Genomic DNA, 113165 nt, shown 5'->3' on the forward strand with positions numbered 1-113165 from the left:
CGACGACGAGGACACCGAGACGACGGCGACGGCATGACCACGGGCGTCGACCTGGGTGTGCCGGCGACCCAGGCGATCCGCAGCGACGAGGACGTGGTGCGGGTCCGGCAGTTGGTGCGTACCACAGCCGTCGCGGCCCGGCTCTCCCTCGTCGACCAGACGAAGCTCGTCACCGCCGCCAGCGAGCTGGCCCGCAACACGCTGATCTACGGCGGCGGGGGCAGCGCCGAGGTGAGCACCGTGGAAGACGGCCGCCGGCGCGGCGTGCGGATCGTCTTCGCCGACGAGGGACCGGGCATCCCCGACCTCGACCTGGCGCTCACCGACGGCTACACCACCGGCGGCGGGCTGGGCCTGGGACTGAGCGGCGCACGCCGGCTCGTCGACGACTTCGACATCCGGACGGCTGTCGGCGAGGGGACGCGGATCACCGTCACCAAGTGGTCACGATGACCGCCGACGTGGTGCCCGACCACGGCATCTGGTTCCGGGTCGACACCGGCGCGACCGCCGGCAGCGTACGCCGGGCGGCCGAACGTCTCGGCCGGCAGCTCGAACTGAGCGCGGCGCGCGTCGCGGATCTGGCCATCGTCACCGCCGAGCTCACCAGCAACCTGGTCAAGCACGCCCGCGAGGGCACGCTGCTGATGCGTCCGGCGCGCCGGGGCGAGTACGCCGGGGTGGAGCTGGTGGCCATCGACTCCGGCCCCGGCATGGCCGACCTCACGCTCTCCTCCGTCGACGGCCACTCCACCGCCGGCACGCTCGGCATCGGGCTCGGCGCGATCACCCGGCAGTCGAGCCGGTTCGACGGCTACTCGGCGCCGGGCCGGGGCACGGTCCTCGTCGTCCAGGTCTGGGACACCGCACCGCCGGAGCCGGAATGGGCGGCCGGGCTGGCCCGGCCGATCACCGGCGAGCAGAGCAGCGGCGACGGGTACGCGGTCCGCCAGGTCGACGGCCGGCGGCAGGTGCTGGTCTCCGACGGGCTGGGCCACGGACCGCTCGCCGCCGCCGCCACAGGTGCCGCCGTGTCCGCGTTCCGCTCCGCGCCGGACGGGCCGCCGGACGTGGTGGTACGGCACCTGCACGCCGCCATGTCGCACACCCGGGGCGCCGCGCTCGCGGTGGCCGAACCGGATCCGGCCGCCGGAGTGCTCCGCTACGCCGGGCTCGGCAACATCGCCGCGATGATCGTGGCGCCGGGCGAGCGGCGGCGCGGGCTGGTCTCGCTGCCGGGCATCGCCGGGCACCAGCGTCCGGCGATCCGCGGGTACGACTACCCCTTCTCGCGCGACGCCACCCTGGTCATGCACAGTGACGGGGTGGTGGATCGCTGGGACCTGGACGACTATCCCGGGCTCGCCGGGCGCAACCCGCTGCTGGCCGCCGCGACGCTGCTGCGTGACGCCGGCGTCCGCCGCGACGACGCCTGCGTCCTGGTGGCCCGGGGGGCGGCATGACCGGACCCCTCCTGCACCTCGCGCTCCGGGTGGAGCAGGACATCTTCCTGGTCCGGCAGCGGGGCCGGGAGGTGGCCGCGGCGGTCGGGCTGGAGCACCAGGACCAGGTACGGATCGCCACCGCGCTGAGCGAGGTGGCCCGGGAACTGCTGCACGGGGCAGACGGCGCGGACGTCACGTTCGCGCTCGACCGCGACGCGGTGGGCCGCCTGGTCCTCCAGGTGGACCTGTCGCCGCTGCGTCCGCTCCCCGGCGGACGGTACGAGCCGCAGTCCGGCGCCGTCGCGCGTCTGGTGGACACGTTGCGGGTGGTGGCCGTCGATGGCGATACGGTCGTGAGGATGTCCCGACGAGTGCCCGACCACGCCGAGGAGCTGACGGCTGAGCGCGCCGCCGAGCTTCGCGCCGAGCTGGCCGAGCGCGCGCCGGGTTCCGCGCTGGACGAGTTGGCCGCCCAGAACGCGCAGCTCATCGCCGCCCTCGACGAGGTACGCAGCCAGCGCGACGAGCTGGCGGTGCTCAACTCCGAACTCCAGGAGACCAACCGGGGCGTGATGGCGCTCTACAACCAGCTCACCGAGGAGCTGGAGGAGACCAACCGCGGTGTGGTGGCGCTCTACGCCGAGCTGGACGAGAAGTCCGCCCAGTTGCGGGCCGCCAGCGAGTCGAAGAGCCGGTTCCTGGCGAACGTCAGCCACGAGCTGCGCGCCCCGGTCACCGCGATCATCGGCCTGGCCCGGCTGCTCGCCGACTCCGCCTCCGACCCCCTCACCGGCGAACAGGCCCGCCAGGTGGGGCTGATCCGCTCCTCGGCAGGCGACCTGCTGGGGCTGGTCAACGAGCTGCTCGACCTGGCCAAGGCGGAGTCGGGCCGGATCGAGCCGGACTGGTCCGACGTCGACCTGCGCGCCGTGTTCGGGCAGTTGCGCGGCACGCTGCGGGCGCTCGCCTCCCGCCCCGAGGTGGAGCTGGTGGTCGAGGAACCGCCGGCCCCGGCCACTGTGCGGTCGGACGAGGTGCTGCTCGCCCAGGTGCTGCGCAACCTGCTGCACAACGGGCTGAAGTTCACCGAGCGCGGCGAGGTACGCCTGCGCGCCGAGCGCCGCGGCGACCAGTGGACGCTGTCGGTCACCGACACCGGCGTGGGCATTCCGCCGGAGCTGCACGAACGGATCTTCGAGGAGTTCTACCAGGTGCCCGGCACGACCCGGGTCGGCGGCACCGGGCTCGGTCTGCCGTACGCGCGACGGCTGGTCATGCTGCTCGGCGGGACGCTGGTGCTGACCAGCGAAGCCGGCCGGGGCAGCACGTTCACAGTGGCCCTCCCCGTGGGCGGAGCGTGACGGTGGACGGCGGGCCGGTGACCGTGCTTGTGGTCGACGACAGCGGCCCCAAGCGATATCTGCTGGTCAACTGGCTGACCCGGGCCGGCTTCATCACCGTCGAGGCCGAGAACGGCACGTCGGCGCTGGACCGGGTGGCCCGGGAACACATCGACCTCGTGGTGCTCGACGTACGGCTGCCCGACATGAGCGGTTTCGAGGTGTGCGAGCGGATCAAGGCGGAGAACCAGTCGATCCCGGTCATCCACGTCTCCGCGCACGCCGTCGACGTGGTGGACCGGGCGCAGGGCCTCACCCGGGGCGCGGACGCCTACCTGGCCGAGCCGATCGAGCCGGAGGAACTGGTCGCCACCGCCCACGCGGTGCTGCGCTACTACCAGGCCCGGCGGCGGGCCGAGCAGCTCGCCGAACGGCTCGCCGCGCTGGCCGACGCCACAGTGGAGATGCACGCGACACCGAACTTCGTCCGGCTGCTGGAGGCCGCCGCGAGCGGCGCGGCACGGATCTTCAAGGCCCCGGCGGCGGTGGTCGCGGAGACGTTCGACGGGGACTGCCTGGCCGGAGTGGCGTCCGACCCGCACACGCCGGCCACCATCGTGCCGTGGGTGGTGGACGACACCGGAGTGCCGATCGGCACCCGGGTACGCGTCGACGAACCGGCCAACTGGGCGCTGGCCGGCTGGCCGGACGGCGACACCGTGACGGTTGCCGCGTCCCGGCTGCGCGAGGACCGGGCCCCGCTGTACGTGGTGGTGCCGACCGCCACCCAGACCGTTCGTACTCCGGTGCTGGTGCAACTCGCCCAGGCGGTCGCCTCGGCGGTGGAGGCGCAGCGGTCCTTCGACGAGGAGCACCGGATCGCTGTGACGTTGCAGCGCAGCCTGCTACCGCAGCGGCTGCCCGACGTGAACGGCCTGGACCTGGCCGTCCGGTACGAGCCGGCGAGCGCGCAGACCGAGGTGGGCGGCGACTTCTACGAGCTGGTGATGCTCGACGGGCACCTGCTGGTGGCGATCGGTGACGTGGCCGGGCACTCGCTGCACGCCGCCACCGTGATGGCCGAGCTGCGGCACGCGGTGCGGGCGTACGCGGTCGAGGGGCACCAGCCGGGCGTGATCCTGGACCGGGTCAACGAGCTGATGCGCAACCTGCTGCCGGCCGAGCTGGCCACCATCTGCGTCCTGCTGCTCCACCCGCCGACCGGGCTGGTCCGGCTGGCCAGCGCCGGGCACCTGCCGGCACTGCTGAGCCGGGACGGGCGGGTCGAGTTCGTGACGCAGTCCGCGCCGCTGCTCGGCGTACGCGCGCCGCGCCCGCCCGACCTCGAGTTCGTGCTGCCCGCCGGGGCCACGCTCGTGCTCTACACCGACGGGCTGATCGAGCGGCGCGACGCCACGATCGACGACGGCATGGCGGCGCTCGGCGTGGCCGCCACCCGGGTGGACGACGACCTGGACGACTTCTGCCGCCGGCTGCTCGTCGAGCTGGCCCCGCCGGAGATCCACGACGACGTGGCGGTGGTGGCGGTCCGCCGCCGCTGACCCGCATCGGCGCGGCCCGTGCCGCGTCACTGTCGCAGGGCGGCCAGCGAGCGGGCGTACGCCGCGGGTGAGACCCCGGCGACGGCGGTGAACTCGCGGACCAGGTGGGCCTGGTCGGCGTACCCCAGATCGGCGGCGACCCGCGACCAGTCGAGCGGCCCGGCGGCGGCCTGTTCGATCGCCTCCTGGAGCCGGTAGCGGCGGATCACCCACTTCGGACCGACGCCGACGTGGTCCAGGAAGAGGCGCTGGAGCCGGCGGACGGAGACGGCCCGCCGCCGGGCGAAGTCGGTCACCCGCAGCACGGTCCGGTCGGCGCGGATCTCCTCGACCAGGGCGGTGGCCTCCGCGTTGAGCGGATCAGCGACCGGCGACCACGAGGTCAGCAGGGCGTCCAGGCTCGCGCAGCGCTCGTCGTCGGTGCCCGGGCAGACCGGCCCGTCGGGAATCGGCACGCGCCGGCCGGTCAGCTCGGCGACCGGGCGCCGCCAGAACGGCCGGAAACCGCCCGGGCGGAACTGGACGCCGGAGACCCGGCCGGCTCCGTGCAGCGTGACGGCGAACAGGCCGGTGTCGACGCCGGCGATCTCGCCCTGTTCGGGCGCGCCCTCCTGCGCCTGGAACACCACGTTCACGGCGGGGTGCGGCACCACCCGTTGCTCGAACGGCTCGTCCAGGTCCCAGTCGATCAGCCAGTAGTGCTCCACCCACTGGCGCAACGCCGGCGCGGCCACCCGGCGCCGGAACCGGACCTGCTGCCGCAGCCGGACGGGATCGAGGATGCCCCGGTTGTCACGTCGCGGTTCGTGTCGCATTTCTTCAAGACCGCCCTCATACGCTGCCCCTATGAGCACGAAGACTAGTGAGCTGCTCGCCGTCGCGGCGCCGCGTACGGCGGCGGTGGTGCGGGGCATTTCGGACGACCAGCTCGCCCTGCCCACGCCCTGCCCCGACTACACAGTGCGCGACCTGCTCAATCACCTGTTCGACGTGGTGGTCAACTTCCAGGCGCTGGCGCGTCGGGAGGAGGTCGACTGGTCCGGCAAGACCGATCATCTGACCGACGGCTGGCGGGACCGGTTCGCGACCGAGACGATTCGGCTCACCGAGGCGTGGTCCGACCCGGCCACGCAGGAGGGCGTGTCGCCCGGCATGGGACTGCCACAGGAGACGGTCGGCTCGATGGCGCTGATCGACCTCACCGTTCACGGATGGGATCTGGCGCGGGCCACCGGTCAGGGGCTGAGCGTGGACCCGGCCGTGGTGGCGGCGGGGCACGAGTTCATGGACCGGATGGGCGACACGGGTCAGAAGATGGGCGCGTTCGGCCCGCCGGTGCCCACCGACGCGGCACCGGACGGCATGGACGCGCTGCTCGGCCGGGCCGGACGCGATCCGGCCTGGACCCGCTGATCCGAACGGCCCGCGTTGTCCCGCGCGGGCCGTTCTTGACAGCACTATTCATTCAGCGAATAGTAAGGGAGGTGTCCACTCAGCACGTCCTGCTCGGGCTGCTCGCCGCCGGGCCACGCCACGGCTACGAGCTGAAGCGCGCGCACGACGAGCGACTGCCCAGGGCCCGGCCGCTCGCCTTCGGTCAGGTCTACGCGACGCTGGCCCGCCTGCACCGGGACGGCCTGGTCGTGCCGGCCGGTCAGGAACGCGACGGCGGCCCGGACCGGACCGCCTACGCGCTCACCGACGACGGGCGGGCGGCGCTCGACCACTGGCTGGGCACCGTCGAACCACCGATGCCGTACGTGGCGAGCACGCTGTTCGCCAAGGTGGTCGTCGCGCTGCTGGTAGCAGACGCCGCACAGGCCCGCGGCTACCTGATCGCCCAGCGCCGGGCGCACACGCAGCGGCTGCGTGAGCTGACAGCGCTCAAGGCCGCCCCCGGTGCCCGCCTCGACGAGGTGGTCGCAGCCGATTTCGCCATCGCCCACCTCGACGCCGACCTCCGGTGGCTGCACACCACCCTGGACCGGGTCGCCGACTGGCACCGGGAGGTGCACTCGTGACGTTCCTGCAAGCGCGCGGCGTGGTCCGCGCGTACGGCCACACGCCCGCGCTGCGTGGCGTGACGCTCGACGTGGCCGAAGGCGAGATCCTCGCGGTCACCGGGCCGAGCGGATGCGGCAAGTCCACCTTGCTGCACTGCCTGGCGGGCATCCTGCGTCCCGACGCCGGTCAGGTCACCTGGCGCGGTGAACGGATCGACACGTGGCCGGAGGCGGCCCGCTCCCGGCTGCGCCGTACCGAATTCGGGGTGTTGTTCCAGTTCGGCCAGCTCGTCGCCGAGCTGACCGCGGCGGAGAACGTCGCCCTTCCGTTGTTGCTCGCCGGCACGGGGCGGCGAGCGGCACGGACGGCGGCGCTCTCCTGGCTGGACCGGCTCGGTGTGGCCGACGTCGCCGACGTCCGGCCCGGCGAGATGTCCGGCGGGCAGCAGCAACGGTGCGCGCTGTCCCGCGCCCTGGTCACCGAACCCCGGGTGATCTTCGCCGACGAGCCGACCGGCGCGCTCGACACGCTGGCCGGCGAGCAGGTGCTCACCCAGCTCGTCCGGCTGGCCCGCGAGCAGCGCTCCACAGTCGTGCTGGTGACCCACGAGCCGCGCATCGCCGCGTACGCGGACCGGGAGGTGAGCCTGCGCGACGGCATGGTCGACCACACCGGCCTCGGGCTCGACCCGGCGCTGCCGGGCGGATCACGGTGAGGCCGGGCACGCTGCTGCGGCTCGCGCTTGCAGGCACCCGCACCGACATCGCCCGGGTGGTGCTCACCGCGGTGAGCGCCGCGCTGGCGACGGTGGCCGGGCTGGCCGCGCTGACAGTGCTGGCGGTGGTGAAGCCGCCCGGCGATGCCTGGACGCAGTCCGACCAGTACACGAACGCCCTGCTGCGGGAACCCGGCCTACGTCCCGGCGTCGCGTTCGCGGTGCTGCTGCTCTGCGTACCGGTGCTGGGACTGGCCGGGCAGTGCGCCCGCCTCGGTGCGCCCGGCCGGGACCGGCGGCTGGCCGCGTTCCGGCTGGCCGGTGCCACCCCCGGGCAGGTCACCCGGGTCGCGGTCGCCGAGACGGGCGTGGCGAGCCTGCTCGGCACCCTCGTCGGCCTGGCCGTCTTCCTGGCCGGGCGCCGGCTGCTGCACCGGCCCGACGCCGACGGGCGGCTGCCGCTGCCCACCGACGTGCGTCCGGCGCCGGTGGCCGTGGCCGCCGTGGTGCTCGGCCTGCCGCTGGTGGCCGCGCTGGTCAGCGCGCTGCTGCTGCGGCGGGTCACCACCACCCCGTTCGGCGTCGTACGCCGGGTCCGCACCCGGGCGCCCTGGCCGTGGCCGGGCGTGCTCATCCTCGCCGCGCTGGCGATGTTCGCCGCGATCCGCCCGCTCCTGCTCTGGTACGAGCGGCGTGGCGCGGTGGCCCCCGACTGGCCGGTGCCGACGTTGCTCGTCGTCGGCGGGCTGACCGCGATGATCGGCGTGGTGTCGGGCACCGGCTGGATCTCGTACCAGACCGGCCGGCTGCTGCACCGGCACGGACGCGGCCCGGCCGCCCTGCTCGCCGCCCGCCGGCTGGCCGCCGACCCGTGGGCGGGCAGCCGCACCTTCGCCGCGCTGCTGGCCGCGCTGATCTTCGGCGCCGGTGCCGCGGGACTGCGTGCCGACTTCCAGGCCGAGGCCGAGGTGACCCGCCGCACCGGCTCCGGACTGGCCGACCCGGGCTTCTACCTCGGCGCGATGGACCTGGTCGACCTCGCGGTAGTGGTCGCGATGGCGATCGCCGGCGGTGGGCTGCTCGTAGCGGTGGTCGAGGGGATCACCAGCCGGCGACGGGCGTACGCGGCGCAGGTGGCGACCGGCGTGCCACGGGCCACCATCGGCCGGTCGCTGCTCTGGGCCGCGCTCGCCCCCGCCGTACCGGCGATCGGGCTCGCGCTGACGGTCGGTTACCTGCTGGTCCGGGGCGTCATGCCGGCACCGAGCAACGGCGGCTTCACGCGGACGATCTGCGACGCCGGCACGGAACTGTGCGGCGACCCGGCCACCGCGGCGCGGTACACCCGTACCGAATGGGTGCCGAAGACGACCGTTCCGCCGGACGTACCGTGGGATCAGCTGGCCTGGCTCGCGGCGGGCGGGCTGGCGGCGGTGCTGGGCACGGTCGTGGCCGGCCTGCTGTTCCTGCGCGCCGCGACCTCGGTGGAGGAACTGCGCGCGGGCTGAAGCGGTCAGCGGCCGAGCAGTCCGGCGGAGCCGGCGACGGTCAGGCCGATCACCGTCGAACAGCAGCAGACCACGAGCGCGGCGGCGACCACCACGAGGATCAGCCAGGCCGGCGCCCGCCGGCCTGGCTGATCCTCGTCGCTCATCCGGTCCGGAACGGGTCAGGCCCGGCCGACGCGGTCGAGGATCCAGGCGTTGACGAACGCCTCCTCGCGCCACGAGTCGTAGCGGCCGCTCGGGCCACCGTGGCCCGCGCCCATCTCGGTCTTGAGCAGGTAGTCGCCGGCCGGTGCGAGCGCGCGCAGCCGGGCGATCCACTTGGCCGGCTCGTGGTAGAGCACGCGGGTGTCGTTTAGGCTGGTCACCGCCAGGATGGCCGGGTATTCGACGGTGGTCACGTTCTCGTACGGCGTGTACGACCTCATGTACGCGTAGACCTCGGGGTCGTCGAGCGGGTTGCCCCACTCCTCCCACTCGGTCACGGTCAGCGGCAGCGACGGGTCGAGGATCGAGGTGAGCGCGTCCACGAACGGCACCTGCGCGACGATGCCGGTGAACGCGTCCGGGGCGAGGTTCGCCACCGCGCCCATCAGCAGGCCGCCGGCCGAGGCGCCCCGGGCGACCAGCCTGTCGCTCGCCGTCCAGCCCGCCTTGACCAGGTGCCGGGCGCAGGCCACGAAGTCGGTGAACGTGTTCTTCTTGGCCAGCAGCTTGCCCTCGTCGTACCAGCGCCGGCCCAGTTCACCTCCGCCCCGGATGTGCGCCACCGCGAAGATCACGCCGCGGTCGAGCAGGCTCAGCCGGGCGATCCTGAACCACGGGTCCATGCTCGCCTCGTACGAGCCGTAGCCGTAGATGACGGCGGGCGCCGAGCCGTCGCGCGGCGTGTCGCGGCGGCAGACGAGCGAGATCGGTACGCGGGTGCCGTCGTCGGCGAGCGCCCAGTCCCGGTGCTGCTCGTAGTCGGCCGGGTCGTACGCCCGCCCGTCCGGCCCGGTTAGCACCGGCTTCTGCCGGCGCAGCGTCAGCTCGCGGGTCACCAGGTCGTAGTCGTAGACCGAGTCCGGGGTGACGAACGAGGTGTAGCGCAGCCGCACCTCGTTCGTGCGGTACTCCGGGTTCGCGTCCAGCGCGACGCTGTAGATCGGTTCGGGGAAGTCGATGTCCCAGCTGTCGTCGCTGCCCACCGGCAGCACCCGCAGGCCGGTCAGCCCGTTGGCGCGCAGCGACACCACGAGGTGGTTCTCGAACGCGTCGACCGCCTCCAGGCGGGTGCCGGGCGTGTGCGGGATCAGCGGCTCCCACTCACCCGGCGCGTCCGCCGAGGTGTACGCGAGTGCGAAGTCCTCCGCGCCGTCGTTGTGCAGGATCAGGAAGCGGTGGCCGTGGTGCTCCACCGCGTACTCGATGCCCTGACGCCGCGGGGCCACGACGGCGGGCGCACCGGTCGGGTTGGACGCCGGGATCACCCACACCTCGCTGGTGATCTTGCTGTGGATGTCGATGACCACGAAGCGCTCGGAGCGGGTCAGCTCGACGCCGACCCAGAACCGCTCGTCGTCCTCCTGGTGGACCACCACGTCCTCGGTGGACGGCGTCCCGACGGTGTGCCGCCAGACCCGGTTCGGCCGCCACGCCTCGTCCACCGTCACGTAGAACAGCGTGGACGCGTCACTGGACCAGGCCGTGCCGTAGAACGTGTCCGGCACCTCGTCCGGCAGCGACTCGCCGGTGGTCAGATCCTTGATCCGCAGCGTGAAGCGCTCGTCGCCGGAGAAGTCGGTGGAGTAGGCCAGCCAGCGCCCGTCCGGACTGACGTCGAACGCTCCGAGGGAGAAGAAGTCGTGCCCCTCGGCGAGCTGGTTGCCGTCGAGCAGCACCTCCTCGCCGTCGAGCGGGGCGCCGTCCACGCTGACCGGGGGCGCCGTCTCGCCCGCCCGCACCGCGCGGCGGCAGTGCACGCCGTACTGCTGCCCCTCGACCGTGCGGGTGTAGTACCAGTAGCCGTCCTTGCGCGTCGGCACCGACAGGTCGGTCTCCTGGGTGCGCCGGCGCGTCTCCTCGAACAGCTCCGCGCGCAGCCCGGCCAGGTGGGCGGTGCGCGCCTCGGTGTACGCGTTCTCGGCGTCCAGGTACGCGATCGTGTCCGGGTCGTCCTTGACGGCGAGCCAGGCGTACTCGTCGATCACGGTGTCACCGTGGTGGACGCGCTCGGACGGGACGCGCTTGGCGACGGGCGGTGGGGTTTCGGTCACGGCGCCACGTTACCGGTCGCCGGGCCGCCGCCGGGCTCGCCCGCCGACCGAAACTCGCGACTCGCCGCCAGGCCTTTCGAACATGTGTACGATAATCGGCATGGCGGATGCGGCACGTTCCACCCCTCGGCTCGGAGCCCTCGACATCACCCGGAAGCTGGCCGCGATCTGCGGCGAACCGTTCGCCCGATTCGCCGGCCCGGCCGACGAGGTGGCCGGCCGTACCGCCCGGTGGGTGGCAGTGCCGGGCGGTCCGCACGCCGCGGCGGAGGTGTTGCGGCTGGCCGCCGCGTACGACCTGACAGTGGTGCCCCGCGGCGCCGGCACGAAGATCGACTGGGGTGCCGCCCCGGCGCAGGTGGACATCATGCTCGACACCGGCCGCCTTGCCGGGGTCTGGCACGCGCCGCGCGACGCGGCGGTGGCCGAGATCGGCGCCGGTACGCCGCTGCGCGCGGTCCAGGCCACGCTCGCGCGCACCAACCGGCGGCTGCCCGTCGATGCGCCCTCGCCGGGCGCGACGCTCGGCGGGGTGCTCGCCGCCGACGAGTCCGGTCCGCTGCGGCACCGGCACGGCAGCCCGTGCGCCCAGCTCGTCGGGGTGCGCTACCTCGACGCCGACGGCGAGTTGGTCAGCGTCGGCGAGTCCGGCACGGAGGCGCTCGGCCGGGCCGCCCCGGGCGGCGGCGCCGGCCGGCCGGGTGGCGGGGGCGCGATCCTCGGCCGGGGCGAGGTGCCCGGGCTCGACGTGGCCCGGCTGCTCTGCGGCTCGCAGGGCGGGCTCGGCGTGCTGGTCTCGGCCACCATGCGGGTGCACGCCGTGCCGGCCGGGCGGCTCTGGGTGTCCCGTCCGGTGTGGACGCCGCTGGAGGTGCACGACCTGGTCCGGGCCGTCCTGGCCGCCGACGTCGACCCGGCCGCCGTCGAACTGGACCTGCCGGTGCCGGTGCCGCTGCCCCGGCGTCGCATCCCGGCCACGCACCCGTCGGTGGTCAACCGCCCCGACCACCCGGCCGTGACCGGGCGACCGGCGGCGGGCAGCCTGGTGGTGCTGCTGGAGGGCGGCCCGGCCGACGTGGCCGAGCGGGCCGAGCGGCTCACCGCCGTCCTCGGTGCCGAGGCGATGGTCGGTCACCATGCGCCGGAATGGTGGGGGCGCTACCCGTTCGCGCCCGGCGACACGGCGCTGCGCATCGAGGTGCCGATAGGCGACCTGCACGCCGCCGTCTACGCGTTGCGCGACGCCACCGGCGGCCCGGTGCCGGTACGCGGCTCGGCCGGCTCGGGCACCGTGCACGCGGCACTGTCCGGCGCGCTGCCGCCCGAGCGGGTCGCCTCGATCCTCACCGCCGTCCGCAGCGTGCTGATCGCCCGGCGGGGCCGGTGCGTGGTGGTGGCCGCGCCGGCGGCGGTACGCCGTGCCGTGGACCTCTGGGGCGAGTTGCCAGCGTTGCCGCGCCTGCGCAGCGCCAAGGCCCACCTGGACCCGCACCACCGCCTGGCCCCCGGCCGCCTCCCCGGCGGCCTCTGACCGCCTCGCCCTCCCCGGCGCCAGCCCGCCCCGCCCGGCCCTGCCTGGCCTCGCCCCGGTGATCGAGGCGTCCGTGGCGTGCCGAAGTGGGTTGACCATGAAGTTGACGGGGAGGAAACGGGCGAATTGAGCGGTCAACTTCATGATCGACGGTGCGGGTGCGGGTGCGGGGCGGGAGGGCTAGGGGGTGTCGTTTCGGAGGACGAGGATGGCTATGTCGTCGCGCGGGGGCTCGACCGAGAACGCGATCGTGGCGGCGCGCAGCCGGGCGGCCACCACGTCGGCCGAGTACCCGGCCAGCGGCGCCGCCGACTCGCGCAGCCGGTCGGTGCCGAACAGCTCGCGTCCGCGCCGCCGCTCGGTGACCCCGTCGGTGTAGAAGATCAGCGCGTCCCCGGGCTTGAGCGTCAGCTCGGCGGTCGGGGTGGTGATCGTGTCGAGCAGGCCCAGCGCCGTACCGCCGACCCCGACGAACGTCGCCCCTCCACCGCCGTGCAGCAGCACCGGGCGGTCGTGGCCGGCCAGGTGCAGCGAGACGTCGAGCTGGTCGCCGTCGCCGGGTGCGACAGCCGCCAGCGCCAGCGTGCAGTAGCGTCCGCCGCCGCGCTCCACGAGCGTCTCGTTGAGTCGGCCGAGCACCTCGGGCAGCGGTTTGCCGTCACCGACGAGCACCCGGATCACGTCCCGGACCAGGCCGGTCACGGCAGCGGCCTGCACGCCCTTGCCTGATACGTCGCCGACTACCACGAGCCAGCGGCCGTCCGGAAGCGGGAGCACGTCGTAGAAGTCGCCGCCGACCTCCGCGTCGTCGCCGGTCGGGACGTACTCGGCGGCGAAGCCGATGCCCTCGACCACCGGGAGCACCGGTGGCAGCAGCGACTGCTGGAGCGTCTGCGCGACCCGGCGGCGCTCGGCGTGGATGCGGGCGTTCTCGATGGCGAGGGCGGCGCGGCGGGCCACGTCCTCCAGCACCGACACCTCGTCCGGGTCGTGCCGCTGCCGCTGGTGCCGGCCCACGGCGAGGGTGCCGAGCCGCTGGCCACGGGCGATCAGGGGTACGGCGAAGCCCTCCATCGGTCCGCCGAGCGGTACCTGGGCGGCGTTGCGGGACGCCTCGCGCAGCCGGGACTGGATCGAGTCCGGGCCGGTCTCCTGGAGGATCCGGTGCAGCTGCGGCAGCATCGCCTCGTCGGCGTGGCTCGACGCGGCGAGGCGCAGCCGGCCCCACTCGTCGGTGGTGTGCACGGCGCACCACTGGCCGAGCCGGGGCACCACGAGCTGCGGGACGAGTGCCATGGTCAGCTCGACGTCCAGCGACTGGGCGAGCAGTTCGCTGGCCTCGGCCAGGAACGTCAGCCAGGTGGAGCGGCGTACGTCGGCGCGGCGCAGCCGGTCGTTCTCCAGGTGCAGCGACAGCCGCTCGGCGGCCAGTACGGCGAGCGGCCGGGCGTACGCCGAGGGCGCCGCGTCCAGCTCCAGCTCCCCGGCGTACGGGCGGTGCACGGCGAGCGGTACGCGCAGCAGCTCGTTGCCCTCGCGAGGCGGCCGGCCGTACCGGGCGAAGACCTGGGTGCCGAGTCCGTCGCCCCGGTCCAGCCGGACGGTGCCACCGGCGGCGCCCACCATCTCGGCGACCCGGGTCAGCAGTCCGACGGCGAACTCGGGCAGCGGCTCGTCTGCGTACGCGTCAGGGGTGAGCTGCATCAGGTCGCTCATGGCCGCGGCGCTCGGCGTACCGTCGCCGGTCCGGTCCGGTTCGACGACGCGCAGCGGGCCGGCCGACGGCCGGGCGGACCCACCCGGGCCGGGCCGGTCGAGGCGGAACCAGACGCCCTTGCCGGTGGGCAGGTAGGTCGTGCCCCACCGGCTGGAGAAGTGGTCGACGAGCAGCAGCCCGCGCCCCCGGGCGGCGACCTCGGTGATGTCGGACGTGGTGTTGCGCACGCCCACGATCAGCTCGTCGACCGGGCCGGAGGCGAAGTCGGTGACTGTCACGGTGAGGCCGTCGCGGTCGGTGTCGACCTCGATGTCCAGTTCGGTACGCGCGTGCTCGACGGCGTTCGTGGTCAGCTCGGTGGTGAGCAGCAGCGCCTCGTTCAGCAGTTCGGGCAGCCGCGCTTCGAGCAACATGGTGCGGACCAGTGCGCGGGCCGCCGCCGGCGTGCGGCGGTCGGCGGGGAGGCGGACCCGGCGGACGCGCTCGTCCGCGCCGCCGCTAGCAGGCCCTGCCTCCGCTGACACCTTCGTATCCTCCACCGCGCCCACCCCGGGTGCCAAGCGTCCCGGCGAACCCACCATCCGGGGCGATACCGCACGTGACGCGCGATCACACGCGGTGACCTCGACGGATCGCGCGGCACAATGATGGGATGGCCCGTGTGACCGCACGAGCCCGAGCGGAGCGAGGAACGATGGCCACGGTGAATCAGTCGGTGACCGCTGACCCGTCCGCGTCCGACCACGAGGTGCTCCTCGGCGAACTTGTCGAGGCGTTGCGCCGGGTGGGGCGCGGCGATCTGCGGGTGCGCCTGCCCCGGCGGGCGGGTCTGCCCGGCGAGGTCGCCGACGCCTTCAACGACGTGGTGTCGTTGCAGGAACGGCAGCACCTCGACCTGCGGCGGATCAGCCGGATCGTCGGCCGTGACGGCCGCCTCACCGAGCGCCTGGACGACGAGGGCCTGGACGGCTCGTGGGCGGAGGGGCAGCGGGCGGTCAACTCGCTCATCGACGACCTGGGCCGGCCGACCACCGAGATCGCCCGGGTCATCGTGGCGGTGGCCGACGGCGACCTGTCCCAGCACATGGCGCTGGAGATAGACGGCCGCCCGCTGCGCGGTGAGTACCTGCGCATCGGCCGGACCGTGAACACGATGGTGGACCAGCTCTCGTCGTTCGCCGACGAGGTGACGCGCGTGGCCCGCGAGGTGGGCACCGAGGGCAAGCTGGGCGGCCAGGCCGACGTACGCGGGGTGGCCGGCACCTGGAAGGACCTCACCGACTCGGTCAACACCATGGCGTCGAACCTCACCGGGCAGGTGCGGTCGATCTCCCAGGTGGCGACGGCCGTGGCGAAGGGCGACCTGTCGCAGAAGATCACGGTCGGGGCGCGCGGCGAGGTGGCCGAGCTGGCCGACACGATGAACTCGCTCACCGACACGCTGCGGCTGTTCGCCGAGCAGGTGACCCGGGTGGCCCGCGAGGTGGGCACCGAGGGCAAGCTGGGCGGCCAGGCCGAGGTGCCGGGCGTGGCCGGCACCTGGAAGGACCTGACCGACAACGTCAACTCGATGGCGTCGAACCTGACCGCGCAGGTGCGCAACATCGCCCAGGTGTCGACGGCGGTGGCGAAGGGTGACCTGTCGCAGAAGATCACGGTGGCCGCCCAGGGCGAGATCCTGGAGCTGAAGGACACCGTGAACACGATGGTGGACCAGCTGTCGTCGTTCGCCGACGAGGTGACGCGGGTGGCCCGTGAGGTGGGCATCGAGGGCAAGCTGGGCGGCCAGGCGCAGGTGCGCGGCGTCTCCGGCACCTGGCGCGACCTCACCGAGAACGTCAACCAGCTCGCCGGCAACCTGACCAGCCAGGTCCGCAACATCTCCCAGGTCTCCACCGCCGTCGCCAAGGGCGACCTGGGTCAGAAGATCACAGTGGACGCGCAGGGCGAGATCCTGGAGCTGAAGAACACCGTCAACACGATGGTGGACCAGCTGTCGTCGTTCGCCGACGAGGTCACGCGGGTGGCGCGCGAGGTGGGTACCGAGGGCAAGCTGGGTGGTCAGGCCCAGGTCAAGGGCGTCTCGGGTACGTGGCGGGACCTGACCGACAACGTGAACTCGATGGCGTCGAACCTGACCAGCCAGGTGCGGAACATCGCCTCGGTCACCACGGCGGTGGCGAAGGGTGACCTGTCGCAGAAGATCACCGTTGATGCCCGGGGCGAGATCCTGGAGCTGAAGTCCACTGTCAACACGATGGTGGACCAGCTGTCGTCGTTCGCCGACGAGGTCACGCGGGTGGCGCGCGAGGTGGGTACCGAGGGCAAGCTGGGTGGTCAGGCGCAGGTGCGCGGCGTCGCCGGCACCTGGCGCGACCTGACCGACAACGTGAACTCGATGGCGTCGAACCTGACCGCGCAGGTGCGCAACATCGCCCAGGTGTCGACGGCCGTCGCCAAGGGTGACCTGTCGCAGAAGATCACAGTGGACGCGCAGGGCGAGATCCTGGAGCTGAAGTCCACTGTCAACACGATGGTGGACCAGCTCTCGTCGTTCGCCGACGAGGTCACGCGGGTGGCCCGTGAGGTGGGTACCGAGGGCAAGCTGGGTGGTCAGGCCCAGGTCAAGGGCGTCTCCGGTACGTGGCGGGACCTGACCGACAACGTGAACTCGATGGCGTCGAACCTGACCAGCCAGGTGCGGAACATCGCCTCGGTCACCACGGCGGTGGCGAACGGCGACCTGGGCCAGAAGATCACCGTGGACGCGCAGGGCGAGATTCTCGAGCTGAAGAACACCGTCAACACGATGGTCGACCAGCTCTCCTCGTTCGCCGACGAGGTCACGCGGGTGGCCCGCGAGGTGGGTACCGAGGGCAAGCTGGGTGGTCAGGCCCAGGTCAAGGGCGTCTCCGGTACGTGGCGCGACCTCACCGAGAACGTCAACCAGCTCGCCTCCACCCTGACCACGCAGTTGCGCGCGATCGCGCAGGTCTCCACGTCGGTGACCCGCGGAGACCTGACCCAGCGGATCAACGTGAAGGCGCAGGGCGAGGTCGCCGAGCTGAAGGACAACATCAACCAGATGATCGTCACCCTCCGGGAGACGACGAAGAAGAACGCCGAGCAGGGCTGGCTGGACTCGAACCTGGCCCGGATCGGTGGCCTGCTCCAGGGCCAGCGCGACCTGGGCGAGGTCTGCCGCATGATCATGCAGGAGGTGACCCCGCTGGTGGACGCGCAGCTCGGCGCGTTCTTCCTGGCGGACAGCTCCGAGGGCAGCATGCGGCTGCGGCTCACCGCCTCCTACGGGTACGTGGCACGCGGCCACGACGTCACCTTCGGCCCGGGTGAGGGGCTGGTCGGGCAGGCCGCCCTGTCCCGCCGGACGATCCGGGTCAAGGCGCAGCCGGACGGGCGCCTCGTCGTACGGTCCGGGCTGGCCGACACGCCCCCGGCCGACCTGGTGGTGCTGCCGGTCCAGTTCGAGGGCGAGCTGCTCGGCGTGATCGAGTTCGCCGGCGTGGCCACGTTCTCCGAGCTGCACCTGGCGTTCCTGGAGCGGCTGGTGCTCACCATCGGCGTCGCGGTGAACACCATCCAGGCCAACCGGCGTACGGAGGAACTGCTGGCGCAGTCGCAGCGGCTGGCGCACGAGATGCAGGACCAGTCGGCCGAGTTGCAGCGCACCAATGCCGAGCTGGAGGACAAGGCGAAGCTGCTGTCCGAGCAGAAGGCCAACATCGAGACGCAGAACCGGGAGATCGAGCTGGCCCGCCTCGGCCTGGAGGAGAAGGCGCAGCAGCTCACCCGGGCGTCGGCGTACAAGTCGGAGTTCCTCGCCAACATGAGCCACGAGCTGCGGACGCCGCTGAACTCGCTGCTCCTGCTGGCCCGGCTGCTGGCCGAGAACCCGGAGCGCAACCTCAGCGCGAAGCAGATCGAGTTCGCCCGGACCATCCACGGCGCCGGGTCGGACCTGCTGTCGCTGATCGACGACATCCTCGACCTGTCCAAGATCGAGGCGGGCCGGATGGACGTGGAGCCCACCGAGATCCAGTTCGCCGAGATCCGCGGCTACGTCGAGCAGGCGTTCGCGCCGCAGGCCGAGGAGAAGGGCCTGGACTTCCAGGTCCGGGTGAGCCGCGATCTGCCGCCCGCGCTGGTCACCGACGCTCAGCGGTTGCAGCAGATCCTGCGCAACCTGCTGTCGAACGCGGTGAAGTTCACCGACAACGGTGCGGTGACGCTGCGGATCGGCCCGGCGGCCGAGAACGCCGTCTTCGACGTGCCGGCGCTGACGAACGCGCAGCGGGTGATCGCGTTCACCGTGATAGACACCGGCATCGGGATCTCCGACGACAAGCTGTCGCTGATCTTCGAGGCGTTCCAGCAGGCGGACGGCACCACCAGCCGCCGCTACGGCGGCACCGGGCTGGGCCTGTCCATCAGCCGTGACCTGGCCCGCCTGCTCGGCGGCACGATCACCGTCTCGTCCGCGCCCGGGCAGGGTTCGACGTTCACTCTCTTCGTACCCGATGTGCTGGCGCCGGACGCGGTGGTGGCGCCGGCGCCACCGTCGCCGAGCCGCGCGGGCCTGCCGTCGTCGCTGCTCATGCCGATGGAGTTGCCGCAGCCGCAGGAGACGCCCGCGACCCGGCGCCTGGACGGCGTGACCGTATTGATCATCGACGACGACGTGCGGAACGTGTTCGCGCTGACGTCCGCGTTGGAACTGCACGGGATGACCGTGTTGTACTCGGACAACGGGGCGGACGGTGTCCGCCAGCTCGCCGAGCACCCGGAGGTGGACATCGTCCTGATGGACGCCATGATGCCGGACCAGGACGGGTACGAGACGACAGCGCAGATCCGCCGCAACCACCGGTTCGCGGACCTGCCGATCGTCTTCCTGACCGCGAAGGCGATGCCCGGCGACCGGGAGTCGGCGCTCGGCGCCGGCGGCAGCGACTACATCACCAAGCCGGTGGACCTGGACGAGCTGATCGAACTGATGGCGTCCTGGATCGGCCGGAGTCGAGGCGAGGAGAACGCGTGACGCAGACGGCCAAGGCCCTGCTGGTGGACGACCGGCGGGAGAACCTGATGGCGCTGGAGGCGATCCTCCAGGGTCTCCCGGTGCAGTCGGTCGCGGTGGAGAGCGGCGAGGCGGCGCTCAAGCAGCTCCTGGTGGACGACTTCGCGGTGATCCTGCTGGACGCCCAGATGCCGGACATGGACGGGTTCGAGACCGCCACCCACATCAAGCGGCGCGAGCGCACCCGGCACGTACCGATCATCTTCCTGACCGCCGCGGACAAGGACGCGCAGCTCGCGCTGCGCGGCTACGCGGCCGGCGCGGTCGACTACCTGACCAAGCCGTTCGACCCGTGGGTGCTGCGCGCCAAGGTGACGGTCTTCGTCGACCTGTGGGTGAAGACGCGGCAGCTCGCCGCCCAGTCGGACCTGGTGCGGGAACGGGACCTGCAGTGGCGGCACCTGACCGACGCGGTCGACGAGGCGACGGCGCTGCTGCGCGCCGACGACGACCCGTCCACCCGGGAACGCGCGGTGGAGCTGCTGGAGCAGGCGCGCTGGGGCAACACCCGCTGACGGTTCAGCCGCCGGCCGGGCCGCCGTGCCCGGTCGCGGCCCGCCGGGCCCGCCAGCGGTCGCCGAGCGATTCCAGTTCCTCCTGTACGAAGAGGAAGAAGTCCCGCATCTCGGCCACCCGCTCACCGGCCGGCGTGCTGCGGCCGTGCAGTGCGTCGACCCCGCCGGCGGCGATGTCGATGAAGTTCTTGTAGAGCGTGGTCTTGGTGATGGTCGCCTCGTACCACGGGTTGTCGGGCATCCGGTAGCGGTCACTCCGCGAGCCCTTGACCGGCTCGCGGATCAGCATGGCGAACTGGGTCAGGTAGCGCACCGCGCCGCTCACCGCCGCCGCGCTGACGCCGAGCCGGCCGGCGATCTCGCCCGCGGTGAGCGGGTCGTCGGCGCTCATCACCGTGAACAGGACCCGGGCGGCCATCCGGGGGAACCCCACCTCGGCGAAGGCCATCGCCATCCGCTCGACGAAGAGGTGGACCTCTTCCTCGTCGTGCTGGGGCGGCACGTTCATGGTCGGCTCCTCGACACTCACCCCGTGACCCTACAGTCTTCACAAGTTTGTGAAACGAGCGTAGCTTCTGAAGTATGGAAACGGCAATCGATGTGTCCGGCCTGGTGAAGACCTTCGGCCGCACCCGGGCCCTCGACGGGCTCGACCTGACCGTTCGCACCGGAGAGGTGCACGGCTTCCTGGGCCCGAACGGCTCCGGCAAGTCGACCACCATCCGGGTGCTGCTCGGCCTGCTGCGGGCGGACGCGGGGGCCGTCCGGCTGCTGGGCGGCGACCCGTGGCGGGACGCGGTGGCGCTGCACCGGCGTCTCGCGTACGTGCCCGGCGACGTCACGCTCTGGCCCCACCTCAGTGGCGGCGAGGTGATCGACCTGCTCGGCCGGCTGCGCGGCGGGCTCGACCCGAGACGCCGCGCCGAACTGCTGGAGTCGTTCGAGCTGGACCCGCGCAAGAAGGGCCGCACCTACTCCAAGGGCAACCGGCAGAAGGTCGGCCTGGTCGCCGCGCTCGCCTCCGACGTCGAGCTGCTCATCCTCGACGAGCCGACCTCCGGGCTCGACCCGCTGATGGAGGAGGTCTTCCAGCACTGGGTCCGCCGGGCCCGGCAGGACGGGCGCACGGTGCTGCTCTCCAGCCACATCCTGGCCGAGGTGGAGGCGCTCTGCGACCGGGTGACGATCATCCGGGCCGGCCGGACCGTCGAGACCGGCACGCTCGGCGACCTGCGCCACCTGCACCGCACCGCTATCGACGCCGAGGTCACCGCGCCGCTGGACGGCCTGGCCGAGCTGCCGGGAGTGCACGACCTGCGGGTGGACGGGCAGCGGGTCCGCTTCGACGTGGACACCGCGTCGCTCGACGCCGCGCTGCGCCGGCTCACCGAGCTGGGGGTACGCAGCCTGGTCAGCACGCCGCCCACGCTCGAGGAACTGTTCCTGCGGCACTACGAGACGGCGTCCTCTTCCGAAGCGGCGTCCTCCTCCGACGTGGCGCGCCCCGAGACGGCGGACCGGTCATGAGTGCGCTCACCGGCACGCGTCACCTGGTCCGGCTGATCCTGCGCCGGGACCGCCTCCTGCTGCCGCTGTGGGTGCTCGTGCTCGCGGTGCTGCCGATGACGTACGCGGCCAGCTACTTCGAGCTGTTCCCGACCGCAGCCGAGCGGGCCGCGTACCTGGAGGGCACCGCCCGCAACCCGTCGATCGTCGCGCTGCTCGGCCCGGCGTACGGCGACAGCATCGGCGGGCTGACCGCCCAGCGCAGCGGCTTCCTGCTGCTCATCGTCGCGCTGGCGAGCCTGCTCACGGTCATCCGGCACACCCGCACCGAGGAGGAGGCAGGGCGGCGGGAACTGCTCGGCGGCAGCGTGCTCGGGCGGCACTCCGGGCTGACCGCCGCGCTGCTCGTCACGTACGCCGCAGACCTGGTGCTCGGGCTGCTCACCGCCGCCGGGCTCGTCTCGACCGGGCTGCCGGTCGGCGGCTCGGTCGCGTACGGGCTGGTCACCGTGCTGACCGGTGCTGTCTTCGCTACGCTCGGCGGGCTGGCCGCCCAGCTCACCGAGACCGCGGGCGGGGCGCGGGGCGTCGGCCTCGCCGGTCTCGGCGCCGCGTTCGGGCTGCGCCTGGCCGGGGACACCGCCGGCAACGACTGGCCGAGCTGGCTGTCCCCGCTGGGCTGGGCAGCCCGCGTCCGGCCGTACGAGGGGGAGCGGTGGTGGGTGCTGCTGCTGCCGCTGGCCGCAACGGTGCTGCTCGCCGCGCTCGCGTACCCGATCTCGGTCCGCCGTGACCTGGGCGCGGGCGTGCTGCCGCCCCGGCTCGGCCCGGCCGGCGCGGGCGGCGCGTTGTCCGGGCCCTTCGGGCTGGCCTGGCGGCTGCACCGGGGGCAGATCCTCTGGTGGTCGGTCGGGTTCGGCCTGCTCGGGCTGATCCTCGGTGGCGCCGCGGAGGCGGCCGGCCGGTCCGTCGAGGGGAGTCCGCGGATGGAGGAGATCGTGGCCCGGCTCGGCGGGGCGTCCGGGATGGCCGATGCGTACCTGGGGGTCACGCTGAGCCTGGCCGGGCTCGCCGCCGCCGGGTACGGCATCCAGGCCGCGCTGCGGATGCGCGCCGAGGAGGCCGCCGGGCACGCCGAACCGGTGCTCGCCACCGGTACCCGGCGCTCGACCTGGCTGCTGTCGCACGTGACGTTCGCGCTGCTCGGCCCGGTGGTGGTGCTCGCGGTGACCGGGTTGGCGACCGGCCTGACGTACGGGCTGAGCACCGGTGACGTTCCCCGCCAGCTGGGCCGGATGCTCGCCGCCGGGCTGGCTCAGGTGCCGGCGGCATGGGTGCTGGCCGGGCTCGCCGTGCTGCTCTACGGCCTGCTGCCCCGGCTCGCGTCCGCCGCGTGGGTGGTGCTGGCGGTCTGCGTGCTGCTCGGACAGCTCGGCGCGGTGCTGGAGCTGGACCAGTGGCTGCTGGACGTGTCCCCGTTCACCCACACTCCCCAGGTGCTGCGCGCCACGTGGACCGCAACCCCGCTCTACGTCCTCACGGCCCTGGCGGTGACCCTGGCCACAGCCGGCCTGCTGACGTTCCGCCGCCGCGACGTCCCCGTCCTCTAGCGCCGTTGATCTGTGAGTGGGGTTGTCAAGTGGTGCGGTGGTGGTTGGTGATGGTGCGGTAGATCTGTCGGGCGATGTAGCGCTTGAGGCAGCGGGTGATTTCTTTGGTGGTGCGGCCTTCGGTGCGGCGGCGGGTGATGTAGTCGCGGGTTTCGGGGTGGATGCGGCGGCGGGTGAGGGCGATGGTGTGTAGGGCGCTGTTGAGGGTTCTGTCGCCGCCGCGGTTGAGGCGGTGTCGGTTGGTGCGGCCGCTGGCCACGGGGATGGGGGCGGTGCCGGCGAGGGTGGCGTAGGCGGCTTCTGATCGGACGCGGCCGGGGTGGGACCAGGCGGTGAGGGCGATCGCGGCGGTGACGGGTCCGATGCCGGGTTGGTCGAGCAGGGGTGGGCACAGTTCGGTGACGAGGGTGCGTAGGCGTTGGTGGTTGTCGGCGAGGGTGGCGTCGAGGGTCTGGATGTGCCGGGCGAGGGTGGTCAGTTCGCGGCGGCGGGTGTGTTCCTCGCAGGGCAGGTCGGTGTGCTCGGGTAGGTCGAGGGCGGCCAGGCGGGCGATCTGGGTGGTGGTGGATAGTCCGCGTAGCGCCTCGCGCAGGGTGTCGTCGGCGGTCAGGATCAACGCTTTGACCAGGTTGACTGCTGCGGTGCGGGCATCGGTGTGGTGTCGGCGGCAGATCAGCAGCAGACGCAGTGCCTCGCGTGGTCCGTCGCTTCGGGGCACGGCGATGCGCTCAGCGGGCAGGGCAAGCACCGTATGGGCGGCGGCGACCGCATCCAGGTGGTCGGACTTGCCGCCCCGACGACGGGACGCGGCGGGGGGTTTGGGTGCCTCGCAGACCGCTTCACCGGCAGCGTCCAGCACCCGGCACAGCCCTTGCCCGTGCGATCGGGTGCCTTCCACCGCCCACAACCGGCGCCCCTGCGGTGGGGTGTGCGCGACGGCGAAGGTCAGCAACCGGGCCAACCCGTCCGGGTCGGTGGGCACGGTGACCTGCGCCAACACGGCGCCGAGACGGTCGACCACGGCGGCGGTGTGCGTGTCGGTGTGGGTGTCGACCCCTACCACCACGTCGTAGCGATCCGCGACTCGCTCTACGATCCTTGTCATCTCGGATTGTTGCTCCTTTGCCAGCGACGACCGGGACAGTCGGCGTCGGCTCGGGAAGCAGTCACCTCGGCGGCAGATCTGTGATGGGCCACGTGTGCTCGCACGGGCAGGCTTCTGATCAGGCCAGCAGGGTGGGCCGGGCCGGCGCCGACGATCACCCGGGGACAGGTCTTGCACAAGGCACACCCACACCACGGGCAGCCGGATCAACGGAGAGTCACCCGAGTGATCACCAACGCCGAACCCTAACGGCAACCAGCCGAACCGATCACCACACACATAGAAGCGTCTTGCACTTGTGGCCCCGGCAAAAGGTGTGAATCACCCTCGCCGAGGGCCGCAAGTGCAAGATCGCGGGGGAGGGCCTACGGGGTGGCCTCGTTGCGGATCATCAGGGCGCTGCGGAGGCCGGTGATGTCCAGTACGCGGATCAGGAAGTCGCCGACGTTGGTGAGCATCAGCAGGCACTGGGCGTGACTGGCCTTGCGGCTGAGCACCACGAGCGTGCCGAGGCCCTGCGAGTCGCAGAACGTGACCCCGGCCAGGTCGAGCACGATGCGCGGGGGCGGATCCGCCAGCACCTCGTTGACCACCGTCGAGAGCTGGGCGGCCGTGAGCATGTCGATCTCACCGGCCAGGCGAAGCACTGCTTCGTCACCCGTCCGGTGTACGGTGATGGACAGTTCGGCACGATCCACCCGGTCAGCCTATCGCGATCTCGACCAACGGGCCTGTCGAGCGGATCGCCGTCGGCCCGTCGCCCCGCTCAGGCGGGTGAGCCTGGTAACCCCCGTCGCGGGGTGCCTGCCAGGCAGCACTCCGGCGCTGACACAATGGCCCCATCGTGACCGAGACCTTTTCCGCCGGATCCGGCCGTTACCCGGCCGACGCCCCGGCCTCCGAGGCCCTGTTCGACCGCGCCAAGGCCGTCGTGCCCGGCGGGGTCAACTCTCCCGTGCGCGCGTTCCGTGCCGTCGGCGGCACCCCGCGCTTCATGGTCCGGGGGGAGGGTCCGTGGCTCTTCGACGCAGACGGTCGTCGCTACGTCGACCTGGTCTGCTCCTGGGGCCCGCTGATCCTCGGCCACGCGCACCCGGCGGTGGTGGAGGCGCTGCGCGAGGCGGCGCCGCTCGGCACCAGCTTCGGCACGCCGACGCCGGGTGAGGTCGACCTGGCCGAGGAGATCATCGCGCGGACGCCGGTGGAGCAGGTGCGCCTGGTCAACTCCGGCACCGAGGCGACCATGTCGGCGATCCGGCTGGCCCGCGGCTTCACCGGCCGCGCCAAGATCATCAAGTTCTCCGGCTGCTACCACGGCCACTCGGACGCGTTGCTCGCCGCCGCCGGCTCCGGCGTGGCCACGTTCGGCCTGCCCGACTCGCCCGGCGTGACCGGGGCGGCAGCGGGCGACACCATCGTGCTGCCGTACAACGACCTGCGCGCGGTCGAGGAGGCGTTCGCCGCCGAGGGCCAGCACATCGCCGCGATCATCACCGAGGCCGCGGCCGGCAACATGGGCGTGATCGCGCCCCGCGACGGCTTCAACTCCCAGCTGGCCCGGATCGCCCACGCGAACGGTGCGCTGCTCATCGTCGACGAGGTGATGACCGGATTCCGGGTGTCCCGCGCCGGATGGCACGGCCTCGACCCTTCGGACGCGGACCTGTGGACGTACGGGAAGGTCATGGGTGGCGGCCTGCCCGCCGCGGCGTTCGGCGGGCGCGCGGAGATCATGGCGAAGCTCGCCCCGGCCGGCCCGGTCTACCAGGCCGGCACGCTCTCCGGTAACCCGCTGGCCTGCGCGGCCGGGCTCGCCACGCTGCGGCTGGCCGACGACGCGCTCTACCGGCGGCTCGACGAGACCGCCGCCGCGCTCGGCAAGCTCACCACCGAGGCGCTGTCCGCGGCCGGCGTGCCGCACCGCCTCTCCACCGCGGGCAACATGTTCTCGGTCTTCTTCACCGACGCGGACGTGCACGACTACGACAGCGCCCGCACCCAGGTGGTGCCGGCGTTCAAGGCGTTCTTCCACGCGATGCTCGCCGGCGGCGTCTACCTGCCGCCGAGCGCGTTCGAGTCGTGGTTCGTCTCGACCGCGATCGACGACGCCGCGTGGGAGCAGATCGCCGCCGCCCTGCCGGTGGCGGCGCGGGCGGCAGCGGCGGCGGGAAGCGGGGGATAACAATGGCGGAGACCGTGGTGCACGTGCTGCGGCACGGTGAGGTGCACAACCCGGACGGCATCCTCTACGGCCGCCTGCCCGGGTTCCGCCTCTCCGAGCTGGGCGTGCAGATGGCCAAGGCCGCGGCGCAGGCGCTCGCCGACCGGACCGTCGTGCACGTGGTGGCCAGCCCGCTGGAGCGCGCCCAGCAGACCGCCGAGCCGATCGCGGCGCAGTTCGGCCTCTCCGTCGGCGTCGACGAGCGCCTGATCGAGAGCGCGAACTGGTTCGAGGGCAAGAAGGTCTCGCCCGGTGACGGTTCGTTCCGCGACCCGCGTAACTGGTGGGTGCTGCGCGACCCGGTGACCCCGTCGTGGGGCGAGGCGTACCGGGCCATCGCCGAGCGTATGTTCGCCGCGCTGCACGCCGCCCGGGTCGCCGCCGAGGGGCGGGAGGCGGTGCTCGTGTCGCACCAGCTCCCGATCTGGACGCTGCGCCGGCACGTCGAGCGCAAGCGCCTCTGGCACGACCCGCGCCGCCGCCAGTGCGGCCTGGCCAGCCTCACCTCGTTCCACTTCGACGGCGCCAAGATCGTCGGCATCGGGTACTCCGAGCCGGCCGCCCACCTCGTGTCGATCTCGCCGACCGCCCGGACGGCCAAGGGGGCCTGATGCTCACCCGGAGGCTCGCCGCCGCCCTGCTCGCCGCCGTCACCGCCGGTACGGCGCTGGTCGGCTGCTCCTCCGGCAGCCAGGAGAGCCGGTGCGCGGCCGACGGCTCGACCGTCACCTGCGCCCCCGACCAGCGCTCCAAGACGCCGAAGGTGAGCGGTGAGCTGCTCACCGGCGGCAGCTACGACATCTCCCGCGACCGCGGCCAGGTCGTCGTGGTCAACTTCTGGGGCTCCTGGTGCGCGCCCTGCCGCGCCGAGGCGGACGACCTGGAGGCCACGTACCAGGCCACAAAGGGCTCCGGCGTGACGTTCCTCGGCATCAACGTGCAGGACAGCAAGGACAAGGCGATCGCCTTCGAGGAGGGCCGGGTCACGTACCCGAGCATCTTCGACCCGGCCAGCCGGCAGGCGTTGAACTTCGACATCCCGCCGAACACCACCCCGGCCACCGTCGTGCTCGACCGCGAGGGCCGGATCGCCGTGGTGATCCGCCGGGCCGTCACCCGTGACGAACTGCGGCCGATCGTCGAGGACATCGCGGCCGAGTCGCCGCCGCCGAACGGCGCCCGCTGATGGGCGAGACGTTCCGGCAGCTCGCCGAGTCCGGCCCGCTGCTGCTCGCGGTCGGCGCGGCGGCGCTGGCCGGCCTGGTCAGTTTCCTGTCGCCGTGCGTGCTCCCGCTGATGCCCGGCTACCTGTCGTACGTGACGGGTCTGGCCGGCTCCGACCTGGAGGGCCGCCGCCCGGGCGCGCCGCAGCCACCGGACCCACCGTTGACCGGGGGCGGCGTCGCGGTGGCGGAACGGACGCAGGCCCGGACCACCGCCGCCGTCAAGGGCCGGGTGCTCGCCGGCACGCTGCTGTTCATCGCGGGCTTCACCGTCGTGTTCGTCGCCACCGCGATCCTCTTCTCCGGCGTCGGCAAGCTCTTCTTCCGGTACGAGCGCACGCTGGAGATCGTCATCGGCGCGCTCGTGGTGGTGCTCGGCCTCGGCTACCTCGGGGTGATCCCCGGCATGCAGCGGGAGTTCCGCATCCGCTGGCTGCCCTCCGCCGGGCTGCTCGGCGCACCGGTGCTCGGCGCGGTCTTCGCGCTCAGCTGGCTGCCCTGCACCGGCCCGACGCTCGGCGCGGTGCTCGGCATGGCGGCCACCGAGGGCGGGACCGACCGGGCCGTGGTGCTCGCCGTGGCGTACTGCCTCGGGTTGGGGATACCGTTCGTCGTCTTCGGGCTGGGCTTCCAGCGCCTGCTCGGGGTCTTCCGCGCCGTCCGGCGCAACAGCCGCTGGGTCACCCGGATCGGCGGCGCGCTGCTGATCGCTATCGGCCTGGCGCTGATCACCGGTGGCTGGGTGAACGTGGTGATCTGGTTGCAGACGAACGTGGGCGTGGGCGAGGTGAGCATCTGATGACGACCGTCGACGACAGGCCGTCGACCCCACCCGCGCAGGCGCCCCGGCGGCGGGTCAACCCGGTGCTGGCCCTGCTGCGCAACTCGTGGCGGCAGCTCACCAGCATGCGTACGGCGCTGATCCTGCTGTTCCTGCTCGCCATCGCGGCCATCCCCGGCTCGGTGCTGCCCCAGCGCGGCGTCAACCCGGAACGCGTCAACCAGTGGTTCGTCGACCACCCCGACCTCGCGCCCCGGCTGAACCAGATCGGCGCGTTCGAGGTCTTCGGCTCGGTCTGGTTCTCCGCGATCTACCTGCTGCTGTTCACCTCGCTGATCGGCTGCATCCTGCCCCGCGCCCGCGACCACGTCCGCGCGCTGCGGATGAGGCCACCGGCCGCGCCGAGACGGTTCGAGCGGCTGCCGCAGCACGCGGTGCTGGAGGCCCCGGCCGCCGCCGATCCCGAGGCGATCGCGGCGGTGCTGCGCCGCCGCCGGTGGCGGGTCACCGTGCGCGGCAACGAGGTCTCCGCCGAGAAGGGCTACCTCAAGGAGACCGGCAACCTGCTCTTCCACGTGTCGCTGGTCGCCGTCCTGCTCGGGGTGGCGCTCGGTTCCTGGTACGGATGGCACGGCAACCGCATCCTGGTGGCCGGCGAGGACAACGCGTTCTGCAACACCCGCCAGCAGTACGCCGAGGCGTCGCTCGGCCCGCGCGTGGACAGCTCCGACCTGCCGCCGTTCTGCCTGACGCTGGAGAAGTTCGAGGCCGACTACCTGCCGTCCGGGCTGGCGTCCCGCTACTGGGCCACGGTGACAGTGGACGAGCCTGGCGGCATGGAACGGACCGCCGGGTTCTCGGTCAACTCGCCGCTGCGGCTCGGCTCGGCGAACGTCTACCTGCTCGGCAACGGCTACGCGCCGCTGCTGAAGTACACCGACAAGTACGGCCGCAGCCAGACCAGCGAGGCGCCGTTCCTGCGCACCGGCGACTCCAACGCGACCGAGGAGGGCGTGGCGATCTTCCCGGACGCCAACGTCGACCCGAAGACCGGCGCGCGTGCCCCGGACCAGCAGATCGCCTTCGACGGGCTCTACCTGCCGACCGCGCCGGAGAGCGCGCCGTACGTCTCGTCGCAGTACCCGGCCGAGCGGAACCCGGCGGTGAACCTGACCGCGTACCGGGGCAACCTCGGGCTGGACGCGGGCATCCCCGGCTCGGTGTACGCGCTGGACCGGCGGCAGATCGACGACGGCAAGCTCAAGGAGATCGGCACCAAGCTGCTGCGGCCGGGGGAGAAGTGGACCCTCGACGACGGCAGCACGCTGGAGTTCGTCGGCACCAAGCCGTACATCACGCTCGCGGTCCGGCACGCGCCCGGGCAGGCGTTGCTGCTGGTGGCGAGCGGCACGCTGCTGCTGGGCCTGATGGGCTCGCTGTTCGCCCGGCGGCGCCGGGTCTGGTTCCGGGTTTCGCCCCCCGAGGGTGGATCTCCGACGAGCGGTAGTAGTTTGGTGGAGGCCGGTGGGCTGCCGCGCACCGAACACCCTGGGTTCGCCGACGAGTTCGCGCAGCTCGTCGCCGCGGTGAGCGGTGACGCGCCGGACGTACGGCGGGCGCGAGAAGGAGACGACTGATGTCCGCACTCTCCGACCAGCTGGTCGCGTTCGCGATCCTGGCGTACCTGATCGCGATGATCAGCCACGCCGTGGAGTTCGCGCTGGGCAACGCGCGGAAGGTGCCCGCGGCCGCGCCGGCGCGGGAGCTGGTCGGCGCGGGCGTCGGCGGCGCCGGCGGCACGATCGACGAGCCGGCCGTCGCGGCGACGCCGCCGCGCCCGGACCGCACCGGCGCGCGGGCCGTGCTCGCCGGCCGGATCGCCGCCTGGCTCACCGTGCTGGCTGCCGCCGTGCACCTGGGCGCCGTGGTCACCCGGGGCCTCGCCGCCGACCGGATGCCCTGGGGCAACATGTACGAGTTCGTGCTGACCGGCACCTGGATCGGGGTGGCGGCCTGGCTCGTGGTGCTCTGGAAGCAGCCGTGGCTGCGCCGGCTCGGGCTGTTCCTGACGCTGGTCATGGTGCTGCTGCTGGCGTTCGCCGAGCTGAAGCTCTACGTGCCGATCGAGCCGCTGATGCCGGCGCTTCAGTCGTGGTGGTTCATCATCCACGTCTCGACGATCATCTTCGCCTCGGGCATCTTCCTGCTGGGCGTGGTGCCCGCCGCCGCGTACCTGATGCGGTCCGGCTGGGAGCAGGGGCGGCGCAGCTTCCCGTACACCCTGGCCCGCCGCCTCCCGGAGGCGGCCGGGCTGGAGCGGCTGACCTTCATGCTGCACGCCTTCTCGTTCCCGATCTTCACCTTCGCGGTGATCGCTGGGGCGATCTGGGCCGAGGCGGCCTGGGGTCGCGCCTGGGGCTGGGACCCCAAGGAGACCTGGGCGTTCATCTCCTGGGTGGTGTACGCGGGCTACCTGCACGCCCGGGCCACGCCGAGCGTGAAGCGCAACGTGGCGACCTGGATCTCCATCGTGGGCTTCCTGACCGTGATGATGAACCTGTTCGGCGTGAACTTCTTCTTCACCGGTCTGCACTCGTACGCCGGGGTGTAGTGCCGCTCAGCACCTCGTCCACCCGGCGCGTGACCTGGTAGGCCACCTCCGGCAGGTCGGCCAGTTCGAGGCGGTCCGCCCGCAGCGCGAACTGGGCGTGCAGCTCGCGGGCCACCGCGTCGCGGATCTCGGCCTGGAGCGGGCTGAGGCCGTCGGGGTCACCCACCACGTATGCGTCGTCCATCCGTCGATGATGAACCGCCGACGGCGAAGCTGTCAGTGACGCAGAATGTAGGACTTCACTTCTTAGAACTGTAGTTATAAGAAGTGTGGTGTAGGTATGCCGCTGCTCGGAAAGCCCGCGGAGATCTTCGACCGGGACGTCGAGTGGGCCGAACTGGCCCGGTTCGTGGCCGACGACCGGCCCGGCGCGACGCTCGGGGTGGTCAGCGGCCGCCGGAGGCAGGGCAAGACCCTGCTGCTGTACCAACTGGCGCAGGCGAGCGGCGGCTTCTACTTCGGCGCGACCGAGGCGACGTCGACGGAATCGCTGCGCCGGTTGGGTGAGGCGCTGGGCGCGTACTCCGGGTCACCAGGCCCCGTCCACCTGCCGGACTGGGGTGCTGCGGCTACATCGGGCGGAAGGCCACCGACCTCCAGCACCCGCTGACCGTGCTGGAGGACGCCGGACTGCTGGTGCGTGAGCCCGACCCGCTGCGCAGCGGTCGCAGCAGCTACCGGATCACCGAACCGCTGATCACCTTCTACCAGGCAGTGATGCGCCCGGCGTGGACGGCTCTGGAGCAGCGGCACGGAGCCGACGTCTGGCGTCGTTCACAGCGCCGCTACGCAAGCGCGGTTCTCGGGCCCCGGTTCGAGGAGATCGTGCGGCAGTGGTCGCTGCGCTTCGCCGAACCCGAGCTCCTCGGCGGGCACGTCGCCGAGGTGAGCGCGGCGACGCTGACCGACCCGGACACCCGGACGCGTCACGAACTCGACCTGGTCGCGGTGGGCGAGCCGCCACCGGGCGACGGCCCCCGCCCTCTGCTGGCGATCGGTGAGGTCAAGTGGGGTCGCCGGCTGGGCCGGGCCGACCTCCAGCGGCTGGAACGGATCCGGGCCCTGCTGGTGCGGCAGCGACCCGGCTTCGACGCGGGCGGAGCGCGGCTGCTGCTGGCGAGCGGCCACGGCTTCGAGGACGACCTCCTCGACGCCGCGGCCGGTCGGGCGGATGTGGTCCTGGTCGACCCGGCACTTCTCTACGGGCGCTGAGCGGGCGCCTCACGCGCCGAACCAGCCGGGTACGTCGAGGCGGAACACGTCGGCGGGGACCATCCGGCGCAGGTCGTCCTCGATGGCGGCGACCCGGTCCGCGCCGAGCGTGGCCGCCCAGCGGTCGCGTAACTCGTCGAAGATCACAGCCGAGCGGTGCAGCCCGTCGCGGCCCTTCGCTGTCATCCGGACCAGCTTGCGGCGGGCGTCGGCGGGGTCGTCCACGCGTTCCAGGTAGCCGAGCGCGACCAGCCGGTCCACCGTCTTGCCCGCGGCCTGCTTGGAGACGCCGAGGCGTTGCCCGAGGTCGGAGGCGGTGGTGCCGGCCGGGCCGACGGCCTGGAGGACGAAGCCGTGTGCCGGGCGCAGCTCGGGGTGCCACTGGCGGGCCAGTTCGGCGTGCAGGTCGTCGACGAGCGTGCGGAAACCGGCGAGCAGGAGCAGCGGCAGCGCGAAGCCGGGGCGGTCAGGCGTTGCCATGTTCGTCAACCACGTTTACTATTTCGTCAACCACGTTGACTATCTTACGAGAGGGGCCCTGTCATGTCCCGCTTCACCGCGTACGAGCCGGACACCGCGCCCGCCGCCGCCCGCCCGGTCATGGCCGGAGTACGTCGCTCGCTGGGGCACCTACCGGCCGCCGTGAGCCTGATGGCCGGCTCGCCCGAACTGCTGAAGGGCTTCCTCGCCGCCAACGCCGCGTTCGAGGCCACCGACCTGGACCCGGCCGCCCGGGAGGTGGTCGTGCTGACCGTCGCCACCCGCAACGGCTGCCACCTCTGCGTGGCCATGCACACCGCGACGCTGGTCCGGCACGGCGCCACGCCCGAGCTGATCGAGGCGCTGCGGACCGGCGCGACGCTGCCCGACCCCCGGCTGGAGGCGCTGCGTCGGTTCACCGTCGCCGTGCTCGACCACCGGGGCGCGGTCCCCGACGCCGATCTGGACGCGCTGCTCGCCTCCGGATGGCAGCGCCGGCACGCGCTGGACGTGGTGCTCGGCGTCGGCACGTACACGATCTCCACGTTCGCCAACCGGCTCACCGAGGCGCCGCTCGACGAGCCGCTGGCCGCGTACGCCTGGCAGCCCGCCCCCTGTTGACCGGGGGCGCGCCCGGCCCGAGGAAGCGAGTGCGGGAGGATGGGGGCATGGCGGCTCGCTTCCCGTACACCGATCTGAAGGACTTCCTCGCGGCGCTGGAGCGTGCGGGCGAGCTGCGGCGGGTGAGCGCGCCGGTCGACCCCACGCTGGAGATCAGCGAGATCGTCACCCGTACCGTCCGGGCCGGCGGGCCCGCGCTGCTGTTCGAGCGCCCCACCCGGGGCGAGATGCCGGTGGCGATCAACCTGTTCGGCACCGAGAAGCGGATGGCGATGGCGCTCGGGGTGGAGCACCTCGACGAGATCGGCGAGCGGATCGGCGACATGCTCAAGCCGGAACTGCCGCAGGGCTTCTCCGGGATGATGGGCGGCCTGGGCAAGGTCATGCAGCTCAAGTCGATGCCGCCGAAGAAGGTCAAGACCGCCCCCTGCCAGCAGGTGGTCTACCGGGGCGACGACGTCGACCTGAACCGGCTGCCCGGGTTGCAGGTGTGGCCCGGCGACGGCGGGATCTTCCACAACTTCGGGCTGACCCACACCAAGCACCCGGAGACCGGCAAGCGCAACCTCGGGCTCTACCGGCTCCAGCAGCACTCGCACAACACCATCGGCATGCACTGGCAGATCCACAAGAACTCGACCGCCCACCACGCGGTCGCCGAGCGGCTCGGCCAGCGGCTGCCGGTGGCGATCGCGATCGGCGCGGACCCGGTGGTGGCGTACTCGGCCAGCGCGCCGCTGCCCGCCGACATCGACGAGTACCTGTTCGCCGGGTTCCTCGCCGGTGAGCGGGTCGAGATGGTGGACTGCCTGACCGTCCCGTTGCAGGTTCCGGCGCACGCGCAGATCGTGCTGGAGGGCTACATCGAGCCGGGCGAGCGCCTGCCCGAGGGGCCGTTCGGCGACCACACCGGCTTCTACACGCCGGTCGAGCCGTTCCCGGTCATGCACATCGAGTGCATGACCATGCAGCGCGACCCGGTCTACCACTCGATCGTCACGTCCCAGCCGCCGCAGGAGGACCACGGCCTGGGTAAGGCCACCGAGCGGATCTTCGCGCCGTTGCTGCGCTTCCTGATCCCGGACATCGTCGACTACGACCTGCCCGCCGCCGGTGTCTTCCACAACTGCGCGATCGTGTCGATCCGCAAGCGCTACCCGAAGCACGCGCAGAAGGTCATGAACGCGATCTGGGGCGCGCACATGATGTCGCTGACCAAGCTGATCGTGATCGTGGACGAGGACTGCGACGTGCACGACTACAACGAGGTCGCGTTCCGCGCCTTCGGCAACGTCGACTACGCCCGCGACCTGATGGTCACCGAGGGGCCGGTGGACCACCTCGACCATGCGTCGTACCAGCAGTTCTGGGGTGGCAAGGCGGGCATCGACGCGACCCGCAAACTGCCCGAGGAGGGCTACAGCCGGGGCTGGCCGGAGGAGATGCGCATGTCGCCCGAGGTGGTCTCGCTCGTCGACAAGCGCTGGAAGGAATACGGGATCCGATGACGGCGGCAGTACAGGAACGACCCGGCCGGGTCTCGTCCTTCCTCAAGCTCGTCGCCATCGAGCACTCGGTCTTCGCGCTTCCGTTCGCGTACCTGTCGGCGCTGACCGCCATGCAGCTCAACGGCGGGCGGGTGCGCTGGGGAGACCTGCTGCTGATCACCGTGGCGATGGTCGGCGCGCGGACGTTCGCGATGGCCGCGAACCGCATCCTGGACCGGCGCATCGACGCGCGGAACCCGCGTACGGCGAACCGGGAACTGGTCACCGGCGCGGTGAGCGTGCGGACGGCCTGGACCGGCGCGGCCGTCGCGCTCGTGGTGTTCCTGGCCGCCGCCGCCCTGCTCAACCCGCTCTGCCTGGTGCTCGCGCCGCTCGCCGTGGTGCCGCTCGTGGTCTACCCGTACGGCAAGCGGTTCACCAACTGGCCGCACGCCATCCTCGGGGTGGCGCAGGCGGTCGGCCCGGTCGGCGCCTGGCTGGCGGTCACCGGCACGCTCGACGGCTCCGGCCCGGCCTGGCTGCTCGGCGCCGCCGTCGGCCTGTGGATCGGCGGCTTCGACCTGATCTACGCCTGCCAGGACTCGGAGATCGACCGGGAGATCGGCGTGCACAGTGTCCCCGCCCGGTACGGCCGGCGCTTCGCGCTGCACGCCTCCACCGTCGCGCACGTGGTGACGTTCGCGCTGTTCATCTGGTTCGGCGCCTGGGTCGGCTTCGGCTGGCTGTGGTGGATCGGGCTGGCGCTCACCGCCGTCGCCTTCGCCTACCAGCACATGGTGGTCAGCCCCACCGACCTGAGCAAGGTCAACCGGGCGTTCTTCACCGCGAACGGCTTCGTCGGCATCGCGTTGTTCGTCCTCGCGCTGCTCGACCTGGTGGTCCGGCTCGGCCTGCGGCCGTAACGGCGACGCCGGGCGCCGGGTCAGGACGCCGCGGCGAGCGGGTAGCGGGCGCTCTCCAGCGTCCAGTCGACGGTGCCGCGCACGGCGGCGGCCAGCCCGTCGAGGTGGATCGCGACGGCCTCGTCGAGCGTCGGGCCGAACGACGGCGCCGCCGCCAGGAGCGCCGCGAACCGGTCCATCTCGGCCCGCCAGTGCCCGGCCACCAGGTCGACCGCCGCCGGCAGCGGCACGCCCCGCTCGGCGGCCGTCGCCAGCACCAGGTTGTGCCCGCCGCCGGTGGCCCGGTCGCGCTCCAGCGAGGCGATGTCGTTGAACCAGGAGAGCAGGTCGTTGGCGAGGCCGGCGAGCCGCCGCAGCGCCGGATGGTGGTAGACCGCGTCGGGCAGCGGACGCCCGGATGCGAACTCGATCAGCGGGTACGACACGTACGCCGCCGACGTGGCCCGGCGCAGCCGCACGTACTCGGCGACGCCCGGTGGACGGCCGGACGTGGTGGCGGTGGCCTCCCGGTGGACCCCGTCGAGGTGGTCGGCGACCGCGTCGGCGAAGCGCAGCCGCCACCGGGCCGGCATCCGGCGGCGGGGTTCCCGCCACGCCTGCACCAGCAGCCGCCGCAGTGGGCCGGAGAAGCCCGGGTGGCGGGCGCGCGGACCCTCGCGCAGCAGGGCGAGTGCGCCGTCGCGCAGCGCGCGGATCTGCGGCGGGGTCAGGCCGTCCCGCCCGTCGCAGGCGTCGTCGACGAGGAAGAACCAGGTGAACAACGCGGTCAGCACCCGCAGGTCGGGCTCGGTGGCGTCCGGGTAGAGGCGGCCCGCGTACCGGGCGAAGCCGGCCCGCACCAGCCGTCGCCGGGTCACCGGGTCAGCCGGCAGGCCGAGCCGGTCGACCTGCTCCACCAGCCAGCCCTGCACGTCGTCGGCGTACGGGGAGAGGCGGGGCGGGATGGGGCAGTCGGAGCGCAGAGCCCGCAGCACCGCAGCCGTCATCACCGGCCCTTCCCACGGAAGTGGACTTGCCGATCGAAGAATTCCACGTCGCGGGAACTTCCGTGAACCCTCTGGACATCCCGGACGGGCCGACCGAACGGGGGTCGCCGCCCGCCGTCGGCGGCGACCAGGCACGCTTGAGGGCATGCGCGAATCATGGGTGGTGGGTGTCTCCGGCGCGTCCGGGACGCCGTACGCGGCGGCTGTCGTCCGGGGACTGCTCGACGCCGGTCAGGCGGTGGACCTGATCGTCTCCCGGGCGGCCCGGCTGACGGTGCTGGACGAGACCGGCCGGCCCTTCCGGGACGCGCACTGGACCGAAGACCTGGCCGCCTGGCTCGACCGCGACCTCACCGGCGCGGACCTGCGGCACTGGCCCGCCGGCGACCTGGCCGCCGGCCCGAGCAGCGGCTCCTACCCGGTACGCGGCATGGCGGTGGTGCCGGCCAGCACCGCCGCGTGCGCGGGTATCGCGATCGGGTTGTCGAAGGATCTGCTCCAGCGCGCCGCCGAGGTCAACCTCAAGGAGCGCCGCCCGGTCGTCGTGGTGCCCCGGGAGACGCCGGTGACCCGCAGTCACCTGGAACATCTCATCGCGCTGCACGACGCGGGCGCGGTGGTGCTGCCGGCCAGTCCGGGCTTCTACGGCGCCGGGGCGTCGGCGTCCGCCGGGCAGCTCGTGGACTTCGTGGCCGGGAAGGTGCTCGACGCGCTCGGTGTCGAGCACACGCTGTTCCGGCGGTGGTCCGGCGAGCTGGCCGCCGGTCGCCGGGAGGCGGATCCGCACTGACGGAACCGGTGGGCGACGTTCGGGGCGCGGCCCTCGGCCGGACCGCGCCCCGCACGTTCAGTACATGCCGGCGTTCGCCGGTCCGGGGCCGGTGGAAGCGGTCGGGCCCATGTTGCGGGCCTTGCCCATGTCCTCCGCCTCGTCCAGCATGCCCTCCCCCTCGAGCAGGGCCCGCACCTCGGATTCCCGAAACCGGCGGTGCCCTCCTGGAGTCCGGATACTGCCGATCCGGCCGGCCGCTGCCCATCTGGTCACGGTCTTCGGGTCCACCCGAAACAGCGCAGCGACCTCACCCGGTGTCAGCAGGCGATCTCCAGTGTCCACAGCCCCCTCCTCGCGTCGACGAAGCCCCCGGCTGAACACACTGCCCCCGGCCGGTGCGAGCCCAGAGCCGTCATGAGGGACGTATGGCAATTACAGCACCGGCTACCGGACGTGTCCGCCAAACGCGAAAAACGCACACACTGGGAAGGATAGGAAATGGTACCGGTGGAGAACCCCCTCATCGTACGTTTGTGAAGGGTTGATCCACCGGTACCGAGAGTGTTCCGTGGTCGCCGAACGGATAGGGTCACTCTCCGTGGACACGATCGACCTGAGCCTCGTGGAGTTGTTGCGGGGCAACGCCCGTCTGTCGTACGCCGAGCTGGCCCGTCAGGTCGGCCTCTCCGCCCCGGCCGTGCACGAGCGGGTCGGCAAGCTGGAGTCCAGCGGCGTGATCCGGGCGTACCGGGCCGAGGTCGAGCCGGAGTCGATCGGGCTCGGCGTGACAGCGCTCATCGGCATCATCGAGGACTCCGACGCGGACACCGACGACGTGCTGGAGTCGTTCCGCCGCATCCCCGAGATCGAGTCCTGCTACTTCATGGCCGGCGTCGAGTCCTTCCTGCTCAAGGCGCGCGTCGGCACGATCGCCGAGCTGGAGCAGCTGATCGTCCGGCTGAACCGGACGGCCGGGGTGGCGTCCACCCGTACCAGCATCGCCCTGTCGACCAAGTGGGAGAACCGCCCGCAGCCGCTGGAACCCCCCACCGCCTGACGCCTCTGGCCCCGGGGCGGGGGTTGCGGTTACCGTGCGCCGATGACGAGCTCGGAGCGCGGCGCCGCAGTGGTGACAGGAGCGGCCGGCGGGCTGGGGCGGGCGATCGCCGCCGCGCTGCACGCCGACGGGTGGAACGTGCTGCTCACCGACGTCGACGCCGGGGCCGCGTCGGCCGCCGCCGCGCCGCTGGGTGGCTGGTCCCGCCCGCTCGACGTACGCGACGAATCCGCCTGCACGGACGTGGCCGCCGAGGCGGCGGCCGCGCCCGGCGGCCTCGGGCTCTGGGTGAACAACGCGGGCATCCTGGTCACCGGGCCGTCGTGGGCGCACGACGCCCCGGCCCGGAGCGCGGTGGTCGAGGTCAACGCGCTCGGCGCGATGAACGGCACGCTCGCCGCCGTCGCGGTGATGCGCGAGCAGGGTCGCGGCCACGTGCTGAACGTCGTCTCGCTGGCCGGGCTGATCGCCGCGCCGGGCGAGACGGTGTACGCGGCCAGCAAGCACGCCCTGCTCGCGTTCAGCCTCGGCACCCTGAGCGACCTGCGGATGGCCGGCGTCCGGGGCGTACACGTGTCGTGCCTGTGCCCGGACGGGATCTGGACGCCGATGCTGCACGACAAGCTGGACGACCCGGGAGCGCTGGCGTCCTTCACCGGCTCGCTGCTCACGCCGGAGCGGGTGGCCGCGCGGGCCGTCCGGCTGGCCCGGCGGCCCCGGCCGGTGGTCAGCCTGCCGCGCTGGCGCGGCGCCCAGGTACGGCTGTTGGACGCCTTCCCCCGGCTCGCCCTGGCCCTCACGCCGGTGATCCGGGCCACCGGACGAGCCGGTCAGCGGCGGCAGGCCCGCCGGGTCCGGGAGAACCCGAGCTGACCTCGCTTGTAACGTTGCCGGCGTGACTCACTTCGACAGGTGCGACGAGGCCAGCCGGCGCTGGGTGACCGAGGCGATCGCCACTGTCGAGGCGGACGCCAACCGCTCCGCCGACACCCACCTGCTGCCGTTCCCGCTGCCCCGCGAGTGGGGGATCGACCTCTACCTCAAGGACGAGTCGGTGCACCCCACCGGCTCGCTGAAGCACCGGCTCGCCCGGTCGCTGTTCCTCTACGGCCTCTGCAACGGCTGGATCGGCCCGGACACCACGATCGTCGAGGCGTCGTCCGGCTCGACGGCGGTCTCCGAGGCGTACTTCGCCCGGATGCTCGGGCTGCCGTTCATCGCCGTCATGCCCGCCTCCACGTCGCCGGAGAAGATCGCCCAGATCGAGTTCCAGGGCGGACGCTGCCACCTGGTGGACGACCCGTCGAAGGTCGTGGTGGAGGCGCGCTGGCTCGCCGAGGACAGCGGTGGCCGGTTCATGGACCAGTTCACCTACGCCGAGCGGGCCACCGACTGGCGGGGCAACAACAACATCGCCGAGTCGATCTACGCCCAGCTCGCGCTGGAACGGCACCCGGTGCCCGCCTGGATCGTGGTCGGCGCCGGCACCGGCGGCACCAGCGCCACCATCGGCCGGTACGCCCGGTATCGGCGGCTGCCCACCAAGCTCTGCGTGGTGGACCCGGAGAACTCCGCCTTCTACCCCGCCTGGCAGGCCGGCGACTGGTCGGTGCGCACCGACCGCGGCTCCCGGATCGAGGGCATCGGGCGGCCCACCGTCGAGGCGTCGTTCCTGCCCAGCGTGGTGGACCGGATGGTGCAGGTGCCGGACGCCGCGTCGCTCGCCGCCATGCGGGCCGGTTCGGCGGTGCTCGGCCGCCGCGTGGGCGGCTCCACCGGCACCAACCTGTGGGGCGCGTTCGGGCTGATCGCGCAGATGCGCGCGGCCGGGCGTACCGGCTCGGTGGTCACGCTGATCTGCGATCCGGGCGACAGGTACGGCGACACCTACTACTCCGACGAGTGGGTGGCCGCGCAGGGCCTCGACCTCGCCCCGCACCTCGCGACCATCGACCGGTTCCTGACCGACGGCACCTGGCCGGCGGCCTGAGCCGGGCCCCGGCCGGTCAGCGCGGGTCGACCCGCTCGGCAAGCCCCGGATAGCGCACCACGAAACCGTCCGGGTCGACCTCCAGGTCGGCGGCGAACGTGTCACTGGAATACCGGACCCGGCCCGGGCCCAGCGAGGTGTAGACCTGCTCGGCGGGCACCACGGCCAGGCCGGGCAGCAGCACCCAGGCCACAGTCACGGCGGTGGCCAGGTCGGCGGGCAGCCGGCCCAGCCCGATCCGGCGGATCGGCAGCGTGTTCGTCAGCGGGGAACCGCCCAGGTCCACGTCGAGCGCCTCGACCAGCCGGCCCGGGTCGTCGGTACCAGGCAGGCCCGCCGGTGGGTGGCCCGCCGCGCTCAGCGCCGCGTCCAGGTCACCCTCCTCGCCGGTACGCACGCGCCACCCGTCCCGGCCCCGCTCCAGGCGTACGCTCCGCGACCAGCCGGCGCCCTCGGACTCGACCTCCAGCCGGTTCGTCGACCAGTCCGGCCCGACGGTCAGGCGATACCGGCACGTGTACGGGATCGGATCCACGGCGAGCGCCACACCCTGCGCGGTCAGCCCCTGACCGTCGTCGAGCACGACGTGCTCGGAGCCGGCGGTGTCGGTCCGGGCCCAGAAGAGCGACTTCGGCATGGTCCGGACGTTACGCGACCCGGCCGTCCGCGGCAGCGGATGCGCGAACGCCGCCGCGAGCCGGGGCGTTACCGACTACCCCTGCTCGTCGCCCTCGGTGGGGCGGGGCGGCCGGTTGTGGCGGGCCCACTCGTCGACCTCATCGGCGTCCCAGACGTTCATGCCGATCAGTCGGGCGAGCGGCTCGGGAAACCCGGGGCGACGGGTGATCTGGAGGACCCGCTGACGCGACACGCCGAACAGGGCGGCCAGCTCGCCGGGCCCGTACAGCCGCGGTGTGTTCATACGTTGCCGGGCTACTCGTCGTCGTCCGCCGGCCGGGGCGGCCGGTGCTCTCGGATGTACCGCTCGACGTCCCGCTTCAACCAGACCGCGCCGACCGACAGCTCTTGATACGGCGCGGGGAATGCGGGATGCCGCCGGATCTCGCGGAATCTCGATCTGCCCACGCCGAGCATCTTCAAGATCTCACCGGCCGCGACAAGTTCGCCCGGTCCCGTCTCCTTGGTCACGACTTCAAAGGTAGGAGCGGGCGCAAGTGAGCGATCTGATGGATCAGGCCCTCCGCCCGGTGGCGAGTTCACGACGCCACCGCGCAGCTAGAACGGGAGCCGACATCGCCCCAGACGCACCGCCGCCGCCGAGCGGATGCTCGGCGGCGGCAGTGGGTGCGCTCAGATCAGTGGGTACGTGCCGGCGGGCGCCCGCCGAAGCCGCGCCTGTCGTCCCGGCCCCGCCCTTCGACCCGGAAACCGCCGGCCCGGCGCTCGGCCGGACGCGCGTCGCCCCGGTCACCGAAACGCCGCTCGGCGTGCGGGCGGTCGTCCTGGCGCCGGTCACCGAAGCCGCGCGAGCCGCCCGGCCGGTCGTCGTACCGCCGCTCGTCCCGGTCGTACCCGCGTCCGGCCGCCGGCTGCTGCCGGTCGCCGTACGGCCGGTCGGCCCGCTCGCCGAAGCGCCGGTCGTCGCCGCGCTGGCCGCCGAAGCGCTGGCCGCGGTCGTCGGACCGCTGCTCGCCGAAGCTCCGGCCGTCGGACCGCCGGTCGCCGAAGCGCTCGCCCCGGTCTCCGAAGCCCCGGTCGTCGCGACGCTCCGGCCGCCCGAAGCGGCGCTCGCCGCCGCCGGACCGCTCGCCCGAGTAGCGCTCACCGGCCGGCCGGTCGCCGAACCGGCGGTCACCGCCACGATCAGCGAACCGGTCACCGGACCGCTCGCCCGCGGGCCGGTCGCCGAAGCGGCGCTCGCCCCGGCCGTCACGGTCGCCGAACCGGCGCTCGCCACGGTCGGAGAAGCCGCCCCGCCCGCCCCGGTCGAAGCCCCGGCCGTCGCGGTCGCCGAAGCGGCGCGAGCCGCCGCCGCGTCGCGGCTCCGGCTCGTCCCGCACCGGCACGCCGCTGGGCTCGCGCGCGCCGGTCAGCTCGGCCAGCGCCTCGTCGCCCGCCCGGACCCGGGTCTCGGCCGGCTCGACGCCCGCCTTCTCCATCATGGCCAGAGTGGTGCGGCGCTGCTTGGGCAGCACCAGCGTCGCCACCGCGCCCGACTCGCCGGCCCGAGCGGTACGGCCGGCCCGGTGCAGGTAGTCCTTGGGGTCCTTCGGCGGGTCCACGTGCAGCACCAGCGAGACGCCGTCGACGTGGATGCCCCGGGCCGCCACGTCGGTCGCGACCAGCACGGGCGTCCGGCCCTCGCGGAACTCGGCGAGCGTCTTGGTGCGCATGCGCTGGGTCTTGCCGCCGTGCAGCCCACCGGCCCGTACGCCGACGGCCGCGAGCTGCTCGACGAGCCGGTCCACGCCGAGCTGCGTACGGGCGAACAGCATGGTGCGGCCCTCGCGGGCGGCGATGGACGCGGCGACCGCGAACTTGTCGTGCGGCGGGATCAGCAGCAGGTGGTGATCCATCGTGGACACGGCGGCGGTGGCCGGCGCGGTCGAGTGGGTGACCGGGTCGGTCATGAACCGCTTGACGAGCGTGTCGACGTCGTTGTCCAGAGTGGCCGAGAACAGCAGCCGCTGCGCGTCCGCCGGAGTCTTCGCCAGCAGCCGGGTGACCTCGGGCAGGAAGCCCATGTCGGCCATCTGGTCGGCCTCGTCCAGCACGGTGATCTCGACGTCGTCGAGCCGGCACACGCCGCGCTCGATCAGGTCGCCGAGCCGTCCCGGGGTGGCCACGACGATCTCCACGCCGCGGCGCAGCGCGTCGATCTGCCTGTCGTACGGCACGCCGCCGACGGCGGTCTTCAGGAACACGCCCACCGCCTTGCCGAGCGGCACGAGGGCGTCGTTGACCTGCATGGCAAGTTCACGGGTGGGGACCAGGACCAGGGCGCGCGGGTGCAGCGGCCGGGCCCGGTTGCGGTCGGCGACCCGGGCGATCACCGGCAGGCCGAAGGCGAGCGTCTTGCCGGAGCCGGTCTGGCCCCGGCCGAGGACGTCGCGGCCCGCCAGCGAGTCGGGCAGCGTGGCCCGCTGGATCTCGAACGGGGTGGTGATGCCCTGCCGGGCGAGCGTCTCGACGACCTGCCGGGGCAGGCCGAGCGAGGCGAAATCGACGGTGTCGGGCGTCGGGTCGACGGACGGGGACGTGCTGGGTTCAGCGAACGTGGTCAAGAAATACCTCTCGAGCGGGGCGCATCTTCGCGATGGCCCGCCGCGGCCTGTCACGCCGCCGAATCGCCCGCAAGATCGCCCATGGGCGCGCGCAGTCGGGCGCGCCAGGTCAGTGATCGCAGACAAGTGTACGGCGCATCGCCCGCTCCGCCACGGCGACGCGAGAACGTAGTGGGCGGGCTCACCCCCGTCACTCGGTGAGCATGGTCCCGGTCAGCCCGCTCAACGCGTCGTTGGCCAGGAAGACCACGAGCAGACTGATCGCGATCAACATGGTCAGCGCGACGGCCAGCACGATGAACACCTTCGTGTTGCCGCCCCGGGCCGCCGGGCCCTCCTCGGACCAGCCCTGAGCCAGGATGTGCCCGGTCAGCGATCCGGAGTTCTCCAGCGGGTTGCCCTGCGGGAACGACACGGTGGCGAACCCGGGCCCGTCGGTTCCGCCGTACGCGGTGGTGGCGAGATCCGGCTCGGCGGGCTGTGGGCGTACCGGGCGGGTGGTGTCGGCGTCGCGGGCGGGCGTGGCCGGCGGCGGCCAGGTCGGCAGCGCCGGGGCCGGCACCACGGGCGGCGGCGGGTCCGACACGGGTGCGGCGGCCCACGACGGCGGCGCGGCGGCCGGCGGCGCGACGAGCGGCGCCGGCGGGGTCGGGACGGCGGCCCGCGCGGGCGGGAACGCCGGCGTGGCGGGAGGCGCCGGGAACAGCGGCGCGGGCAGCGGGTCCGCCGCGCCGGTCATCGCCGGTGGCGGCGGGAACGGCGGCGCGGGCATCGGACCCGGTGGCGGCGGGGGCGGGGGTACGGGCGGACCCGGCGGCGGTACCGGCGGCCCGGGGACCGGCGGCACCGGGCCGGGCGTCGGCGTCGGCGGGGTGGGCGCGGGCGGCACGGGCAGGGGCGGCGTGGGCCGTAGCGGCGGCTCCGGCTCGGGTACCGGCGGCGCCGGTGACGGCGGCGTCGGACCGGGCACCGGGGTCGGCGCCGGCTCGGGCTCCGGTCCGTTCGGCGCCGGGGGTTGCGCGGGCTCCGGCGGCTGGACCGGCTCCGGCGGTTCCGGGTTCACCGGCCCGGCCCGGTAGACGGTGGCGGCGGCGGGCGGCGCGGCCACCACGGAGGCGGCGACCTCCTCGGCCGAGACGCGGCTCAGGCCGGGCACCGATGCGCTGGCCCGGGCGGGCGCGGATCCGGCCTGCTCGGCGGCCGTGGACGCGCCGGTGAGCGGGGCCGGGCGGTCGGCGGCGGAGGCCGGTGCCGCGTTCGGCGGCGGGTCGACCGAACCGGCTGCCGGGGACGGGGAGTCGTCGGTCCCGTCCGCCTGCTCGGCCGGTGCGCTGTCGCGCTCCAGTGCGGCGTCGGCCGGCGCTGCCGCGTCCGCGGTTGCGGCGGCCGGAGCGGGCACGCGTGCAGACCCGGAGACGCGGGGTGCCGGGATGGCGGCCGGAGCACTGCCGGGCGTACCCGGGGAGGCGTCGCCGTCGGCCTCCGCGGCGGCGGGCGTGGGCGCCGTGCCGGCGGCGGGCTGGGGTGTCGCCTGGCGTTCGCCCACGGCGAAGGCGGACCAACTGGACGGCGGCACGGTGGCGCCGGGCAGACGCCGGTCCAGCGGTGGTGGGGTCTCCGCCTGGGTGCCTGCCCGGTACGTCGTCGGGCCGGCCTGCGGAATCGGCTGCGCGTCACCGGCGGGCGGCGGTACGGCCGCGCCGGCGACGGACACCCGCGCCCGCGCGACGGCCACCGGTGGACCCGAACCGCTGTCGTCGTCGCCGGCCGGGTCGGCGGGGCCGGGCGTCGGTCCCGGGTGGACCTTCTCCGCCGGAACGTCCTGCTCGCCCATCTCGCCCCTCCGCACCCACGCTCGCCTCCGGCCGTGGCGCCGACCGGAAGTGCCTGGATCTCACCGTGCCACATTCCGGCCCGGGAGCACAGCCGGAGTGGCGGTTGGGTCAGTCGGCGCTGCTGCTGGGGCTGGCGGAGCCGCTGCCGGACGTGCTGCTCGACGGGGCGACGCTGCTTCTCGACGGGGCGACACTGCTGCTGCTCGGCGCGGCGCTGGTGGTGTCCGGCTCCGCGCTCTCGCTCTGGCTCGGCGTCGGGTCGGGCGAGTCGGTCGGGCTCGGCGGCGGCGTGGTCGGCGCCGGGCTGGACGTCGTCGGCTTCGGCGTCGGCGTGGTGGGCTTCGGCGTGGTCGGCGTCGGCTTGGGTGTGGTCGACGGCTTCGGGGTGGTGGGCGTCGGCTTGGGCGTGGTCGACGGCTTCGGCGTGGCCGGCACGGTGGGCGGCGGGACGGGCGTGGCCGGGGCGGGAACCGCTCCGATCACCCGGGTGGCGGCGTAGAGGCGGGACCAGCGGACCACCGAGATCTTGACGACGTCGCCGGTCCGCGGCGCCTCCACCATCTTGCCGTTGCCGATGTACATGGCGACGTGGTGGACGCTGGTCCAGCTGCTGCTGGAGGCGAAGAACAGCAGGTCACCGGGGAGCAGGGCGGTCGGCGAGACGGTGCGGGACCGGGTGGCGAAGTACTGGTCCTTGGCGACGCGGGGCAGGCCCCGGTAGCCGGCCGCCTGGTAGGAGGCGAGCATCAGGCCGGAACAGTCGAACCGGTCCGGGCCCTCCGCAGCCCACAGGTAGGGGTCGCCGAGCTGGGCGAGGGCGTAGCGCACGGCGGCGAGCGCCTTCGGGTCCGCCACCAGGCCGTCGATGCTCTGGTCGACCACGTACGAGGTGCCGAGCCGTTGCTCGGCGGCGTCCGCAAGGCGCTCGATCTCCAGCAGCTTGGCCGCGTTCTCCTTGCGCAACGCGACGAGCGCGGTCTCCTGCTTGCGCAGGTCGGTCTCGGCGCGGGTGAACTCGGCGGCCTTCTCGCCGGCCCGGCGCTGGGCCGACTCGTGTGCCTTTCGGGCGGCCTCCTCGGCGCTTGTGGCACGCAGGAGTTCGCCGGTCACCGACGTGGTGGCGCCCTCGGCCTTGTCGCCGCGGGTGATGCGCTGGAGGTTGGCGAAGTCGCGCAGGCTGGCGCCGAACTCACCGGGCGGCAGCGCCGCGTCGGCCTTCACGGCGTCGGCGGCGGCGCTCTTGGCGTTGTCCTGGGCGCGGCGGAGCGCTTCCTGGGCCTCCTTGAGCCGGGTGGCGGACTGGGCCAGCTCGGTCTGCGCGGCGTCCCGCTCGGTCTTGATCCCGAGCAGCGCCTCGCCGAGCTGGGTCACCCGGGCGTCGAGCTGGTTGATCTGCGCGATCAGCGGGCCGTCGGCCGGGTTGGTGACGCCGGTGGTGCCCGGCAGGCCGGTCGCGCCACCAGGGGTGGTGACGCCGGGCAGACCCGGGACGGTGCCGGGGAGGCCGGGAACGGTGCCCGGCACGCCGGGAACGGTGCCGGGTACGCCGCGGACGGTGCCGGACGCGCCGGGCAGCTGCAGCGGGCCGGTGACCTGGGGCCGGGAACCGGTGTCGGGCACGACGTCGGGCAGCGGGTCGGCCCAGGCGGGTGTGGCGAGCGCCGCGGCCGCGACCGCCCCCAGGAGGGCGGACCAGAGCGCCGGGCGCAGGATCGGTGAGATCACCGGCTGCCGTCCTCGTCGCCGTCGGGCCTTGGTGCTGTGAGCCATACCGCTCCCCGTCCGGTCTGGGGTCCGTCACGCGTGGTTGGGGCGTGTCGGGACAGGACGGCCCTGGTGTGTGTTCCGCCCCACCCTGTCTTACCTCACGGTTGCGACGATGTCGATGTGCGGAGCGTGACCACGGGTGAACCGGCACGCCCAGGTCGGCGGCCGGTCGGACCCGCGACGTACGCTCGATCGGGAACCCAGGTGGAAGGACGTGGCTTTCGGATGGACGCCGGACTCAAGCGCGAACTCGAGGCGAAGGTGTACGCGGGGGAGCGGCTGACCCGCGAGGACGGCATCGCCCTCTACGACAGCGACGACCTGACCTGGCTGGGCCGGCTGGCTCACCACAGGCGTACCGAGCTCAACGGCGACCGGGTGATGTTCAACGTCAACCGGCACCTGAACCTGACGAACGTCTGCTCCGCGTCGTGCGCGTACTGCTCGTTCCAGCGCAAGCCGGGCGAGAAGGACGCCTACACGATGCGCATCGACGAGGCGGTCCGCAAGGCCAAGGAGATGGAGGACGAGCAGCTCACCGAGCTGCACATCGTCAACGGCCTGCACCCGACGCTGCCCTGGCGCTACTACCCGAAGGTGCTGCGCGAGCTGAAGGCCGCGCTGCCGAAGGTCAACCTCAAGGCGTTCACCGCGACCGAGGTGCAGTGGTTCGAGAAGATCAGCGGGCTCACCGCCGACGCGATCCTCGACGAGCTGATGGACGCCGGCCTGGAGTCGCTCACCGGCGGCGGCGCGGAGATCTTCGACTGGGAGGTCCGGCAGCACATCGTCGACCACAACTGCCACTGGGAGGACTGGTCGCGCATCCACCGGCTGGCCCACTCGAAGGGCATGAAGACGCCGTCGACGATGCTCTACGGCCACATCGAGGAGCCCCGGCACCGGGTCGACCACGTGCTGCGGCTGCGTGAGCTCCAGGACGAGACCGGCGGTTTCCAGGTGTTCATCCCGCTGCGCTACCAGCACGACTTCGTCGACTCGGCGGACGGCAAGATCCGTAACCGGATCCAGGCCCGGACCACGATGGCATCGCCGGCCGAGTCGCTCAAGACGTTCGCGGTCTCCCGGCTGCTGTTCGACAACGTGCCGCACGTGAAGTGCTTCTGGGTCATGCACGGCCTGTCGGTCGCGCAGCTCTCGCTGAACTTCGGCGTCGACGACCTGGACGGCTCGGTCGTGGAATACAAGATCACCCACGACGCCGACTCGTACGGCACGCCGAACACCATGCACCGCGACGACCTGCTGCACATGATCTGGGACGCGGGCTTCCGTCCGGTCGAGCGGAACACCCGCTACGAGATCGTCCGCGAGTACGACGGGCCGCCGTCGCTGGCGGAGCGCCGGTCCGAGCCGCAGCAGGTCTGGGCCTGACCTGGCGATGAGCGACGAGGAACAGCAGCGCGGCTTCCCCCGGCGCGACGCCGAGGGCCGCATCCTCACCCTCGGTGACCTGCTCGGGGTGAGCCTGGCCGGCCTGGTCATCGGGGTGCTGGCGCTGCTGGTCTTCGAGTGGGCGTTCGCCACAGTGGGCGACAGCGGCTTCGGGGGTACGAACGGCTGGCTCGCGGTGATCCTGCCGCTCTGGTTGTTCTGGGACGAGTTCCGGGCCTGGGAGTTCGGCGCCGCCCGGGTGGTGGCCGCGCTGGCCGGTCTCGGGCTCGGCATCGTCGCCGGTCTGCTGGCCGCGGGCCTGGCCTCCGGGCTGCCCGCGCTGTTCACCGGCGCGCTGGCCGCGGCGGTGTTCACCGTGGTCTACGCCGTCATCTGGTTTCATGGCGTGCACTGGCTGGCCCGGCGTACGGGCTGAGGCACGGAGAGAGTGGGAATGCGGGAATGAGCGCGGCGGTCAAGTACACGCTGGGCCGGGTCGGGCTGTTCGTCGCCGTGCTGGCAGCCCTCTGGTTCGTCGAGATGAACATGTTCCTGCGGCTGATGGTGGCGCTGATCTCCTCCGCCGCGCTGTCGTTCTTCCTGCTGCGCAACTGGCGGGACGAGATGGCCGGCGAGATGGCGGAGGCGTCGGAGCGGCGTCGCGCGGAGAAGGACCGGCTGCGCTCGGCGCTCGCCGGTGACGACGAGCCGGGCACCGCGCCGGCCACCGAGCCGGACGCCGAACGCCGCGACGGCTGAGCGGACGAACGAGGGGCCCGGCGCCGGACACGGCACCGGGCCCCTCGTCGTCATCGGCCGGCCGAACCGTTCACCGGCCGGCCGGGCGATTCACCAGTTGGTCGAGCCCGGGACGACCGGCCACGGCCGGTCGGCCGGCTTGATCAGGTACGCGATGCCGCCGGAGCCGGAGGCCACGGTGCCGTTGGCCCGGTAGCGCTTGGTGCGCAGCCAGATCTGCTCGAACTGCTCCCGCTTGTAGACGTTGCGGACCGCGTCGTTGGACGAGGACGCCGGGTCGTTGACGATCACGTCGCCGTCGGCGGTGAAGCCGACGATCACGAACAGGTGCCCGGAGGTGCCGTAGTTGGCCCCGTCCAGTTCGCTGGCGAGGAACGACTGCGAGGTGACCACCGGGATGCCCGCCTTGATGAACCGTTCCGCCTCGTCCAGCGAGTGCAGCCGGGTGACCCGCGCCTCCAGGCCGGGGAAGCTCGCCGCGTACGCGGTGTTGAACGGCCAGTTGCCGGCGCCGGAGTACTCGTAGTCGTAGGTCATCCGGGCGGCGTGGTCGACGGTCGGGTCGGGGTAGGTGGGGTCGACCCAGGAGGTGTCCTCGGCCGAGGGCTTGCGACCCCAGTACTCGACCACCATCTCCGTCGAGGTGGGTGAGCACCACGCCTCACCGCCGCCGTCGTACTCGGGGTACTCGCCGATGTGGATGTTCTGCGAGTAGCGCGGCACGGCCAGTTCGGTGCCCCAGGCGATACCGCCCCGGCTCGGCGTGACGGTGAACCGGTCCGGCACGTTCGACGCCATCGCGCCGAGCATCCGGACCTGCGGCGCGGCTGCCTGGCCGGGCGCGCGGTAGAGCGTCAGCCGCAACTGGTACGAGCGCAGCAGCACCCCGGCGTCGGCGTCGTCGACCGAGAACGTGTCGGTCCAGATGCTCGACCACGGGTCGCCCTGGCCGTCCAGCGTGGAGCGCTTGATGTCCTGGTCGCCGGAGGCCCAGCGGCCCATGACGTACCAGGGGGTCTGTGCCCCGGTGTTGTACGTGCCGTGCAGTTCGACCTGGATCCAGGTGCCGGCCGGGGTGGCGGCGTTCCACGACGCGACCATCTCGGTGGCGTCGAAGCCGATCCGCCGCTCCGGCGAGGTCCAGGTGGCGTACTCCCAGGTGCGTGTCGTGCCGGTGTGCTCGTCGGTGAACTCGGTGGTGCCCGCCGGGCGGTCGATGGTCAGCGCCGGGTGGCGCCCCGGTACGGCGCGGGTGCCCTGGTGGGTGCCGGTACGCCAGTCGGGGAAGCGGGAGAACTCCTGGAAGGTGATCTGTTCGTCGTGCGTGACGCCCGGTCGCGGCGCTTGTGCCTGGACCGGAGTGCTGGTGCCGAGGAGGGTGAGCGCGGTGAGGCCGGCGAGGGCGGCCGCGCGCATGGGTCGTCCGAACATGGCAGCTCCACAGGGAGACGGCATCGTTGCCGTTCACTGTCGCGCTTGGCGGGAAGTTTCGCCAGATGTTCAGGCATAGAAAATCATTGCCGAAGTGACGATCAGGTCGGGATGGCCGAAGGCAAAGACAGATATTGATATGACCATGTGTCTCCTGGTGGAGTGTGCGGACAACGGGATCTCCCGTACCCCCAGGAGGTTGTCCATGGCCTTCCGCGCCTCTCCGCTCCGCCGCCGGCTGGCGCTCGCCGCCGCCGTCGGCCTCACCATCGTCGCCGCGGCCGCAGCCCCCGCCGTCGCCCGACCCGCACCGGAAGGCTCCGGCGAGCCGACCACAGTCGCCTACCGGGTCCTCGGCCCGCGTACGGCGGCCGACCGCACCGCGGTCGCCTCCACCGGTGCCGCGATCGACTACTCCGAGCACGGCGTGCTGCACGTCACGGCGACCAAGGCCGAGGCCAACGCGATCACCCGGCTCGGATTCCGGCTCGAGAAGGACGCCGTGCCGGAGCACGACCACGCCGACGGGGGCATGACCGCCAACGCGTTCCCGTCCGCCGACTCGAACTACCACGACTACGCCGAGCTGACCGCCGTGGTGAACAAGGTGGTCGCCGACCATCCGACGATCGCCCGGAAGCTGAGCATCGGCACGTCGTACCAGGGCCGGGACCTGATGGCGGTGAAGATCTCCGACAACGTCGCCACCGACGAGGCCGAGCCGGAGATCCTGTTCAACGCCCAGCAGCACGCCCGTGAGCACCTGACCGTCGAGATGGCGATCTACCTGCTCAACCTCTTCACCGACAACTACGGCAGCGACTCCCGGATCACAAGCATCGTCAACTCCCGGGAGATCTGGATCGTCCCCACCGTCAACCCGGACGGCAGCGAGTACGACATCGCCACCGGCTCGTACCGCTCCTGGCGCAAGAACCGGCAGCCCAACAGCGGTTCCACAGCCATCGGCACCGACCTGAACCGCAACTGGGCCTACCAGTGGGGCTGCTGCGGCGGCTCGTCCGGCACCAAGTCGTCGGACACCTACCGGGGCCCGTCCGCCTTCTCCGCCCCGGAGACCGCGGCGCTGCGCAACTTCGTCAACAGCCGGGTCGTCGGCGGCGTGCAGCAGATCAAGGCGAACATCGACTTCCACACCTATTCGCAGCTGGTGCTCTGGCCGTACGGATACACGTACAACAACACCGCCACCGGGATGAACACCGACCAGTACAACACCTTCGCCACCATCGGACGGCAGATGGCGGCGACGAACAACTACACCCCGGAACAGTCGAGTGACCTCTACATCGCCGACGGCACCAGCATCGACTGGATGTGGGGCGCTCACAAGATCTGGGCGTACACCTTCGAGATGTACCCCGGCTCGGCCTCCGGCGGCGGCTTCTACCCGCCGGACGAGGTGATCCCGGCGCAGACCTCACGCAACCGGGAGGCCGTGCTGATCCTGTCCGAGTACGCCGACTGCCCGTACCGGGCGATCGGCAAGCAGAGCCAGTACTGCTGACCTCACCACCGGGCGGGAACCCCGGTTCCACCCCCGCCGGGGTTCCCGCCCACCCCGCCCGTCCGGACGATCTCCGCTGGTCGTGCGCTACCGTGGCACCGACCGTGCCACAGCGAAGCCGGTGCGAAACCGGCGCTGTCCCGCAACTGTGATGCCCCGTACGCGCGGCGCCGGCCTTCCGCCGGCGCCGACGGACGTGGGACGAGCCAGGTCGCCTGCGGCCCGGTCGCGACACGCGCTCTCGAGGAAGGGCGCCTCGCGGACGGGCCTTTCTTCCTGTCGGCGAAGCACCACACTCCTCGACCGACAGGAGGTTCCATGTCCAGACGTACCCCCCGGCTCTTCGCCACCGCGCTCGCGGCCGGCGTGCTGCTCCTCGGCGGCTGCGCCGAGAAGACCTCGACCGACACCCCCGCCGCCGGCGGCTCCGGCGGCGCGTTCCCGGCCACCGTCGGCAAGCTGACGCTGGAGAAGCGGCCCGAGAAGATCGTCTCGCTCTCGCCGACCTCCACCGAGATGCTCTTCGCCATCGGCGCCGGGAAGCAGGTCACCGCCGTCGACGACCAGTCGAACTACCCGGCCGAGGCGCCCCGCACCGACCTGTCCGGCTACCAGCCGAACGCCGAGGCGGTCGCCTCCCGCAACCCCGACCTCGTGGTGATCTCGGACAACCTCAACAAGATCGCCGACCAGCTCGTCGCGCTGAAGATCCCGGTCCTGCAGATCCCCGCCGCGGCCACGCTCGACGACACGTACCGGCAGCTCACCGACCTGGGCACGCTCACCGGCCACCGGGCCGAGGCGGACGCCGTGGTGCAGAAGATGAAGGACGACATCACCGCGCTGACCAAGGACCTGCCGAAGCGTACGGAGAAGCCGACCTACTTCCACGAGCTGGGCCCGGAGCTGTACAGCGCGACCAGCAAGACGTTCATCGGCACCATCTACGCGCTCGCCGGCCTGGAGAACATCGCCGACGCGTCCGACGCCGACGGGAAGAACGGCGGCTACCCGCAGCTCTCCCAGGAGGTCATCGTCAAGGCGAACCCCGACTTCGTCTTCCTCTCCGACACCAAGTGCTGCAAGCAGAGCGCCGACACGGTGAAGGCGCGCAGCGGGTGGTCCGGCGTCACCGCCGTGAAGAACAACCAGATCGTGGAACTGGACGACGACATCGCCTCGCGCTGGGGCCCGCGCGTGGTCGACCTGCTCAAGGTGATCGTCGACGCCACCGCCAAGGTCCCGGCCTGACCGTGGCCCTCCGACAGGCGGACTCCGCCCCTCGCCCGGCCGGGATGTCCGAGACGTCCCGGCCGGGTGCCCGGCTACCCCGGCCCCTGCGGCGTGGGTCGCGCGGCACCGGCGCCCCGGTCCGGCCCGCCGGGCTGCGTAAGCGCTGGCTGTTCGCCGGAGTCGTGGCGGTGCTCGTCGCGCTGGTGGCGGGCGTCTCCCTCGGCCCGGTCAGCCTGCCGCCCGGCAGCGTCGCGGCCGAACTGCTCAACCTGCTGCCCGGCGTGCACCTGGACAGCGGGCTCACCGAGCGGGAAGTCGCGATCATCACCGAGCTGCGGCTGCCCCGGGTCGTGCTCGGCCTGCTCGTCGGCGCGCTCCTCGCCCTGGCCGGCGGCTGCTACCAGGGCGTCTTCCGTAACCCGCTGGCCGACCCGTACCTGCTCGGCGTGGCGGCCGGCGCCGGATTCGCGGTCACCGCGGCGATCGTGCTCGGCGCCGGTGCGGGCGGCGCGCTGACCGGGCTGCCGATCACCATTCCGCTCGCCGCGTTCGTCGGATCGCTCGGCGCGGTCGTGCTGACGTACCTCCTCGGCGCGGCCGGCGGCCGGGACCGGTCCCCGGCCACGCTGATCCTGGCCGGCGTGGCGGTGTCCGCGTTCTTCGCCGCCGGGCAGACGTACCTGCTGCAACAGCACTCCGACAACATCCAGCAGGTCTACTCCTGGCTGCTCGGGCGGCTCGCCACCGCCGGCTGGCACGACGTGTGGCTGGTCCTGCCGTACTTCGTGCTCACCTCCGTGGTGGTGCTGCTGCACCGGCGTGAGCTGGACGTGCTCTCCGTCGGCGACGACGAGGCCGCCGGTCTCGGCCTGCACCCGCAGCGCTCCCGCTACCTGCTGATCGCCGCCGCGTCGCTCGGCACCGCCGCCGCCGTCTCCGCGTCCGGGCTGATCGGCTTCGTCGGCATCATCGTGCCGCACACCATGCGGCTGCTCGCCGGTTCCAGCCACCGGGTGATCCTGCCGCTGTCGATGCTGTTCGGCGGCGCGTTCCTCGCGCTCACCGACGTGGTCGCCCGTACCGCCGCCGCACCCGCCGAGATCCCGATCGGCGTGGTCACCGCGCTGCTCGGCGGCCCGTTCTTCGTCCTCGTCCTGCGTACCGCCCGCCGGGTGGCGATGTGAACGCCCCCGCCGTGCGCGTCCACGACCTGCGGGTCGACCTCGGCGGCAACCCGATCCTGACCGGCGTCGACCTGACCGTCGCCGCGGGCGAGTGGGTCACCGTGATCGGCCCCAACGGCGCCGGCAAGTCGACCCTGTTGCGCGCCGTCGGCGGCCTGCTGACCGGCCCGGGCGAGGTCGCACTCTTCGGTACGCCGATCGGCGCGCTCCGGCGCCGCGAACGAGCCCGGGTGGTGGCCACCGTGGCCCAGTCCCCGGTGGTGCCGGCCGGCATGTCGGTCTTCGACTACGCGCTGCTCGGGCGCACCCCGTACATCCCGGCGCTGGGCCGCGAGTCGGCCGCCGACCTGGCCGCCGTGCACGAGGTGCTGGACCGGCTCGACCTGGGCCCGTTCGCCCACCGCGAGCTGGCCACGCTCTCCGGCGGCGAGCGGCAGCGCGTCTTCCTGGCCCGGGCGCTGGCCCAGGGCGCCACCCTGCTGCTGCTCGACGAGCCGACCAGCGCGCTGGACATCGGGCACCAGCAGGAGGTGCTGGAACTGGTCGACCAGCTCCGCCGCGAGCACGGCCTGACCGTGCTCGCCACCATGCACGACCTCTCCATCGCCGGCGAGTACGCCGACCGCCTGGTCCTGCTCGCCGACGGCCGGGTGGCAGCCGCCGGCCCGCCGGAGGAGGTGCTCACCGAGGACCTGTTGGCCCGCCACTACCGAGCCCACATTCGGGTGATCCCCGGCGACCACGGCCCCTTGGTGGTCCCCGTCCGCCCCACCTGACCCCCTGCTGCCCTTCCCACGCCGTTGATCTTGTACTTCGGGCCCCGGCGAAAGGTGCATATATCGCAACGGGAGGGCCGCAACTGCAAGATCTGTGAAGGTTGCTGTCAAGTGGTGGCTTCGAGGGTGCGCCAGATTTGGCGGGCTATGTAGCGTTTGAGGCTGCGGGTGATCTCGGCTGGGGTGCGGCCTTCGGTGGTGCGGCGGTTGATTGAGTTCCCCCCGCTTTGATGGAGCGGTGGTTACCTGCTGCCGGCTGGCGCAGGGGTGGCGATAGGTGGCTCGGCTGGTTGCGGCTGGCGGGTGTGCCAGGCGGTCTCGTACTCGTTCGGGCTGAGGTAGCCCAGTTCCTTCTGTATGCGGCGGGTGTTGTACCAGCCGTCGATGTAGGCGAAGATCGCGTTCTCGGCCTCGTCGCGGGTCCGCCAGGACGTGCGGTAGACGAGTTCGATCTTCAGCGTGGACCAGAAGTTCTCCATCAGGGCGTTGTCGTACGAGTCGCCGACGGAGCCCATCGACGGCAGGATCCCGTTGTCCTGCAAGCGTTCCGCGAAGCGGAACGACGTGTAGTTCGACCCGCGGTCGCTGTGGTGGATCAACTGGCCGTCGCGGACGTCGCGCGACCAGATGCCGTATTCGAGGGCGGCGAGGATCAGGTCGGTGTCGCAGCGGTCAGACGTCTTCCACCCGACGATCCGGCGGGAAAACGCGTCGCGGACCGCAGCCAACCAGAACACACCCTCACCGCACGGGATGCGGGTGGCGTCGGCAACCCAGAGCCGGTTCGGCCCGTCGGCGGTGAACTGCCGATTGACCAGATCCGGCGCCGGCGTGTGCCGGGGATCCTGCTTCGTGGAGCCACCACGCCAGCCTCGACGCAGGAACGCCCCCTGCCAGCCCTGCTCGGCCATCAGCCGCTCGACGCGCTTGCGGCCCACGCGGATGCCGTCACGGCGCAGCTGCCGGTGGACCCGGTCAGCGCCGTAGGTGCGCCCGGAGGTCTCCCAGATCTCGTGGATGTTGGAGATCAGCCCCAGGTCGACGACGTCCCGGTCGCAGGGCTGCTCGGCCTGCTTGACCCACGCGTAGTAGGTTGAAGCGCCGATGTTGAGGACCCGTAGCAGGAGCGCGACCGCGAACTGGTCACGGTGTTCGTGAATGAACCTCATGACCGTCGCCGGGTCGGGTCGAGCTCCGCCGCGAAATACGCACTCGCGGCCTTCAGAATCTCGTTCGCCCGCCGCAACTCGGCAACTTCCTTGCGCAGCCGCCGGTTCTCGTCCGCCATCTCGCTGGTCGGCCGGTCGTGACGCTCACCCGTGTCGGCCTCGGCCTGGCGGATCCAGTTCCGCAACGCCTCGTGATGCACGCCGAGTTGCTCGGCCAGGCGCCGGATCACCGGCTTCGGGTCCGACTCGCGATACAGGCGCACGGCGCGCTGACGTAGCTCGTCGGGGTACTTCTTCGGTGCTGCCACGGACGACTTCCTCCCCACGGCCATAAGACCATGATCAAGAAGCTCCATGAAAGCGGGGGTGGCTCAGATGTAGTCCTTGGTGGGCTGGTGGCATCGTTGGCGGGTTTTGGCGATGGTGTGCAGGGCGGCGTTGAGGGTGCGGTCGCCGCCTCGGTTGAGGCGGTGGCGGGTGATGCGCCCGGAGCTGGCGGGGACGGGGCTGACGCCGGCGAGTGAGGCGAAGGCGGCTTCGTTGCGGAACCGGCCGGGGTGTGACCAGGCGGTCAGCGCGATCGCGGCGGTGACGGGGCCGATGCCGGGTTGGTCGAGCAGGGTGGGGCAGAGTTTGTCGACCAGGGTGCGGATTTCGGTGAGGTTGGCTTTCAGGAGCCGGTCGAGGGTCTGGATCTGCTCGGCGAGGGTTGCCAGGTGAGTGCGGCGCAGCCGGTCGAGACCGCTGCCGCTGGTGGTGGTGAGGGTGGTGGCGTGCTGGACCTGTCGCAGGGTGCTCAGTCCTCGCATCTGTGTGCGGAGGTCGTCGTCGGCGGTGAGGATCACCGATTTGAACAGGTTGATGGTGGCGGTGCGGGTGTCGCTGTAGTGGCGGCGGCAGACGTGCAGCAGGCGCAGGGCTTCCCGGTCGCCGTCGGTGCGGGGTGAGGCGACGTGGTCGGCGGCCAGGACGCCACGAGCGGCGTGCGCGGCGTCCAGCGCGTCGGACTTGCCGCCTCGACGGCAGCGCCCGGCAGCGGGTTTGGGTGCTTCCAGGACGTACTCACCCGCGGCGCGCAGGACGCGCAGCAGACCGACACCGTGACAACGAGCGCCGTCCAGGGCCCAGGCCCGCCGGCCCGTTCCCAGCACGGCCGTCTGCCGGCCGGCCCAGGCCAGCAGGACAGCGGCGCCGTCGTCGGTGGCCGGCACGGTGATCTCCGCCAGCACGGTGCCGACCGCGGTGAGCACCGCGGCGGTGTGCGTATCGGTATGGGTGTCCACACCGACGACCGCGTCGACACGCTCGGCCAGACGTTCTGCCAGGATGGGAAACACGGACGGTTCTCCCTTGCACGGGACGACGTTCGGACGGCGTCGGCCCGGGAGCGATCACCCAGCGGCACATCTGTGATGAGTCACGCGACACGGGCTGCACACCCCTTCGCGGACAGGCTTCTGATCAGGCCAACAAGGTGGGCCGGGCCGACGCCGGCAACCCACGAGGACAAGTCGACGCCACGGCACACCAACTGACAGCGGCCAGATCTTGCATGAGTCACCCATAGATCACCAACGTCGAACCCTACCGATACCAACCTCCCGGAACCGGCCCACCTATAGAAGCGTCGACGGAGGAACCGGGCGGGGCAGGGGCGGTGCGGGCGCGGAGGGGGTCAGCGGAGGGTGGAGATGGAGAAGAGGGCGCCGGCCGGGTCTCGTAGGGCGGCGCTGCGGCCGGCCGGGTTGTCGCGCGGCGGGACCAGGATCGTGCCGCCCAGCTCGGCGGCCCGGGCAGCGGTCGCGTCGGCGTCCTCCACCGCGAAGTACACCGCCCAGTACGCGGGCAGGTCCCCCGGCATCGGCTCGGCCCGCGGGAGCATGCCGGCGACGATCCGGGCGCCGCAGCGCCACCCGGTGTACGCGACCGGCCCGGCCGGGCGTTCCTCCGGATGCCAGCCGAAGACAAGCGCGTAGAACTCCTTCGCGCCCTCCGGGTCGGGGGTGACCAGCTCGTTCCAGCACATCGCGCCGGGCGCGTTGTACAGCTCGGCCCCGCGCATCGCCATCGGCTGCCACACGCTGAACACCGCGCCGGCCGGGTCGGCGAGGACCGCCATCCGGCCCTGCTGGGCGACGTCGAACGGGGAGACGACGACCTGCCCGCCGGCCGCCTCGGCCCTTGTGGCGACCAGGTCGGCGTCGTCGGTCGCCACGTACGTGGACCAGACCGGCACCTGGTCCGGCGTACCGGGTGGGCCGGCCCCGGCGACCGCCTTGCCGTCCTTGCGGAAGACGGTGTAGCCGCCGGCTTCCGGTTCGGGGGAGATCTCTCCGGTCCAGCCGAACAGCTCGGGGTAGAACCGTCGTGCGTCGTCCAGACCGGGCGTGGCCAGGTCGGTCCAGCAGGGCGTGCCGGGCTCGACGCCGTTCACGGTGACCCCTCTCGCCGGGGGCGGCTCCGCTCGCCCGCCCTGTCGGCATCGTGGCACCGCCGGGTCGGCCACCGGGCCGGAACCGGACAAAAGGTCAGCTGAAGCGGCGTCCCTCGTCCCGCCGGTACGCCCAGCCGGCGAGCGCGGCGAGCACCAGCACCCAGACCACGAGCATCACCAGCGCCCGGGTGTCCGGCCGGAAGTCGGTGACCGCCGCCCAGATCAGTTCCACGGCGCCCCGGGTCGGGAGGTAGGGCGCGATCGCCTTGATGAAGCCGGGCGCGTCGTCCGGCCCGGAGAGCAGGCCACCGCCGAACGCGAGCGGGAAGAAGATCACCTGCGCCACCACGATCGCGGCCTTGCTCGGCAGCGAGTAGCCGATCGCCAGGCCGAGCAGCGTGAACGGAACCGAGACCACGGCCACCGCGCCCAGGCCGAGCAGGAACCGCACTGCGCTGACCCGGGCGTCCGTGGCGACCGCCGCGATCACCACCACCGGAATCATCGAGACGTAGGTCAGGACCACCCCGGCCAGGATCCGCCCGGCCAGCCGCGGCGCCGGCCCGGTCGGCAGGGTCCGGGTGTACGGGTTCCAGGGCTGGTCGCGGTCCTCGGAGACGCCCACTCCGTACTGGAAGATGTTGGCGGTCATCACCGCGAAGGTCACCATGGCGGCGGTGGCGTAGGTGGCGCCGACCGGATCGTCGCCGGCGAACGGCACCACGAAGAAGAGCATCGAGGCGGCGGGGAAGAACGCGCTGCCCACCACCGCCACCGGCACCCGGACGATCTCCAACAGGTGGTAGCGGGCGTGGACCAGGGCGAGCGGCACGGCGGTCTCCTAGGCGGGGGTGGGCGCGGGCCGGTCGTCGGCCGTGATGGCGAGGAACGCCTCCTCCAGCGAGGTGGGCCGGACCTCCAGATCGTGGAACGGCACCCCGGAGGTGACCAGGTCGCGGACGAGCTGGTCGGCGTCGGTGGTGAGCAGGTGCACCCGCCCGTCGGCGCGTTCGGTGGTGACCACGCCCGGCAGCGCCGGCAGGTCGTCGGCGACCAGGCTGACCCGGCGTACGCCGACGATGCCGCGGATCGCGGCCACCGAGTCGTCGGCCAGCACCCGCCCGTGGCCGATCACCACCACCCGCTGCGCGAGCGCCTCCACCTCCTCCAGGTAGTGGCTGCTCAGCAGCACGGTGCCGCCGCCGGCGTGGAAGCCGCGGATCGCGTCCCAGAGCGCGTGCCGCGCCTCCACGTCGAGGCCGGTGGTCGGCTCGTCGAGCACCACCAGCCGGGGACGGCCGACGAACGCCAGAGCCACGGCGAGCCGGCGACGCTGGCCGCCGGAGAGGCCGCCGGTCTGCCGGCGTACCTGGTCGGCGAGGCCGAACCGGTCGAGCAGTTCGCCCCGCGGCACCGGGTCGGGGAAGTGCGCGGAGACGAAGTCGACCACCTCGCCGACCCGCAGCGTGCCGGGCAGGCCGGTCTCCTGCGGGGTGACACCGAGTTGCCGCCGGCTCGCCGGGTCGCGCGGGTCGCCGCCGCACAGCTCGACCCGGCCGGTGGTCGGGCGGCGCAGCCCGACCAGCAGGTTGATCAGCGTGCTCTTGCCGGCGCCGTTCGGGCCGAGCAGGCCGACCAGCTCCCCGGACCGGACGGTCAGGTCGACCCGGTCCAGCGCCAGCACGTCGCCGTAGCGGCGGCTGACCTGTTCGGCGCGGGCCAGGATCATCGGCGATCTCCTCGCAGGTAAGTGCTGTGCCTCCCCTGTCTACCGTGCGTGCGCCAGCCCCGCTGTCCCCTGACCGGGTGCTCACATCCCCTAGTCTGGTGGCGCCGTCGACGACGGTGGAAGTTCCGACCGGACACTGGGGAGGGTCCGTGACCAGTCCGAGCAGGAATCTCGACGTCCAGCCGGAGGCGCTGAGGGCGTTCGCCGCCGCCTCCCGGGACCGGGCCGGCCGGTTCCGCGAGCTGGAACGGGTGTTCCGCGACGGCCACGTGGCCCGGCACTCCTTCGGTGTGATGCCCGCGTCGTTCAGCCTCGCCGCCGCGTACGAGCAGCAGTTCGAGGCGTGCCTGCAGGGGCTGGCGGACGGTGCCGAGACCATGCTGACCGTCGCCACGGGGCTCGCCGAGACCGCCGCCGCCTACGACGACACGGACTCGGCGAACGACACGATGTTCACCGCCGGCGGCTGAGGGGGAACGGCATGAGCACCGAGGCGCTCCAGCGCAACAAGACCTACTTCGAGCAGATCGTGTCGGGCACGCCCGACCCGTTCAAGCCGCTGTCGAACGCGGTGCTGTGGCCGTTCGAGCAGCTCCTGGAACTGGTCGCCGGTGAGCCGGACGACCTGATGCGGGCGGCCCAGCTCGCGATGACCACCGGGGAGGCGGTCCGGCAGATCGCCGGTGACCAGATCGCCGACCGGGCGCGGCTGCGCGGCGCCTGGGACGGCGACGCGGCGGAGAAGTTCCACGCCTCGATGCAGTCCATCGAGGAGGCGATGGACGATCTGGCAAAGGGGCTGGACGGCACCAAGGAGGTGCTCGTCGACTCCGCGAACGCGTCGGTGGACGCGTTCAACCTGCTGGTCGAGCTGATCCTGGAGTTCCTGCTCTGGTTCCTGACCGAGATCATCATCGCCGCGGTGGCGGCGGCGCTGAGCGCCGGCGTGAGCCTGGCCGCCACTGTGGTGCGGGTGCTGGCCCGGCTCGCCACCACCGTCGGCCGTATGGTCAAGATCGTGGCGCGGTTCGCGGAGATCCTCACGAAGCTCGCCACCAAGCTCCAGAAGGTCGCCAACCTGCTCGACCACTACGCCAAGGTGGTGATGGAGCTGCGCCGGGCCAAGAAGGCGTACAGCGCGTTCAACAAGTCCGGCTACACGAAGGCGGCGCTCGCCTTCAAGGTCGAACGCGCCGCCGTGCTCTTCCCGGGCAAGTTCGCCATCAACCAGGCGTCCCCGGTGAACATCCCCGGCATCGGCGGCGCACTGCTCGACACCGGGATGGGCCTGCACGACGTCTCCGACGGGCGCAAGGACCGCAACTACCTGGTGGACGGCACGTACCGCGACGACCTCGGCCCGTACACAAAGGGCGTGCAGAACGTGTTCGACTCGATCGTGAACTGAGAGGCAGCAATGACGTTCCCGGCCCTGGACCGGATCGAGGCGCTGGCCCGCAACCTGGACGGGTGGCAGCGCGAACTCGGCGCGCGGATGGCCGAGCTGGAGCAGAGCAGCGCCGAGGGGGTCAGCGACTCCGGTCTGGTCACCGTCGTGGCCGCCGCCGACGGCAAGATCCTCTCCACCGACATCAACGCGCGGGCCATGCGCTTCGACTCCTACACGCTCGCCGAGGAGATCACCTCGGCGGCGAACCGGGCGCAGGAGGCCGCCGCCGCCCGGGTACGCGAGATCGTCGGCGAGGTGATGGGCAACGCGCCGGGCGGGGAGCGCCCCGCCGACGACGGCTACGGCCACGGCCACGACCGATACTGATTCGATGGACGAGACCAGATACCGCGACCGGATCGGCCTGCTCGTCGAGCCGGGCGAGCGCGTCCTGGCCCACGCCAAGGCCGACGTCGGCCAGGGGCTCGCTCCGGCACCGCCGCCCGAGCCGGAGTCCACCGCCGAGCCGAGCCGGCGGACTGTCGGCTCGGTGCTGCTCAACATCCTGCTGCCCCTGGCCACCTGGGACCGCGGCGACCGCCTGGTCGACGCGATCGGTTGGGGGATCGCCGGACGCGGCGCCCCCGGTTCGGCCGCCTCCCGGCTGCACCGCGCGCTCCGCCCGCCCCGGCCCGACCTCCAGGTCCGGGAGACGCTGCTCGCAGTCACCGACCGGCGGCTGGTGGTCTGCCGTACCGGCGGGGTCAAGCTGCTGGCCGGGCGCGAGGCCGAGGAACGCGCGCTGGCCGAGACCGCCGTGGCCTGGTCGGCCGCGCGCGGCGAGGTCGCCTCCGCGCGGGTGGGCTGGCACCGGCTCAACCCGAAGCGGCTGCGGATCGACTTCACCGACGGCTCCTGGCTGTCGTTCACCGTGCCGATCGCCGAGTCCGGCCGCCCGCTGCGCGAGGTCGCCGCCGCACTGTCCGCCTGACCGGACCGCCCTGCCGGGCCCGCGACGGGCCGTCCGGGACCGCTGTCGGCCGGCCACGTCAGCGCGGCCGGGCCCCGCGTCAGGCGGTCAGCGGCCCGGGCAGCGGCTCGCGGTGCAGCACGGCCAGGCGGGAGACCGCCCGGGTCAGCACCACGTAGAGGCGGTGCAGCCCGCGCGGCTCGGCGGCCACGATCGCGGCCGGCTCGACGACCACCACGTGGTCGTACTCCAGGCCCTTGACCAGCGTCGCCGGGACCACCGTGACCCGCGTCGCGGCCTCGACGTCGTCGGCCGTAGCGGTCTCGACGCCCGCGTCGGCGAGCGCCGCGCGGAGCCGGTCCACCGCGTCGTCGGCGGCGATCACACCGACCGAGCCGTCGTGCGCGAGCGCCGCCCGCACCTCGGCCACCGTCGCGGCCGTCAGGTCCTCGGCGGTACGCACATCGAGCGCGCCGTCGTTGCGGAGCGACCGGGCCGGGGGTACGTCGACGGCGAGCGCCGGCAGCAGCCGGTTCGCGAACGCCACCACCGCGGCGGGCACCCGGAAGCCTACGCTCAGCGGCACCACAGCGGCGTCCGGCTTGCCCAGGTGGGCCAGGGACTCGCGCCAGTCGGTCGCCGCCCAGGGCGCGGTGCCCTGGGCCAGGTCGCCGAGCAGCGTGATCGAGCCGTGCTCGCTGCGCCGGGCGATGGCGCGGCACTGCATCGGGGAGAGGTCCTGCGCCTCGTCGACCACCACGTGCCCGAAGCCGGCGGGCCGTTCCAGCAGCCCGGCCACCTCGTCGATGAGTACCGCGTCGGCGGCGGTCCACCGGGTCGCCTTCGCGGTGCGTGCGACCTTGCCGGACCGGAACAGCTCCTGCTCCTCGGGCGTGAGCAGGCCGTCCGCGGCGGCGGCCAGCGCGTCCGCGTCGGTACGCAGCCGGTGCAGCAGTCCGTCCGGCGTGAGTGCCGGCCAGACCGTGTCGAGCAGGTCGGTGACCGGCTTGATCCGGCTCATCCGGCGTAGCCAGGCGTCGTTCGGTGACTCCGCCCGGCGCGCCTCGGCCTGGCGTTGCAGCAGCCCCACCACCCGGGCCCGGACCCGCTCCCGGCCGGTGGCGTAGGGCAGACCCTCCTGCCGCGTCTCGGTGACCAGCCGGTGCAGCGGGTCCAGCCCGATCCGCCACCGGTACGAGCCGTCCGACACCATGATCGGCTCGGTCGGCGTACCGATGTGGGCGTCGACGGCCCGGCGCAGCACCTCGGCCATCCGGACGTCGTGCTTGAGCGCGGCGGCGGCCGGGTCGTCGACCGCGCGGACCGGCACCCGCGCGACCAGGTCCTCCACTGTGGCCTGCTCGACCTCGACCTCACCGAGCGCCGGCAGCACCGCCGCGATGTACGACAGGAACGCCCGGTTCGGCCCGACGATCAGCACGCCCGAGCGGCGCAGCCGTTCCCGGTGCAGGTAGAGCAGGTACGCAGCGCGGTGCAGCCCGACCGCCGTCTTCCCGGTGCCGGGCGCGCCCTGGACGCAGATCGAGTCGGCCAGGTCGGCCCGGACCAGCTCGTCCTGCTCCGGCTGGATGGTGGCGACGATGTCGCGCATCGGGCCGACGCGGGGACGCTCGATCTCGGCGGTGAGGATGCGGCTGGCGGTGCCGAGTTCCTCGCCCCGGTCCAGGTGCTCGTCCTCGAAACTGGTCAGCGTCCCGGCGCTGAACCCGAACCGGCGGCGTACGGCGACACCCTGCGGGTCACGTGCGCTGGCCCGGTAGAACGACCGGGAGACCGGGGCACGCCAGTCCAGCACCAGCGGCTCGCCCAGCTCGTCGGTGACGTGCCGGCGCCCGACGTGGTACTCCCGTCCGGCGTGGTCCGGGTCGTCGCCGCCGAAGTCCAGGCGGCCGAAGAACAGCGGGGTGGTCGGGTCGTCGGCCAGTTCCTTGACCCGCCGGGCCATGTGCCGGCCGAGCTGCTCGGCGGTGTACGAGTCACCGGCCACCTTGTCACCGGTGGCGAAGAGCGCCTCGGCGCGTTCCCGCATCCGTTTAAGCGCGGCGCGGGAGGCGCCGAGGTGGGCACGTTCGGCGGTCAGTTCGGCGTCGAGACCGGGTGTGGCGTCAAGATCGGTTGCGGGCACTGTGAACTCCGATGGCTCAACTGAGGCTCGCTCGCGTGTCCGGGGCGGTTGGCCTGCTCCCGGCGCGGGGACGTCCGCTGCGGTGCATGCTCACCGCGGCCGTCGGGCGGCCATCGACTTTACGGGAGCACCGGCAGGTCGCGCCAACGATTTTCGGGTGTCGGCCGCGGGGTGTGTGTCGGCCGGTCCGGCCTGGCGGCAATCATTGAGGCATGACCGAGGCGCTTCCCGGCCGGAGCCGGGTGACGATCAGTGATCCGCAGGTGATGCGGGCGCTCGCTCACCCGGCCCGCATGGCGATCATGGAACATCTCGGCACGCTGGAGGGCGGTGCGACGGCCACCGAGTGCGCCGAGATCGCCGGCCTGTCGCCGAGCGCCACCAGCTACCACCTGCGCGAGCTGGCGAAGTTCGGGCTGGTCCGGCAGGCGCCGGGCCGGGGTGACGCCCGGGAGCGGGTCTGGCAGGCGGTGAATCCGTCGTTCCATGTCGAGGTGGGGCCGGACGCCGACCCGGAGGCGCGTGCCGCCGAGGCGGCCCTGGTCGAGGCGCACATGGTCCGTGACGCCCAGCGGGTCCGGGACTGGTTGCGCCGCGCGCCGGACGAGTCGCCGGAGTGGTACGCGGCCACCTGGTTCAGCGACAGCATGCTGCTCATGACCGCCGAGGAGCTGACCGAGCTGAACCAGGCGGTCCAGGCGCTGATGGAGCCGTACCGGCGGCGGACCCGGACCGATCCGCCGGCAGGCGCTCGGCCGGTGGCGACGCAGTACCGGGCGATGCCCGTCGACTGAGGGGTTGCGCGCGTCAGTTGTGAAGGATTACTTTCGAAGTATGTCCTTCACAACTGACGAGTCGCGCTGGCCGGACGTCTGGCTCGCGGCCACCGCGCGCGGCATCTCCAGTTGCGGGGACTTCCTCGCCGCCGCCACGCTCACGCTCGCCCTCCAGTCCGCCGGTGCCGGCGGACTCGCCGTCTCCGGGCTGCTGCTCGCCGCGACGCTGCCGCTCGTGGTGCTCGCGCCGCTGACCGGCCGGCTCGCCGACCGCGTGGACAGCCGGGTGCTGCTCGTCGCCGCCGGTCTCGCGCAGGCCGCGGTCTGCCTGGCCCTCGCGTACGCGCGGGATCCGGTGCTGGTGATCGCGCTGGTGGCGCTGCTGGCGACCGGGCTCGCGGTCACCCAGCCGGCGATCGCCGCGCTGGTTCCGGTGATGGTGCGGCCCGAGGACCTGCCCCGGGCGGGCGCGCTCAACCAGACCGCCGGGACGCTCGGCGCGCTCGCCGGTCCGGCGCTGGCCGGGCTGCTCGTCGGGCAGTTCGGCACCCGGGTGCCGCTGCTCGTCGACGCGTTCAGCTACCTCGCGCTGGTGGCGGCCGGGCTGCTCATCCGTACCCGCCGGGGAGGGCGCCGGACGCCGGCCGCAGTCGCCGCGGCGGTCGCGCCCGCCTGGCGGCTGCGCCGTGACCCGCTGCTGACGGTGATGGTCGGCAGCGTGGCCGCGGTGATCGGCGCGGTCGGCGCGGTGAACGTGATCGAGGTCTTCTTCATCCGGGAGACGCTCGGCAGCAGCACCACCGTGTACGGCCTGGTCACCGGCTCCTGGACGCTCGGCATCGTGCTCGGCGCGTGGCTGTTCGCCCGGGTCGCCCGCCGGCTCGCCGACGACGGCGCGCTGCTCGGCGCCGGGCTGGTGCTGCTCGGCGGCTGCTGCCTGGCGGTGCTCGTCTCGGCCGCGGTGCCCTCGGCCTGGCTGCTCGTGCCCATCTGGCTGGCCGGCGGCGTGGCAAACGGCGGCAACAACGTCTTCGACCAGTTGCTGCTGGCCCGGCGGGTGCCCGAGGCCTCCCGGGGCCGGGCGTTCGCCGTCTTCGGAGCGGCCGCGCAGGGCGCGGCGATGGGCGGCTACCTGGTCGGCGGCCTGCTGCTGGAGGTGGCCGGCCCGCGCGTCCTGATCGCCGGCTGCGGCGCGGCCGGCCTGCTGGTCGTGGTGGCGCTGCTCGGGCCGGTCCGACGCGCGGCACGCGCCGAGCGAGCCGCCGTCGCCCGCGCGGCCACGCCTGCCGCCGCCGTGGCAGGCGGTTAGGCGCGGAGGTGCGGAGTTCACCACTCGATCGGATCCCCCGGCGGCGAGGTCGGAGCCACGGCGATACGGTCGGGTCATGGCCGACCGCATCGCCCGCCCCCGCGTGGGGCACATCCAGTTCCTCAACTGCCTGCCGATCTACTGGGGGCTGATGCGGTCCGGCGCGCTGATCGACGTCGACCTGCACAAGGACTCGCCGGATCGGTTGAGCGCCGACCTGGTCGCCGGTGACCTGGACATCGGCCCGATCACGCTGGTTGAGTTCCTCAAGCACGCCGACGACCTGCTGCTCCTGCCGGACCTGGCGGTCGGCAGCGACGGGCCGGTGCTCTCGGTGAACGTGGTGTCCACCCGCCCGCTGGGCGAGCTGGACGGCGCCCGGGTGGCGCTCGGCTCCACGTCGCGTACCGGGGTGCTGCTGGCCCAGCTGCTGCTCGCCGAGCGGCACGGGGTGCGCCCGGAGTACTTCCGCTGCCCGCCGGACCTGACCCAGATGCTGCTGGAGGCCGACGCCGGGGTGCTGATCGGTGACGTGGCGCTGCGCGCCCTCTACGAGGCGCCGGCCAAGGGCCTCGAGGTGACCGACCTGGGACAGGCGTGGCACGACTGGACCGGCCTGCCGATGGTGTTCGCCGTCTGGGCGGTACGCCGCGAGTTCGCCGCAGCCCACCCGGGCCTGGTCAAGGAGGTGCACGAGGCGTTCCTGCGCTCGCGTGACCTGTGCCTGGCCGAGCTGGACCAGGTAGCGGAGGCGGCGGCCCGCTGGGAGACGTTCGACGCGGCGACGCTCGCCACGTACTTCCGGGCGCTCGACTTCTCGCTCGGTGAGCGGCAGGTGGCCGGGCTGCGTGAGTTCGCCCGCCGGGCGGCCGCGTACGGGGAGGTGCCGGCGCTGCCGGCCGGCGGCCCGGAGTTCTTTCAGGGCTGACCGCGCCGCCGCCCGGGGCTCAGGTCGCGGGGCGCAGCAGCGCCTTGGTGATCCGTTCGCAGGCGTCCATGCCGTACTCCCAGCCGCCCTCGACGCCGAACGGGGTGCGCAGCATCACGCCCATCGTCCAGGTGTCGCCGATGGCCAGGCAGTTGACGTGGTACTCCTCTTCCTTGTCCCGGTCGATCCACCCGTTCTTGATGGCGATCTTCTTCTGCTGGGCCGCCGGGAACGCCTTGCGGATGCCGAAGTCGCCGGGAGCGCGGACCTGGCGCATCTCGTTGAGCAGCCACTTGGTCCACTTCGGCCCGGCCGCGCGGCCGTCGTCGATGCAGAGACCGAGCCGGGCGGTGTCCCGAGGGGACAGTTCGGTGCGGCTCCAGCCGCCGTCGGAGGCGACCTCGCTGTCGGTCAGCTTGCAGATCGAGATCAGCCGCTCGATCGAGTCCGAGCCGCCGACGTTCTCGTAGAACTCCTGGGCGCGGGTGTTGTCGCTGTCCCGGATGATCTTCGTGGCATCGGCGAGCTTTGCATCGCTCGGCGTCTTGCCGTCCTCGGCGCTCAGGCGCAGGTAGTCGGCCACCACCCAGGACTTGATCAGCGACGCGGTCGTGCTGGTCTCGCCCATGTTCGCCGAGCCGATGATCTTCCCGGTGCGCTTGTCCAGCACGGACCAGGCGTACCAGCCCTTGATCTTGAGGCTGTCCAGGTTCTTCGCCTGGAACGGCAGCGGGGCGATCGACGGTGAGGGGGCGACGCGTGGCGCGTTGCGGTCGACGGACTGCTGAGTGGACCGCTCGTTCGTCGGTTCGGGACGTGAGTTCGCGGTCGCCTCCAGCGGCGAGCCGGGGATCACGCGCAGGGAGAGGCCGAGCAGGCCGACGAGGACCGCAGCCAGGGCGCTGAAGGCGAGTGGACGCCGATAGCTGCCGGGCCGACGCCGGGCACCGGCCATCAGAGCTTCCCGACCGGCTGCTGCGGCACCTTGAGTGCGGCGCCGGGCTGCGGCGTCACGAGCTGGGTGGCGACGGCGGCGCACATCTTCGCACCGTACGGCAGGCCGGCGCGGCCCGGGTACCGCATCATCACGGAGAGACTCCACTTGTCGGTGAACGCCAGGCAGCTGACGTGCCAGTTGCCGTCGTAGGCGAGCTGGGTCCAGCCGTTCTTCATGTGCACCGGGCCCTGCGCCTTGATCGTCGCGGGCAGGCCGTCGATGATGCCCCACCGGCCGCCGCCGGAGCGTTCCCCCTGCTTGTTGACGCTGCCGGCCACCTTGGTCATCTCGGTGAGCAGCCACTTGGTCCACTTGGGCCCGGCGGCGCGGCCGTCGGCGATGCAGTCGCCGAGGCGGACCGCGTCACGCGGGGACATCTCGGTGAAGCTCCACCAGCCCTTGTACTGGGGTACGTCGCCGGGCTTGGTGTCGGTCAGACCGCAGATCCGGATCGCGCGCGCGATGACCGGGTCCGGTTTGCCGCCCGGCTGGGGCTTGTAGGAGCCGCCGGCCGCCCGGTAGACCCGGTTGGCGCCGTCGTCGTCGCTGTTCCGGATCGCCAGGATCGCCGCCTTCTCGAGGTCGGCGGCCGGCTTCTTGTCGCCGAGCTGACGAAGGTAGTCCGCGACGATCCAGGCCTTGAGCATCGACTCGGTGGAGCTGGTCTGGTTCATGTTCTTCGCGCCGGTGACGGTGCCGGTCTCGCGGTCCATCAGGGCCCAGGAGAAGAACTCGCCCTTGAAGTTCACCGACACCGGGGCGTCGGCGAGCGTCGGGGGCGCGGGCGCGGTCGGCGTCGGCGCCGGGACCTGCGCACCGCCGCCGAGGCCGCCCGCGTCGTCGCCGCCGGCGAGCTTCGCGTACGCGGCCGGCACCAGCATGACGCCACCGATGATGATCGCCACGATGGCGACCGCCATGGTCACGCGAGGTCGCATGAGTGGTGAGCTCCAGATGTCTGGCCGGGGGGACCGGCACTTCCGCATGGGTCCGGCCCGGTCGCCGGCAGGCCGGGGGACGATGGCCTGAACGGTGACGATCATGAAGCCGAACGGTTTGCCGGGGGGAAGTCTACTTCCGGACAGCCCTGATGCCAGGTCTCGACACCCGTGACTTTGCCGGGTGGGCGGGATATTGAGGCACTTTGCCGTCCTTGGGGGATTTCTTCCATTCAGAGTGATCGACATCACAGCTACCAGCGCCGATGGCGGCGCGCGCACGGCCGGTGACGCCAGGTGGTCCGGAAACCTGTTACACCCTCTGGTGTCATTCGTGCCGAGCTGTAACACTGGCTGCATGTATGGCAATGACTTCGCCCCGCCGGAGGACGCTCCGGGCGGCGGCCTGCTCGGCGAGGTGGAGGCGGCGGAGGCGGCGCTGCGCGAGGCGGCGGCACGCGCCCGGCGCGGTGGCGCGGCCCCGGACGAGGACGTCGAGGCGTACTTCGCCGACGTCATCGGCGCCGACCAGAAGATCGAGCCCCGCGACTGGATGCCCGAGGCGTACCGCCGGACGCTGATCCGGCAGATCGCCCAGCACGCGCACTCCGAGATCATCGGCATGCAGCCGGAGGGCAACTGGATCAGCCGGGCGCCGTCGCTCAAGCGCAAGGCGATCCTGCTCGCGAAGGTGCAGGACGAGGCCGGTCACGGCCTCTACCTCTACGCGGCCGCCGAGACGCTCGGCATCAGCCGCGACGAGCTGGTGGAGCTGCTGCTCGAGGGGCGGCAGAAGTACAGCTCGATCTTCAACTACCCGACGCTGACCTGGGCCGACGTGGGCGCGATCGGCTGGCTCGTGGACGGCGCGGCGATCGTCAACCAGGTGCCCCTGTGCCGCTGCTCCTACGGCCCGTACGCCCGGGCGATGATCCGGGTCTGCAAGGAGGAGTCGTTCCACCAGCGGCAGGGCTACGAGATCCTGCACACGCTGGCGCACGGCACCCCGGCGCAGAAGGCGATGGCGCAGGACGCGGTGGACCGCTGGTGGTACCCGTCACTTGCCATGTTCGGCCCGCCGGACGGCGACTCGACGCACAGCGCCCAGTCCATGGCCTGGAAGATCAAGCGCTTCTCCAACGACGAGCTGCGCCAGCGCTTCGTCGACATGTGCGTCGGCCAGGCCGAGGTGCTCGGCCTCACCCTCCCCGACCCGGACCTGCGCTGGAACGACGAGCGGCAGGCGTACGACTACACCCAGCCCGACTACGACGAGCTGATGCGGGTGATCAAGGGCGACGGCCCGTGCAACAGGGAGCGCATGGCGCACCGGCGCAAGGCGCACGCCGACGGCGCGTGGGTACGGGAGGCCGCCGCGGCGTACGCCGCGAAGCGGGCGGAGCGAAAGGCAGTAGCGGCATGAGCGGCCCATCCTCTCCCCTATGGGAGGTCTTCGTGCGGGCCCGTCGTGGCCTGTCGCACACCCACGTCGGCAGCCTGCACGCGCCCGACGCCGAGATGGCCCTGCGCAACGCCCGGGACCTCTACACCCGCCGCCAGGAGGGCGTCTCCATCTGGGTGGTGCCGGCGAGCGCGATCACCGCGTCCAGCCCGGACGAGAAGGACGCGTTCTTCGACCCGGCCGCCGACAAGGTCTACCGGCACCCCACCTTCTACGAGGTCCCCGAAGGGGCTGCGCACCTATGAGCGCGAGGAGTGAGCCGATTTTGCGAGCCCCGCAGTCGCGAACGGAAGGTGGCTCTGTGCCGTTGTTCGACTTCACGCTCGCCGTCGGCGACGACGCGCTGATCGCCGCGCAGCGCCTCGGTGAGTGGACCTCCCGCGCGCCCGAGATGGAGGAGGACATCGCGCTCGCCAACATCGCCCTGGACCAGCTCGGCGCGGCGCGGCTGCTGCTCACGTACGCGGGCGAGCTGGAGGGCGCGGGCCGCGACGAGGACGACCTGGCCTACCTGCGCGACGACCGCGAGTTCCGCAACTGCCTGCTGGTCGAGCTGCCCAACGGCGACTTCGGCGTGACCATGACGAAGCTGTTCTTCCTGGCCGCGTACCAGTCGCCGCTCTACACGGCGCTGGCCGGCTGTGCCGACGAACGGCTCGCGGCGGTCGGGGCGAAGGCGCGCAAGGAGTCGGCGTACCACCTGGACCACGCCGCGCTGTGGGTGAAGCGGCTCGGCGACGGCACCGAGGAGTCGCACCGGCGGATGCAGGACGCGGTCGACCAGGTGTGGCCGTACGTCCACGAGCTGTTCGCCCCGGACCCGGCGGCGCCGGTCGACCCGTCCACCCTTCGGGCCGACTTCGACGCCACCGTGTCCGCGGTGCTGGACGAGGCCACGCTGACCCGGCCGGAGACCGGCTGGGCACCCGGTGGCGGTCGGGACGGCCTGCACACCGAGCACCTGTCCTACCTGCTCGCCGAGATGCAGGTGCTGCACCGCGCCCACCCCGGAGCCCGCTGGTGAGCAGCGCGAGGGCGGCCGCGGCGGCGGTGGTGGACCCGGAGATCCGGGTCATCACCATCGACGAGCTGGGCATCCTGCGCGCTGTCGACGAGGAGCCCGGCACCGGCCGGGTCGTCGTCACCATCACCCCCACCTACACCGGCTGCCCCGCGATGGACGTGATCCGGGAGGACATCCGCCGGGCGCTGGCCGCCGCCGGGCATCCGGACGCCGAGGTCCGCACCGTCTACCACCCGGCGTGGAGCACCGACTGGATCTCCGACACCGGCCGGGCCAAGCTCGCCGCCGCCGGCATCGCCCCGCCCGCGCCGCGCGGCGACGACACGGTGGTGCCGCTGACCCTCGCCGTACGCTGTCCGCGCTGCGGGTCGCCGGAGACCACCCAGATCAGCCGCTTCGGCTCCACCGCGTGCAAGGCGCTGTGGCGCTGCCGGTCCTGTTCCGAACCCTTCGACCACCTGAAGGCGCTGTGACTGTCACCATCACCCGGCCGGTGCGCCGCCGGCCGGTCTTCCACCCGCTGCCCGTCGCCGCCGTGGACCGGCTCACCGACGACTCGGTGTCGATCACGTTCGCGGTGCCGGAGGAGCTGCGCGAGACGTTCGCGTTCTCCGCCGGGCAGCACCTCACCGTCCGCCGTCCGGCAGGCTCCGACGGCGAGGAGGTGCGGCGGTCGTACTCGATCTGCTCCACCCCCGACGAGCTGGCCCGGCACGGCCGGTTGCGGGTCGGGGTGCGTGAGGTCCCGGGTGGGGCGTTCTCCGCGTACGCCTGCGGCGCGCTGCGCGGCGGCGACACCGTCGAGGTGCTGCCGCCGCTGGGCCACTTCACCTCCGCGTTCACCCCGGACCGGGCCCGCCGGTACGGCGCGGTGGTCGCCGGTTCCGGCATCACCCCGGTCCTCGGGCTGGCCGCGACCGCGCTGGCCACCGAGCCGCGCAGCACGTTCACGCTCGTGTACGGCAACCGCACGGCGAACTCGGTGATGTTCGCCGAGGAGCTGGCCGACCTGAAGGACCGCTATCCGACCCGGCTGCACCTGGTGCACGTGCTGTCCCGCGAGATGGGCGAGTCGGCGCTGCTGTCCGGGCGGATCGACGCCGACCGGCTGACCCGGCTGCTCGACACCGTCGTACCCGGTGACGAGATCGAGGAGTGGTTCCTCTGCGGCCCGTACGGCATGGTGGTGGACGCCAAGGCGGTGCTGGCGGGTCGCGGCGTGCCGGACGCGGCGGTGCACACCGAGCTGTTCCACGTCGACGCCCCGCCGGAGCCGGTGCGGCGGGGGACCGACCGGCCCGGGACCGGCACCGAGGTGACGATCCTGCTGGACGGGCGCTCGTCCAGTTTCACGATGGGCCGGGACGAGCGGGTGCTCGACGCGGCGCTGCGGGTGCGTGGCGAGTTGCCGTACGCCTGCAAGGGCGGGGTGTGCTCGACCTGCCGGGCCAAGGTGACGTCCGGTGAGGTGACGATGGCGCGCAACTACGCGCTGGAGCCCGACGAGGTCGCCGCCGGTTACGTGCTGACCTGCCAGTCCAGCCCCGTCACCGACGAGCTCACAGTCGACTACGACGCGTAGGGGCGTCGCCGGGTCAGAGCATCACGGGCGGTGCCGTGGCGGCGCGGCCACGGGCCCGGCTGACATGGCCGCGCCATCCGCCGACCAGCGCGAACAGGGTCCATCCCGCCGCGCCGAGCACGAGCATGCCCCGCTTCCCGTCCGGGTCCACGTCCCGCGCGTCGGCCAGTTCCACCTCGCCCCGCGGGTCGACGAGCACCGTCAGCCGCTGGCCGACCCGGTAGCCGGGGGAGCTGCCCCGGTAGACCAGCGGCTCGTCGAGCCGGCCGGAGTCGCCCTGGAGGACGAACTCGTGCCGCTTGCCGACGGTCTCCACGTCGGTGATGGTCACCTGCTGGGCGACGCCGCGTTCCCGAAGGACCGACTCCGGCGCGAGCTGCACGGTGCCCACCAGCACGAACATGGCCGGCAGCACCGACAGGAGGGTCAGCCACCAGCCCCGGTGCAGCAGGCGCAGGCCGACCGCGAAGGCGAGGCAGCCGGCCAGGGCGACGGAGATCGGCACCGCGATCGGCAGTCCCACGGTGAGGTGGCCGACCACCGCGCTGACCGCGATCACGGCGAGGCCGAAGCCGACGAGCACGGCGGTCATGGTGAGGGACCAGAGGGCGGAGCGGGCGCCGGCCACGTGTACGGGGGTGGGCGGGGGCGATACGACTGACACGCCAGGAGCGTAGGCGGGCGGCGCCAGCGCTCCGCTTCCCGCAGTGGCGTTTCGGGTCGACCGCCATCCGTGACGCGTAGAACGTTACGTCCTACACTTGCCTCATGGAGCAGATCGCCGTCCGGGAGTTGAATCAGCACACCAGCCGGGTGCTGGCGCGGGTGCGCGCCGGTGAGACGGTCGAGGTGACCGATCGGGGTGAGCCGATCGCCCGCCTCGTGCCGGTGCTGGCCGGTGACGCGCTTCTCGGCCGGTTGGTGGCCGAGGGCCGGGCCATGGCCCCGACCACGACCGGCCCGGTCCCGATGCCGCCGGTGCTCGGGGATCCCGCGGTGGACGCGGCGGCCGCGCTGGTCGAGGCGCGCGACGAGGAGCGCTGGTGATCTACCTCGACTCGGCGGCGGTCATCAAGATGCTGCGGCGGGAGGCGGAGACGGCGGATCTGCTCGGCTGGCTGAACGAGCGCGCCGGCACCGCCTTGGTGTCGTCAGCCCTCGTCGAGGTGGAGGTGCCACGGGCGTTGCGTCGAGCCGCTCCACAGGCGCTGGTGGGTGTCCCCTCGCTGCTGGGACGTCTCTACCGGGTCGAGATCGATGCCACGGTCCGGGCGACGGCGGGCGCGTATCCGGAGCCGATGCTGCGCAGCCTGGACGCCGTTCACCTCGCCACCGCCGAGATCCTGGCCCGGCAGGCGGCGGCCGAGTTCGTCGCATTCGTCACGTACGACAAGCGGCTGCTGGAGGCGGCCAAGGCGATCGGGCTGCCAGTGGCCAGTCCGGGCATGCCTTGACCGGGTGGGTCTCTCGTCACCGGGTGAGGAGTGGCGTTTCCCGCCGTCGGGCCCGCGACGTACGCTCGGGGATGTGACGGCGAACCGGGAGATCGACGACATCCTGCAACGCGGCGCGGACGGCGGGCGGATCACGCCCGAGGAGGCGCTGCTGCTCTACACCGACGCGCCCTTCCACGCGCTGGGCGAGGCGGCCGACGCGGTACGGCGGCGCCGCTACCCGGACAACATCGTCACCTACCTGATCGACCGCAACATCAACTACACGAACGTCTGCGTGACGGCGTGCAAGTTCTGCGCGTTCTACCGGGCCCCCAAGCACAAGGAGGGCTGGACCCACCCGACCGAGGAGATCCTGCGCCGTTGCGGCGAGGCGGTCGAGCTGGGCGCCACCCAGGTCATGCTCCAGGGCGGGCACCACCCGGACTACGGCGTGGAGTACTACGAGGGGCTGTTCTCCTCGGTCAAGAAGGCGTACCCGCAGCTCGCCATCCACTCGATCGGCCCGAGCGAGATCCTGCACATGGCGAAGGTCTCCGGCGTGAGCCTGGACGAGGCCATCGCCCGGATCAAGGCCGCCGGCCTGGACTCGATCGCCGGCGCCGGCGCCGAGATGCTGCCGGACCGGCCGCGTAAGGCGATCGCGCCGCTGAAGGAGTCCGGCGCGCGCTGGCTGGAGGTCATGGAGCTGGCGCACCGGCAGGGCCTGGAGTCGACGGCCACCATGATGATGGGCACCGGCGAGACCAACGCCGAGCGCATCGAGCACCTGCGAATGATTCGCGACGTGCAGGACCGCACCGGCGGTTTCCGGGCCTTCATCCCGTGGACGTACCAGCCGGAGAACAACCACCTGAAGGGCCGCACCCAGGCGACCACGCTGGAATACCTGCGCCTGGTCGCGGTGGCCCGCCTGTTCTTCGAGACGGTCCCGCACCTGCAGGCGTCCTGGCTGACCACCGGCAAGGACGTCGGGCAGCTCGCGTTGCACATGGGCGTGGACGACCTCGGCTCGATCATGCTGGAGGAGAACGTCATCTCCTCGGCCGGTGCCCGGCACCGGTCGAACCTGCACGAGCTGATCGGCATGATCCGGTCGGCCGACCGGATCCCGGCCCAGCGGGACACGCTCTACAACCGGCTCGCGGTGCACCACACGCCCGCGGACGACCCGAGCGACGACCGCGTCGTCTCGCACTTCTCGTCGATCGCCCTGCCGGGCGGCGGCGCCGGGAGGTCGCTGCCGCTGGTCGAGGTCAACTGACCCGGTTCCGCCGTTCGGCCGGTCGGCCTCCGTCGTGCGGCCGGAGCTCCGCCCGTTTCCGGTGAAGCTTCGGCCAGGGGTCTTCACCTGCGTGATCACCGACGGCTAGCCTGCCCGCGCGACACCACCGATCCGGGCCGCGAGCAGGCAGGTAACAGGTCGGCGGCGACCCGGTCGAGCACGGCCCGGTGAGCCGACGACGCCATTACGCTTGCGGCGTCCGTCGGACCGTCGTCCTCCATCGGCCCATGAGGGCCGTTCACATAACGCACCGCGGCAGGGGCGGGATGGGTCATCCATCCCGCCCCTGCCGTCTGCCGGGATCGATGGAATTCCCACCGCAGGACGGTGGTGTGACGATGCGTCGCTCCGGTACCGTCCGTTCGTTCGGCACGTGATCACGAGTCCCTACCCCCGGGGGAACAATGACCTTCCGCTACCGGTCCACGCTGGCCCGCGCCGGCGTCGTGGCCCTGCTCTCCACCGCCGGTCTCGGCGCCGCCGCCGGCCCGGCACAGGCCGCCGGCAAGGCCGACCTCCAGCTCATCCCGCTCAGCTACCAGCTCGCCAAGGGCGTCACCGAGGCGAAGGCCAAGCCGTTCAAGTTCCAGGTGAACAACACCCTCGGAACCGTCGACGCGAAGGACGTCCGGGTCACCGTCGAGACGAAGGGCCTCAAGACCGCCAAGGTCGGCGTGCTGGTCCCGGCCGGCTGCGACATCCGTGGCACCACCTTCTCCTGCCTGCTCGGCGACCTGCCCGCCGGCACCACTGAGGACTTCGGCCTCCCGCTGTTCTCCACCGGCGGCAAGGGCGCGGCCGGCACGCTCACGGTCTCGATCAGCGCGGCGAACGGCACCGGCGTGCTCGACTCGGTCGACCACGACATCACCGTCACCGACCCCGGCTACGACCTCACGACCTGGGTCCAGGACGTGTACGCCGGCGTGGCCGTCGACGGCGACGACGCCGACGAGGCGGGCCTGCGCCCGGTCCGGCCGGGCGAGACCGCGCCGCTGGACTGGGCCGTGTTCAACGACGGCAGCGAGCGCGCCACCGGCATCAAGTACGGCATCGCGCTGCCGGCCGGTGTCACCTTCGCGAAGCTGCCCGACGGCTGCGTCGAGCAGAACCTGGGCGGCTTCGCCAACGCGTACTGCGAGGACCTGGGCGCGGTGCTCAAGCCCGGCCAGTACTACACCGCCGACGTCCGGGTGACTGTCGGCGCGGACGTGACCGAGAAGCTGCTCCGCCCGGGCTTCGTCTGGGCCGCCGGGCTGGACTCGGCCGCCGGCACGCCGGAGGAGAAGCCGAAGGTCGCCACATCGGCGCAGCGCCGCGCGTTCTCCGAGGCCGACGACGGTGACAACACCGCCCAGTTCGACGTCTTCGTCGACCAGAGCCCGCAGTCGACCCCGAGTCCGACGCCGACCGCCGGCCCGACCTCGTCGCCGACCGCCCAGCCGACGCCGACCGGTGGCGCTACGGCGGTGCCGACCCCGACCGCCGGTGGTGGCACGGGTGGCGGCACCGGCGACGGTGGCCTGCCGGTGACCGGCATGCAGGTCGGCCTGATCGGCGGCATCGGCGCGGCGGTGCTCGCCGCCGGCGCGGTGCTGATGATGCTGTCCCGCCGCCGCAAGGTGGTCCTCGTCGCTCCGGGCGAGGAGCGCACCGGCGACTGACCGGGGACCGATACGCGACCAGGGCGGGGTGGGTGACCATCCCGCCCTGTCGCGTACCCGGGGGGAGCCGGGGGCGGCGCGGCTGGCAGAGTGGAGGGGTGAGCCGTACCCCGCAGGGCCAGCGCGCCAGCCTGGACAAGCAGCCGCACGAGGTCGCCGCGATGTTCGACGGTGTCGCGGCCCGCTACGACCTGACGAACACCGTCCTGTCGTTCGGGCAGGACCGGTCGTGGCGGCGGGCCACCCGGGCGGCGCTCGGGTTGCGGCCGGGCGAGCGGGTGCTGGACGTGGGCGCCGGCACCGGTGTGTCGACCGAGGAACTGGCCCACTCCGGGGCGTACGCGGTCGGCGCGGACCTGTCGCTGGGCATGCTGTACGCGGGCAAGCGCACCCGACCGGCCGTTCCGCTGCTGGCCGGGGACGCGCTGCGGTTGCCGTTCGCCGACGCCAGCTTCGACGCGGTGACCATCTCCTTCGCGCTGCGCAACGTCAACGACACCGACGCGGCGCTGACCGAACTGGCCCGGGTGACCCGGCCGGGCGGGCGGCTGGTGGTGTGCGAGTTCAGCACTCCGGTGAACCCGGCGTTCCGCACTGTCTACCTGTCGTACCTGATGCGGTCGTTGCCGGCGGTGGCCCGCGCGGTGTCGAGCAATCCGGACGCCTACGTCTACCTGGCGGAGTCGATCCGGGCCTGGCCGGACCAGGCGGCGCTGGCCGCGCGGATCGGCGCGGCCGGCTGGGGCCGGGTGGCGTGGCGCAACCTGACCGGCGGCGTCGTGGCGCTGCACCGGGCCGTCCGAAACTGACCGTCCGACCAGCTGACGCTGGTCATTTCGTGAATATCCGGTTTTGGTCTACTTTGTTCCGTAGGCTCGCCCCCATGACGGGACCAGACCAGGCCGCCACCGACGACGACGCCGCCGAGCTGATCGCGCAGCTCCGCGAGCTGGCCGGCGCGGATCCCGCCGATGTCCGGCAGGTCGTCGCCGAGGTGCTGGCCGCGCTGGACCGGGCCGCCGGTGGGGCGTTGCGCGACCATCTGCCCGAGGCGATCCGCCTCGACGCCGGGCTCGGACCGGCCGCGCAGGCGCGCCCCTGACCGGTCTCGACGCTCTTACCGGCGCGTTTCCGCGAAGTTAGGCCCCCCTCAGCGCGTACTGGTGTAACGCCGGTCATAGACTCCAACCGGATCGGCTTGTGAAGCATTTCACGAGCATGCGGGAGGAGGCGCGGATGACCGCGGTGGAGAACGACGCCGACGTCATCGTCGTGGGCGCCGGTCCCGGAGGATCGGCCACGGCGTACCACCTGGCGCGGCACGGCGTACGCGTGCTGCTGCTGGAGAAGACGGAGTTTCCCCGGGAGAAGGTCTGCGGCGACGGGCTCACGCCCCGCGCCGTGCGGCAGCTGATCCGGATGGGCGTGGACACCTCGCCCGAGGCGGGCTGGCTGCACAACAAGGGCCTCCGGGTGATCGGCGGCGGCATACGCCTGGAACTGGACTGGCCCGACCTGGCCAGCTTCCCCAACTACGGCCTGGTGCGCACCCGGCTCGACTTCGACGACCTGCTCGCCCAGCGTGCGGTCGCCGCCGGGGCGAAGCTGCAGACCAGCGTCAACGTCCTCGGGCCGGTGCTCGGCGCAGACGACCGGGTGATCGGCGTGCAGGCCGAGGTCGGCCCGGACAAGGAACCCGCCACGTTCCACGCGCCGCTCGTGGTCGCCGCCGACGGCGTCTCCGGCCGCTTCCCGCTCGCCCTCGGGCTCGCCAAGCGGGAGGACCGCCCGATCGGCGTGGCCGTCCGCCGCTACTACCGCTCGCCCGCGAAGCACGACGACGACTACCTGGAGTCCTGGCTGGAACTGCGGGCCAAGGGCAGCGACGCGCTGCTGCCCGGCTACGGCTGGATCTTCGGCCTCGGCGACGGCCGGGTGAACGTCGGCCTGGGCGTGCTGAACTCCTCCTCGGCGTTCGGCAAGACGAACTACCGCAAGCTGCTCACCGACTGGCTCGCGAACACCCCCGAGGACTGGGGGATGACCGACGAGTCCAACGCGGAGGGTCCGATCCTCGGCGCCGCGCTGCCGATGGGCTTCAACCGCGTCCCGCACTACACCCGCGGCGTGCTGCTCGTCGGTGACTCCGGCGGCATGGTCAACCCGTTCAACGGCGAGGGCATCGCGTACGCGATGGAGTCGGGCGAGATGGCCGCAGAGGTCGTCGTGCAGGCGCTGGCCCGCCCGGCCGGCGCGGAGCGGGAGCGGGCGCTGATGGCGTACCCGCAGGAGCTGAAGGCCCGCTTCGGCGGCTACTACCGGCTCGGCGGCGTCTTCGTGAAGCTCATCGGCCGCCCCGAGATCATGCGGATGGCGACCAAGCACGGCATGCCGCACCCGATGCTCATGCGCTTCGTGCTCAAGCTGCTGGCCAACCTGACCGACCCGCGCGGCGGGGACGCGATGGACCGGGTCATCAACGCGATGACGAAGGTGGCTCCGGCCGTGTAGAAGACGACCGGCCCGGGGCGGAACGCCCACGGGCCGGACAGAGATCGACCCCGCCGACCGAGGTCGTGAGGGACGTGAATAGTGTGATTTTGGCCAACCACCGAGGTCAGGGAAGGACGAGCAGGGGACAACGATGACGCTCTCTCCTTACGCACCCATCATCGGGCTGTTCGCCCTCGCTGCGGCGTTCGCGCTGTTCTCCGTGGCCGCTGCCCGACTCGCCGGCCCGCGGCGTCTGAACAAGGCCAAGCTCGAGGCGTACGAGTGTGGCATCGAGCCGAGCCCGCAGCCGGTCGGCGGCGGCCGGTTCCCGATCAAGTTCTACCTGACGGCGATGCTCTTCATCGTCTTCGACATCGAGATCATCTTCCTCTACCCCTGGGCGGTCTCCTTCGACGCCCTGCCGATCTTCGGCTTCGTGGAGATGGTCCTGTTCATCGTCGCGGTCTTCGTCGCGTACGCCTATGTGTGGCGTCGCGGCGGCCTGGACTGGGACTGAGGAGGTAGCAGATGGGCATCGAGGAGAAGCTCCCCTCCGGCGTCCTGCTCACCAGCGTCGAGAAGCTGGTCAACTGGACGCGGAAGACCTCGGTCTGGGGCGCCACGTTCGGTCTGGCCTGCTGCGCCATCGAGATGATGGCGGCGGGCGGCCCGCACTACGACATGGGCCGCTGGGGCATGGAGGTCTTCCGCGCCTCGCCCCGCCAGGCGGACCTGATGATCGTGGCCGGCCGGGTGAGCCAGAAGATGGCACCGGTCCTGCGCCAGATCTACGACCAGATGGCCGAGCCCCGCTGGGTCATCTCGATGGGCGTCTGCGCCAGCAGCGGTGGCATGTTCAACAACTACGCCATCGTGCAGGGCGTCGACCACGTCGTCCCGGTCGACATGTACCTCCCCGGCTGCCCGCCCCGGCCGGAGATGCTCATCGACGCGGTGCTCAAGCTGCGCGAGAAGATCATGCACGAGCCGCTGGGCCCGAACGGCCGCAAGATGCTGGAGGCCCGCCAGGCGCGCGGCGACGTGCCGGTGGTGCCGTACGGCTCGATGCCCTCGTCGTACCGCAGCGACAAGGCCCGGCGTGCCGAGTGGACGAAGGCGGTCCGCGAGGGGCGTGAGGAGCAGCTGCGGATCGAGAACTGGATGAAGGCGCAGAACCACCTTCAGGCGTCGCATAGGGGCCCGAAATGAGTAACGACAAGAACAACGACGGCGGGGTGCCGGTACCCACCACCCCGGCCGGTGCCAGCTCCACCGCCCCGGCGGAGTACCCGCCGGCCGGCCCGGCCGGCCGCGGCATGTTCGGCAACCAGGGCACCGGTGACGTCTCCGGCTACGGCGGCCTGGTCCGCCCGCGCAAGCCCATCGAGGAGGCGGCCCGGCCGTACGGGAGCTACTTCGACGAGGTGCGGGACGCGCTGGAGGAGGCGTACCCGGACTTCGGCGACGCGATCGAGAAGGTCGTGGTCGACCGGGGCGAGCTGACCCTGCACGTCCGCCCGGAGCGGATCGCCGAGGTCTGCCAGGTGATGCGCGACGACCTCGCGCTGCGCTTCGAGCTGCTCTCGTCGGTGTCCGGTGTGGACTACCTGGGCGCGCAGGAGCGCCGCCTGCACGTCGTCTACCACCTGACCTCGATGACCTACCGCCGCATCGTCCGGCTGGAGGTGGCGGTCTCCGTCGAGGACCCGCACGTCCCGAGCGTCACCGCCGTCTACCCCACCGCCGACTGGCAGGAACGGGAGACGTACGACATGTTCGGCGTCGTCTTCGACGGCCACCCCGCCCTGACCCGGATCCTCATGCCGGACGACTGGGAGGGGCACCCGCAGCGCAAGGACTACCCGCTGGGCGGCGTTCCCGTCGAGTACAAGGGTGCGGAGATCCCCCCGCCGGACCGTAGGAGGTCGTACCAATGACCACGTCGAACTACGCGACCGAGCGCGAGACGACCGAGGGCAAGGTCTTCACCGTCACCGGCGGGGACTGGGACGAGGTCGTCTCCGGCACGGACCCGATCAACGACGAGCGGATCGTCGTCAACATGGGTCCGCAGCACCCGTCCACCCACGGCGTGCTGCGGCTGGTCCTGGAGCTGGAGGGTGAGACGGTCCGCGAGGCCCGCTCGGTCGTCGGCTACCTGCACACCGGCATCGAGAAGAACCTGGAGTACCGCAACTGGGTCCAGGGTTCGACGTTCGTGACCCGGATGGACTACCTCTCGCCGCTGTTCAACGAGACGGCGTACGCGCTCGCGGTGGAGAAGCTGCTCGGCATCACCGACGACATCACCGAGCGGGCCACCACCATCCGCGTGCTGATGATGGAGCTCAACCGCGTCTCGTCGCACCTGGTCTGGCTGGCGACCACCGCCATGGAGCTGGGCGCGATCAACATGATGCTGTACGGCTTCCGCGAGCGGGAGTACGTCCTCGACATCTTCGAGACCATCACCGGCCTGCGGATGAACCACGCGTACGTGCGGCCGGGCGGTGTGGCGCAGGACGTGCCGGACGACGCGATCCGCAAGATCCGCGACTTCCTCCAGCTGATGCCGAAGCGGCTCAAGGAGTACGAGAACCTGCTCTCCGGCCAGCCGATCTGGCTGGAGCGTACGCAACACGTCGCGGTGCTCGACGTGACCGCCTGCATGGCGCTCGGCGTCACCGGCCCGGTGCTGCGGTCCGCGGGTCTCGCCTGGGACCTGCGCAAGACGATGCCGTACTGCGGGTACGAGACGTACGAGTTCGACGTGCCGACGCACACCGACGGTGACGTGTGGGGCCGCTACCTGGTGCGGGTGGCGGAGATCCGCGAGTCGCTGAAGCTGATCGAGCAGGCACTGGACCGCCTGAAGCCCGGCCCGGTGATGGTGTCCGACAAGAAGATCGCCTGGCCGGCGCAGCTGGCCATCGGCGTGGACGGCATGGGCAACTCGCTGGAGCACGTCGCCAAGATCATGGGTCAGTCGATGGAGTCGCTGATCCACCACTTCAAGCTCGTCACCGAGGGCTTCCGGGTTCCGCCGGGCCAGGTGTACGTCGGCATCGAGTCGCCCCGCGGCGAGCTGGGCGTGCACGCGGTGTCCGACGGCGGCACCCGGCCCTACCGGGTGCACTACCGGGAGCCGAGCTTCGTCAACCTCCAGGCCCTGCCGGCGATGGCCGAGGGCGGCCTGATCGCCGACGTGATCGCCGGCGGCGCCTCGCTGGACCCCGTGATGGGTGGTTGTGACCGATGAGCTTTACCGAAACGACTCGCGCCCGGGCCCGGGAGATCATCGCCCGGTACCCGGCGGACCGGTCCCGCTCGGCGCTGCTGCCGCTGCTGCACCTGGTCCAGTCCGAGGAGGGCTACGTCTCCCCGGCCGGTGTCGAGTTCTGCGCCGAGGTGCTCGGGCTCAACAAGGCCCAGGTCGGCGCCGTCGCCACCTTCTACACCATGTACAAGCGCAAGCCCACCGGTGACTACTTGGTCAGCGTCTGCACAAACACCATGTGCGACGTGCTCGGCGGGCAGAAGGTCTACGACACCCTGGCCGAGCACCTCGGCGTCGGGCACGAGGAGACCACCGCCGACGGGAAGATCACTCTGGAGCACGCCGAGTGCCTGGCGGCGTGCGACTACGGCCCGGTGATGACAGTCAACTACGACTTCTTCGACAACGTGGAGCCGCAGGGCGCGGTCGACGTGGTCGAGGAGCTGCGCGCCGGTGGCCGGCCGATGCCGACCCGTGGGGCGCGGCTGTGCACGCTCAAGGAGATGGCGGTCCAGCTCGCCGGTTTCGCCGACGAGCGCGACGGCGCGGTGGCCGACGGCGGGCCGGGCGAGCCGAGCCTGCGCGGTCTGCGCCTGGCCGAGCAGCACGGCGTCTCGGTACCGGGCTTCGACCCGAAGACCCCGATCCGCAGCAAGGCCGAGGCCGACCGGGCCGCCGCCGAGGCGAAGGCGAAGGCCGAGGCCGCCAAGCCGGCCCCCGCGCCCGAGCCGGCCGAGCCGAAGACGGCCTCCGGCAGCACCGCGCCGGACGTGAAGGCACCGGACGCCAAGTCGCCGCAGGTGCGTACCGCCGAGACCCGGCAGCCGGACGCGAGCACTCCGGTGCCGGACGCCCCCGGCACCAAGGTCCCGGTGGACGGACCGGCACCGGCGCCGCGCGACGCGCGGGCGGCGGAGGCGGCCGGCGTGGCGGCGAACCCGCCGGCCGGTGACGGCAAGCCCGCCGGCGACGCGGCCGGCGCGCAGGAGCGCAACCTCAAGGAAGCGGAGTCCGGTACGGGCGCGGACGGCGCCGACCCGGCGGACGCGAACGGATCGGGGGTCCGCAAGTGACCACTCCTCGGCCGGAGACGCTGGCCAAGCTCACGCCGGTGCTCACCAAGCGCTGGCTCTCGCCGGACGCGTGGCGGCTCGGCACCTACGAGAAGCTGGACGGCTACGCCGCCCTGCGCAAGGCGCTCAAGGCGCACCCGGACGACCTGATCCAGCTGGTCAAGGACTCCGGACTGCGCGGCCGGGGCGGCGCGGGCTTCCCGACCGGTCTCAAGTGGGGGTTCATCCCGCAGGGCGACGGCAAGCCGCACTACCTGGTGGTGAACGCCGACGAGGGCGAGCCGGGCACCTGCAAGGACCTGCCGCTGATGACCCACGACCCGCACTCGCTGGTCGAGGGCGTCATCATCGCCTCGTACGCGATCCGGGCCAACCGGGCGTACATCTACATCCGCGGTGAGGCGGTGCACGCCGCCCGGCGGCTGCGCAGCGCCGTCGACGAGGCGTACGCCAAGGGTTACCTCGGCCGCAACATCCTCGGGTCGGGCTTCGACCTGGACCTGGTGGTGCACTCCGGCGCCGGTGCGTACATCTGCGGTGAGGAGACCGCGCTGCTGGACTCGCTGGAGGGCTTCCGCGGCCAGCCCCGGCTGCGTCCGCCGTTCCCGGCGACCCACGGCCTGTACGCCAGCCCGACCGTCGTCAACAACGTCGGCACCATCGCCAGCGTGCCGTACATCGTGCTCGGTGGCGCGGACTGGTGGAAGACGATGGGCACGGAGAAGTCGTCCGGCCCGATGATCTACTCGCTGTCCGGCCGGATCGCCGAACCGGGCCAGTACGAGTGCTCGATGGGGATCACGCTGCGCGAGCTGATCGAGCTGGCCGGCGGCATGAAGCCCGGGCACAACCTGAAGTTCTGGACCCCGGGTGGCTCGTCGACGCCGCTGCTGACCGCCGAGCACCTGGACGTGCCGCTGGACTTCGAGGGGGTGGCGGGGGCCGGCTCGATCCTGGGCACCACCGCCACGCAGATCTTCTCCGACCAGGACTGCCCGGTGTACGCGACCTACCGGTGGCTGGAGTTCTACCACCACGAGTCGTGCGGCAAGTGCACCCCCTGCCGGGAGGGCAACTACTGGATGGTCCGGGTCTACCGGCGCATCCTGTCCGGCCAGGGCACCCACGAGGACCTGGACACCCTGCTCGACACCTGTGACAACATCCTCGGCCGTTCGTTCTGCGGTCTGGGTGACGGCGCGACCAGCTCGGTGACCTCGTCGCTGAAGTACTTCAAGCAGGACTACCTCGACTACATCGAGGGACGTACCGCGCCGAAGCTCTCCGACAAGCAGCTGGTGGGAGCCCACTAATGACCGACGTAGCCAAGCAGACCGAGACCGTCACGCTGACCATCGACGGCGTCGAGGTCACCGCGCCCAAGGGCGCGCTGCTGATCCGCGTCGCCGAGCAGCTCGGCACCGAGATCCCGCGCTTCTGCGACCACCCGCTGCTGGCCCCGGCCGGTGCCTGCCGGCAGTGCCTGGTGGAGGTGGAGGGCCAGCGCAAGCCGGTCGCCTCCTGCACCCAGACCGTCGCCGACGGCATGGTGGTGCGGACGCAGCTCACCTCCCCGGTCGCCAAGAAGGCCCAGGAGGGGGTGATGGAGCTGCTGCTCCTCAACCACCCGCTGGACTGCCCGATGTGCGACAAGGGCGGCGAGTGCCCGCTGCAGAACCAGGCGATGTCCACCGGCCGGACGGACTCGCGGTTCCACGAGCACAAGCGGGAGTACCCGAAGCCGCTGCCGATCAGCACCCAGGTGCTGCTCGACCGTGAGCGCTGCGTGCTCTGCCAGCGGTGCACCCGGTTCTCCGAGGAGATCGCCGGGGACAAGTTCATCGACCTGATGGGACGCTCCTCGCACGAGGAGATCAACATCTACCGGGACGACGCGTACGGCGAGGAGGGCGACGAGGGGGACGTTCCGTTCAACTCGTACTTCTCCGGCAACACCGTGCAGATCTGCCCGGTGGGCGCGCTGACCGGCGCCCAGTACCGGTTCCGGGCCCGCCCGTTCGACCTGGTCTCCACGCCCAGCGTCTGCGAGCACTGCTCGGCCGGCTGCGCCCAGCGCACCGACTGGCGGCGCGGCAAGGTGCTGCGCCGGCTGGCCGGCGACGACCCGGCGGTGAACGAGGAGTGGAACTGCGACAAGGGCCGCTGGGGCTTCCAGTACACCCGCGCGTTCGACCGGATCAGCACCCCGATGGTGCGCGACGAGAAGACCGGTGAGCTGCGCGAGGCGTCCTGGAGCGAGGCGCTCACCCGGGCCGCCGAGGGGCTGCGCGCGGCCCGCGACGGCGCGACCGGCACGGCGGTGCTGACCGGCGGCCGGCTGACGGTCGAGGACGCCTACGCGTACGCGAAGTTCGCCCGCATCGCGCTGCACACGAACGACATCGACTTCCGGGCCCGCCCGGTCTCCCGCGAGGAGGCCGACTTCCTGGCCAGCAGCGTCGCCGGGGTCACCGACGTGACCTACACGGACGTGGAGAACGCGCCCGCCGTGGTGCTCGTCGGCCTGGAGCCGGAGGAGGAGTGCCCGATCCTCTTCCTGCGGCTGCGTAAGGCGTACCTGAAGAAGAAGCTCACTGTGTACGCGCTCGCGCCGTTCGCCACGCGCGGCCTGGAGAAGCTCGGGGCCAAGCTGGCTCGGGTGGTGCCCGGCGAGGAGGCCGGCGTGCTGGCCAAGCACGCCACGGTGGCCGAGGCGCTGGGTCAGCCCGGCGCGATCCTGATCGTCGGCGAGCGCCTGGCCGAGGTGCCGGGCGGCCTGTCGGCGGCGGCGGACGTCGCCCGGCGTACCGGTGCCCGGCTGGTCTGGGTGCCGCGGCGCGCGGGTGACCGCGGCGCTGTCGACGCGGGCTGCCTGCCCAACCTGCTCCCCGGCGGCCGGGTCGTCACCGAGCCGGCCGCGCGCGCGGAGCTCGGCGAGGCGTGGGACATCCCGGCCGGGGTGATCCCCAGCCAGGCCGGCCGCGACACCGACGGCATCCTCACCGCCGCGGCGAACGGCCAGATCGGCGCCCTGGTGGTGGCCGGCGTCGACCCGGCCGACCTGGCCGACCCGCGCCTGGCCGAGTCCGCACTGGACGCGGTGCCGTTCCTGGTCAGCCTGGAACTGCGGATGAGCGCGGTGTCCCGCCGCGCCGACGTGGTCCTGCCGGTCGCGCCGGTGGTCGAGAAGGCCGGCAGCTTCCTGGACTGGGAGGGCCGGCTGCGCACGTTCGAGAAGGTGCTGGACACCGGCGCGATGACCGACGCCCGCATCCTCGACGCGCTCGCCGCGCAGCTCGACGTGCGGCTGGGCACCGGTGACGTGCCGAGCATCCGGCGCGAGCTGGGCGCGCTGCCGCGCACCCGGGTCGAGCGTCCGTCGGCGCCCTCGGTCGAGCCGGCCGCCGTTCGGCAGCCCGGACCGGGCGAGGCGGTGCTCGCCACCTGGCACCAGCTGATCGACCTGGGCAGCCTCACCGACGGCGACGAGCACCTCGCCGGCACCGCCCGCCCGCCGGTGGTCCGGCTCGGCAAGGGCACCGCCGAGGCGCTGGGTGTCGCCGACGGTGACCCGGTCACGGTGGGCACCGACCGCGGCGCGATCACGCTGCCGGCGGCGATCACCGAGATGCCCGACGGCGTCGTCTGGCTGCCGACCAACTCACCCGGCTCCACCGTGCGGCGCGGCCTCGGCGCGACGTCCGGCGACGTGGTGAGCGTCTCCGCAGTCGGGAACGAAAGGTGGGTGCAGTGAACCCCGTCATCCTCGCGGCGCAGGACCCGACGCTTGCCGACTTCGGCAAGGACCCGTGGTGGCTGGTCCTCGGCAAGATCCTGTTCGCGTTCGTCGTCGCCGTGGCGGCCACGCTGCTCGGCGTCTGGTTCGAGCGCCGGGTCGTCGGCCGCATGGCGGTGCGGCCCGGCCCCAACCAGGCCGGCCCGTTCGGTCTGCTCCAGACGCTCGCCGACGGCGTGAAGCTGGCCTTCAAGGAGGACATCCTCCCGCGCAAGGCCGACAAGGTCGTCTACTTCTTCGCCCCGGTGATCTCCGTGGTCTGCGCGGTCACCGCGCTGTCGGTGATCCCGTTCGGGCCGATGGTGAGCATCTTCGGGCACCGGACGCCGCTGCAGGTCACCGACGTGTCGGTGGCGGTGCTGGTGGTGCTGGCCTTCTCCTCGCTCGCCGTGTACGGCATCGTGCTCGGCGGCTGGGCCAGCGGCTCCACCTACCCGCTGCTCGGCGGTCTGCGCTCGGCGGCCCAGCTGGTCTCGTACGAGGTCACCATGGGCCTGAGCGTGGTCGCGGTGTTCATGACCGCGGGCACCATGTCGACGAGCGGGATCGTCGCCGCGCAGGGCGACGGCACCCGGCTGAGCATCGGCGGCTTCGACCTCGCCGCGCCCGGCTGGTACGCGATCCTGCTGCTGCCCAGCTTCATCATGTTCTTCATCGCCATCGTCGGTGAGACGAACCGGGCACCGTTCGACCTGCCCGAGGCGGAGTCGGAGCTGGTGGCCGGCTTCCAGACCGAGTACAGCTCGCTGAAGTTCGCGCTGTTCATGCTCAGCGAGTACGTCGCGATGGTGACCATGTCGGCGTTCACCGTGACGCTGTTCCTCGGCGGCTGGCACGCCCCGTGGCCGATCACCATCTGGTCGGGCGCCAACGACGGCTGGTGGCCGATGCTGTGGTTCTTCGGCAAGGTCATCCTGCTGGTGTTCGTCTTCGTCTGGCTCCGCGGCACGCTGCCCCGGCTCCGGTACGACCAGTTCATGCGGTTCGGCTGGAAGGTGCTGCTGCCGCTGAACCTGGTCTGGATCATGGTGCTCGCCGGGCTGCGCTCGATCGAGGACTGGCAGACCCGGGACCGGCTGCTCGTCACCGCCGTCGGCGCGGGCGTGCTGCTGCTGGCCACGCTCTTCTGGCCGTCGCGGAAGAAGGAGCCGAAGCCGTCGCTGCAGGAGCAGGCGGACACCCGGCCGTACGGCAGCTTCCCGCTGCCGCCGATGGATCTTCAGGTTCCGCCGAGCCCGCGTACCAAGCGCGTGCTCGCCGAGCGGGAGCCGGCCAACGTGGTCGCCGGCCCGGACTCCAGGGAGGTGTGACGTGGGCGCGATCACCGGAACGTTCAAGGGCTTCGGTGTCACCTTCTCGCACATGTTCAAGAAGGTCGTCACCACCGACTACCCGTTCAAGCCGCCGGTCTCGGCGCCGCGCTACCACGGGCGGCACATCCTCAACCGGCACCCGGACGGGCTGGAGAAGTGCATCGGCTGCGAGCTGTGCGCCTGGGCCTGCCCGGCCGACGCGATCTACGTGGAGGGCGGCGACAACACCGAGGAGCAGCGCTTCTCCCCGGGTGAGCGGTACGCCAGCACCTACCAGATCAACTACGCCCGGTGCATCTTCTGCGGGCTCTGCATCGAGGCCTGCCCGACCCGTTCGCTCACCATGAGCAACGAGTACGAGCTGGCCCGGGACAACCGGCAGGACCTGATCTTCACCAAGGAGCAGCTGCTCGCGCCGCTGCTCGAAGGCATGGAGCAGCCGCCGCACCCGATGCGGCTGGGCGACAGCGAGAAGGACTACTACGTCGGCGCGCTCACCAACCCGGGCACCTCGGCCGGCGCCGAGCGCTCGCCGATGGGCCCCGGCCGGTACCAGGTGGAGGAGCACCCGGGCGTGACCTTCCCCGGCGCCGAGCAGGCGGAGCAGCGGTCCGCCGCCGCGGCGGGCAAGGGAGGCAAGGCATGACCTCGGCAACGGTGCTCGCCGCAGCCGGCCAGGTGTCCGGGGGTGAGGAGGTCACCTTCTGGATCCTCGCCCCGCTGGCCCTGCTCGGCGCGGTCGGCATGGTGTGGGCCCGCAACGCGGTCCACTCCGCGCTCTGGCTGGTGCTGACCATGCTCTGCCTGGGCGTGTTCTACGTGCTCCAGGCCGGGCCGTTCATCGGCATGGTGCAGATCATCGTCTACACCGGCGCGATCATGATGCTGTTCCTGTTCGTGCTGATGCTCGTCGGCCGGGACGCGTCCGACTCGCTCATCGAGACGCTGCGCGGCCAGCGGGTCGCCGCCGTGGTCCTCGGGCTCGGCTTCGCCGGTCTGGTGGGCACCGGCCTCTACCGGGCGCTCGACGGAGTCCAGGCGGTCGGGCTCGACGAGGCCAACGGTGAGGGCAACGTGCAGGGCATCGCCCGGCTGCTGTTCACCAAGTACGTCTTCGCCTTCGAGCTGACCTCGGCGCTGCTGATCACCGCCGCCGTCGGCGCGATGGTGCTGGCACACGTGGAGCGGCGCAAGGCGGACCGGATGGACCAGATCGCCACCATGAAGGCGCGGTTCCGCCCCGGCAACTACCCCGGACCGAAGCCCGGCCCGGGTGTCTACGCCACGTCCTCCTCGGTGGCCACCCCGGCCCGTCTGCCCGACGGCCGGCTGACCGACCGCAGCATCCCGGAGATCATGCCGGTGCGTGAGCTGACGGCCGAGGAGACCGCACCGAAGGGGACTGATCGGTGAGCGCGAGGAGTGCAGCGAAGCGGAGCCCCGCAGTCGCGAACGAAAGGCTGGCACGGTGACCCCGGACTACTACCTCATCCTCGCGGCGGTGCTGTTCACCATCGGCGCCGTGGGCGTGCTGGTCCGGCGCAACGCGATCGTGCTGTTCATGTGCATCGAGCTGATGCTCAACGCGGCCAACCTGACCCTGGTCACGTTCAGCCGGATCAACGGCGACCTGAACGGCCAGATCATGGCGTTCTTCGTGATGGTGGTCGCGGCGGCCGAGGTCGTGGTCGGGCTCGCGATCATCATGGCGATCTTCCGGACCCGGCGCTCGGCCAGCGTCGACGACGCCAACCTGCTGAAGTACTGAGGGGCTCGTGGTGGAACAGATTCTGACGATCGCCCAGTCTGAGCCAGCCGAAGCCGTCACCTTCGCCACGGCGGACGGGATGCTGGGCAGTGTCTGGCTGCTGGTGGCGATCCCGCTGGTCAGCGCGGCGATCCTGCTGCTGCTCGGCAAGCGGGCCGACCGCTGGGGCCACTGGCTGGGCGTGGGCGCCATCGGCGCCGCGTTCGTGCTCGGGCTCACCTACTTCCTCCAGCTTCGCGGTCTGGAGAACAAGCAGGTCGAGCTGAGCCTCTGGGACTTCATGGCGGTCGGCAACCTGAAGGTGGACTTCGGTCTGCTCTTCGACCCGCTGGCCGCGGTCTTCGTCCTGCTGATCACCGGGGTGGGCTTCCTGATCCACCTCTACGCCGTGGAGTACATGGCGCACGACGCGGGCCGGCGGCTGTTCTTCGCGTACTTCAACCTGTTCGTCGCCGCCATGCTCCTGCTGGTGCTCGGCAACAACTACGTGATGCTCTACTTCGGCTGGGAGGGCGTCGGTCTGGCGTCGTACCTGCTGATCTCCTTCTGGTACGGCCGGCCCAGCGCGGCCACCGCCGGCAAGAAGGCGTTCCTGATGAACCGGGTCGGCGACGCCGGACTGGCCATCGGCATCTTCATCATGTTCGCCGTGCTCGGCACCACCCAGTACGACGAGGTGTTCAACGGGGTCGGCTCGATGACCTCGACCACCGTGCTGGTGCTCGGCCTGCTGCTCCTGCTCGGCGCGGCCGGCAAGTCCGGTCAGTTCCCGCTCCAGGCGTGGTTGCCGGACGCGATGGAGGGCCCGACCCCGGTGTCCGCGCTCATCCACGCGGCCACCATGGTCACCGCAGGCGTCTACCTGATCGCCCGCTCCAACGCGATCTTCTCGGCCAACGAGACGCTCCAGCTCGTGGTGGTCAGCGTCGGCGCGCTCACACTGCTGATGGGCTGCATCATCGGCGCGGCCAAGGACGACATCAAGCGCGTGCTGGCCTGGTCGACGGTGAGCCAGATCGGCTACATGTTCCTCGGCGTCGGTCTCGGCGGCGGCGCGTACGCGCTGGCCATCGTGCACCTGCTGGCACACGGCTTCTTCAAGGCCAACATGTTCCTCGGCGCCGGCTCGGTCATGCACGGCATGAACGACCAGGTGGACATCCGCCGCTTCGGCGGGCTGTCCAAGTACATGAAGGTCACCTGGCTGACGTTCATGATGGGCTGGCTCGCCATCATCGGCATGTTCCCGTTCTCCGGCTACTTCTCCAAGGAGCCGATCATCGTGGCCGCGTTCGAGCGGGAGGGCTGGACGGCCTGGCTGTTCGGCATGGCCGCGCTGCTCGGCGCCGGGCTCACCGCGTTCTACATGACGCGGCTGTTCGTGCTCACGTTCCACGGTCCGAAGCGCTGGACCGAGGACATCGAGCACCCGCACGAGTCGCCGAAGCTGATGACCATCCCGCTGATCCTGCTGGCGGTCGGCTCGGTCGGCGCGGGCTTCCTGCTCGCCACCTCCGTGCCGGACTGGCTCACCGCCACCAACGGACTCGCCGCCGAGAGCGGGGAGCACGCGCCGGTGCTGGCGCACTGGCTGCTCACCGCGCTGTCGCTGCTGCTCACCGTGCTGGGCGCCGGGCTGGCCTGGTTCCTGTTCCGCTCCGGTACGGCCACCGAGCCGCAGCCGGCCGGCGTGGTGGTCACCGCCGCCCGCCGGAACCTCTACACGGACGCCTTCAACGAGGCGGTCTTCGAGAAGCCGGGCATCTTCCTCACCCGGGCGCTGGTGTTCCTCGACAACCGGGGCGTGGACGGGCTGGTCAACGGCCTGGCCGCCGCCGTGGGCGGGGGCTCGGGCCGGCTCCGGCGGCTCCAGACCGGCTTCGTGCGGTCGTACGCGACCTCGATCCTGACCGGCGCGCTGCTCGTGGTCGCGGCGTTCCTGGCGGTGCAGGCGGGGTGGCTGGCGTGATCGACCTCAACGCGGCCGCCCCCGCCGGCGGGCCACGCAGTCACGACGGAGGTAAGGCCGAATAATGTCCAACTTCCCGTTCCTCTCGGTGCTGACCGTGGCGCCGCTGGTCGGCGCCCTGGTGGTGGCACTGCTGCCCCGCAGCCGCCCGGACCTGGCCAAGCTGGTCGCGTTCGGCTGGTCGCTGCTGGTGCTGGTGCTGTCGGTGGTGATGTGGTTCGCCTTCTCCGCCGGTGGTGACCGGTTCCAGTTCCGCGAGTCGTACCCGTGGATCCCGAACTGGGGCGTGAACTTCACCTTCGAGGTGGACGGCATCGCGCTGGTCATGCTGATGCTGATCGCGATCCTGGTGCCGCTGGTGATCCTGGCGTCCTGGCACGACGCCGAGGCGTCCAAGCGCTCGGTGCCCGCGTACTTCGCGCTGCTCCTCGTCCTCGAGTGCACGATGATCGGCGTCTTCGCCGCCGCCGACGTCTTCCTGTTCTACGTGTTCTTCGAGGTCATGCTGGTGCCGATGTACTTCCTGATCGGCAGCTACGGCGGCCACCAGCGGCAGTACGCGGCGGTGAAGTTCTTCCTCTACTCGCTGGTCGGCGGTCTGTTCATGCTGGCCGCGGTGATCGGCCTCTGGGTGGTCGGCGGGAAGACCTTCGACTGGCAGGCGCTGAGCCAGGCCGAGTTCGCCACCGACACGGCCCGCTGGCTGTTCCTCGGCTTCTTCGTGGCCTTCGCGATCAAGGCGCCGTTCTTCCCGTTCCACACCTGGCTGCCGGACGCCGGTGGCGCGGCCCCGGCCGGCGCCGCCGCGCTGCTCGTCGGCGTGCTGGACAAGGTCGGCACGTTCGGCATCCTCCGCTACTGCCTTCCGCTGTTCCCGGAGGCGTCGCGCTGGTTCGCGCCGTGGGCGCTGGCGCTCGGCGTCATCGGCATCATCTACGCCGCGCTGCTGGCGGTCGGCCAGAACGACCTGAAGCGGCTGGTGTCGTACACCTCGATCGCGCACTTCGGGTTCATCGGCGTCGGCATCTTCGCGTTCACCACCCAGGCCGGCACCGGTGCGGTGCTCTACATGCTCAACCACGGCCTGGCCACCGGCCTGCTGTTCCTCGTGGTCGGCATGCTGATCGCCCGGCGCGGCTCGGCGCTGATCAGCGACTTCGGCGGCGCGGGCAAGCTGGTGCCGGTACTCGCCGGTGTGCTCTTCTTCGCCGGTCTGGCCTCGCTGGCGCTACCCGGTACCGCGCCGTTCGTCTCCGAGTTCCTGGTGCTGATCGGCACGTTCACCGTCAACAAGCCGGTCGCGGTGATCGCCACGCTCGGCATCATCCTGGCGGCTGCGTACGTGCTGTGGATGGTGCAGCGCACCACGCAGGGCACGCTGAACCCGGCGCTGACCGAGGTCGAGGGCATGCGCCGTGACCTCACCCTGCGCGAGAAAGTGGTCGTCGCGCCGCTGATCGCGCTGATCGTGCTGCTCGGCTTCTATCCGAAGCCGGTCACCGACGTCATCAACCCCGCCGTCCAGGCGACCATGCAGGACGTCGGCAAGTCCGACCCCGCCCCTGAGGTCGGCAGCGTCCAGGAGGCCGCAAAATGACCGAGCTCAAGCTGCCGTCGATCGACTACGCGGCGCTCGCTCCGATCCTGATCATGCTGGGCGCGGCGCTGCTCGGGGTCCTGGTCGAGGCGTTCGTGCCGCGCCGCCTGCGTAACGCGGTGCAACTCGGGCTCGCCCTGGTGGCGATGCTCGCCGCGATCGTCATGGTGATCCTGAACGCCGACGACCGGCTGATCACCATCGGCGGCGCCATCGCGATCGACGGCCCGACGCTGTTCCTGCAGGGCGCCATCCTGGTGCTCGCGGTGATGGCGCTGCTGCTCGTCGGCGAGCGCACGGTGGAGCGGGGCGGCGCGTTCGTGGCGCACGCCGCAGTCACCGCCGAGTCGGCCGAGGACCGGCGACAGGCCGAGGGCGTCGGCGGTGCCACCGAGGTCTACCCGCTGATGTCGTTCGCGATCGGCGGCATGCTGATCTTCGTGGCGGCGAACGACCTGCTGACCATGTTCGTCGCGCTGGAGGTCTTCTCGCTGCCGCTCTACCTGCTCTGCGCGCTGGCCCGCCGCCGGCGTCTGCTGAGCCAGGAGGCGGCGCTGAAGTACTTCATGCTCGGCGCGTACGCCTCGGCGTTCTTCCTGTTCGGTGTCGCCCTGATCTACGGCTTCACCTCCGGGATCCCGGGCCGCGCGGCCGGCGTCGACTTCGCCACCGTGCACGCCGCGGTCACCGACTCCCCGTCCAGCCCGGTGCTGTTGTTCGCCGGCATGGCGCTGCTCGCCATCGGCCTGCTGTTCAAGGCCGCCGCCGCGCCGTTCCACGTCTGGACGCCGGATGTCTACCAGGGCGCGCCGACCCCGGTCACCGGCTTCATGGCGGCCTGCACCAAGGTCGCCGCGTTCGGTGCGCTGCTGCGCGTCTTCCACGTGGCGTTCGCCGGGGCCTCCTGGGACTTCACCCCGGTGCTCGGCGCGATCGCGGTGCTGACCATGCTGGTCGGCGCGGTACTGGCGGTCACCCAGACCGACATCAAGCGCCTGCTGGCGTACTCGTCGATCGCGAACGCCGGTTACCTGCTCGTCGGTGTGCTGGCACCGAGCCGTGAAGGGCTCTCCGGCACCATGTTCTACCTGGCCGCGTACGGCTTCTCGGTGCTCGCCGCGTTCGCCGTGGTGACGCTGGTGCGCGACGCCGACGGGGAGGCCACCCACCTGTCCCGCTGGGCCGGGCTGGGCCGCCGCTCGCCGTTCTTCGCGGCGATCTTCACGTTCATCCTGCTGGCCTTCGCCGGTATCCCGCTGACCAGCGGCTTCACCAGCAAGTTCGCGGTCTTCGGCCCGGCCCTGGAGGCGAACCAGGCGTGGCTGGTGATCGCGGGCGTGCTGACCAGCATGGTGCTGGCCTTCCCGTACCTGCGGGTCGTGGTGATGATGTGGCTCTCCGAGCCGGGCGAGTCCACCCCGACGGTGACCGTGCCGGGGGCGCTCACCTCGGCCGCGCTGGTCATCGGCGTGCTCGCCACGCTGGTCCTCGGCGTGGTGCCCGGTCCGCTGCTCGACCTGACCACCGGCGCCGCCGAATTCGTCAGATGACAGAGGTGTTCCCACCGGGGGCCGGTACGCCGTGGCGTACCGGCCCCCGGCCCGTATCCCCGTCGACGAGCAGGTCGAACGGGTGTGGCATGGTTGAGGACGTGGCGAACCCGGCTGGCGAGCGTTCAGGTCAGTTCGGCGCGCTCGGCCTGCACCTCGCCGACCCGCGCGTCGAAGCCTCCGTGCTGGGTGTGCTCGACCGGGTCGAGACGAGCCTGCGGGCGAGCGTGGCGAGCGCCGATCCGCTGGTGACCGAGGCGTCCCGGCACCTGGTCGAGGCCGGCGGCAAGCGGTTCCGTCCGCTGCTGGTGGCGCTTGGTGCGCAGTTCGGCGCCCCGGAGGCCGACCAGGTCGTCCCCGCCGCCGTGGTGATGGAGCTCACCCACCTGGCGACGCTCTACCACGACGACGTGATGGACGAGGCCGCCGTTCGGCGTGGCGCCCCGAGCGCCAACTCCCGCTGGACCAACTCGGTCGCCATCCTGGTCGGCGACTACCTCTTCGCCCGGGCCGCGGACATCGCCGCCGACCTGGGCCCCGAGGCGGTACGCCTGCAGGCGCGCACGTTCGCCCGGCTGGTGCACGGCCAGATCGCCGAGACGGTCGGCCCGCGCGACACCGACCCGGTCGCGCACTACCTACACGTGATCGCCGAGAAGACCGGCTCGCTGATCGCCACCTCGGCGCGCTTCGGCGGCATGTTCGGCGGCGCGGCGCCCGCGCACGTCGAGGCCCTGGCCGCGTACGGCGAGATCATCGGCGTCGCGTTCCAGCTCTCCGACGACCTGCTGGACATCGCCAGCGAGTCGGTCCAGTCCGGCAAGACGCCCGGCACCGACCTGCGCGAGGGCGTACCCACCCTGCCGGTGCTCTACGCGATGGCCTCCGACGACGCGGACGCGGCGAGCGTACGGCTGCGCGAGATCCTGGCCACCGGCCCGCTGGTGGACGACGCGCTGCACGCCGAGGCGCTGGGCCTGCTGCGGGAGTCGCCGGCGCTCAAGCGTGCCCGGGAGACGGTGCGCAGCTACGCCGAGGACGCACGCGCCCGGCTGGCTCCGCTGCCCGAGGGTCCGGCGCGTCGCGCGCTGGAGTCCCTCTGCGACTACATCGCCGACCGCACCAGCTGACCGACCCACCCCTCCCCGCACCCGCCCACCGCCCCGTCGCGCCCCGTGCGCTCCGTCGCGCCCCGTGCGCTCCGTCGCGCTCCGTGCGCTCCGTGCGCTCCGTCGATCATGAAGTTGACGGGCTCGGGGACGCGGCGTGTCGCGCCGCCAACTTCATGATCGACGCGACTGGGCCGGGCCGGGCCGGGCGGGGTGGGGGTCAGGCGGGAGTGGGGGTGGGGCGCAGGAGGCGGGCGCCGAGCAGCATCAGGACGGCGGCCAGGAGCATCGCCGTGGCGGCAGTCAGCCACATCGCCGGGTAGCCCGCCGCTCCGGCGAGCGCGCCCAGGCCGAGCGGACCGAGGCAGCCGCCCGCGTACACCCCGGTCTGGGTGATCGAGGTGGCGGCGGCCGGGGCCTGCGGGTGGAGCCGGACCACGGCGAAGTTCATCAGCCCCGGCCAGGCCCAGCCGAGACCGAAGCCGAGCACCACGCCCGCTACCAGCGGCGCCGAGCCGGCCACCGCGAGCAGGATCAGGCCGACCGAGCCGGTCAGCAGCATCCCGGCGATCAGCCCGACGTGCCCGCTGGTTCGCCGGTCGGCCAGCCAGCCGACGCCGACCCGGGCGAGCACGCACACCACGCTGCCCAGCGTCAGTGTCAGGCCGGCCAGGCCGGGGGAGAGGCCCCGCGCCGCCGCCGAGTCGACCAGGAACGTGCCGAGGGCGTTCGCCGCGGCGGCCGCCAGCGTCGCGGCCAGCCCGATCACCACGAGCGGGCCGGTGCCGCCCGGACGGCGACCGGAGGCGGTGCGGGCCCGCCGATCCCCTCCGGCGCGGGGTACGGCCGGCAGCACGGCGAGCGCGGCCACCGCGGCGGCCACGAAGGCCCAGCGCCAGCCGGCGGTGAGCGCGACAGTGGGCACCGCCAGACCGGCCAGCAGCGTGGCGGCCGGTACGGCGGCCTGCTTCACGCCGAACGACAGGCCCTGCCGGTGGGCGGGTACGTGCTCGGCCAGCGCGGCGTTGCTGGCGAGCTGCCCGAGGGCGTTTGCGGCGGCGCTGAGGGCCAGCAGGGCCACCAGGACCGGGTACGACCGGGCCAGCCCCGCCACCGCCAGCAGTGAGGCGGCGGAGAGCAGGATGGCGGCCCGGGCGACCGGAGCCGAACCGAAGCGCTCGACCAGGGCGCCGGAGGGCACCGAGGCGAGCGCGCTCACCCCGAAGTAGATCGAGACGGCCAGGCCCAGCCCGGCCGGGCTGAAGCGGAGTTCGCCGGCGAGCTGGACGGCGAGACCACCGACCAGGAAGACGGGCAGGACGCACACGATCGTGGTGAGGGTGGCGCCGGCGCCGACCGTGACGGCGTGCCGGGACGCCGGAGGGGCGGCTCGCGAAACTGTTTCAGTCATCGCGAGCACACCTTACGCCCGGACGTTTTGGCTGCTCATCGTGTCCGTCGACACACTGTCTGTGTCCGGTCTTCTGGCATCCTCCATCCGAACAGGCATTTCGCACTCGGCCGGTTTTTCATATGGTGTAAGTCCCCGGCGGCGGAGGTGGTTGTGCGCGACCCCTTGGCGGAACCTTCGGACCTGATCCGCAGCGTGTCCCGCGCGCTTCGAGTGCTCGAGTCGGTCGGCCGTGCGCCGAGAGGGCTCACCGTGAAGCAGATCGCCCGGCGCTGCGAGCTGACCGTCGCCACCACGTACCACCTGGTGCGCACGCTCGCGTACGAGGGCTACGTGATCCGGCGCGAGGACGGGACGTACGTCGTGGGGTTGGAGGTGGCCGACCGCTACCGCGAGCTGGTCACCGCGTTCCGGGGGCCGCCGGCGGTCGGTGAGGCGCTGCGCCGCGCGGCGTCGGACACCGGCTGGAGCCACTACCTCGGCCGTTTCGTCGGCGGGCAGGTGGCGGTGACCGCGTCCGCCGAGGGGCCGCGCTCGCCCTACATGGAAGACCTGGTGCCGGGCTTCGACGAGGGCGCGCACGCCACCGCGCTGGGCAAGAGCCTGCTCGCCACGCTCACCACCGAACAGCGCTTCCGCTACCTGCGCGAGTACGGCATGCGCCCGTTCACCACGGCCACCCTCACCACGGTCGAGGCGTTCGAGGCGGACCTGGCCGCCGGTGACCGGCGCGGCATGCAGCTGGAGCTGGGGCAGTTCCGGCAGGGCGTGGCGTGCGCCGCGGTGCTCGTCAACCCGGACAAGGACATCGAGCGCCGGGTGGTGCTGGCGTGCGCGCTGCCCGCGGGCGAGATGATGACCTCGGCCCGGGTGGTCCGCGCCAAGCTGCTCACCGCCGCGCGCGCCATCGCCGACGGCATCGCCACCGAGAACTGACCCGCCGCGCGGGCCGATCGCCTGCGGATCGCCTCAGAGCACTGACGAGGGGCCGCCGACCTGGTGGGTCGGCGGCCCCTCGCGGGGCGGTCCAGCGCCGGACCGCCCCCGGGGTGGGTCAGCTACCGACCGGGCCGCCGTCGAGGCGCCAGGTGACCACTACGCCGGGCTTGGCGAAGTCGCCGTCCGGCCAGGTGGAGGCGGGGTTCTCCACCGACGCGCCGGTGACCTCGCCCGGGTGCTGCACCGCCACGAACACCGAACGGTTGTCGCCGGTGATGAACGGGCCGCAGGTCTCCGCGCCGAGCGGCACGGTGAGGAACTGCTTCAGGTGGCCCCGCTCCGGGCCCTCGACGGCGGTGGCGAACAGGCCGTCGTTGCTGCCCAACGCGTTGCCGTCGGTCGAGATCCACAGGTTGCCGGTGGCGTCGAAGGCGACGTTGTCCGGGCAGGAGATCGGCGAGACCTTGGTCTTGTCGTACCCGGCGAAGTAGGTGGAGGCGTCGGCCGGGTCGCCGCAGACGATCGGCAGGGACCAGGCGAAGGTCTCCGCGGTGTTGTCGCCGCGGTCCTCGACCAGCTCCAGGATCTGCCCGTGCCGGTTGCTGTTGCGCGGGTTCGCCTCGTCGGCGGGCGCCTTGCCGGCCTTGCCCCGGTCGCTGTTGTTCGTCAGCGCCACGTAGACCTTGCCGGTGAGCAGGCTCGGCTCGACGTCCTCGGGGCGGTCCATCTTGGTGGCGCCGACCTTGTCCCCGGCCAGCCGGGTGAAGGTGAGCACGTCCGCGGCGGTCATGCCGTCGACGTACGAGCGGTTGCCGCTGACCAGCTTGATCCAGCGGCCCCGGCCGCCGAACCCGCCGTCGGCCGGGAGCTTGCCGGAACCGTCGATCTCGGCGGCCGGGCTGTCGCCCTCGATCTTCGCCACGTAGAGCGTGCCCGACTCCAGCAGCGTCAGGTTGTGCCGCCGGGCCACCGAGGACTTCCCCGGCATGAACTTCTTGTCCGAGACGAACTTGTAGAGGTAGTCGAAACGCTCGTCGTCGCCCATGTACGCGACCACCCGGCCGTTGCGCGCCACGATGACGTTCGCGCCCTCGTGCTTGAACCGGCCCAGCGCGGTGTGCTTGCGCGGCTTGGCCTGCGGGTCGAACGGGTCGATCTCGACGACCCAGCCGAACCGGTTCGCCTCGTTGGGGTGCTCAGCCAGGTCGAAGCGCTCGTCCGCCCGCTCCCACTTGCGGCTGCCGCTCGGGTAACGCACGTCGGTCGGGATGCCGTACCGGGCCAGCTTCGGCTTCTGCTCGTCCGGCACGCCGTCGCCGCCGACGAAGTACTGGTTGAAGTTCTCCTCGCCGGAGAGCACGGTGCCCCACGGGGTGACGCCACCGGCGCAGTTGTTGAGCGTGCCGATCACGGTCCGGCCCTTCGGGTCGGCGGCGGTACGCAGCCACGCCGAGCCGGCCGCCGGACCGGTCAGCTCGAACTTGGTGGCGAGCGCGGTGACCCGGCGGTTGTACTCGCGCCGGCCGCGCCGTACCGGCCGCCACTGCCCGGTGTTCTCCACCCGCTCCAGCTCGACCACGGACATGCCGTGCGCGGCCATCGCCACCCGTACCTGCTCCACCGTGAGCGCGTCCTGGCTGGTGAAGCCGGGGAACATCAGATCCTCGTTCGTGTACTCGTGGTTCACCACGAGCAGCGCGCGCCGACGGTCGATCGGCAGTACCCCGACGAAGTCGTTGTTGTAGCCGAACTGCTTGGACTGGGCGGCGGCGGTCTGCCGATCCAGGCTGAAGGCGGGCGCACCGGGCACGACCTCGTCGCCCCAGCGGATCACCACGGAGTGGTCGTACCCGTTCGGGACCACCAGGGTGTCGAGCTTGTTCGGGGGAATCGGCTTGAAGGTCAGCGCGTCGCTGCCAGGGCGGCCCGCGCCGGCGGGCGGCACCTCGCCGCCGCCGGGAACCGGCGGGGCGGCGGGTGCGGCGGCGGCCGGCGCGGCGCCGGCCAGCGCGCCCGCGGCGGCGCCGCCGAAGCCGAGCACCAGCGCGCCGACCGCGCCGGCCCGGACCACGCCGCGCCGGGAGATCTCGGTGCCGATCACATCGCCGAAGTACGGGTTGTCGGTCGGGTTCGGCACCGGGTGGTCGCACGCGTTGCCGCACCGGTACAGACAGGTCATCGCGTCGCGGCTGCCGTGGCGGGTGCCGCCCAGCAGCGGAAGCAGGCGAGGCCGGTCGCTCATGAGGTGGAGCCTCCTGATCTCAACGTCGGAAGGCGCGCGGGTGATCGGCTCGCGCGCTCACCCGCCGGACGCTGCCAGGGCGCGGTGAGCGGGGATCGGCCCGGACCTGAACCGGACGTGAACAGCTCCGCGTTGACCTGCGGATGAACCGTTCGGCGTCACGGCACGTATGGAAGGGCGAACGCATCGCCGGTTTCCCCGCCGCCGGAAGCGAGGTACCGCCATCAGCGACCACGACGCCCAACTGCTGCGCGCGCTGCACGACGAGCATGCCGACGCGCTGTACGCGCACGCCCTGCGGCTCGTCAACGGCGATCGGCCCCGGGCCGAGGACCTGGTGCAGGAGACGCTTCTGCGCGCCTGGCGGCACCCCGAGTCGCTGGACCCGCGGCGCGGCTCGGTACGCGCCTGGCTGTTCACCACCGCGCGGAACCTGGCGATCGACGCCTGGCGGCGGCGCTCGGCCCGGGTCGGCGAGGTGTACACGGACGAACTGCCCGAGACCGCGGAGACGGTCGACGAGACGGAGCGTGCGGTGGAGGCGTGGACCGTCGCCGAGGCGCTCAACCGGCTCAGCCCGACCCACCGGGAAGTGCTTGTCGAGTGCTTCTACCAGGGGCGTTCGGTGGCGGAGGCGGCGGCGCGGCTGGGCGTACCACCGGGGACGGTGAAGTCGCGTACCCACTACGCGCTGCGCTCACTACGGTTGGCGCTGGCCGAGATGGGGGTGACCGGGTGACAGGCTGCGAGTTCGCGCACGACGACGGGGCGTACGTGCTCGGCGCCCTCGCCCCGGCGGACCGGGTCGCCTACGAGCGGCACCTGGCCGGGTGCGCGCAGTGCCGGGAGGCGGTGGCCGAGATCGCCGTGCTGCCCGGCCTGCTGGGCCGGCTCGACCCGGCCGGGCTGGAGCAGTTCCTGGAGGTCGGGCCGGAGACGTCGCGGGTGCCGGCGCTGCTCGACGCCGCGCGCGAGCGCAAGCGCCGCGAGCGGTCCCGCTCCCGCCGACGGTACGCGCTGACGGCGCTCGCCGCCGCCGCGCTCGCGGTGCTGGCGGGCATCGGCGTGGGGCTCGTGCAGTCGCCGGCCGAACCGTCCAAGCCGCCGGTGGCGCTGGCCTCGATGCGGCCGGTGGCCGGGACGGTGCCGGTGCACGCCGAGGTGGGGCTGACCGAGACACCGTGGGGCACCGAGGTCACCATGCACTGCGGTTACGACAGGCGGGCCGGGCACCGGGAGGCGTACACGTTCCGGCTGGTGGCGCACGGCCCGGACGGCGCGACGGAGCAGATCGGCTCGTGGCTCGCCGCCCCCGGTGACGACCTGCGCTTCTCCGGCGTCACCCGCTTCACCAAGGGCGAGCTGGTCCGCCTGGAGCTGCTCCGAGGAACGAACTCCCCCGTCCTGGCCTACGACCTCCGCTGACCCTTTCCCTTCCCGTTGATCTTGCACTTGTGGCCCTCGTTCTGGGCGGTTCGCCCCTTTCGCCGGGGCGGAAAGTGCAAGATCAGCGAGACGGGGTGGGGGTGGGGACGGCTGGGGTGCGGGTGGCCCGGCGGGTGCGGTGGGAGTGGCGCAGGGCGTCGGCGGTGAAGACGACCAGGGCGAGCCAGACCAGGGCGAAACCGGCCAGCCGGGCCGGCGGCATCGGCTCGTGGAAGATCAGCACGCCGCAGCCGAGCTGGAGGATCGGCGCGAGGTACTGCAGCATGCCGACAGTGGACAGCGGCAGCCGGTTCGCCGCCCCGGCGAACAGCAGCAGCGGGATCGCGGTGGCGGCCCCCGCCAGCACCAGCAGCGCGGTGTGCCCGGCCGACACGTGCCCGAACGTCGAGTCGCCGCGCGCCGACAGCCACCCCAGGTACGCCAGCGCGGGCAGTGCCAGCACCGCCGATTCGACGAACAGCCCTTCCGTGGCGGGCAGCGCGAGCCGCTTCTTGACCAGTCCGTACCCGGCGAAGCTGAACGCCAGGGTGAGCGCCAGCCAGGGCAGGCGGCCGTAGTCGACGGTGAGCACCGCCACCGCGAGCGCACCCACGCCCAGTGCCGCCCACTGCGCCCGGCGCAGCCGTTCCCGGAGCACCAGTACGCCGAACAGTACGGACACCAGCGGGTTGATGAAGTAGCCGAGCGCCGTCTCCACCACCCGGTCGGAGTTGACGCCGTAGATGTACGTACCCCAGTTGACGGCGATCAGCGCGGCGGCGAGCCCGATGCCGGCGAGCGCCCGCGGCCGCCGGGCCAGCTTGCGCAGGAAGCCGGCGTGCCGCGTGGCGGCCAGCAGCAACGCCACGAACGCCACCGACCAGAGGATCCGGTGCGCGAGGATCTCCACCGGCCCGGCCGGGCGCAGCAGCTTCAGGTAGATCGGGAAGAAACCCCAGATCAGGTACGCGCCGACGCCGTACAGGTAGCCGAGCCGGAGCTGGTTCACCGCTCCACCGTAAGTGGTGGATCCTTGTCTTGGTCCTTATCGGTGACCGGCGTCACCCGCTGATCCAGCTCCATCCACCGATCCGCCGCGACCGGCCGGAAGCCGATCTTCGCGTAGACCCCGTGCGCGTCGAGCGTGGCGAGCAGGATCCGGCGTACGCCCAGCTCGTGCAGGTGGTCGCGAACCGCCCCGGCCAGCCAGGTGCCCAGCCCGCCACCCCGCTCGGCCGGGTCCACGTACACGTCGCAGAGCCAGGCGAACGTGGCCCCGTCGGTGACCACCCGGGCGACGGCGACCTGCCGGCCGTCACCCGGCCGGTAGACGCCGAAGGCGATCGAGCCGGCGAACGCGCGCGCGACAGTCTCCCGCTCGCGCCCCAGTGCCCAGTACGCGTCGGTGGAGAGCCAGACGTGCACCCGGTCCAGGTCGATCCGGGCCGGGTCGGTGCTGATCTCGTAGCCGTCCGCGCGGGTCACTGTGAACACGCGGCCGAGGCTAGTACCGCCGCCCCGCCCTCTCGCCAGCCAATTCCCTCCTGCTGGCCTGGTGAGCCCGGCCGGCCGCCGGGGCGACCGGCCGGGGCCCGGCGTCAGTCGCGGTCGAGGACGGCGCCGAGGATCCAGGTGACGATGCCGACGAACAGCGCGCCCAGCACCGCCTCCGGCCAGAACCCGTCCACGTGGAAGGGCAGCCCGGCCTCACCGGCGATCCAGCTGGTGAGCAGGAAGAGCAGGCCGTTCACCACGAGCGCGATCAGGCCGAGGGTCAGCAGGTAGAAGCCGCACCCCACGGTCTTGATGATCGGCTGGAGCACCGCGTTCACCACGCCGAAGATGACCGCGACGAGCACCAGCGTGATCACCGTCTCGGTGGCCGAGTCGGAGTCGAGCGAGATGCCCGGGATGAGCAGGGTGGCGAGCCAGAACGCCACCGCCGTCGAACCCACGCGAATCAGAAGACCCTTCAGGAAATCCATGGCCGGGATCGTGCCACGGCCGTACCACCAGGGGAAGGCTCGACCTGGTACGCGGCGGCGCGGCTCGTCAGTGCCGGGCCGGGCGACCGACCAGTTGCGACTCGACGGGCGTGGGCGAGAGCAGCGCCCAGCGCAGGGCCCGCCGGTTGACCACCGCCACCATGTCGTCCCGGATCCGGGTCAGCCACTCCGCGGAGCCGCCCAGGCCCAGCGCCGCGCCCGCCAGCGCGGCTTCGTCCGGGTCGAGCGGCTGGAGGATCGCCAGGTCCGCGCGGGCCAGCGCCTGCGTGTCGGCCGGGGTCAGCTCGTCGCGGACCAGCAGGACCGACTGCCAGGCGGCGGCCGGGCCGGCCGCCGGCGGCACCGGGCCGGCGTCCACCACCACCAGCAGCGGGTGCAGCGGCGAACCGGGCGCGCCGCCGACCGGACGACCCGGCGGAAGCAGCGGTACGCCGCCACCGAGCGTCCCGACACCCCGTACGAACGGCTCCCAGAACCGGGGACGGCCGGTCTGCACCACCACGCGCGCGCCGAGCGCCAGTGCCCGCAGCACGAGCAGTTGCGCCGCTGCGACGCCGCCGACGAGCAGCACCCGGGTCGTGGCCGGACGGAACAGGCGGACGGTGAGCGCGGCACCGTGCCGGTTCGCGCCCACCATCAGGCCGGCGGTGGCAGGCGGCAGGTCCAGCGCGGGCGGAGGCGAACCGGCCGGAGGCGCGGCCCCGCCGGTCACCGCCAGCGGCAACGTAGCCGCCAGCCCGGCCAGGTGCTCACCGTCGAGCCGGCGCAGCTCGCCGCCGACGTCACCGGCGACCCGGCGCAGCGTGCGCTCCGCGGTCGACAGCTCGGCCGCGCTGCCGGCCGCCACCCGTACCGCCAGCTCGGCCGGGACCGGCGTCGCGCCGACGCGCGGACCGGCCGTGAGCGCGACTGTGGTGGCGGTGGCGGGTAGCGCGAGCAGCCGTCCCACCAGCCCGCGGGCCGCCTCGCCGCGCGGATCCGGCCACCGGCGCAGACGCCAGGTGGCCTGCGCCAAGCCACCGACGGCGAGCAGCGGCCAGGTCTCCCGCACCGGGGCGCCGGGCTCGTGGTGGGCCAGTTCGGCGATCACCCGCAGCGCCGCGTCGCCGCCGAGCGGCCGTGCGGTGAGCGGGCCCAGCCGGCGGACGAGCCGCCGCAGGGTGCCGGACAGCGCCCGCAGCAGATCCTTGTCCGGCCAGCCATCGGCGCGCAGCACCTGGACGGCCAGCACCACCCGGGTCCGCCCAGCCACCCGGCCGTCGGTGAGCTGACGGTACGACGTACCCGCCGGGCCCCCCGCGACGGCGGGCGCGGGTGCGGGCGACGCCGAGAACACCAGCTGCAACCGGATCGCGGGGGCGTCCGGGCCGGCCGGGGGAAGCAGGTCGAACGGCGTGGGCAGCTCGGGCGCGTGGTCGCCGAGCAGGTCGTCCGGGTCGCCCAGCTCCAGCAGCGCGGTCAGGCCGGCGGCGTCGTGCACCACTGCCGCGCCGCCGGGCGCCTCCGTCGCGCCGACCACCGCGCCCGGCCGGAGCAACTCCAGCAGCGCCGCCGGCCCGGCCGCCGCCGGCAGGGCGCGGCGCCGGGTCAGGTACGCGGCGGCGGTGACGAGCCACTCGTGCAGCCAGCGGCCACGCACCCGCACCCAGGCGCCCGGCAGCAGCAGGGCCGCGACCAGCAGCGAGACGGCCGTCGGCACGACACCTCGACCGGCGGCCGCTACCAGCACCGCCACCGCGACCTGGGTCGCCACGATCTGACCGGCGCGCAGTCGCGCTGCCGGGCGGCTCGTCCATTGTGGTGTCCGAACCGGGACGGACGCGGGCCGCTCCGGCGCACTGACGGTCACCGCACCTCCTCGCCGGGCCTCCGCGTGACGTTGCCGTGGCTCATCGTAGTGGCCGAGTTGTCCACAGGGGAGCCCGAAGGGGTAGCAGAACCGAAGTCGGACGGCTACCGTCAGCGACGAAATCGTCGAGTTGCGTGTCCGCCGCCGCCGGGCTTCCCCCTCCACCGGCCCCGGGCCCCGCCGACGAGTCCACGGTGGTCACACGGTGGCCAGCCACGACCGAGGAGACGAGGTGACGTCCGGGATGTCCCAGACCCAGGCAGAAGCCGCGGTGATGCAGCAGACCGCCGCGAAGTTCGAGCAGGTCGACCAGTCGCTCCAGACCATGCTCAGCGGCCTGATGGCCGAGCTGGAGGTGCTGCAGCAGGCCTGGCGGGGCGCCGGTGGGCGCTCGTTCGCGCAGGTCAAGCAGCAGTGGGCGCAGGATCAGGCCGCCCTTCAGCGGGCGCTGCGCGAGACCGCCACCGCGATCCGTAGCGCCGGCCGCCACTACGACGTCTCCGACACCGAGGCCGCCGGCCGGGTGGCGGGCACCAACCGCGGCATCCAGCTGCCTCTCTGACAACCGGAAGGATCGAATTCATGGAGCACGGTGTGCTGGTCGTCAACTTCGCCGCCCTGCAACAGGCCGGCGCCGACATCCAACGGGCCCTGTCCACCCTGGAGAGCCAGCTCGGTCAGCTCGAACGCGACGCCGCCCCGCTGGTGGCGAGCTGGAACGGCGAGGCCCGCGAGGCGTACGAGGTGCGGCAGTCCCGGTGGCGGGCCGCCTCGCAGGACCTCCAGGCGATGCTGCGTGACATCAAGCTCGCCGTGGAGGACTCCGCGGCCGACTACCTCGACACCGAGAAGCGCAACGCCAACCTGTTCCAGTGAACCGACGCCGCGCGGCCCGGGCAGGTGACCCGGGCCGCGCGGCTTCACACGTGACCTGTTGTCATCTCGGCGTGACAGTGCCGGCCGGGTCGGCGGCCCGCCAGCGTCGCCGCGCGCCGCGCGGCAGCACCAGAGTGAGCGCCGCCACGAGCACCACCGCCCCGCCCGCCACGGCGGCGGCCAGCAGCGCCCGGTCCCGGGCCGAGTCCCGGCGGGACTGACGGGCCAGCGCGGCCGGATCCGGGCGGTCCTCGGGAAGCGTGGCACCCGGCCGGGTGCGGGAATCCGTCGCGCCGGCCGACTCGGTCACCGCCCGGTACGGGTTCAGCACCCCCGCGCCGTAGCCCGCGTCCCGCCCCGGCGCGGGGTCGGCGGCGGCCACGATCCGCCCGGCCACCTCGTCCGCGCTCAGCCGTGGCCGGTACTGGCGCAGCAACGCCGCCGTACCCGCCACGAACGGGGTGGCGTAGCTGGTCCCCTCCGCCCGTTGATGCCCCGACCGGGGCGCCGCCATCAGCACCTCGCTACCCGGGGCGACCACGTCCACGTACGAGCCGGTCTGGGAGAACGCGGAACGTGTCCCGTCTCGCCCGATCGAGCCGACGCCGAGCACCCCGTCGTACGCCGCCGGATAGGGCCGGGGATCACCGTTGTCGTGCAGGTTCCCGGCGGCGGCCACCACCACCACGTCCCGCCGCACCGCGTAGGCGACGGCGGCGCGTACCGCCGGGTCGTCCGCGTACAGGACGACCGAGAGGTTCAGCACGTCGGCGTCGTGGTCCACGGCCCAGCGGATGGCGCGGGCGAACCCGGCCGCGTCGACAGTACGCCCCGACTCCCGTCCCTCGACCACCTGCTGCTCGCTGACCCGTACCGGCAGGATGCGCGCGTCCGGCGCGAGGCCGCGGAACGCGACGCCGGGCTGCGGGGCGGCGGCGATGATGCTTGCCACCCCGGTACCGTGCCCGGCGCAGTCCCGGGTGCCGTCCCCGCCGCCGTCGAGGAAGTCGGCGCCGTCGAGTACGCGACCGGCGAGCTGCGGATGGGACCGGTCCACACCCGAGTCGACGACCGCGACGACGACTCCGGCGCCCGTCGCGAGCGGGGTGAGCCGGTCCGGGGCGTACCGCTGCTGCGGCCACGGCTGGTCCGCGACCGGGCGGGCCGGCGCGGGCGGCGAGGCGCAGCCGGCCGGCGCGCGAGCCGCCGACGCGGTGGCCGGAACTCCGGTGACGAGGAGCGTCGCCAGGGCGGCCACGACGGGGTACGCGACTGGCCGAGACATCGACGACCTCCGTAGCGTGTCGGCTCCGGAACGGGATGTTAGCGCCTCTCTCACTCCGGGGCCGCCCGTCGATGGGCAGAAGTCCTGATCTTGCCGCCACCTTGTAGGTTGTATGCGATGCCTGTGGCCTGTTCGCGGAAGGAGAGGTGGCCGTGACCGGATGGGAGCCGGCCACCGAGGCCGAGGTGGCGATGCGGGATGCGCTGCGCGCGCAGGACCAGCAGCAGTACTTCCGCGTGCTGACCCGTGTCGATCTCCTGCTTCCGATCGCGAGCGGGCCGTCCGCCGGGTGGGGCACCTGGACCGCCGGGGGTCGCACCCACGTCCTGGCCTTCACCTCCGTCGCCGCGCTGCGCGCGAGCCTGGGGGAGAACGCGGGTGCCACCCGCCGCGTCCCCTACCCGGATCTGGCGGCCGGCTGGCCCAACCCCGAATGGTGGCTGGCGGTCAATCCCGGCCTGCCGATCGAGGGCTACCTGCCCGCCTGGTACGTGGCTCAGCTCTCCCGGGGCGACGTCCGCCTCCCCGGCCGCACCATGGGCGCCCGCGCCCGGCTGGAACGGGTGGAGAACGCCACCCGGGGGGCCCGGAACACGGTGCCCGAGGCCGCGCCCCGGCCGCCTGCCGTTCCCGTCCCCCCGGCCGCCGTCACGCCCGCGACCGTGCCCCATGCCGCCGTCCCGCCGGCCGCTGTTCCGCCACCGGCCGTGCCGCCACCCGCGATGCCGCCCCCGGCCGTGCCGCCGGTCGCCGGTGCGCCCGGCCGGGACGAGCGGCTGATGGAGGCCGGTGAGCCGCCCACGGTACCGATGCGGGCCGCCTCGGTCCTGGGGCGACGGCTGCCCACGGTGCCGCCCCGCCGCCGAGGGCCGGACGGCGACGTCCCGAGCCGGACCGCTCCCGATGCCGAGCCGGACACGGACGCCCTCGACGGCTGGCTCACCGACCTGCGCCGCCGCCCGGACGAGCCGGACCCGTTCGCCGCCGCCCCGGAGGCAGCCGCCGACGAGCCGCCGACGGCCGCCGCCGCTCCGCCGCCGGCCCGCTCCTTCTTCGAGCCCTCGTCCGGTGGCCGTTCGGCCCGTCGCCCGTCACCGCTGGATCCGTCGCGCCGGGCCGGTGAGCGTGCCGCCCCGCCGACCCGGTTCGCCGGCGGACAGCCGTTTCCGCGCCGGCGGCCGCTGAACGAGCCGGTACGCGAGGGCCCGACCGAGGCCTTCCCGACACGGACGGACGAGCCGTCGACCGTGCCCCGATCGGAGGAGGCCACCCAGGCGTTCCGGCCGACCCGCCCGTCCGAGGACGCGACCGAGGCGCTGCCCCGGCGGCACGCCGGCCCGGCCCCGGCCGCGCGGACCGCCCCGGCCACTGCGGCGCAGGCCGGACCGGCTACCGCCGCGCACGTCGGACCGGCCACTGCCGACGGGTGGGGGGCCGCGCCGGGCAGCACGGATGGTGACACCGCGCGGTGGGAGACGCTCGACGAGCCGATGGAGGAACTGCCGCCGTCGATCGCCGAACCGGTGTCCGCGCCGCCCGTGTCGCGCCGCGATTTCACCCCCATCGTCATCGAGGGCACCGTCATCGAGGCCCGCGACCTGACCGAGCCGGAGCCGGTCCGGTCCGCGCAGCCGACCGGCCCGATGCGTGCGGAACCGGCCGAGGGCGGGCCCTGGGCCGGCACCGCCGACCCGACGATGCCGCTCTCCGTGGACCGTCCGGTCGCCGACGACACGGTGAACCTCGCCGAGCCGGCGCCGACCCACCTCGGTGGACCGGACCGGAGTTCGGAGCCCGACGAGTCGACGGTGTCGCTCGCGTCCGCGTCCGAGCCCACCACGTCGCTGTTCGAGCCGTCGTCCTCGGCCGGCGAGGTCACGGCGCCGCTGTTCACGTCGTCATCGGCCGAGCCGACCGTCTCGCTGTTCGACCCGGCGCCCGCCGAGCCGACCGCGCCGCTGACCGGTCCGGCTGAGGGCGAGCCGACTGCGCCGCTGTCCACGTCGCCGGCTGAGGCTGAGCCGACGGTGTCGCTCACGTCGGCGCCCGAGCCGACCACGTCGCTGTTCGAGGCGTCGTCCTCGGCAGACGAGGTTACGACGTCGCTGTTCGCGTCATCGCCGGCTGAGCCGACGGTCTCGCTGTTCGACCCCGCACCGACCACGCCGCTGTCCGATCCCGCTCCGGCGGAGCAGCCGACCGTCTCCCTCTTCGAGCCGGCGGCCAGCGACGACGAACCTGTCACCACGTCGCTGTTCGCGTCCAGCGACGCCACCGTCGCGCTGTCCCCGCCGACGGCGGAGCCCGCGGCACCCGCCACGCCAGACGATCCGCCGGCCGCCGAGTTCGTACCGGCGAACGACGTCGAGGAGGACCTGCTGGCCGCCGCGGGCAGCGGCAGCACCGACGGTTTCCTCACCACCCTGCTGCTGGCCCGGGTGCTGCTGCCGGTCGCGCCCGACTCGGCCACCGGCAGCCGGCCGGGCGACGCCGGCTTCGTCT

110 protein-coding genes, 1 pseudogene and 1 riboswitch (2 of these 112 cut by a window edge) are annotated in these 113165 nt (G+C 72.5%); of the genes and pseudogenes, 76 read left to right on the top strand and 35 right to left on the bottom strand.

Features of this window, described 5'->3' with window-relative positions:
• The 5 genes in view from O7611_RS30030 to O7611_RS30050 are tightly spaced (at most 2 nt apart) and all read left to right on the top strand, a layout consistent with a single transcriptional unit that may run on beyond the window.
• Positions 1 to 37, top strand: the end of a protein-coding gene (locus tag O7611_RS30030) for an STAS domain-containing protein (RefSeq protein ID WP_194802097.1). Its footprint begins 374 nt before the window's first position; 37 of the gene's 411 nt are visible here — the last part of the coding sequence; its start codon lies off the left edge, out of view; it ends in the stop codon at positions 35 to 37.
• Entirely contained in the window at positions 34 to 453 is a 420-nt protein-coding gene (locus O7611_RS30035) for an ATP-binding protein (protein WP_120572138.1), read from the top strand. The genes O7611_RS30030 and O7611_RS30035 overlap by 4 nt, the downstream gene beginning before the upstream one ends.
• Positions 450 to 1463, top strand: coding sequence for a SpoIIE family protein phosphatase (locus O7611_RS30040; RefSeq protein WP_194802205.1), 1014 nt, complete (start codon positions 450 to 452; stop codon positions 1461 to 1463). Before O7611_RS30035 ends, O7611_RS30040 begins: the two co-directional genes overlap by 4 nt.
• A complete protein-coding gene (locus tag O7611_RS30045; RefSeq protein WP_269697986.1) occupies positions 1460 to 2806 on the top strand; it encodes a sensor histidine kinase in 1347 nt (448 codons plus the stop codon). Before O7611_RS30040 ends, O7611_RS30045 begins: the two co-directional genes overlap by 4 nt.
• Positions 2807 to 2808: 2 nt before the next feature.
• The gene (locus tag O7611_RS30050) at positions 2809 to 4347 is read left to right on the top strand and encodes a SpoIIE family protein phosphatase (protein ID WP_269697987.1); all 1539 of its coding nucleotides are present in this window, start codon (positions 2809 to 2811) and stop codon (positions 4345 to 4347) included.
• 26 nt (positions 4348 to 4373) lie between these two features.
• Here the strand turns inward: O7611_RS30050 and O7611_RS30055 are convergent, their stop codons facing one another.
• Complete coding sequence (locus tag O7611_RS30055; RefSeq protein WP_194802094.1) at positions 4374 to 5162, bottom strand: helix-turn-helix domain-containing protein; 789 nt, start codon at positions 5160 to 5162, stop codon at positions 4374 to 4376.
• Between the two features lie 31 nt (positions 5163 to 5193).
• Here O7611_RS30055 and O7611_RS30060 point away from each other — a divergent pair, with 31 nt between their 5' ends.
• The 4 genes from O7611_RS30060 (at position 5194) to O7611_RS30075 (ending at position 8574) form a co-directional block, all read left to right on the top strand.
• Positions 5194 to 5760 (top strand): TIGR03086 family metal-binding protein, encoded by a 567-nt coding sequence (locus tag O7611_RS30060; RefSeq protein ID WP_269697988.1) that lies wholly within the window; start codon positions 5194 to 5196, stop codon positions 5758 to 5760.
• Positions 5761 to 5831: 71 nt separating this feature from the next.
• A complete protein-coding gene (locus O7611_RS30065; RefSeq protein ID WP_194802092.1) occupies positions 5832 to 6368 on the top strand; it encodes a PadR family transcriptional regulator in 537 nt (178 codons plus the stop codon).
• Positions 6365 to 7066: an ABC transporter ATP-binding protein gene (locus tag O7611_RS30070; protein WP_194802091.1), complete on the top strand. Its 702-nt coding sequence runs from the start codon at positions 6365 to 6367 to the stop codon at positions 7064 to 7066. Before O7611_RS30065 ends, O7611_RS30070 begins: the two co-directional genes overlap by 4 nt.
• Complete coding sequence (locus tag O7611_RS30075; RefSeq protein WP_269697989.1) at positions 7063 to 8574, top strand: FtsX-like permease family protein; 1512 nt, start codon at positions 7063 to 7065, stop codon at positions 8572 to 8574. Before O7611_RS30070 ends, O7611_RS30075 begins: the two co-directional genes overlap by 4 nt.
• Positions 8575 to 8579: 5 nt before the next feature.
• Here the strand turns inward: O7611_RS30075 and O7611_RS30080 are convergent, their stop codons facing one another.
• Both O7611_RS30080 and O7611_RS30085 read right to left on the bottom strand, forming a co-directional pair.
• A complete protein-coding gene (locus O7611_RS30080) occupies positions 8580 to 8720 on the bottom strand; it encodes a hypothetical protein (protein ID WP_194802089.1) in 141 nt (46 codons plus the stop codon).
• A gap of 15 nt (positions 8721 to 8735) precedes the next feature.
• Positions 8736 to 10829 (bottom strand): S9 family peptidase, encoded by a 2094-nt coding sequence (locus O7611_RS30085; RefSeq protein WP_194802088.1) that lies wholly within the window; start codon positions 10827 to 10829, stop codon positions 8736 to 8738.
• Between the two features lie 100 nt (positions 10830 to 10929).
• On the opposite strand from O7611_RS30085, the gene O7611_RS30090 reads away from it, so the two are divergent.
• Complete coding sequence (locus O7611_RS30090; RefSeq protein ID WP_269697990.1) at positions 10930 to 12360, top strand: FAD-binding oxidoreductase; 1431 nt, start codon at positions 10930 to 10932, stop codon at positions 12358 to 12360.
• A gap of 180 nt (positions 12361 to 12540) precedes the next feature.
• Here O7611_RS30090 and O7611_RS30095 read toward each other — a convergent pair whose 3' ends face one another.
• Complete coding sequence (locus O7611_RS30095; RefSeq protein WP_194802086.1) at positions 12541 to 14601, bottom strand: SpoIIE family protein phosphatase; 2061 nt, start codon at positions 14599 to 14601, stop codon at positions 12541 to 12543.
• A 170-nt stretch (positions 14602 to 14771) separates the two neighbouring features.
• Between O7611_RS30095 and O7611_RS30100 the strand changes: the two genes are divergently transcribed.
• Positions 14772 to 19136, top strand: a complete 4365-nt coding sequence (locus O7611_RS30100) for a HAMP domain-containing protein (RefSeq protein ID WP_194802085.1) — start codon at positions 14772 to 14774, stop codon at positions 19134 to 19136.
• A complete protein-coding gene (locus O7611_RS30105; RefSeq protein WP_013283536.1) occupies positions 19133 to 19690 on the top strand; it encodes a response regulator in 558 nt (185 codons plus the stop codon). The genes O7611_RS30100 and O7611_RS30105 overlap by 4 nt, the downstream gene beginning before the upstream one ends.
• Before the next feature lie 4 nt (positions 19691 to 19694).
• Here O7611_RS30105 and O7611_RS30110 read toward each other — a convergent pair whose 3' ends face one another.
• Entirely contained in the window at positions 19695 to 20219 is a 525-nt protein-coding gene (locus O7611_RS30110) for a GbsR/MarR family transcriptional regulator (RefSeq protein ID WP_269697991.1), read from the bottom strand.
• Positions 20220 to 20272: 53 nt separating this feature from the next.
• On the opposite strand from O7611_RS30110, the gene O7611_RS30115 reads away from it, so the two are divergent.
• Together O7611_RS30115 and O7611_RS30120 are read left to right on the top strand one after the other, a co-directional pair.
• Positions 20273 to 21217 (top strand): ABC transporter ATP-binding protein, encoded by a 945-nt coding sequence (locus tag O7611_RS30115; RefSeq protein ID WP_194802084.1) that lies wholly within the window; start codon positions 20273 to 20275, stop codon positions 21215 to 21217.
• Positions 21214 to 22806 (top strand): ABC transporter permease, encoded by a 1593-nt coding sequence (locus tag O7611_RS30120; RefSeq protein WP_269697992.1) that lies wholly within the window; start codon positions 21214 to 21216, stop codon positions 22804 to 22806. Before O7611_RS30115 ends, O7611_RS30120 begins: the two co-directional genes overlap by 4 nt.
• A gap of 25 nt (positions 22807 to 22831) precedes the next feature.
• Here the strand turns inward: O7611_RS30120 and O7611_RS30125 are convergent, their stop codons facing one another.
• A complete protein-coding gene (locus tag O7611_RS30125) occupies positions 22832 to 23911 on the bottom strand; it encodes an IS110 family transposase (protein WP_194802082.1) in 1080 nt (359 codons plus the stop codon).
• Positions 23912 to 24276: 365 nt separating this feature from the next.
• A complete protein-coding gene (locus tag O7611_RS30130) occupies positions 24277 to 24609 on the bottom strand; it encodes an STAS domain-containing protein (RefSeq protein ID WP_135242846.1) in 333 nt (110 codons plus the stop codon).
• Between the two features lie 146 nt (positions 24610 to 24755).
• Here O7611_RS30130 and hemL point away from each other — a divergent pair, with 146 nt between their 5' ends.
• Genes hemL through ccsB form a run of 6 tightly spaced genes read left to right on the top strand, consistent with a single transcriptional unit; the run spans position 24756 to position 30747 of the window.
• Positions 24756 to 26093, top strand: a complete 1338-nt coding sequence (hemL, locus tag O7611_RS30135) for a glutamate-1-semialdehyde 2,1-aminomutase (RefSeq protein ID WP_194802081.1) — start codon at positions 24756 to 24758, stop codon at positions 26091 to 26093.
• Positions 26094 to 26095: 2 nt separating this feature from the next.
• On the top strand, positions 26096 to 26743 hold the full coding sequence (locus tag O7611_RS30140) for a histidine phosphatase family protein (protein ID WP_013283542.1): 648 nt from the start codon (positions 26096 to 26098) through the stop codon (positions 26741 to 26743).
• Positions 26743 to 27318, top strand: coding sequence for a TlpA family protein disulfide reductase (locus tag O7611_RS30145; RefSeq protein WP_091330408.1), 576 nt, complete (start codon positions 26743 to 26745; stop codon positions 27316 to 27318). The genes O7611_RS30140 and O7611_RS30145 overlap by 1 nt, the downstream gene beginning before the upstream one ends.
• The gene (locus O7611_RS30150) at positions 27318 to 28154 is read left to right on the top strand and encodes a cytochrome c biogenesis CcdA family protein (protein WP_269697995.1); all 837 of its coding nucleotides are present in this window, start codon (positions 27318 to 27320) and stop codon (positions 28152 to 28154) included. The genes O7611_RS30145 and O7611_RS30150 overlap by 1 nt, the downstream gene beginning before the upstream one ends.
• On the top strand, positions 28154 to 29773 hold the full coding sequence (gene resB / locus O7611_RS30155) for a cytochrome c biogenesis protein ResB (RefSeq protein ID WP_269697997.1): 1620 nt from the start codon (positions 28154 to 28156) through the stop codon (positions 29771 to 29773). Before O7611_RS30150 ends, resB begins: the two co-directional genes overlap by 1 nt.
• Positions 29773 to 30747, top strand: a complete 975-nt coding sequence (gene ccsB, locus O7611_RS30160) for a c-type cytochrome biogenesis protein CcsB (RefSeq protein ID WP_013283546.1) — start codon at positions 29773 to 29775, stop codon at positions 30745 to 30747. The genes resB and ccsB overlap by 1 nt, the downstream gene beginning before the upstream one ends.
• Here the strand turns inward: ccsB and O7611_RS30165 are convergent.
• Positions 30716 to 30931 (bottom strand): hypothetical protein, encoded by a 216-nt coding sequence (locus tag O7611_RS30165; RefSeq protein ID WP_030500721.1) that lies wholly within the window; start codon positions 30929 to 30931, stop codon positions 30716 to 30718. The two genes, ccsB and O7611_RS30165, sit on opposite strands and share 32 nt — an antisense overlap.
• A gap of 96 nt (positions 30932 to 31027) precedes the next feature.
• On the opposite strand from O7611_RS30165, the gene O7611_RS30170 reads away from it, so the two are divergent.
• Both O7611_RS30170 and O7611_RS30175 read left to right on the top strand, forming a co-directional pair.
• Entirely contained in the window at positions 31028 to 31357 is a 330-nt protein-coding gene (locus O7611_RS30170) for a hypothetical protein (protein WP_228532552.1), read from the top strand.
• Between the two features lie 2 nt (positions 31358 to 31359).
• Entirely contained in the window at positions 31360 to 31959 is a 600-nt protein-coding gene (locus O7611_RS30175; RefSeq protein WP_269698000.1) for a hypothetical protein, read from the top strand.
• Positions 31960 to 31968: 9 nt separating this feature from the next.
• Here the strand turns inward: O7611_RS30175 and O7611_RS30180 are convergent, their stop codons facing one another.
• Complete coding sequence (locus O7611_RS30180; protein WP_269698002.1) at positions 31969 to 32439, bottom strand: MarR family winged helix-turn-helix transcriptional regulator; 471 nt, start codon at positions 32437 to 32439, stop codon at positions 31969 to 31971.
• Between the two features lie 63 nt (positions 32440 to 32502).
• Between O7611_RS30180 and O7611_RS30185 the strand changes: the two genes are divergently transcribed.
• The 3 genes from O7611_RS30185 to mqnP are packed head-to-tail and all read left to right on the top strand — an operon-like array spanning position 32503 to position 35470.
• Positions 32503 to 33060: a carboxymuconolactone decarboxylase family protein gene (locus O7611_RS30185; protein WP_194802077.1), complete on the top strand. Its 558-nt coding sequence runs from the start codon at positions 32503 to 32505 to the stop codon at positions 33058 to 33060.
• Positions 33061 to 33107: 47 nt separating this feature from the next.
• Positions 33108 to 34568, top strand: a complete 1461-nt coding sequence (locus O7611_RS30190; RefSeq protein ID WP_194802076.1) for a menaquinone biosynthesis decarboxylase — start codon at positions 33108 to 33110, stop codon at positions 34566 to 34568.
• Complete coding sequence (gene mqnP, locus O7611_RS30195) at positions 34544 to 35470, top strand: menaquinone biosynthesis prenyltransferase MqnP (RefSeq protein WP_370584989.1); 927 nt, start codon at positions 34544 to 34546, stop codon at positions 35468 to 35470. Before O7611_RS30190 ends, mqnP begins: the two co-directional genes overlap by 25 nt.
• Positions 35471 to 35490: 20 nt before the next feature.
• Here mqnP and O7611_RS30200 read toward each other — a convergent pair whose 3' ends face one another.
• Positions 35491 to 36456 carry a terpene synthase family protein gene (locus O7611_RS30200; RefSeq protein WP_194802074.1) on the bottom strand — a complete coding sequence of 322 codons (966 nt, stop codon included), beginning with the start codon at positions 36454 to 36456 and terminating at the stop codon, positions 35491 to 35493.
• 145 nt (positions 36457 to 36601) lie between these two features.
• Between O7611_RS30200 and O7611_RS30205 the strand changes: the two genes are divergently transcribed.
• Complete coding sequence (locus tag O7611_RS30205; protein WP_194802073.1) at positions 36602 to 37246, top strand: UbiX family flavin prenyltransferase; 645 nt, start codon at positions 36602 to 36604, stop codon at positions 37244 to 37246.
• A gap of 57 nt (positions 37247 to 37303) precedes the next feature.
• On the opposite strand, the gene O7611_RS30210 is transcribed toward O7611_RS30205, so the two are convergent.
• Positions 37304 to 37570: a BldC family transcriptional regulator gene (locus O7611_RS30210; RefSeq protein ID WP_013473529.1), complete on the bottom strand. Its 267-nt coding sequence runs from the start codon at positions 37568 to 37570 to the stop codon at positions 37304 to 37306.
• A 256-nt stretch (positions 37571 to 37826) separates the two neighbouring features.
• Here O7611_RS30210 and O7611_RS30215 point away from each other — a divergent pair, with 256 nt between their 5' ends.
• Genes O7611_RS30215 through O7611_RS30225 form a run of 3 tightly spaced genes read left to right on the top strand, consistent with a single transcriptional unit; the run spans position 37827 to position 40275 of the window.
• On the top strand, positions 37827 to 38285 hold the full coding sequence (locus tag O7611_RS30215) for an Lrp/AsnC family transcriptional regulator (protein ID WP_018787850.1): 459 nt from the start codon (positions 37827 to 37829) through the stop codon (positions 38283 to 38285).
• A 42-nt stretch (positions 38286 to 38327) separates the two neighbouring features.
• Positions 38328 to 39158 carry an SDR family NAD(P)-dependent oxidoreductase gene (locus O7611_RS30220; protein WP_269698005.1) on the top strand — a complete coding sequence of 277 codons (831 nt, stop codon included), beginning with the start codon at positions 38328 to 38330 and terminating at the stop codon, positions 39156 to 39158.
• Positions 39159 to 39180: 22 nt separating this feature from the next.
• On the top strand, positions 39181 to 40275 hold the full coding sequence (locus O7611_RS30225; RefSeq protein WP_269698007.1) for a PLP-dependent cysteine synthase family protein: 1095 nt from the start codon (positions 39181 to 39183) through the stop codon (positions 40273 to 40275).
• Positions 40276 to 40291: 16 nt separating this feature from the next.
• On the opposite strand, the gene O7611_RS30230 is transcribed toward O7611_RS30225, so the two are convergent.
• From O7611_RS30230 to O7611_RS30255, 6 genes are all read right to left on the bottom strand, one after another.
• Complete coding sequence (locus tag O7611_RS30230) at positions 40292 to 40912, bottom strand: putative glycolipid-binding domain-containing protein (RefSeq protein WP_269698008.1); 621 nt, start codon at positions 40910 to 40912, stop codon at positions 40292 to 40294.
• A 75-nt stretch (positions 40913 to 40987) separates the two neighbouring features.
• Complete coding sequence (locus O7611_RS30235) at positions 40988 to 41197, bottom strand: helix-turn-helix transcriptional regulator (RefSeq protein ID WP_194802069.1); 210 nt, start codon at positions 41195 to 41197, stop codon at positions 40988 to 40990.
• A gap of 11 nt (positions 41198 to 41208) precedes the next feature.
• Positions 41209 to 41424: a helix-turn-helix transcriptional regulator gene (locus O7611_RS30240; protein WP_036311366.1), complete on the bottom strand. Its 216-nt coding sequence runs from the start codon at positions 41422 to 41424 to the stop codon at positions 41209 to 41211.
• A gap of 167 nt (positions 41425 to 41591) precedes the next feature.
• On the bottom strand, positions 41592 to 43520 hold the full coding sequence (locus tag O7611_RS30245; protein WP_269698009.1) for a DEAD/DEAH box helicase: 1929 nt from the start codon (positions 43518 to 43520) through the stop codon (positions 41592 to 41594).
• Between the two features lie 190 nt (positions 43521 to 43710).
• Positions 43711 to 45354: a hypothetical protein gene (locus O7611_RS30250; RefSeq protein ID WP_269698010.1), complete on the bottom strand. Its 1644-nt coding sequence runs from the start codon at positions 45352 to 45354 to the stop codon at positions 43711 to 43713.
• A gap of 109 nt (positions 45355 to 45463) precedes the next feature.
• Positions 45464 to 47125, bottom strand: coding sequence for a C40 family peptidase (locus O7611_RS30255; RefSeq protein ID WP_194802066.1), 1662 nt, complete (start codon positions 47123 to 47125; stop codon positions 45464 to 45466).
• Positions 47126 to 47347: 222 nt separating this feature from the next.
• Between O7611_RS30255 and mqnE the strand changes: the two genes are divergently transcribed.
• Genes mqnE through O7611_RS30270 form a run of 3 tightly spaced genes read left to right on the top strand, consistent with a single transcriptional unit; the run spans position 47348 to position 49276 of the window.
• A complete protein-coding gene (gene mqnE, locus O7611_RS30260; protein WP_194802065.1) occupies positions 47348 to 48517 on the top strand; it encodes an aminofutalosine synthase MqnE in 1170 nt (389 codons plus the stop codon).
• A gap of 7 nt (positions 48518 to 48524) precedes the next feature.
• Positions 48525 to 48953: a hypothetical protein gene (locus O7611_RS30265; RefSeq protein WP_194802064.1), complete on the top strand. Its 429-nt coding sequence runs from the start codon at positions 48525 to 48527 to the stop codon at positions 48951 to 48953.
• A 26-nt stretch (positions 48954 to 48979) separates the two neighbouring features.
• Positions 48980 to 49276, top strand: a complete 297-nt coding sequence (locus O7611_RS30270; protein WP_194802063.1) for a DUF4229 domain-containing protein — start codon at positions 48980 to 48982, stop codon at positions 49274 to 49276.
• A gap of 90 nt (positions 49277 to 49366) precedes the next feature.
• Here the strand turns inward: O7611_RS30270 and O7611_RS30275 are convergent, their stop codons facing one another.
• A complete protein-coding gene (locus O7611_RS30275) occupies positions 49367 to 50707 on the bottom strand; it encodes a C39 family peptidase (RefSeq protein WP_269698011.1) in 1341 nt (446 codons plus the stop codon).
• A 205-nt stretch (positions 50708 to 50912) separates the two neighbouring features.
• On the opposite strand from O7611_RS30275, the pseudogene O7611_RS30280 reads away from it, so the two are divergent.
• The 4 genes and pseudogenes from O7611_RS30280 to O7611_RS30295 all read left to right on the top strand — a co-directional run.
• Positions 50913 to 52232 (top strand): annotated as a pseudogene (locus O7611_RS30280) (M14 family metallopeptidase); the annotation flags it as partial.
• A gap of 120 nt (positions 52233 to 52352) precedes the next feature.
• Positions 52353 to 52446, top strand: a riboswitch (cobalamin riboswitch).
• Between the two features lie 107 nt (positions 52447 to 52553).
• A complete protein-coding gene (locus tag O7611_RS30285) occupies positions 52554 to 53486 on the top strand; it encodes an ABC transporter substrate-binding protein (protein ID WP_269698012.1) in 933 nt (310 codons plus the stop codon).
• Positions 53487 to 53530: 44 nt separating this feature from the next.
• Entirely contained in the window at positions 53531 to 54652 is a 1122-nt protein-coding gene (locus O7611_RS30290) for a FecCD family ABC transporter permease (protein ID WP_228532550.1), read from the top strand.
• Positions 54649 to 55428, top strand: coding sequence for an ABC transporter ATP-binding protein (locus O7611_RS30295; RefSeq protein WP_269698014.1), 780 nt, complete (start codon positions 54649 to 54651; stop codon positions 55426 to 55428). Before O7611_RS30290 ends, O7611_RS30295 begins: the two co-directional genes overlap by 4 nt.
• A gap of 242 nt (positions 55429 to 55670) precedes the next feature.
• On the opposite strand, the gene O7611_RS30300 is transcribed toward O7611_RS30295, so the two are convergent.
• The 6 genes from O7611_RS30300 to O7611_RS30325 all read right to left on the bottom strand — a co-directional run bounded on the left by O7611_RS30300 (position 55671) and on the right by O7611_RS30325 (position 60760).
• Complete coding sequence (locus O7611_RS30300) at positions 55671 to 56597, bottom strand: IS3 family transposase (RefSeq protein WP_194803492.1); 927 nt, start codon at positions 56595 to 56597, stop codon at positions 55671 to 55673.
• Positions 56594 to 56905, bottom strand: a complete 312-nt coding sequence (locus O7611_RS30305) for a transposase (RefSeq protein ID WP_194803493.1) — start codon at positions 56903 to 56905, stop codon at positions 56594 to 56596. Before O7611_RS30305 ends, O7611_RS30300 begins: the two co-directional genes overlap by 4 nt.
• Positions 56906 to 56968: 63 nt before the next feature.
• Positions 56969 to 57934 (bottom strand): IS110 family transposase, encoded by a 966-nt coding sequence (locus O7611_RS30310; protein ID WP_269698015.1) that lies wholly within the window; start codon positions 57932 to 57934, stop codon positions 56969 to 56971.
• A gap of 338 nt (positions 57935 to 58272) precedes the next feature.
• Positions 58273 to 59031 (bottom strand): VOC family protein, encoded by a 759-nt coding sequence (locus O7611_RS30315; RefSeq protein WP_194802058.1) that lies wholly within the window; start codon positions 59029 to 59031, stop codon positions 58273 to 58275.
• A 94-nt stretch (positions 59032 to 59125) separates the two neighbouring features.
• Positions 59126 to 59863 carry an ABC transporter permease gene (locus O7611_RS30320; protein ID WP_194802057.1) on the bottom strand — a complete coding sequence of 246 codons (738 nt, stop codon included), beginning with the start codon at positions 59861 to 59863 and terminating at the stop codon, positions 59126 to 59128.
• Between the two features lie 9 nt (positions 59864 to 59872).
• On the bottom strand, positions 59873 to 60760 hold the full coding sequence (locus O7611_RS30325) for an ABC transporter ATP-binding protein (RefSeq protein ID WP_194802056.1): 888 nt from the start codon (positions 60758 to 60760) through the stop codon (positions 59873 to 59875).
• 149 nt (positions 60761 to 60909) lie between these two features.
• On the opposite strand from O7611_RS30325, the gene O7611_RS30330 reads away from it, so the two are divergent.
• The 4 genes from O7611_RS30330 to O7611_RS30345 are packed head-to-tail and all read left to right on the top strand — an operon-like array spanning position 60910 to position 63141.
• Positions 60910 to 61230, top strand: coding sequence for a type VII secretion target (locus tag O7611_RS30330; protein ID WP_194802055.1), 321 nt, complete (start codon positions 60910 to 60912; stop codon positions 61228 to 61230).
• Between the two features lie 11 nt (positions 61231 to 61241).
• Positions 61242 to 62168 (top strand): WXG100 family type VII secretion target, encoded by a 927-nt coding sequence (locus O7611_RS30335; RefSeq protein WP_194802054.1) that lies wholly within the window; start codon positions 61242 to 61244, stop codon positions 62166 to 62168.
• 9 nt (positions 62169 to 62177) lie between these two features.
• Positions 62178 to 62537 carry a YbaB/EbfC family nucleoid-associated protein gene (locus tag O7611_RS30340; RefSeq protein WP_269698016.1) on the top strand — a complete coding sequence of 120 codons (360 nt, stop codon included), beginning with the start codon at positions 62178 to 62180 and terminating at the stop codon, positions 62535 to 62537.
• A 4-nt stretch (positions 62538 to 62541) separates the two neighbouring features.
• Entirely contained in the window at positions 62542 to 63141 is a 600-nt protein-coding gene (locus tag O7611_RS30345) for a hypothetical protein (RefSeq protein WP_194802053.1), read from the top strand.
• Positions 63142 to 63220: 79 nt separating this feature from the next.
• Here O7611_RS30345 and O7611_RS30350 read toward each other — a convergent pair whose 3' ends face one another.
• Positions 63221 to 65266, bottom strand: coding sequence for a HelD family protein (locus O7611_RS30350; RefSeq protein ID WP_269698017.1), 2046 nt, complete (start codon positions 65264 to 65266; stop codon positions 63221 to 63223).
• 212 nt (positions 65267 to 65478) lie between these two features.
• Here O7611_RS30350 and O7611_RS30355 point away from each other — a divergent pair, with 212 nt between their 5' ends.
• The 3 genes from O7611_RS30355 to O7611_RS30365 all read left to right on the top strand — a co-directional run bounded on the left by O7611_RS30355 (position 65479) and on the right by O7611_RS30365 (position 68279).
• Complete coding sequence (locus O7611_RS30355) at positions 65479 to 66060, top strand: ArsR/SmtB family transcription factor (protein WP_194802051.1); 582 nt, start codon at positions 65479 to 65481, stop codon at positions 66058 to 66060.
• 40 nt (positions 66061 to 66100) lie between these two features.
• The gene (locus O7611_RS30360) at positions 66101 to 67351 is read left to right on the top strand and encodes an MFS transporter (protein ID WP_194802050.1); all 1251 of its coding nucleotides are present in this window, start codon (positions 66101 to 66103) and stop codon (positions 67349 to 67351) included.
• Between the two features lie 76 nt (positions 67352 to 67427).
• Positions 67428 to 68279 carry a menaquinone biosynthetic enzyme MqnA/MqnD family protein gene (locus O7611_RS30365; protein ID WP_194802049.1) on the top strand — a complete coding sequence of 284 codons (852 nt, stop codon included), beginning with the start codon at positions 67428 to 67430 and terminating at the stop codon, positions 68277 to 68279.
• Positions 68280 to 68298: 19 nt separating this feature from the next.
• On the opposite strand, the gene O7611_RS30370 is transcribed toward O7611_RS30365, so the two are convergent.
• Together O7611_RS30370 and O7611_RS30375 are read right to left on the bottom strand one after the other, a co-directional pair.
• The gene (locus tag O7611_RS30370; RefSeq protein WP_194802048.1) at positions 68299 to 69234 is read right to left on the bottom strand and encodes a hypothetical protein; all 936 of its coding nucleotides are present in this window, start codon (positions 69232 to 69234) and stop codon (positions 68299 to 68301) included.
• Positions 69234 to 70214, bottom strand: a complete 981-nt coding sequence (locus O7611_RS30375; protein WP_269698018.1) for a hypothetical protein — start codon at positions 70212 to 70214, stop codon at positions 69234 to 69236. Before O7611_RS30375 ends, O7611_RS30370 begins: the two co-directional genes overlap by 1 nt.
• 358 nt (positions 70215 to 70572) lie before the next feature.
• Here O7611_RS30375 and paaA point away from each other — a divergent pair, with 358 nt between their 5' ends.
• The 5 genes from paaA to paaE are packed head-to-tail and all read left to right on the top strand — an operon-like array spanning position 70573 to position 74282.
• Complete coding sequence (paaA, locus tag O7611_RS30380) at positions 70573 to 71637, top strand: 1,2-phenylacetyl-CoA epoxidase subunit PaaA (protein WP_194802046.1); 1065 nt, start codon at positions 70573 to 70575, stop codon at positions 71635 to 71637.
• Positions 71634 to 71921 carry a 1,2-phenylacetyl-CoA epoxidase subunit PaaB gene (gene paaB / locus O7611_RS30385; protein ID WP_135244135.1) on the top strand — a complete coding sequence of 96 codons (288 nt, stop codon included), beginning with the start codon at positions 71634 to 71636 and terminating at the stop codon, positions 71919 to 71921. The genes paaA and paaB overlap by 4 nt, the downstream gene beginning before the upstream one ends.
• Positions 71918 to 72700 (top strand): 1,2-phenylacetyl-CoA epoxidase subunit PaaC, encoded by a 783-nt coding sequence (paaC, locus tag O7611_RS30390; protein WP_228532549.1) that lies wholly within the window; start codon positions 71918 to 71920, stop codon positions 72698 to 72700. The genes paaB and paaC overlap by 4 nt, the downstream gene beginning before the upstream one ends.
• A complete protein-coding gene (gene paaD / locus O7611_RS30395; protein ID WP_194802044.1) occupies positions 72697 to 73173 on the top strand; it encodes a 1,2-phenylacetyl-CoA epoxidase subunit PaaD in 477 nt (158 codons plus the stop codon). The genes paaC and paaD overlap by 4 nt, the downstream gene beginning before the upstream one ends.
• Positions 73170 to 74282 carry a 1,2-phenylacetyl-CoA epoxidase subunit PaaE gene (paaE, locus tag O7611_RS30400; RefSeq protein ID WP_194802043.1) on the top strand — a complete coding sequence of 371 codons (1113 nt, stop codon included), beginning with the start codon at positions 73170 to 73172 and terminating at the stop codon, positions 74280 to 74282. Before paaD ends, paaE begins: the two co-directional genes overlap by 4 nt.
• A 13-nt stretch (positions 74283 to 74295) precedes the next feature.
• On the opposite strand, the gene O7611_RS30405 is transcribed toward paaE, so the two are convergent.
• Positions 74296 to 74946 (bottom strand): hypothetical protein, encoded by a 651-nt coding sequence (locus tag O7611_RS30405; protein WP_269698019.1) that lies wholly within the window; start codon positions 74944 to 74946, stop codon positions 74296 to 74298.
• Positions 74947 to 75050: 104 nt separating this feature from the next.
• On the opposite strand from O7611_RS30405, the gene O7611_RS30410 reads away from it, so the two are divergent.
• The 22 genes from O7611_RS30410 (at position 75051) to O7611_RS30515 (ending at position 98651) form a co-directional block, all read left to right on the top strand.
• Positions 75051 to 75329, top strand: a complete 279-nt coding sequence (locus O7611_RS30410; protein WP_145755709.1) for a type II toxin-antitoxin system Phd/YefM family antitoxin — start codon at positions 75051 to 75053, stop codon at positions 75327 to 75329.
• Positions 75326 to 75736 carry a type II toxin-antitoxin system VapC family toxin gene (locus O7611_RS30415; protein WP_194802042.1) on the top strand — a complete coding sequence of 137 codons (411 nt, stop codon included), beginning with the start codon at positions 75326 to 75328 and terminating at the stop codon, positions 75734 to 75736. The genes O7611_RS30410 and O7611_RS30415 overlap by 4 nt, the downstream gene beginning before the upstream one ends.
• Before the next feature lie 73 nt (positions 75737 to 75809).
• Positions 75810 to 77000, top strand: a complete 1191-nt coding sequence (gene mqnC, locus O7611_RS30420) for a cyclic dehypoxanthinyl futalosine synthase (protein ID WP_269698020.1) — start codon at positions 75810 to 75812, stop codon at positions 76998 to 77000.
• A 425-nt stretch (positions 77001 to 77425) separates the two neighbouring features.
• Positions 77426 to 78685: a cell wall anchor protein gene (locus tag O7611_RS30425; protein WP_194802040.1), complete on the top strand. Its 1260-nt coding sequence runs from the start codon at positions 77426 to 77428 to the stop codon at positions 78683 to 78685.
• A 98-nt stretch (positions 78686 to 78783) separates the two neighbouring features.
• Positions 78784 to 79494 carry a demethylmenaquinone methyltransferase gene (locus tag O7611_RS30430; protein WP_194802039.1) on the top strand — a complete coding sequence of 237 codons (711 nt, stop codon included), beginning with the start codon at positions 78784 to 78786 and terminating at the stop codon, positions 79492 to 79494.
• Between the two features lie 74 nt (positions 79495 to 79568).
• Complete coding sequence (locus O7611_RS30435) at positions 79569 to 79787, top strand: hypothetical protein (RefSeq protein WP_030273586.1); 219 nt, start codon at positions 79569 to 79571, stop codon at positions 79785 to 79787.
• A 134-nt stretch (positions 79788 to 79921) separates the two neighbouring features.
• Positions 79922 to 81196, top strand: a complete 1275-nt coding sequence (locus tag O7611_RS30440) for a geranylgeranyl reductase family protein (protein WP_030273587.1) — start codon at positions 79922 to 79924, stop codon at positions 81194 to 81196.
• 133 nt (positions 81197 to 81329) lie between these two features.
• Positions 81330 to 81695 carry an NADH-quinone oxidoreductase subunit A gene (locus tag O7611_RS30445; RefSeq protein ID WP_013283601.1) on the top strand — a complete coding sequence of 122 codons (366 nt, stop codon included), beginning with the start codon at positions 81330 to 81332 and terminating at the stop codon, positions 81693 to 81695.
• A gap of 11 nt (positions 81696 to 81706) precedes the next feature.
• Positions 81707 to 82387 (top strand): NuoB/complex I 20 kDa subunit family protein, encoded by a 681-nt coding sequence (locus O7611_RS30450; RefSeq protein ID WP_013283602.1) that lies wholly within the window; start codon positions 81707 to 81709, stop codon positions 82385 to 82387.
• Positions 82384 to 83115, top strand: coding sequence for an NADH-quinone oxidoreductase subunit C (locus tag O7611_RS30455; protein WP_269698021.1), 732 nt, complete (start codon positions 82384 to 82386; stop codon positions 83113 to 83115). Before O7611_RS30450 ends, O7611_RS30455 begins: the two co-directional genes overlap by 4 nt.
• Complete coding sequence (locus O7611_RS30460) at positions 83112 to 84437, top strand: NADH-quinone oxidoreductase subunit D (RefSeq protein ID WP_120572080.1); 1326 nt, start codon at positions 83112 to 83114, stop codon at positions 84435 to 84437. Before O7611_RS30455 ends, O7611_RS30460 begins: the two co-directional genes overlap by 4 nt.
• On the top strand, positions 84434 to 85528 hold the full coding sequence (nuoE, locus tag O7611_RS30465) for an NADH-quinone oxidoreductase subunit NuoE (RefSeq protein ID WP_194802037.1): 1095 nt from the start codon (positions 84434 to 84436) through the stop codon (positions 85526 to 85528). Before O7611_RS30460 ends, nuoE begins: the two co-directional genes overlap by 4 nt.
• Positions 85525 to 86841: an NADH-quinone oxidoreductase subunit NuoF gene (nuoF, locus tag O7611_RS30470; RefSeq protein ID WP_269698022.1), complete on the top strand. Its 1317-nt coding sequence runs from the start codon at positions 85525 to 85527 to the stop codon at positions 86839 to 86841. The genes nuoE and nuoF overlap by 4 nt, the downstream gene beginning before the upstream one ends.
• Positions 86841 to 89282, top strand: coding sequence for an NADH-quinone oxidoreductase subunit G (locus O7611_RS30475; protein WP_269698023.1), 2442 nt, complete (start codon positions 86841 to 86843; stop codon positions 89280 to 89282). The genes nuoF and O7611_RS30475 overlap by 1 nt, the downstream gene beginning before the upstream one ends.
• The gene (gene nuoH, locus O7611_RS30480; protein ID WP_194802034.1) at positions 89279 to 90634 is read left to right on the top strand and encodes an NADH-quinone oxidoreductase subunit NuoH; all 1356 of its coding nucleotides are present in this window, start codon (positions 89279 to 89281) and stop codon (positions 90632 to 90634) included. Before O7611_RS30475 ends, nuoH begins: the two co-directional genes overlap by 4 nt.
• Before the next feature lies 1 nt (position 90635).
• Positions 90636 to 91283, top strand: a complete 648-nt coding sequence (nuoI, locus tag O7611_RS30485; RefSeq protein WP_013283609.1) for an NADH-quinone oxidoreductase subunit NuoI — start codon at positions 90636 to 90638, stop codon at positions 91281 to 91283.
• Complete coding sequence (locus O7611_RS30490) at positions 91280 to 92050, top strand: NADH-quinone oxidoreductase subunit J (RefSeq protein WP_194802033.1); 771 nt, start codon at positions 91280 to 91282, stop codon at positions 92048 to 92050. Before nuoI ends, O7611_RS30490 begins: the two co-directional genes overlap by 4 nt.
• Before the next feature lie 55 nt (positions 92051 to 92105).
• Positions 92106 to 92405: an NADH-quinone oxidoreductase subunit NuoK gene (gene nuoK, locus O7611_RS30495; RefSeq protein WP_013283611.1), complete on the top strand. Its 300-nt coding sequence runs from the start codon at positions 92106 to 92108 to the stop codon at positions 92403 to 92405.
• Between the two features lie 7 nt (positions 92406 to 92412).
• Positions 92413 to 94374 carry an NADH-quinone oxidoreductase subunit L gene (gene nuoL / locus O7611_RS30500; protein ID WP_402810378.1) on the top strand — a complete coding sequence of 654 codons (1962 nt, stop codon included), beginning with the start codon at positions 92413 to 92415 and terminating at the stop codon, positions 94372 to 94374.
• 64 nt (positions 94375 to 94438) lie between these two features.
• The gene (locus O7611_RS30505; RefSeq protein WP_013473559.1) at positions 94439 to 95971 is read left to right on the top strand and encodes an NADH-quinone oxidoreductase subunit M; all 1533 of its coding nucleotides are present in this window, start codon (positions 94439 to 94441) and stop codon (positions 95969 to 95971) included.
• Entirely contained in the window at positions 95968 to 97521 is a 1554-nt protein-coding gene (gene nuoN, locus O7611_RS30510) for an NADH-quinone oxidoreductase subunit NuoN (protein WP_194802031.1), read from the top strand. Before O7611_RS30505 ends, nuoN begins: the two co-directional genes overlap by 4 nt.
• An 89-nt stretch (positions 97522 to 97610) precedes the next feature.
• Positions 97611 to 98651 (top strand): polyprenyl synthetase family protein, encoded by a 1041-nt coding sequence (locus O7611_RS30515; RefSeq protein ID WP_194802030.1) that lies wholly within the window; start codon positions 97611 to 97613, stop codon positions 98649 to 98651.
• A gap of 199 nt (positions 98652 to 98850) precedes the next feature.
• Here the strand turns inward: O7611_RS30515 and O7611_RS30520 are convergent, their stop codons facing one another.
• A complete protein-coding gene (locus O7611_RS30520) occupies positions 98851 to 100041 on the bottom strand; it encodes an MFS transporter (RefSeq protein WP_269698024.1) in 1191 nt (396 codons plus the stop codon).
• A gap of 153 nt (positions 100042 to 100194) precedes the next feature.
• On the opposite strand from O7611_RS30520, the gene O7611_RS30525 reads away from it, so the two are divergent.
• Complete coding sequence (locus tag O7611_RS30525) at positions 100195 to 100977, top strand: IclR family transcriptional regulator (protein ID WP_269698025.1); 783 nt, start codon at positions 100195 to 100197, stop codon at positions 100975 to 100977.
• Between the two features lie 118 nt (positions 100978 to 101095).
• On the opposite strand, the gene O7611_RS30530 is transcribed toward O7611_RS30525, so the two are convergent.
• A complete protein-coding gene (locus O7611_RS30530; protein ID WP_269698026.1) occupies positions 101096 to 103222 on the bottom strand; it encodes a PhoX family protein in 2127 nt (708 codons plus the stop codon).
• Between the two features lie 169 nt (positions 103223 to 103391).
• On the opposite strand from O7611_RS30530, the gene O7611_RS30535 reads away from it, so the two are divergent.
• Together O7611_RS30535 and O7611_RS30540 are read left to right on the top strand one after the other, a co-directional pair.
• Positions 103392 to 103961 carry a sigma-70 family RNA polymerase sigma factor gene (locus O7611_RS30535; RefSeq protein WP_013283619.1) on the top strand — a complete coding sequence of 190 codons (570 nt, stop codon included), beginning with the start codon at positions 103392 to 103394 and terminating at the stop codon, positions 103959 to 103961.
• Positions 103958 to 104647, top strand: coding sequence for an anti-sigma factor family protein (locus O7611_RS30540; protein ID WP_269698027.1), 690 nt, complete (start codon positions 103958 to 103960; stop codon positions 104645 to 104647). Before O7611_RS30535 ends, O7611_RS30540 begins: the two co-directional genes overlap by 4 nt.
• 82 nt (positions 104648 to 104729) lie before the next feature.
• On the opposite strand, the gene rarD is transcribed toward O7611_RS30540, so the two are convergent.
• The 4 genes from rarD to eccE form a co-directional block, all read right to left on the bottom strand.
• Positions 104730 to 105656, bottom strand: coding sequence for an EamA family transporter RarD (rarD, locus tag O7611_RS30545; RefSeq protein WP_269698028.1), 927 nt, complete (start codon positions 105654 to 105656; stop codon positions 104730 to 104732).
• Complete coding sequence (locus O7611_RS30550; RefSeq protein WP_194802024.1) at positions 105653 to 106141, bottom strand: GNAT family N-acetyltransferase; 489 nt, start codon at positions 106139 to 106141, stop codon at positions 105653 to 105655. Before O7611_RS30550 ends, rarD begins: the two co-directional genes overlap by 4 nt.
• A 104-nt stretch (positions 106142 to 106245) precedes the next feature.
• On the bottom strand, positions 106246 to 106632 hold the full coding sequence (locus tag O7611_RS30555; protein WP_013283623.1) for a phage holin family protein: 387 nt from the start codon (positions 106630 to 106632) through the stop codon (positions 106246 to 106248).
• A gap of 67 nt (positions 106633 to 106699) precedes the next feature.
• The gene (gene eccE / locus O7611_RS30560) at positions 106700 to 108502 is read right to left on the bottom strand and encodes a type VII secretion protein EccE (protein WP_269698029.1); all 1803 of its coding nucleotides are present in this window, start codon (positions 108500 to 108502) and stop codon (positions 106700 to 106702) included.
• Positions 108503 to 108746: 244 nt separating this feature from the next.
• Here eccE and O7611_RS30565 point away from each other — a divergent pair, with 244 nt between their 5' ends.
• Both O7611_RS30565 and O7611_RS30570 read left to right on the top strand, forming a co-directional pair.
• Complete coding sequence (locus tag O7611_RS30565; RefSeq protein ID WP_018787788.1) at positions 108747 to 109064, top strand: WXG100 family type VII secretion target; 318 nt, start codon at positions 108747 to 108749, stop codon at positions 109062 to 109064.
• A gap of 20 nt (positions 109065 to 109084) precedes the next feature.
• Positions 109085 to 109378 (top strand): WXG100 family type VII secretion target, encoded by a 294-nt coding sequence (locus O7611_RS30570; protein WP_135242906.1) that lies wholly within the window; start codon positions 109085 to 109087, stop codon positions 109376 to 109378.
• A 61-nt stretch (positions 109379 to 109439) separates the two neighbouring features.
• Here O7611_RS30570 and mycP read toward each other — a convergent pair whose 3' ends face one another.
• On the bottom strand, positions 109440 to 110663 hold the full coding sequence (mycP, locus tag O7611_RS30575) for a type VII secretion-associated serine protease mycosin (protein WP_194802022.1): 1224 nt from the start codon (positions 110661 to 110663) through the stop codon (positions 109440 to 109442).
• Positions 110664 to 110815: 152 nt separating this feature from the next.
• On the opposite strand from mycP, the gene O7611_RS30580 reads away from it, so the two are divergent.
• On the top strand, positions 110816 to 113165 hold the 5' portion of the coding sequence (locus tag O7611_RS30580; protein ID WP_269698030.1) for an SseB family protein. The gene runs 797 nt beyond the window's last position; the window shows 2350 of its 3147 coding nt (coding positions 1-2350); it begins with the start codon at positions 110816 to 110818; its stop codon lies off the right edge, out of view.

The organism is Micromonospora sp. WMMC273 (assembly GCF_027460285.1).
Taxonomy (GTDB): domain Bacteria; phylum Actinomycetota; class Actinomycetes; order Mycobacteriales; family Micromonosporaceae; genus Micromonospora; species Micromonospora aurantiaca.

Bases quoted from the DNA above. Each gene is read 5' to 3' on its own strand.
- O7611_RS30035 (WP_120572138.1), top strand. From the start codon at position 34: ATGACCACGGGCGTCGACCTGGGTGTGCCGGCGACCCAGGCGATCCGC.
- O7611_RS30040 (WP_194802205.1), top strand. From the start codon at position 450: ATGACCGCCGACGTGGTGCCCGACCACGGCATCTGGTTCCGGGTCGAC.
- O7611_RS30045 (WP_269697986.1), top strand. From the start codon at position 1,460: ATGACCGGACCCCTCCTGCACCTCGCGCTCCGGGTGGAGCAGGACATC.
- O7611_RS30055 (WP_194802094.1), bottom strand. From the start codon at position 5,162: ATGCGACACGAACCGCGACGTGACAACCGGGGCATCCTCGATCCCGTC.
- O7611_RS30060 (WP_269697988.1), top strand. From the start codon at position 5,194: ATGAGCACGAAGACTAGTGAGCTGCTCGCCGTCGCGGCGCCGCGTACG.
- O7611_RS30080 (WP_194802089.1), bottom strand. From the start codon at position 8,720: ATGAGCGACGAGGATCAGCCAGGCCGGCGGGCGCCGGCCTGGCTGATC.
- O7611_RS30090 (WP_269697990.1), top strand. From the start codon at position 10,930: ATGGCGGATGCGGCACGTTCCACCCCTCGGCTCGGAGCCCTCGACATC.
- O7611_RS30100 (WP_194802085.1), top strand. From the start codon at position 14,772: ATGGCCACGGTGAATCAGTCGGTGACCGCTGACCCGTCCGCGTCCGAC.
- O7611_RS30115 (WP_194802084.1), top strand. From the start codon at position 20,273: ATGGAAACGGCAATCGATGTGTCCGGCCTGGTGAAGACCTTCGGCCGC.
- O7611_RS30120 (WP_269697992.1), top strand. From the start codon at position 21,214: ATGAGTGCGCTCACCGGCACGCGTCACCTGGTCCGGCTGATCCTGCGC.
- O7611_RS30125 (WP_194802082.1), bottom strand. From the start codon at position 23,911: ATGACAAGGATCGTAGAGCGAGTCGCGGATCGCTACGACGTGGTGGTA.
- O7611_RS30140 (WP_013283542.1), top strand. From the start codon at position 26,096: ATGGCGGAGACCGTGGTGCACGTGCTGCGGCACGGTGAGGTGCACAAC.
- O7611_RS30145 (WP_091330408.1), top strand. From the start codon at position 26,743: ATGCTCACCCGGAGGCTCGCCGCCGCCCTGCTCGCCGCCGTCACCGCC.
- O7611_RS30150 (WP_269697995.1), top strand. From the start codon at position 27,318: ATGGGCGAGACGTTCCGGCAGCTCGCCGAGTCCGGCCCGCTGCTGCTC.
- resB (WP_269697997.1), top strand. From the start codon at position 28,154: ATGACGACCGTCGACGACAGGCCGTCGACCCCACCCGCGCAGGCGCCC.
- ccsB (WP_013283546.1), top strand. From the start codon at position 29,773: ATGTCCGCACTCTCCGACCAGCTGGTCGCGTTCGCGATCCTGGCGTAC.
- O7611_RS30165 (WP_030500721.1), bottom strand. From the start codon at position 30,931: ATGGACGACGCATACGTGGTGGGTGACCCCGACGGCCTCAGCCCGCTC.
- O7611_RS30170 (WP_228532552.1), top strand. From the start codon at position 31,028: ATGCCGCTGCTCGGAAAGCCCGCGGAGATCTTCGACCGGGACGTCGAG.
- O7611_RS30180 (WP_269698002.1), bottom strand. From the start codon at position 32,439: ATGGCAACGCCTGACCGCCCCGGCTTCGCGCTGCCGCTGCTCCTGCTC.
- O7611_RS30185 (WP_194802077.1), top strand. From the start codon at position 32,503: ATGTCCCGCTTCACCGCGTACGAGCCGGACACCGCGCCCGCCGCCGCC.
- O7611_RS30190 (WP_194802076.1), top strand. From the start codon at position 33,108: ATGGCGGCTCGCTTCCCGTACACCGATCTGAAGGACTTCCTCGCGGCG.
- O7611_RS30200 (WP_194802074.1), bottom strand. From the start codon at position 36,456: ATGACGGCTGCGGTGCTGCGGGCTCTGCGCTCCGACTGCCCCATCCCG.
- O7611_RS30205 (WP_194802073.1), top strand. From the start codon at position 36,602: ATGCGCGAATCATGGGTGGTGGGTGTCTCCGGCGCGTCCGGGACGCCG.
- O7611_RS30220 (WP_269698005.1), top strand. From the start codon at position 38,328: ATGACGAGCTCGGAGCGCGGCGCCGCAGTGGTGACAGGAGCGGCCGGC.
- O7611_RS30230 (WP_269698008.1), bottom strand. From the start codon at position 40,912: ATGCCGAAGTCGCTCTTCTGGGCCCGGACCGACACCGCCGGCTCCGAG.
- O7611_RS30235 (WP_194802069.1), bottom strand. From the start codon at position 41,197: ATGAACACACCGCGGCTGTACGGGCCCGGCGAGCTGGCCGCCCTGTTC.
- O7611_RS30250 (WP_269698010.1), bottom strand. From the start codon at position 45,354: ATGGGCGAGCAGGACGTTCCGGCGGAGAAGGTCCACCCGGGACCGACG.
- O7611_RS30255 (WP_194802066.1), bottom strand. From the start codon at position 47,125: ATGGCTCACAGCACCAAGGCCCGACGGCGACGAGGACGGCAGCCGGTG.
- mqnE (WP_194802065.1), top strand. From the start codon at position 47,348: ATGGACGCCGGACTCAAGCGCGAACTCGAGGCGAAGGTGTACGCGGGG.
- O7611_RS30265 (WP_194802064.1), top strand. From the start codon at position 48,525: ATGAGCGACGAGGAACAGCAGCGCGGCTTCCCCCGGCGCGACGCCGAG.
- O7611_RS30270 (WP_194802063.1), top strand. From the start codon at position 48,980: ATGAGCGCGGCGGTCAAGTACACGCTGGGCCGGGTCGGGCTGTTCGTC.
- O7611_RS30275 (WP_269698011.1), bottom strand. From the start codon at position 50,707: ATGTTCGGACGACCCATGCGCGCGGCCGCCCTCGCCGGCCTCACCGCG.
- O7611_RS30285 (WP_269698012.1), top strand. From the start codon at position 52,554: ATGTCCAGACGTACCCCCCGGCTCTTCGCCACCGCGCTCGCGGCCGGC.
- O7611_RS30290 (WP_228532550.1), top strand. From the start codon at position 53,531: ATGTCCGAGACGTCCCGGCCGGGTGCCCGGCTACCCCGGCCCCTGCGG.
- O7611_RS30300 (WP_194803492.1), bottom strand. From the start codon at position 56,597: ATGAGGTTCATTCACGAACACCGTGACCAGTTCGCGGTCGCGCTCCTG.
- O7611_RS30325 (WP_194802056.1), bottom strand. From the start codon at position 60,760: ATGATCCTGGCCCGCGCCGAACAGGTCAGCCGCCGCTACGGCGACGTG.
- O7611_RS30335 (WP_194802054.1), top strand. From the start codon at position 61,242: ATGAGCACCGAGGCGCTCCAGCGCAACAAGACCTACTTCGAGCAGATC.
- O7611_RS30340 (WP_269698016.1), top strand. From the start codon at position 62,178: ATGACGTTCCCGGCCCTGGACCGGATCGAGGCGCTGGCCCGCAACCTG.
- O7611_RS30345 (WP_194802053.1), top strand. From the start codon at position 62,542: ATGGACGAGACCAGATACCGCGACCGGATCGGCCTGCTCGTCGAGCCG.
- O7611_RS30355 (WP_194802051.1), top strand. From the start codon at position 65,479: ATGACCGAGGCGCTTCCCGGCCGGAGCCGGGTGACGATCAGTGATCCG.
- O7611_RS30360 (WP_194802050.1), top strand. From the start codon at position 66,101: ATGTCCTTCACAACTGACGAGTCGCGCTGGCCGGACGTCTGGCTCGCG.
- O7611_RS30365 (WP_194802049.1), top strand. From the start codon at position 67,428: ATGGCCGACCGCATCGCCCGCCCCCGCGTGGGGCACATCCAGTTCCTC.
- O7611_RS30370 (WP_194802048.1), bottom strand. From the start codon at position 69,234: ATGGCCGGTGCCCGGCGTCGGCCCGGCAGCTATCGGCGTCCACTCGCC.
- O7611_RS30375 (WP_269698018.1), bottom strand. From the start codon at position 70,214: ATGCGACCTCGCGTGACCATGGCGGTCGCCATCGTGGCGATCATCATC.
- paaA (WP_194802046.1), top strand. From the start codon at position 70,573: ATGTATGGCAATGACTTCGCCCCGCCGGAGGACGCTCCGGGCGGCGGC.
- paaB (WP_135244135.1), top strand. From the start codon at position 71,634: ATGAGCGGCCCATCCTCTCCCCTATGGGAGGTCTTCGTGCGGGCCCGT.
- paaC (WP_228532549.1), top strand. From the start codon at position 71,918: ATGAGCGCGAGGAGTGAGCCGATTTTGCGAGCCCCGCAGTCGCGAACG.
- O7611_RS30410 (WP_145755709.1), top strand. From the start codon at position 75,051: ATGGAGCAGATCGCCGTCCGGGAGTTGAATCAGCACACCAGCCGGGTG.
- O7611_RS30425 (WP_194802040.1), top strand. From the start codon at position 77,426: ATGACCTTCCGCTACCGGTCCACGCTGGCCCGCGCCGGCGTCGTGGCC.
- O7611_RS30435 (WP_030273586.1), top strand. From the start codon at position 79,569: ATGACGGGACCAGACCAGGCCGCCACCGACGACGACGCCGCCGAGCTG.
- O7611_RS30440 (WP_030273587.1), top strand. From the start codon at position 79,922: ATGACCGCGGTGGAGAACGACGCCGACGTCATCGTCGTGGGCGCCGGT.
- O7611_RS30445 (WP_013283601.1), top strand. From the start codon at position 81,330: ATGACGCTCTCTCCTTACGCACCCATCATCGGGCTGTTCGCCCTCGCT.
- O7611_RS30450 (WP_013283602.1), top strand. From the start codon at position 81,707: ATGGGCATCGAGGAGAAGCTCCCCTCCGGCGTCCTGCTCACCAGCGTC.
- O7611_RS30455 (WP_269698021.1), top strand. From the start codon at position 82,384: ATGAGTAACGACAAGAACAACGACGGCGGGGTGCCGGTACCCACCACC.
- O7611_RS30460 (WP_120572080.1), top strand. From the start codon at position 83,112: ATGACCACGTCGAACTACGCGACCGAGCGCGAGACGACCGAGGGCAAG.
- nuoE (WP_194802037.1), top strand. From the start codon at position 84,434: ATGAGCTTTACCGAAACGACTCGCGCCCGGGCCCGGGAGATCATCGCC.
- O7611_RS30475 (WP_269698023.1), top strand. From the start codon at position 86,841: ATGACCGACGTAGCCAAGCAGACCGAGACCGTCACGCTGACCATCGAC.
- O7611_RS30490 (WP_194802033.1), top strand. From the start codon at position 91,280: ATGACCTCGGCAACGGTGCTCGCCGCAGCCGGCCAGGTGTCCGGGGGT.
- O7611_RS30505 (WP_013473559.1), top strand. From the start codon at position 94,439: ATGTCCAACTTCCCGTTCCTCTCGGTGCTGACCGTGGCGCCGCTGGTC.
- nuoN (WP_194802031.1), top strand. From the start codon at position 95,968: ATGACCGAGCTCAAGCTGCCGTCGATCGACTACGCGGCGCTCGCTCCG.
- O7611_RS30515 (WP_194802030.1), top strand. From the start codon at position 97,611: ATGGTTGAGGACGTGGCGAACCCGGCTGGCGAGCGTTCAGGTCAGTTC.
- O7611_RS30520 (WP_269698024.1), bottom strand. From the start codon at position 100,041: ATGACTGAAACAGTTTCGCGAGCCGCCCCTCCGGCGTCCCGGCACGCC.
- O7611_RS30530 (WP_269698026.1), bottom strand. From the start codon at position 103,222: ATGAGCGACCGGCCTCGCCTGCTTCCGCTGCTGGGCGGCACCCGCCAC.
- O7611_RS30535 (WP_013283619.1), top strand. From the start codon at position 103,392: ATGGAAGGGCGAACGCATCGCCGGTTTCCCCGCCGCCGGAAGCGAGGT.
- O7611_RS30555 (WP_013283623.1), bottom strand. From the start codon at position 106,632: ATGGATTTCCTGAAGGGTCTTCTGATTCGCGTGGGTTCGACGGCGGTG.
- O7611_RS30565 (WP_018787788.1), top strand. From the start codon at position 108,747: ATGTCCCAGACCCAGGCAGAAGCCGCGGTGATGCAGCAGACCGCCGCG.
- O7611_RS30570 (WP_135242906.1), top strand. From the start codon at position 109,085: ATGGAGCACGGTGTGCTGGTCGTCAACTTCGCCGCCCTGCAACAGGCC.
- mycP (WP_194802022.1), bottom strand. From the start codon at position 110,663: ATGTCTCGGCCAGTCGCGTACCCCGTCGTGGCCGCCCTGGCGACGCTC.